The following is an 85574-nucleotide window of genomic DNA, read 5'->3' on the forward strand; positions in this document are numbered from 1 at the left end:
CCTCCGGCCCCCTCCCCCACCGGGGGCCCGCCCCCCCCCCCCGTCTGTCGGTCGACACCGACACGACCGACACGGCATCACCCCGTGGAGACCGCGACCCCGGATCGGCCATGATGGCTGTTGCTGCCCCGACCGATGTCCCGACCGGACCCCCCACGCGGCTCAGCCGACTCCCCGCGGCGCGAGCGACCTTCCCACGGAACGAGGATCACCCTGATGAGCGACGAAGGCCTGTCCATCTTCGACGGCGACGAGAAGTCGACCCCCACTCCCGGCAAGACCGGCGGCTCCGCGGCACCGCGCAGCGCACCCTCGTCAGACGCCGAGCGCACTCAGGTGATCGCCCCCGTGCCGGGGGCAGGCCCCTCGTCGGGAGCATCCGCCCCTCCCCCGATCGGTGCCCCGGCCGCCGCGCCGGCACGGCCGGCTGCGTCGCCGCCGCCCGCCGCCGCTCCGCCCCAGCGGCCCCCCGCGCCGACGTCGAGCACCGCGACGTTCCCGCTCGTGCGGCGCGGCGGCTACGACCCCGCCGCGGTCGACACCAAGATCCGCCAGCTGAGCAGTGAGAAGGCGGGCCTGAGCGCCGGGTTGACGGAGTCGGAGAAGCGCGTCCTGCAGCTGGAGGAGGAGGTCGCCGGGCTGCGCAAGGAGCTCGCCGAGAACGCCGCCCCCTCCTACGCCGGCCTGGGCGGCCGCGCGAGCACGATGCTGCGCCTGGCCGAGGAGGAGGCCGACGAGATCCGCAACGTCGCGCGCCACGAGGCCACCGAGATCCGGGCCCAGGCCGAGCGCGATGCCAAGGCGATCCGTGCCGACGCGACCCGCGAGGTCGAGGACATGAAGGTGGTCCAGCTCCGCGAGCTCGACGAGACCCGCGCTCGCCTCAAGAAGGACGCCGAGCAGGAGCGCTCGCTGGCGCGCAGCGAGGCCGAGGATCTCGTCGCGACAGCCAAGCGCGAGGCCGACCAGCTCCGGTTGGCCGCCCAGCAGGAGACCAGCGAGCAGCGCACCGGTGCGCAGCGCGAGGTGGAGCAGGCCCGTGCCGCGGCCGACCGCGAGGTCCAGGAGGCCCGCCGCACGCTCGCCGTCGAGCGCGAACGGCTGGCACGCGAGGCGACCGACCACCACAACGTCGCCCTCGCCGAGACCAAGCGCCTCGTCGACGAGGCCGAGCAGCGCGCCAAGGCCGCCGAGCTGCGTGCGGCCGAGGCGATCAAGCAGGCCAACGAACACCGCACCGCGACCCAGTCCGAGGCCGACGCCGCTCTGGCCCGGGCACAGCGCGAGGCGGAGCAGGTCGTGGTGGCGGCCCAACAGAAGGCCGAGTCGATCCTCGCCAGCAGCGACGACGCTCAACAGCGCGAGATCGCGCAGACCCGCGCGGAACTGGACCGACTGACCAAGCGGCGCGACGCGATCGTGGCGCAGCTCGCCTCCCTGCGCGAGGTCATGTCCGGGTCCGCCGAGGACGACGAGTGACGACTGGCTCCTCGCCTGAGAACGAGAGCCCCGCGGACCCGACCGGCGACGAGCCGGTCGTCGAGGAGCTCACCGAGCTGACGTCGCGCGCCGAGGACGCCGCAGAGCGTGCCGAGGTCTCGGCAGATCTCGCGGTCGCGGCCGCGCAGATCGCCGTCGCCGGCGAGGAGCTGGGCACGCCCGGCCCGCCCTTCGACCGACGCAGCCCGTTCTACATCGGACTGATCGGCGGCCTCGGGTTCTTCGTGTCCTGGTGGCTCTTCGACGCCATCACCGGCATCGGCTCGGTGCTGACGCTGGTCGTCGTCGCGCTGTTCCTCGCCGCGGGCCTCAACCCGGCGGTGGTGATCCTCGAGCGCCGCGCCCGGATGCGGCGATCGTGGGCCGTGGCGGTCGTCATCGTCGCCGCACTGAGCGCCGTCGCGCTGTTCATCGTGGCGATCGTGCCGGTGATCACCGACCAGGTCCGCTCGCTCAGCGACAACGTGCCGATGTGGCTCGACGAGCTGCAGAAGAACCGTCAGGTGCAGGAGCTCAACGACGAGTTCGACATCCTGAACAAGATCGAGGAGTACGTCGCCAACGGCGACTTCGTCAGCGGTCTGTTCGGTGGCGCCATCGGGATCGGCCTGGCGGTCCTGTCGGCGCTCTTCAACGCCTTCATCGTGATCGTGCTGACGCTCTACTTCCTCTCCTCGCTGGAGACGACGAAGGGTGCGCTGTACCGCCTGGCGCCCGCCTCGCGTCGCGACCGGGTCAGCCGGCTGGGCGATCGGATCATCGCCAACGTGGGCGGCTACGTCGCCGGTGCGTTCGTGGTGGCCACCTGCGCGGGTTTCTCCTCGCTGGTGTTCCTGTTCTTCGTGGGCCTGAGCGAGTACGCGGTCGCCTTGGCGTTCGTGGTGGCGCTCCTCGACGTCATCCCCATGATCGGCGCGACGATCGGCGCGGTCATCGTGTCGGCGATCGCGTTCGCGACCGACCTCAAGATGGGCATCGCGTGCGTGATCTTCTATGTGATCTACCAGCAGGTGGAGAACTACGTGATCTACCCGCGCGTGATGAAGCGTTCGGTCGACGTCCCCGGGGCGGTCACCGTGATCGCCGCCTTGGTCGGCGCCGCACTGATGGGCGTGGTGGGCGCGCTGCTCGCCATCCCGACGGCCGCTGCGATCCTGCTCATCACGCGCGAGGTCGTGGTCAAGCGGCAGGACCAGCGGTAGCGACCGGGCGCTGCTCGGAGCTCTCCAGGTCCTCGACGGCGAGCAGGATGCCGCCGTCCTCTGCGGCCGCGATCGGGCGCGGCTCACCGAGCTTGACTCCCACGACGCCGAGCAGGATCAGCGCACCCCCGAGCAGCTGCACCCCGCCCGGGAGCTGGTCGAGCAGTAGCCAGGCCCACACCACGCCCGCGACGACCTCGCTCAGCGCCACGAACGAGGCCAGACGCGACCCGAGGATGCGACCGGCGACGATCCCGGCGACGTAGGCCATCGCCGCGGTCACCAGACCGAGCAGCAGCAGCGGCACCCACCAGGCGACGTCGACCCCGGCGTAGGTCACCGACGCCTCCGACGTCGCCATCGGGAGAAGGCCGACGAGCCCCAGCAGCCCGAGCACGCCGGCGCCCACCAGGAGACCGCCGCTCGCGAGCGCGATCGGCGGCAGACCCGTGGTGTCGTCGGCGTTGATGATGAAGTAGGCCGCGCAGCCGACCATCGCCGCGAGCGCCCAGGAGACCCCGGCGACGTTCAGCGAGGCGCCGGAGAGCACGTCGAGCACCAACACCAGGCCGAGAGCGCAGATGCCCGCGCCGGCCAGCGTGACGGGACCGGGCCGCTGGCCGTGGCGCAGCCACAGCCACACGACCACCGCCGCCGGTGCGGTGTACTCGATGAGCAGCGCCGGCCCGACCTCCATGTGCGAGACAGCCGAGAAGTAGCAGAACTGGGCACCGGCCACGGCGAGCAGGCCGTAGAGGCCGATCAGGCGCACGTTGTCGCGCACCAGCCCCCACCGCCCCCGCAGTGCGCGCACGCCGAAGGGGGCGACGGCGAGGGCACCCAGGGTGATCCGGATGAGCACCACCGCGCCCGGCGTCCACCCCGAGTCCAGCAGCGGACGCGCGAGCGCGCCCGACATGCCGAAGGTCACCGCCGAGACCAGCGCGAAGGCCAGCCCGGTCGACAGGGAGGAGGACCGTGCCGATGGCCGGTCATGCGTCAACGTACTCATGACTCATGACAGTACGAGACGATCGTGTAATCTGTCAATGTGGTATTCGCCCATGACGTCGAGATGTCCCTCCAGGCTGCCGTCGTCCTGGCGAACAGCGCCCTGGAGCCCGACACCATGACGAGCGTCGAGGAGCTCGCGGAGTTCTTCGTCGAACACGGCTACACGGGGCGCCACGACCGCGACCGGGCCGAGCTGGACGCCGTCCGTTCGCTGCGCCCCGAGCTGCGGGCGTTGCTCACCACCGACCGCGACGGCGCCGTGGAGATCGTGAACCGGATGCTCGCCGAGGAGAGTGCACTCCCCCAGCTGGTACGCCACGACCAGTTCGACTGGCACTTCCACGCCGTCGACACGGCCGAGCCGTGGGCGCGCCGCATCCGCGTGGAGAGCGCGATGGCCATGGTCGACGTCATCCGTGCCGACGAGATGTCGCGCCTCTCGGTCTGTGCCGACGACGACTGCGACGGCGTGGTGCTCGACCTCTCGCGCAACCGCTCGCGACGCTTCTGCTCCACCGCCTGCGGCAACCGCAACGCCGTCGCCGCGTACCGAGCGCGGCAGGCTCAGAGCTGAGCCGTCGAGGACTCAGCAGTAGCGGGGGCGGTAGTCCGGGCTGAGCGCGCGGTCCCGCAGCACGACCGGCACCAGCGAGCCGTACTGCGAGCAGGCGCTGCGGAAGTCGGCGGCCGAGTACTCGATCATCAGCACGGCGGCCCCGAAGTGGTCGACGTAGTCGTCGCACTCGTCCCAGCGAGCGCACGACTCGGCCACGGCGAAGTCGAACCCGACCCGGCGTCCGTCCAGGTCGGCCAGGTTCTTCTGTCCGACGGCGAGCCCGGCACGATGCGCCGCCGCGGTCAGCAGACGCGAGTAGGCGAGTGTCTGGCGGCGGGTGAGCAGCCCCCCGGACCGTGTGTAGGCGTCCAGATTGTCGAACTCGACGGCGTCGAACCCGCGCCGCGCACAGCCCCCCGCCCACCTCCCCATCACCTCGGCGAGAGCCGCACGCTTGGCCGGCGTCCGGATGTCGAGCAGCCACTCGCCCCACGCCTCGTCGACGACCGGTCGTCCAGCTCGTTTCAGCACCAGATCCCAGTACTGCGTGCGCCAGAGCCGCTTCTCGTTCGGCTGGGTCTGGAACCCGTTGACGTAGCAGACGTTGTAGCGCCCCTCGACCGGCCGGGCCGTCCGGTCACGGGCGATCACGCCGACGTGGCCGGGGCGGCTCGCGGAGCCGCCGAGCTGGTAGTCGACGTCCGCGCCCGCCGGCCACGGGGCGGGCGCTGGCACGCCGAGCGCCGCGGAGGACGACGGGGACAGCAGCCCGGCGAACAGCGTGAGCAGCAGCACCAGGCCGGACAGTCGTTCCACATCCGCCACGGTACGGGCAGAGTGGCGACATGGACTCTCCCGCCGCCAGTGGACCCGAGATCGAGCGCATCGAGGTCGAGCGCCTGGTCACCGCGCCGGCCGAGGCGGTGTTCGCCGTGCTCTGCGACCCGCACGGGCACGTGGCGATCGACTCCTCGGGCATGCTCCAGGACGCGACGGGCGAGGCGGTGGGCGCGGCCGGCGACACCTTCGTGGTGCACATGGATCGTGAAGCGCTCGGCGACTTCCCGGAGATGGGCACCTACGACGTCACCGTCACCATCACCGAGTTCGAGCAGGACCGGCTCATCGCCTGGAGTGTGCTCGGGCGGATTCGGCCCCAGATCGGGCACGTCTACGGCTACCGGCTCGAGGCGGTCGGGCAGCGCAGCACCCGGGTCACCTCGTTCTACGACTGGAGCACCATCCACCCCGACTGGCGGGCGATGGGGATCTTCCCCGTGCTCTCCGAGCAGCACCTGCGCGCCAGCCTGGGCACCCTCGACCGCACCGTCCGGCGGGGCTCCCCCCGCCCCTGACACGTTGCCCCGTCTTCAGATAAAGACGGGTCAACCCGGAAATGGGCGTTGACCCGTCTTCACCTGAAGACGGGTCAACGCGAGAGGCCTGCGGATCGGTCAGGCGGAGTAGTCGTGGAAGCCGATCTTGGTCTTGCGACCGAGGTGACCGTCGGCGACCTTCTTCTCCAGGGTCGCGGCGGGCGCGAAGCCGGGCTCCTTGAACTCGGCGAACAGCTCCTGCTGGATCGCGAGCGAGACGTCGTTGCCCACGACGTCCAGCAGTTCGAACGGACCCATGGGCAGGCTCGCCTGCTCCTTGATCGCGGCGTTGATGGTGTCCATCTCCACCCCCGACTCGAGGAGTTTGACGGCGTCGTTGAGGTAGGGGAACAGCAGGCAGTTGACGATGAAGCCCGAACGGTCGCTGCAGCTCACGGCGACCTTGCCGACGTTCGCGCACAGCGCCAGCACGGTCTCGTTGACGTCGGCCTCGGTCGACTCGGTGGTCACGACCTCGACGAGCTTCATCACCGGGGCCGGGTTGAAGAAGTGCATGCCGATGACGTCACCGGGGCGGTTGGTGACCGCACCGAGCTGGGTGATCGGCATGCTCGAGGTGGTGGTCGCCAGGATCGCACCGGGCTTGCAGATGCGATCGAGGTCCTTGTAGAGCTCGGTCTTGATCGCGAGGTCCTCCGCGATGGCCTCGACGACGATGTCGACGCCGGCGAGCGACTCGCGCTCGGTCGATCCGGAGATCCGGCCGAGCACGTCGGACTTCTCGTCCTCGGTCGACTTCCCGCGGCTAATCGCGCGGTCGAGGTTCTTGGTGATGTAGCCGATGACGCCGTCGAGCTTGTCCTGACCCCGGCCGACCACGACGACGTCGTAGCCGCTCTGCGCGAAGACCTGGACGATGCCGCTGGCCATGGTGCCGGTGCCGACGACACCGACCGAGGAGATCGCACGCTTGAACTCCGGCGCGGCCGAACCCTCACCGGAACCACCGGTGAACGAGCCACCCTCGGCGGCGACCTTCTCCAGGAGGTCCGCGGGCTGGTGGAGGTGATCGCCGGACTCGGCGTAGCGGGCGGCGAGCACGTCGCGGACGGCGGCCGGGCCGATCTGGTCGATGACGGCGAGCGGGCCCTGCGGGTAGCCGCAGCCGAACCGCATGCCGTTGTCGATGTCGGTCGCGGTGGCATACCCCGACTCGAGCATGCGTACGGCGTGGTTGAGGTAGGGGTAGATCAGCGTGGTGGCGATCTGGTCGTTCCCAAGGGCGTCAGAGGTCATGGGGCCGATGATCGCACGGAAACTACCCACCGGTAATACGGAGGTCCGATCGGCGGATGGATCGGCCACGCGGGTAGATTCTCCGCCCGTGAGACTCGTCGTGGCCCGCTGCCAGGTTGACTACGCCGGGCGGCTCACCGCCCACCTGCCGATGGCCACGCGCGTGCTGATGATCAAGGCCGACGGCTCGGTGCTGGTGCACGCCGACGGCGGTTCCTATAAGCCGCTCAACTGGATGTCGCCGCCCTGCTCGCTGCGCGAGGGGACCACCGACGAGGGCCAGGTCGAGTGGACGGTGACCAACCCCAAGACCGACGACACCCTGCGGATCCTCATCGAGGAGATCCACCACGAGTCCAGCCACGACCTCGGAATCGACCCCGGCCTGCAGAAGGACGGCGTCGAAAGGCATCTGCAGGAGCTGCTCGCCGAGCACCCGACCTCGCTCTCCCCCGGCCTGACGCTCGTCCGCCGCGAGTTCCCGACCGCGATCGGGCCGGTCGACCTGATGTGTCGCGACGCCGACGGCCTCAGCGTCGCGGTCGAGATCAAGCGTCGCGGAGAGATCGACGGCGTCGAGCAGCTCACTCGCTACCTCGAGCTCCTCAACCGCGACCCGCTCCTGATCGCCAAGGGCGCCGTGCGCGGCATCTTCGCGGCCCAGGAGATCAAGCCGCAGGCCCGCGTGCTCGCCGAGGACCGGGGCATCGCGTGCGCCGTCGTCGACTACGACGCCCTGCGCGGGATCGACGATCCCACCGATCGACTCTTCTGAGCCATGGAGCGCCTCAAAGCCCGCGTGGCCTGCGTCGCGCTCCTCGCGCTGCTCTCGGCGTGCGGCGCCCAGCGCTCGGACACCACGACGACGACGTGCGCCGAGTTCGCCGCGATGAACGATCTCGCCCGACGTCTGACCATGGCCGAGTACTTCGGCGACCTCGCGGGACGCCGCGACGACCTCCCGATCGCCACCGACGAGGGGCGGGAGCTGCTCGCGATCGCCGTCGACCGGGAGTGCGAGCTCGCCTCCGACGGCGCGACGCTCGACGAGGTGATCCGCTGAGCCGGCGGATCGCCGGGTCACCTCCGCCGGAGGCTCAGGCTCCGGCGACGCGCGGCGCGGTCGCGTCGGACTCGCCGCCACCCTGCTCGCGCGCCACGTAGTCCTCGATGTCGTCGATGTCGTCGGAGTTGCGGGTGACGACGGCGAGCAGGTCGCTCATGGTCGCGACCTCCTCGACCTGCTCCTTGATGAACCACTGCATGAACTGCTCCGAGGCGTAGTCGTCCTCGGACCGGGCGATCTTGAGCAGTCCGTTGATCTGCTCGGTCACCTTCTTCTCCTGCGCCAGCGCCAGCTCGACCGGGGAGACGACACCCTCGAACGCGGCCACGGGGGCCTCGACGCCGGGGATCTGCACGGCCATGTCGGTGTCGAGGAGGTACTGCACCATCATCATCGCGTGGTCGCGCTCCTCGAGCGCCTGCCCGTAGAAGAACGCCGCCATCTGCGGCATCGTCATGGCGTCGTAGTGCACCGCGATCGCGAGGTACTGGTTGTGGGCGGCCAGCTCGTTGCCGATCTGCACGTTGAGCTGGTCGGCGAAAGACTGAGCGGTCACGGATTCCTCCTGGATAGTGCGGGCCGCGCCCGACACCGAATCAGGCGGCCTTGGCGAGCTTCTTCTTGGTGACCTTCTTGCCATCGAGGCGCACCAGTCTGCGGTGCTTGACCGTATACCCGGTCGGCAGCGTGCCGTCCTTCAGCATGCGCAAGGGGCAGCGACCGCACTTCTTCTGCGCGTCGCAGCACTTGGTCTTGGGCAGCTTGACGACGGTGCTCTTACCGCCCTTGCCGCCCTTCTTGCTCTTGCCCACGACCTCACGATACACCGTGAGTTAGGAAAGGCTTACTTCACGAACTCAGCCCTCGAGACCCTGGGCCGCGCGGATCACGCCCACGATTCCGCCCATGATCTCGGTCAATCCGTAGTCCTTGGGCGTGTAGACCGCGGCGATGCCGGCCTCCATCAGCGCCCGTCCGTCGGACTCCGGGATGATCCCGCCGACGATCACCGGGACGTCGTCCAAGCCCGCCTCGCGCAGCCCCTCGAGCACCGCGGGCACCAGTTCCATGTGCGAGCCCGAGAGGATCGAGAGACCGACGCAGTGCACGTCCTCGGCGACCGCAGCCGCGACGATCTGCTCCGGCGTCAGCCGGATGCCCTGGTAGATCACCTCGAAGCCAGCGTCGCGCGCCCGGACGGCGACCTGCTCGGCGCCGTTGGAGTGTCCGTCCAGGCCCGGCTTGCCGACCAGCAGGCGAAGGCGCCCGCCGAGCTCCTCGCCCGTCCGGCGGACCTGCTCGCGCACCTCGGTGAGCTCGGCACCTGCCTCCGCCACCCCGACGGCACCGCCGACCCCGGTGGGGGCGCGGAACTCGCCGAACACCTCGCGCAGGGTGGCGGCCCACTCCCCCGTCGTCGCACCGGCGCGCGCGGCGGCGAGCGTGGCGTCCATCAGGTTCGTCTCGGTGACGGCGTCCTCGGCGAGCTTCTGCAGCGCCTTGGCCACGGCGTCCTCGTCACGTGCGGCCTTCCACTCGGTCACCGAGGTCCGGGCAGCCTGCTCGGCCTGCGGGTCGGCGGCCATGATCGCCTCGTCCAGGTTGGCCGTGAGCGGCGAGGCCTCGGTGGTGTCGAACTTGTTGACGCCGACGATGATCTCGTCGCCGCTCTCGATCCGCGCACGGCGAGCGGCGTGGGCCGAGACGAGCTCCTGCTTCATGTAGCCGGACTCGACGGCGGCGATCGCTCCCCCCATCGCCTGGACGCGGTCCATCTCGGCCTTCGCGCCCTCGACGAGCTCGCGGACCTTGGCCTCGATCACGGTCGAGCCGTCGAAGATGTCGTCGTACTCGAGCAGGTCGGACTCGAACGCCAGCACCTGCTGCAGACGCAGCGACCACTGCTGGTCCCATGGGCGCGGCAGGCCGAGGGCCTCGTTCCACGCGGGCAGCTGGACGGCGCGCGCGCGGGCCTTCTTCGACAGCGTCACACCGAGCATCTCGAGCACGATGCGCTGGACGTTGTTCTCCGGCTGCGCCTCGGTCAGCCCGAGCGAGTTGACCTGCACGCCGTAGCGGAACCGGCGCATCTTGGCGTCGGTGACGCCGTACCGCTCGCGGGTGATCTCATCCCACAACTCCACGAAGGCCCGCATCTTGCACGTCTCCTCGACGAACCGCACGCCGGCGTTGACGAAGAAGGAGATCCGGCCGACGACCTTGCCGAAGTCCTCCTCGGAGACCTGCCCGGAGTTCTTCACCTGGTCCAGCACGGCGATCGCGGTGCACAGGGAGTATGCGAGCTCCTGGGTCGGCGTCGCGCCGGCCTCCTGCAGGTGGTAGCTGCAGATGTTGATCGGGTTCCACTTCGGGATCCGGTGCACCGTGTAGGCGATCATGTCGCTGATCAGACGCAACGAGTGCTGGGGCGGGAACACGTAGGTCCCGCGCGAGAGGTACTCCTTGATGATGTCGTTCTGCGTCGTGCCGGCCAGCTGCGCCGCGACGTCCTCAGGCGCGAGCTCGGGGTTCTGCTCCTCCGCAGCCACCTGGTAGAGGGCGAGCATCCACATCGCCACGGCGTTGATCGTCATCGAGGTGTTCATCTCGGTGAGCGGGATCTCGTCGAAGAGCTTGCGCATCTCACCGAGGTGCGGGACGGGCACGCCGACCTTGCCGACCTCGCCGCGCGACATGATCGAGTCGGGGTCGTACCCGGTCTGGGTCGGCAGGTCGAAGGCGATGGAGAGACCGGTCTGCCCCTTGGCCAGGTTGGTCCGGTAGAGCGCGTTGGAGGCCGTCGCCGTCGAGTGGCCGGCGTAGGTGCGCATCACCCAGGGCTTGTCCTTGACGGGTCGGTCGATCTCCGAGGCGGCGCCGTGGCTGACCGGCGACTCCGCGGGCGTCGTCGGCTGATCGGCGGTGCTCCCCGTGCTCTCACTCATGAGGTGCAGCGTAGGGCGTCTCCTTACCCGAAGGTAACGAATCCGGGCTGTGGGTTAGCGCACGTTAACCAGCGCGCGACGCGAGCCCAGACCCGCGGCGCCGACTGCGGCCACGAGTCCGATCGCCCAGAGCGCGAGCACCGGGTAGCCCCACACCCCGACGACGACACCGGCCAACCCGCCCGCTGCGGCCGCCGTCAGTCCCATGATCAGGTCGATCGACCCCTGGACGTCGGTACGGACCTCGATCGGCGCATGCCTCGCGACGAGGGTCGAGGCCGCGACCGTGGCGAACGACCAGCCGAGACCGAGCAGGAAGAGCCCCGCGGTGATCTGCCACGAACTCCCCTCCGGCGCGCTCGAGCACAGCACCATCGCCGCCAACAGCTGAGCGGCACCGGCGACCAGCACCATCGGCTGGCCCACGGCGTCGACGAGACGCCCGACCAGCGGCGAGAACGCGAACATCCCGAGCACGTGCAGGCTGATCACCAGGCCGATGACGTCGAGCTCGGCGTGCCCGTGCTCCATGTGGAGCGGCGTCATCACCATCACCGCCACCATCGCGGCGTGCGCCGTCGCCATGCCGACCATCGCCCAGGCCAGCACCGGACGCTCGCGCACCGTCGCCATCGCCACGCTCCAGGTGGTGCCCGACGGTGCCGCTGCTCCGGCCCCGCTCATCTCGCGGGCGAGTAGGAGCGGGTCCGGGCGCAGGAGCACGGCCAGCACGGCCGCGGCCGCCAGCATCCCGAGACTGCCCAGCGCGAACGGTCCGGTCAGCTCGGGGATACCGAGCCGGTCCGCGAAGGCGCCGGCCGGACCGGTCAGGTTCGGCCCCGCGACAGCGCCGATCGTCGTCGCCCAGACGACCATCGACAGGTCGCGGCCGGTCCGGGTCGGGTCGGCGAGATCCGTCGCGGCGTAGCGGGCGCTGCTGTTGGCCGCCGTCGTGGTGCCCAGCAGGGCCGCTCCGGCGAGCAGGAGAAGCATCGACTCCACGACGCCGGCGGCCACCGCGAGGACGGCCCCGACAGCGCCGATCAGGTAGCCGGCGACGAGCCCGATCCGGCGTCCGCGGCGTGCCATCACCCGCGCCAGCACGTAGGACGCGACCGCGGCTCCGAGCACCTGCGCGGTCTGCGCCAGGCCGGCCTGGCTCTCCGAGCCGGAGATGTCGCGGGCCAACAGCGACGCCGTCGCGATACCGATGGTGATACCGATGGCCCCCACTGCCTGTGCGGTCGCGAGCACGCGCACGGTCCGGCGCTGCACCCGCGCGAGGTCGACAGCCTCGGAGGGGCCGACGGCGGCCCTCGGCGTGAGTGCTCCGCTCACCGCTCGGAGGCCGGGAGCTCGAGCGCCGACCACACCGCGGCCCAGACCTGCTTGGGCGGCACCCCGGCGTCGAGCGCCTCACGCGCGGTCCGACCTTCGAGGTCCGCCATCACGTACTGCGTCGCCCACACGCGGGCATAGCCCTCGCCCAGGTGCTGGTTCATCCGCGACCAGAACTCGGTGTGGCGCATCACGGCGCGACGTCCCCGAGGTGGTGGACGTCGTCGTGGAGGTGGTAGCGGCCGATCGTGGTGACGGTGAACTCGCTCCCGTTGCTGCGCAGACCGGCCCTCTCGTACTGCTCGGGCTGGACGGCGTCGTAGATCGCCGCGACGGCCTCGGCCGCGTCGACCAGCTCGACCGACACGGTGGCCGGGTCGGCGAGGTCGTAGCGCTCCGCCAGCGCTGTCGCGTCCTGGTCCCAGTTCGCGAACGTCGGGCAGTCCTGCTCGAGCATCATCCGCACGCGCACCGCGAACAGGCGGTGGACGTCGCGGACATGCGCGCCGTACTCGACGGGCGACCAGACGTCGTCGCGCGGCCGCGTACGTGCATCAGGGCGTGCGAGCGCCTCGACCCACACGGCGGCATTGGCGCGTATCAGCGATCCGAGTTCGGGGACCTCGACCTCGGCGGCCGTGAATCCGCACTCGGTGCACGTCTTCTCCAGCACCCAGGTCCAGTTCTTGGTGTCCGGTTCGATCGGCGGCGTCACGACCCGATCCTCCCACCCGCCCAGAGCGCATGTCAGTCGGGTTTCGTCGCAGCACGCGAGTCGCGGCACGGCGTGTGGACCGGCTCCCGGGACTGTCGGCGGACTCTGCGACGCTGACGGTGATGGACATCCTGGACGCGCTCGGTCGGCATCTGCCGTCGTCCTTCGGCGCGCGCACACTCGAGGCGGGGCGGGCCATCCGGTCCGACGGAGCAGTGCTGGATCTCTGGATCGACGACGCCCACGGCGGCACCGCGCAGGGCGGTGGTCTCGTGCAGGGCACGACGGCGGCGCCGTACGAGGTCGGATTCTCCCTCGAGCAGTCCGGGGCGGCGGCGAGCATCGACACGTTGTGCACCTGCCCGGTCTCCTTCCAGTGCAAGCACGGCGCAGCGGTCGCGCTCGTGCTCGCGGCCGCCCGCGAGGAGACGCGGGCGGCTCGTCGAACCTGGCGCGACGAGGTCGACGACTTGAGCCGCGGGCTGCTCGGCACCGATCCCGGCGAGATCAGGCCCGGCGTCGGCCTCGAGTTCAGCACGATCCCGGAGGTCGCCGCCGCCGACGGCGCGCCGGAACGGATCGTGCTGCGGCCGATGCGACCGGGGGCGCGCGGCGGATGGGCCAAGTCCGGCCTGGGCTGGTCGGAGATACCGCTGGCGCGCGTGCGTCGCTCCTACGATCCCGATCAGCTCGCCGTCCTGGAGCGCCTGCTCGACGCGCTCCGCGGGCACGGCCACTGGCGCGACGGCACCGACCCCGTTCTCGACCAGTTCGGTCCGCATCTCGTGCCGCTCCTGCGCGACGCGCTCGCTGTCGGAGTCACGATGCTCACCTCGGCCGGCGTTCCCGCGATCCGGCTGATGGACGGCCCGGTGTCGCTCGGCCTCGATCTCGTCCAGGCGGGCAGGGAGGCCGCGGTGACGCCGATCCTGCGCGACTCCCACACCGGACGGCAATGGACGAGCGCCGACGCGCTGATCTACGGCAACCCCGCCTCCGTCGTCACCCTGCACGATCCGGACGGCGTGACCATCGCCGAGCTCCGGCCACGGCTCGACGCAGAAGGGAGGCGCGCCTTCGCCCGCGCGCCCATCACCCTGCCGGCGTCGGAGGTTCCCGAGCTGCTCACGGCGGTGACCCCGCTACGTCGCTCGATCGCGGTGCTCTCCTCCGACGCCACGGTACCGATCACCGACGCACCGCAGGCGACGCTGCGCGGCACGATCCGGTGGCGCGACGCCGCGGATGCCGATGTCGACTGGACCTGGCGCTACGGACTCCACGACGCCATCGACCTCGACGACGACACCGACTCCCCCGTTCGGGATCGAGTGGCTGAGCGCGCCATCCTGGCCCGCATGAGTCCGGCCCCGGAGGCCGCGCGCTACCGGGTGGCAGGGCCGCACGCACTCCGTCTCGCCAGGGAGTGCGTCCCGGCGTGGACGAAGCTGGAGGGAGTCGAGATCGAGCAGAGCGATCCGCCCGTCCTCCGCGAGACCGACGCCGAGCCACGGATCCTCTTCCGGCCCGCGACGGACACGGCCGAGCAGACCGACGAGGGCACCGACTGGCTCGACCTCTTCGTCGTCGTCGAGGTGGACGGCGAGGCCGTGCCGCTCGCGGCGATCGTCGAGGCGATCACCCTCGAGTCCGACCACGTCCTGCTCCCCAGCGGCCTGCTGCTCCGCACCGACCACCCCGTGTTCGGTCGACTGATCGAGGTGGTCCGGGCCGCGGCGCAGCTGCACGACCAGCGTGGGGACCGCGTTCGCGTGAACCGCGACGACGCGGGCACCCTCGCCGCGGCGGCCGACCTCGGCGAGGTCGAGGGTCCCGCGCGGGAATGGGTCGCACGCGCCCGTTCCCTGCGCGATCTGGTGAGCCTGCCGGACGTCGAGCCGGCCGGACTGACCTCCACACTCCGGCCCTACCAGCGCGACGGTGTGCGCTGGCTGACATTCCTGTGCGAGCAAGGCCTCGGCGGCATCCTCGCCGACGACATGGGCCTGGGGAAGACCCTGCAGGTGCTCGCCCTGATCGCCCACGCGCGCGAGCGTCGTGCCGGCGCGCCGTTCCTCGTGGTCGCGCCTACGTCCGTCGTCTCCAACTGGGCGCGCGAGTCACGGGTGCACACCCCTGGGCTCACGGTTCGAGCGGTCACCTCCACGGCCTCGCGCCGCTCGGAGTCACTCGAGCAGCTGGCGGCCGGCGCCGATGTCGTCGTGACCAGCTACACCTTGTTGCGCCTGGACCAGGAGGAGTACACCCGAGCGCCGTGGGGCGGTCTCGTCTTCGACGAGGCCCAGCAGTTGAAGAACCATCGCAGCAAGGTGCACACCGCAGCCCTCGAGTTGCGAGCCCCCTTCAAGCTGGCCGTCACGGGCACGCCGTTCGAGAACCGGTTGGTAGAGCTGTGGTCGTTGCTGGCGATCGTGGCGCCGGGGCTCTACCCACGAGAGCGGACCTTCCGTGACCACGTCGTCATCCCCGTGGAGAAGCAGGGCGACAAGGCCGCGCTGTCCCGGCTCCACCAGCGGATCAGACCGTTCATGCTGCGCCGCACCAAGGAGCTGGTCGCCCCCGATCTTCCGCCGAAGCAGGAGCAGGTCATCACCGTCGACCTGACACCGGCACACCGACGCATCTACGAGACCCACCTCAACCGCGAGCGGCAACGGGTCCTGGGGCTCGTGGAGGACTTCTCCGAGAACCAGGTGGCAGTCCTTGCGGCGCTGACCAAGCTGCGCCAACTCGCGCTCGACCCCGCGCTGATCGACCCGGCGCACCACGACGTCCCGGCCGCCAAGATCGACGTCCTCGCCGACCGGATCGCCGAATGCGTCGCCGAAGGTCATCGGGCCCTGGTCTTCAGCAGCTTCACCGGCTTCCTCACTCGCGTCCGGCAGCGGCTCGAGGCCGACGGCGTCGCGTGCGCCTACCTCGACGGCGCGACGCGCGACCGCGCAGAGGTGATCGAGAGCTTCCACCGTGGCGAGGCGGAGGCCTTCTTGATCAGCCTCAAGGCGGGCGGCACCGGCCTCACCCTCACCGAGGCCGACTACGTCTTCGTCCTCGACCCCTGGTGGAACCCGGCAGCCGAGGCGCAGGCGGTCGACCGGGCCCATCGCATCGGACAGCAGCAGACGGTGATGGTCTACCGCCTCGTCGCTGCCGACACCGTCGAGGAGAAGGTGATGGCACTCAAGGAGCGCAAGGCCAGGCTGTTCGCCCAGGTCGTCGACGGCGAGGGTGGTCTCGCGACGGGCCTGACCGCCGACGACGTCAGGGAGCTGTTCAGCTGAGGTCACCCGGCGCGCCACTCGCCGGTGGCGAGGGCGTCGGTCGGGTCACCGGTTCCAGTCCGTGCCGGGTGGTCGCGCCTCGAGCCACGCCTGGAGGCCCGTCAGGGACGACCCGCTCATCGCGAGCTCGACCTCGCCCTGCGGACTCTGACAGCGGATGACCAGATGATCGGGATAGAGCGAGAGCTGTTCTGCACCGACGGCCTCGCGTTGACCGTCATAGCTCAGGTCATCACGTGGCCAGGAGCGACGCGGACGCGGCGAGAGGGAGAAGACCCGGAACCACTCCAGACTGTCGCCGGTGTACCGGCCCAGGCCGAGAACCCAACCGCGTCCGTCCCCGTGAGGACGGACGCGGTGAGAGAGTTCGAACGTGCCGCCGTGACGCCCGATCACGCGACGACGGAGCACGAGCGCCACGCCGTAGGCGAGCGCAAGGAGGAGCAGCGCACCCGCGATGTCCAGCAGCCACTGCCACCAGGCCATTCGCGTGCTCCTCCTCCGTTCGGGGTTCGGAGCCTAGCCGGTCCATCGCCCGCCCCCGACGCCGGGGCGGGCGATCGTTATCGACCTGCAGCCGATCAGGACGCGCGCTCGACGGCGCGAATGTGCGCCTCGGCGCGACGGATCGCGCGCTCGGCCTCGTCCGCGGAGTCGAAGCGACCGTCGTTGGCCTGCTCGAGCTCGGTGCGTGCGGCGTCGACGTCGATCTCGTTGGAGAGCAACGCGTGCTCGGACAGCACCGAGACGCGGTCGTTCGCCACCGAGATGAAGCCACCGTCCACCACCGCCACCACCGTGTGGCCCTCGTCGGAGGTGATCTCCACGACCGCCTGGGTGAGCAGCGACAGCAGCGGAGCGTGACCCTTGAGGACACCCAGGTCGCCGTCGACGGTGCGGGCGATGACCATGGCGGCCTCGCCGGACCACACGGTCCGGTCGGCCGCCACGAGCTCGACGTGCAGAGCGTCAGCCATCAGAGGCTCTTCTGAATCTCGGCCCACTTCTTCTCGACGTCGTCCAGACCGCCACACATGAAGAAGGCCTGCTCGGCCACGTGGTCGTACTCACCGTCGGCGATCTTGTTGAACGCCTCGATGGTGTCGGCGACCGGGACGGTCGAACCCTCGATGCCCGTGAACTGCTTGGCCACGTAGGTGTTCTGCGACAGGAACCGCTGGATCCGGCGAGCACGGGACACGATGATCTTGTCCTCTTCGGAGAGCTCGTCGACACCGAGGATCGCGATGATGTCCTGGAGCTCCTTGTTGCGCTGCAGGATCTGCTTGACGCGGATCGCGCAGTCGTAGTGCGCCTGACCGATGTACTGCGGGTCGAGGATCCGCGAGGTCGAGGTCAGCGGGTCCACCGCGGGGTAGATACCGAGCGAGGCGATCTCTCGCGACAGCTCGGTGGTGGCGTCGAGGTGGGCGAACGTCGTGGCCGGCGCCGGGTCGGTGTAGTCGTCGGCCGGCACGTAGATCGCCTGCAACGAGGTGATCGAGTGGCCTCGCGTCGAGGTGATCCGCTCCTGGAGCGTCCCCATCTCGTCGGCGAGGTTCGGCTGATAACCCACGGCGGACGGCATACGGCCGAGCAGCGTGGACACCTCGGAGCCGGCCTGGGTGAACCGGAAGATGTTGTCGATGAAGAGCAGCACGTCCTGGTTCTGAACGTCGCGGAAGTACTCCGCCATCGTCAGCGCCGAGAGCGCCACGCGCAGGCGCGTGCCCGGCGGCTCGTCCATCTGACCGAACACGAGGGCGGTCTGGCCCAGAACGCCGGCCTCCTCCATCTCGACCATCAGGTCGTTGCCCTCACGAGTGCGCTCGCCGACACCGGCGAACACCGACACGCCACCGTGGTCGCGCGCCACGCGGGCGATCATCTCCTGGATGAGCACGGTCTTGCCGACGCCGGCACCACCGAAGAGGCCGATCTTCCCACCCTGCACGTACGGGGTGAGGAGGTCGATGACCTTGATGCCGGTCTCGAACATCTGGGTCTTCGACTCCAGCTGGTCGAACGCCGGCGCCTTGCGGTGGATGCCCCAGCGCTCGGTCGCCTCGAACGTCTCGTCCGGCCCGAGGTTGAGCACGTCGCCGGTGGCGTTGAACACCTTGCCGAGCGTCGCGTCGCCGACCGGAACCATGATCGGGTTGCCGGTGTCGACGACCTGCGCACCGCGGACGAGACCGTCCGTGGGCTTCAGCGAGATGGCGCGGACCATGCCGTCGCCGATGTGCTGGGCGACCTCCAGCGGCAGGACCGAGGTCTCACCGCTGATCGTCACCTCGCTCTCGAGCTTGTTGTAGATCGCCGGCATCGCGTCCGCGGGGAACTCGACGTCCACCACCGGGCCGATGACGCGGGCGATACGACCGACGCTCGCGGCGCCGGACTGAGTGGTCTCTTCAACCGTTGCAGTCATGATCTTTCCTCTTGATCCGGTGGGGTCAGTCGCTGGCGGAGTTGGCGTCGGCAAGCGCGTTCACGCCACCCACGATCTCGCTGATTTCCTGGGTGATGCCGGCCTGGCGCGCCTGGTTGGCGATCCGGGTGAACTTCTTGATGAGTTCCTCGGCGTTGTCGGTGGCCGACTTCATCGCCTTCTGGCGAGCAGCCAGCTCGGAGGCCGCGGCCTGCAGGAACGCGAAGAAGATCCGGCTCTGCACGTACTGCGGGAGCAGCCCGTCGAGCACGGCCTCGGCCGACGGCTCGAACTCGTACAGAGGCAGCAGCTCAGCGTCTCCCGGTGCCTCCTCACCCTCGACGACCTCGAGCGGCAGCAGCCGCACCGCGGTCGGCTCCTGCACGAGCATCGACTTGAAGCGCGTGTAGACCACGTGCACCTCGTCGACGTCGCCGGGCTCGCCCGGGCTGAGCAGGAAGGAGTCGATCAGCGTCTTGCCGATCTCCGCGGCGACCTCGTAGTCCGGCTGGTCGGAGAAGCCCGTCCAGGAGTTCACGACGTCGCGGTTGCGGAACTTGAAGTAGGCAACGCCCTTGCGACCGGTGATGTACCAGTCCACGGCCTTGCCCTCCGCGCGCAGGCGCTCGGCGAGGCGCTCGGCCTCCTTCAGCACGCTGGAGGAGTAGGCGCCGGCCAGACCGCGGTCGCTGGTCACGACCAGTACCGCAGCCCGAGTCGGGTTGTCCTCCTCCTTGGTCAGCGGGTGGTCGACGTTGGAGAACGTCGCCACCGCCGAGACCGCACGGGTCAGCTCGCGGGCGTACGGCGCTGCCGCCTGCGCCCGCTGCTGCGCCTTGATGATGCGGGACGCAGCGATGAGCTCCATGGCACGCGTGATCTTCTTGGTCGACTCGACCGAGCGGATCCGCGCGCGATACTCACGCAGCGAAACGGCCATGGAGGATCAGCCCCGCTTCTGCTTGACGATCGTCTCCTGCTCGACGTCCTCGTCCTCGAGAGCGGCGTGGTCCTCGCGGCCGGCCTTCAGCGAGCCGCCGTCGGAGGTCTCGAACTGGGAGAGGAAGGACTCGTAGGCCTGCTCCAACCCGGCCTCGTCCTCGAACTTCGTCGTCTCGCGGATGGCCGAAAGGATGCCGGCGTGCGAGCGACGCAAGTAGTCGAGGAACTCGCTCTCGAAGCGGAGCACGTCGTCGGTGGAGACCTTGTCGAGACGACCGGTCGTACCGAGCCACAGCGAGACGGTCATCTCCTCGAGCGGGTACGGCGAGTATGCCGGCTGCTTGAGGAGCGCCATCAGACGCTGTCCGCGGTCGAGCTGCTGGCGCGAGGCCGCGTCGAGGTCGGAGGCGAACATCGCGAAGGCCTCCATGGCGCGGAACTGCGCCAGGTCGACCTTGAGCGAACCGGTGACGGCCTTCATCGCCTTGGTCATCGCCGAGCCACCCACGCGGGAGACCGAGATGCCGACGTCGATGGCCGGACGCTGGTTGGCCGCGAACAGGTCGGACTGCAGGAAGATCTGACCGTCGGTGATCGAGATGACGTTGGTCGGGATGAACGCCGAGACGTCGTTGGCCTTGGTCTCGATGATCGGCAGACCCGTCATCGAGCCCGCACCGAGGTCGTCCGACAGCTTCGCGCAGCGCTCGAGAAGGCGGCTGTGCAGGTAGAAGACGTCACCCGGGTAGGCCTCACGGCCCGGCGGCCGACGCAGGAGGAGCGACACCGCGCGGTAGGCCTCGGCCTGCTTGGTCAGGTCGTCGAAGACGATCAGGACGTGCTTGCCGTCGTACATCCACTGCTGGCCGATGGCCGAGCCGGTGTACGGCGCGAGGTACTTGAAACCCGCACTGTCGGAGGCGGGGGCGGCGACGATGGTGGTGTACTCCAGCGCGCCGGCCTCCTCGAGGGCCCCACGCACCGAGGCGATCGTCGAGCCCTTCTGGCCGATGGCGACGTAGATGCAGCGCACCTGCTTGTCGGGGTCGCCCGACTCCCAGTTCTGCTTCTGGTTGATGATCGTGTCGATCGCGATCGTGGTCTTGCCGGTCGCGCGGTCGCCGATGATCAGCTGACGCTGGCCACGGCCGATCGGCGTCATGGCGTCGATGGCCTTGATGCCCGTCGCGAGCGGCTCGTGCACCGACTTGCGCTGCACCACGGTCGGGGCCTGCAGCTCGAGCGCACGGCGGCCGACGGCCTCGATGTCGCCCAGCCCGTCGATCGGGTTGCCCAGCGGGTCGACGACGCGACCCATGAAGTTGTCGCCCACCGGGACCGAGAGGATCTCGCCGGTGCGTCGCACCGTCTGACCCTCCTCGATCTTGTCGAAGTCGCCGAGGATGACGACACCGATCTCGCGGGTCTCCAGGTTCAAGGCGAGGCCGAGCGTGCCGTCCTCGAACTCCAAGAGCTCGTTGGCCATGCACGAGGGCAGGCCGGAGACCCGAGCGATTCCGTCGGCGGCCTGGGCGACCGTGCCGACCTCTTCCTTGCTCGCCGCCTCGGGCTGGTAGTCGGCGACGTACTTCTGCAGTGCGTCGCGGATCTCCTCCGGACGGATGGAGAGCTCCGTCATCGTGGTTCCTTCTCTCTTCCCTGGCAGGGACGAACGTGGATGGTGAACGAGTGGGGTGGGTCAGCCGACGAGTCGGCGGCGAGCGTCGTCGAGTCGGCTGGAGACCGTGCCGTCGATGACGTCGTCACCGATCTCGACGCGGGCGCCGCCCAACAGGGCGGGGTCGACCAGCAGGTTGAGGTGGACCGGACGTCCGTATTGCGACGTCAGGGCCGCCGTGAGGCGGGCGGTCTCGCCCTCCGTCAGCGGCCGGGCCACCCGCACGGTGGCGACCGACTCGCCGTGGACGTCGGCCGCGACCTTCTGGTACTCGGCGAGTGCCACCGAGACCGTCCGGTAGCTGCCCGAGAGTGCCTGCTTGGCCAGCGTGACCGTGGCGGGCAGGGCCTTGCCGTCGAGCAACGCGGAGACCAGGCCGGCGCGGTCGGCGACCGAGCGGGAGGGATCCGACAGCGCGTCGCGCAGTGCGGGGTCCTCCTTGACGGCCTGGCCGAACGTGAACAGCTCGTCCGCGAGCCGGTCGCCGTCGTTGCCGGCGGACCGGACGGCGGCGACGACACTGAGGTGCTCCAAGGCGTCGGCGAGGTCGCGGGTGGCGGTCCACCGACGCGTCACCGCGTCGCCGAAGACGCCGACGGCGGCCTCGGAGAGCTTGCCTCCGAACACCTCCGCGACCAGCCCCTGCTTGGCCTGGGCCGGAACCGAGGCGTCGGTGGCGAAACGACGCAGCGCACCGTCGGCGCGCAACGTCGATGCCACCGAGAACAGCTCGTCAGCCACCGTGGAGGCGTCGCCCGAGGCGAGCACGTCGGCGAGCTTGTCGAGCAGCGTCGCCAACGCCTCAGCGGATGCTCCGCGCAGATCCATCAGTTGACTCCCGGAGTCCCGGCCTCGAGGTCGGCCAGGAAGCGCTCGACGACGCGGCTCTGCCGCTCGTCGTCGTCCAGGCTCTCCCCGACGATGCGACCCGCCAGGGTGGTCGCCAGCGTGCCGACCTCGGCGCGCAACGACGTCACCGCCTGCTGGCGCTCGGCCTCGATCTGGGTCTTGCCGTGGTCGACGATGCGCGTCGCCTCGGCCTGGGCCTGCTCGCGCAGCTCGGCGACGATCTGCGCACCCTGCTCGCGAGCCTCCTCGCGGATGCGGGCGGCCTCGTGACGAGCGTCGGCGAGTTGCTGCTCGAGCTCGGCGAGCTTCGCGTCGGCCTCGGCCTGCTTGCTCTCAGCAGCGGCGATGCCGCCCTCGATCGCCTTGGTGCGCTCGGCGAACGTCGCCTCGAACTTCGGTGCGACGAACTTCTTGATCGCGAAGAAGAGGATGCCGAACACCACGAGGGAGATCGCGACCTCTTCCCACAGAGGGATGAGCGGGTTGTGCTCCTCCCCCTCTGCGGCCGCGAGGAACAGATGCGTAGACATCATGGACCTGACCTTGTCGTTTCAGAGGGTGGTGACGATCAGACGAGTGATCGTCACTCGCCGGTGAGCACGAACGCCAGGGCGATACCGATGATGGCGAGGGCCTCGGCGAGCGCGAAGCCGAGGATCGCGATCGACTGCAGCCGGCTCTGGGCCTCGGGCTGGCGGGCAACACCGTTGATGTACGCGGCGAAGATGAGACCGATCGCGATACCCGGGCCGATGGCAGCCAGGCCGTAACCGATCATGTTGAGGGAGCCACCCATGGCTACTTTCCTTTCGGTTGTTCCCCGCCGTTCGTGGCGGAGAAGGTGTGACAGCTGTGGAGGTGCGGATGGTGCGATGGGACGGCGGACCGGGTGGCCCGCAGGCCCAGGTCAGTGCTCGTCGGCGAGGGCGCCGGCGATGTACATCGCGTTCAGCAGTGCGAAGACGTAGGCCTGCAGGAACTGGATCAGCATCTCCAAGAAGCTGACGACGATGGCCAGGACCAGGGCCAGCGGGCCTGCGACGTAGCCGATGCCGCCGTACTCGGTGATGAGGTAGAAGCCGCCGGTCGCGAACAGGACCAGCAGGATGTGGCCCGCGAACATGTTGCAGAACAGACGCAGGGCGAGCGTCACCGGGCGGACCAGGATGTTGGAGAAGAACTCCAGCGGGACCAGCAGCGGGTACATCGCCGGGCTGACGCCGCTCGGCACGCTCTGCAGCTTCAGGTAGCCGAGCACGCCGTGCTTCTTCATGCCGACCGCGTTGTAGATCACCCAGGACAGACCAGCGAGCGCGTAGGCCATGCCCGAGCGGCTGAAGGTCGGGAACTGGAACAGCGGGATGCTGGCGAAAAGGTTGTTCAGCAGGATGAAGAAGAAGACCGACACCAGGTACGGCGTGAACTTCTGGAAGTCGTGGCTGCCGATGATGTCGCGACCGATGCTGTTGCGTACGAAGCCATAGGCCTCCTCGCCGGCGTACTGCAGCCGTCCGGGAACCAGGGTGCCCTTGCGGATCGCCAGGTAGAGGAAGCCGAAGACGACGACCGCCGCCACGATCAGCTGGAGCATCGGCTTGGTGACGCCGAGGCTCCCGATCTCGAAGACCGGCGGGAGGTCGAAGATGCTCGGGCCGGGAGCGTGGAACTCATCAGCGGCCGTGACCGAGCTGGGTGTGATCACCAGATCTCCTTCAGGTGTCCTGCGAGTCGGGAGGGGATGCGGGAGGCGGGGAAGTCTGCGCAAGCGGATCGCTGCTGGCCGGACCCGTTCCGAAACGGGCGAAGGTCATGTAGAGACCGAACGCCGCCCCGATCAGGATGCCGACGACCACGAGGTACGAGGTGTCGAGCCATCGATCCGCGAGCCAGCCCAGGACGCCGTACACGCCTACTCCGGACACGATGTATCCGAACGCGTGCCACGGGTCGCCCTTCGGTTTCTCCTCGGGCTCGCTCATTGCGGTCCGGACGATAGCAGGCGCAGATGGTCATCGTTCACTCCCCTCCGTGCCGTGGGCAGCGGGCTGCTCCGTGGCACGGCGAGGGTCCGCCGGGACGGGCGCCGAGACACCGGCCGAGGGCAGGTCGTAGACGGGGATCCGGGCCTTCATCGACATCAGCACGTGGGTGAAGGTCCAGCAGAGCGACACGGCGATCACCGGCGCTCCCAGGGCAGCGCGCGCGTCGCCGTCCTCCGCGACGCCCGAGCGGTCCAGCGCCACGAAGATGAGGCCGAGCAGCATGATCTGGGTGGCGTACGTCAGGAGTGCCAGCAGGAGCGAGGCCGCGGGCCACACCGTCGCGACCGCGGACATCATCATCGCGCCGAAGGTCATCACGCCGACCGTCGCCGCAACGATCGCGAGCACAGCGCCGACGAACCCGGTCGAGGCCCACGACCCGTCGATGGCACCGACCACCGCGAGGACCAGGAACGCCCCCGACACCGCGGTCCCGCCGAGAGCTCCGGCGAGTGCCGACCAGACCAGAGCACGCGACCCACCCATGGGGGTCGAGGGGCCTCGGCGGGCCTTCGCGGTCGTCATCGTCGGCGGCCGTTCCAGTCGTCGTAAGGGAACTTCTCAGGCGATTCTCACCTGCTCGTGAAAACTATCACAAAGTCTGTCGCCGGTTGGAATCGGCCTCCGCGACGGGGGCGACCCGATCTGCGGAAGCCGGTGCGTCCCGGCTGCCGGACGGGTGCTCGAGCGCGACGTCGTGATCGCGGTCCGCTGTCGCGATCTCCCCGTCGAGGGGGTCGACGTGGTCGACGTGGTCGGTCGCGTCCTCGTCGTCGGCCAGGAACGCGGGGCGGTGGATGATCGGGAGCACGAAGGTGACCAGCATCGTGAGGACGAACCCGACCGAGAGCGAGACCCAGACCCGGGGACCGGTGTAGAGACTCGCGATCACCGTGGCGAAGGCGATCAGACCGGCCCAGGCCCACATGATCAGCACGGCACGCCGGTGGGAGTGGCCGATCTCGAGCAGCCGATGGTGCAGGTGCCGCTTGTCGGGCGCGAACGGCGATCGGCCCGCGCGGGTCCTCCGGATCACCGCCAGGACCAGATCTGCCAGCGGCACGATCAGGATCAGGATCGGGATCGCTATCGGAAGGAGCATCGGCAGGAAGCTCGACCGCGCTCCCCCGCCGCCGAGCGCGACGTCCTGGGGAGCGAACTGGGTGGTCACCGAGATCGCGGTCGCCGAGAGCACCAGGCCGATGAGCATCGAGCCACTGTCACCCATGAAGAGCCGTGCCGGATGGAAGTTGTGCGCCAGGAAGCCGACACACACGCCGGCGAGCGCGGCCGACAGGAGCGCACCGGTGGTGGCGCGGCTGACGCCGTTGAACGCGCTGAGTTGGTAGCAGTAGAAGAAGAAGGCCACCGCGCTGATCCCCACGACACCGGCGGCGAGCCCGTCCAATCCGTCGACGAAGTTCACCGCATTGACCGTCGCGATCACGATCAGCGCCGTGATGATCGCGCCCTGGCTCGCGTCGAGCGCGAACTGCTGCTCACCGCCGGGTGCGAACAGGAACCTGAACTGCATGCCGGAGTAGACGAGCAGACCGACGGCGATGACCTGACCGCCGAACTTGGTGAGGGCGTCGAGGTCGAAGATGTCGTCGAGCACGCCGACACCGCAGATCACCGCGCCGGCGATGAGCACGGAGCGGGCGTCGGAGAAGGTGTAGGAGCCGCTGCGGCTGAGGAACGGCAGCTCCTGCGCCACCAGATAGGCAGCGACCAGCCCGCCGAGCATCGCCAGTCCGCCGAGGTAGGGGATCGGCTCGGCGTGCACGTCGCGATCACGCACCGCCGCCACAGCGCCGGTGCGCAGCGCGATCTCCCGCGCGACCACGGTGAGGAGATAGGTCACCGCGGCCGCGACGAGGAAGACGACGAGGTACTCGCGCATCGCGGGGCCGGCCTCAGTCCTCGACGGTCAAGGTCGCTCCGAGGGGCTCCAGCACCGCGTTGAGCTCCTCGACGCCGATCGCACCCAACCGCAGGATGCGGCCCTGCGGCCCGGTCGCGTCGACGATCGTCGAGGCCTCCCCACCCGGTGCCGCGCCGTCGTCGACGATCACGGCGACGAACGACCCGAGCATCTCCTCGGCCTGATCGGCGTCGGTGGCCGCCGGCATCCCCGTCAGGTTCGCCGAACTGACGGCGAGCGGCCCGGTGCGCTCGAGGATCTCGCGGGCCACGTCGTGGTCGGGCATCCGGATCGCGACCGTGCCCCGGGTGTCACCGAGATCCCACTGCAGGGATGACTGTTGGCGGCACACGAGCGTGAGGGCACCGGGCCAGAAGGACTCCGCGAGGGCACGCGCGTACCCGGGGACGTCGACCGCGAGCGCGTCCAACGTCGTCGCGCTGCTCACCAGCACCGGCGGCGGCATCGAGCGCCCGCGCCCCTTCGCCTCGAGGAGGTCCGCCACGGCGGCCGGGTCGAAGGCATCCGCGGCGACTCCGTAGACCGTGTCGGTCGGCAGCACGATCAGCTCACCTCGCTGGATGGCCACGGTGGCGGCGCCGATGGCGGCTTCACGCTCCTCGGCGTCCGCCGTCGTCAGTCGCTCGCACGTCGCAGTCGCGGCGTACTCCGCCGCGAGCTCGACATCGTCGGGGCGGTCCTCACCGGGGGTCTCGTCGTGCTCAGCCACGCCCGCCATCATCGCAGCCGGGCCGTGGTGTAGCGGGGACGCCCCGCCAGGTCGGCATGGTCGCGCACCTCGGTCCACCGACCCGCCTGGACGAAGACGGCCGGAGCACTCTCGCCCTGCGCGTCGGCGTGCTCGAATCCGACCACCCCGCCGGGGCGCAGCAACCGCGCGGCGACGTCCTCCACCACACGGATGGCGTCCAGTCCGTCGTCTCCGGAGAACAAGGCCAGATGCGGGTCGTGGTCGCGCGCCTCGACCGCGACGGACTCCCACGCCTCCCACGGGATGTAGGGCGGGTTGCAGGTGATCACGTCGACGGTTCCCGCGAGCTCGTCGACGGCGTGCGCCATGTCGCCCTGGCGCAGGTCGACACCGGTGCCGGCGAGGTTGCGCTCGGCCCAGCCGTGGGCGGCCGGGTCCAGCTCGACGGCGTAGATCCGCGCCAGGGGGACCTCGTCCGCCAGGCTGCGCGCGATCGCCCCCGACCCGGTGCAGAGATCGACGACGACCGGTGCTCCCGCACCGTCTGGCCCGGCGGGAGCGCTCACGGTCCTCAGCGCCTCGATCGCCCATCCCGCCAGCAGCTCGGTCTCGGGCCGCGGCACGAAGACGCCCGGGCCGACGGCGAGCTCGACATGGCGGAAGTAGGCCCGGCCGGTCAGGTGCTGCAACGGCTCGCGAGCCGCGCGACGTGCCAGCAGCGTGGTGAACCGCTCCCGATCGACGTCCGAGACGACGTCGATCAGCGGGAGCCGCGAGCGCTCGACGCCCAGCACGGCCGCCAGGAGCGTCACGGCGTCAGCCTCGGGGCTCGCCACGCCGGCTGACGCGAGCACAGCGACGGCGTCCCGCACCAGCAGCCGGGGCGAGGGACCGGCGGCGGAGGTCATTCGTGCTCGAGGGCGGCGAGCCGAGCGGCGAGATCGGCCGCCACGCACGAGTCGAGCACGGGGGCGAGGTCGCCGTCGAGCACCTGGTCGAGGTTGTAGGCCTTGTAGCCGGTGCGGTGATCGGAGATCCGGTTCTCCGGGAAGTTGTAGGTGCGGATCCGCTCGGAGCGGTCGACGGTGCGCACCTGGCTGCGACGGGCGTCACTGGCCTCGGCGTCGGCAACCTCCTGAGCCGCCGCGAGGAGCCGGGCGCGCAGGATGCGCAGCGCCTGCTCCTTGTTCTGCAACTGGCTCTTCTCGTTCTGGCAGCTGACGACGAGTCCCGTGGGCACGTGCGTGATCCGCACGGCGGAGTCGGTGGTGTTGACGCTCTGCCCACCCGGGCCGCTGCTACGGAAGACGTCGATGCGCAGGTCGTTCTCGTCGATCACGACGTCGACCTGCTCGGCCTCGGGGAGCACCAGCACGCCGGCGGCGCTGGTGTGAACCCGCCCCTGCGACTCGGTGACCGGAACCCGCTGCACGCGGTGCACCCCGCCCTCGAACTTCAGCAGTCCGAACGGCGCGCGGCCCGGCTCGGTGGCTCCCTTCGCCTTGACCGCCACTGTGACCGACTTGTAGCCGCCCAGGTCGGACTCGGTCGCATCGAGTACCTCGACCGACCAGCCCACGCGCTCGGCGTAACGGCTGTACATGCGCAGCAGGTCCGCGGCGAACAGGGCAGACTCCTCGCCGCCCTCGCCCGACTTGACCTCGACGATGACGTCCTTGTCGTCGGCCGGGTCACGGGGCACCAGCAACAGGCGAAGGCGCTCCTCGGCCTCCGGCATCCGGGCGGCGAGCGCCTCGGCCTCCTCGGCGAAGGCGGCGTCCTCCCCGGCGAGCTCCCGCGCGGCGACGAGGTCGTCGCCGAGCCCTCGCCACTCGCGCCACGCGCCGATGATCGAGTTCAGCTCCGCGTAACGCTGGTTGAGTCGCTTGGCCAGACGGGCATCGGCATGCGTCTCGGGGAGCGCGAGTGCTCGCTCCAACTCGCCGTGCTCGGCGAGCATCCCCTCGACCGCCTCGAACATCGCCGCACCTCCTCTGGGCGTTGACCCGTCTTAAGACAAAGACGGGTCAACATGGTTCTGGGCGTTGACCCGTCGTGAGACAAAGACGGGTCAACGTGCGACGGCGCCGGCCCCTGGAGAGAGTCCAGGGACCGGCGCCGTCGGAAGCGCTACTTGGCGGTCTTCTTGGCGTAGCGGGCCTCGAACCGGGCCACACGGCCACCGGTGTCGAGGATCTTCTGCTTGCCGGTGTAGAACGGGTGGCACTGCGAGCAGACGTCAGCGTGGATCGAGCCGGACGTCGAGGTGCTGCGCGTCTCGAACGAGGCGCCGCAGGTGCAGGTGACCTGCGTGGCGACGTACTCGGGGTGGATGTCCTTCTTCATGGTGTCCTCTCCTGTGCGCCGGGTCGCCACGCGGGTGCGTGACGTGAACCGGAGCCGACGGGGCATCGTAGTCAACCGCGAGGCGACCCGACGAATTCCGAGGTTTCCGTGCGGCCGTCGTCGGGACGAGGCACGACGCGCGCGGGCAGGCGGATGGTGACGGAGGTGCCGACGCCCTCCGTCGACTCGATCAGCACCTCGCCGTGATGGGCCTCCACGATCGTGTGCATGATCCGCAACCCCAGCCCCGTGCCGGGGATCTCGTTGTCCTGGGCGTTGGAGGCCCGGAAGAAGCGGGTACCGATCCTGTCCAGCTCATGCTGCGGGATCCCGATCCCACGATCGCGCACGGCGACCTCGACCCAGCGCGGTCCACTGCCGAGGTCGACGTCCACCCGACCGCCGTCCTGGCTGAACTTCACGGCGTTGGTGAGCACGTTGACGATGGCGCGCTGGAGCAGCGCCCGGTCAGCCAGCACCGGAAGCGCACCATCGGTGAGGTTCACCGTGACGGCGATCCCCCGACGCGCTGCTGTCATCCGCACGTCGCTGACCGCCTCGGCGACCAAGGTCGCCAACTCGGTGGGCTGCAGGTCGGCGGTGCGCTGCTCAGCGCGCGAGAGCGTGAGCAGGTCGTCGATGAGCGCCTTGAGTCGTGCGACGTTGCGGCGGGTCGCATCGAGCATGCGCTCCTGCGGCGGATCCAGGCGTCCCTCCCAGTCCTCACCGAGGATCTCCAGGTAGCCGGCGATCGTCGTCAGCGGCGTGCGCAGCTCGTGCGAGACATTGGAGACGAAGTCGTCCTTGGCGTTGTCGAGGACCCTCAGCTCCTCGTGGATCTGGGTCTCCACAGCGCGCGCCCGGGTCTGGGCCTCGGCGAACTCGTTGAGCGCCCGCGCGATCGCTCGCACCTCTCTCGGCCCCCGGCCGACGTCGGCCCGGGCGGCGCCGTCCTGTCGGGTCATCCTGGTGACCACGTCCGCCAGGTCGAGCAGGGGCGAGGACAGGTCGTCCAGGAGCCGCCGTCGCGCACGCACAATGGTGATCCCCGCGACGACCATGAACACGAAGGCGGCGACCATGGTGATCTGTACTCGCGTGGCGGCCATCTCGCTGATGCGCGACCGTTCGCGACTCAGTGCCTGCTCGGTCACGGCGGTCGTCTCCCGATAGCTCGCGAGCATGGCCTCTCCGCGTTCGAAGCGCGGCGCGTCGTAGGTCTCGATGCCGCCGCGAGCTGCGATCCGTGGACGGGCATAGCCGTCCATCCACAACTCGACGGCACGCAACTCCTTCTCGACCACCCCGGCGACCTCGCCGTTCAGGGTGTGGTGGGCGAGCAGTCGGCGCAGGCGTTCGACGTCGCTCGTGAGCTCCGCGGCCGCACCGGCGAATGCCGTCCGCCACTCGATCTCCCCGGTGCGCCCCCAGGCGCTGACCGCCGACTCGACCTCCACGGCGTCGAGCCGGACCTGGTGGTGCAACCGTGCGATCGGCTCGACGCCGTCGGCCAGCCGCTCCATGGCCACCGAGGAGGTCCACGCACCCACCACGCACACGGCAGCCATCACGGGCACCAGGATCCCCACACGCCACAGCACGGGTGCGAGCTGGCGCGGCACTGAGCGCCCTTGCTCGCGTACCTCCGCCCGCGTGCTCCCCATGGATCCCCCTCGGCCGACCTCGCGACGGGGATCGCCGACGACGTCGTGTCCGGCGGCGCACTCCCCCGATCGAGGCTAGCGACGAGAAGCGCCGCACGGCACGGTCACGGCACGGATTCACCCGTTCGGCGGCACCGATGACCCGTTCGGGCCAGAGCGCCGGAGAACCCGACGAGGCCGGGCGAGCCCCACCTCAGGCGCGGGATGCGAGCAGGGACTCCACGCGTTCACCGAGATCGCGAGGGCTGAAGGGTTTGGTGATGTAGGCATCGGCACCCGAGTGCAGGCCGGTCTCGACGTCGGACTCCTGCGCCCGCGCCGTCAGCAGGATCACCGGAAGGTGCGACAACGTGGGATCCGCCCGGATCTGACGAACAGCGTCCAGTCCGGAGACGCCGGGCATCATGACGTCGAGCACGACCAGATCCGGGACTGCTGCCCGACATGCCTCGACGGCAGCGCCCCCATCGCCGACCGCTCGTACCTCGTGCCCGAGAGTCGACAGCTTGAACGCGACCAGCTCCCGGATGTCGACGTCGTCGTCGGCCACCACGATGTTCGCCACGGTTCTCCCCCTCTTCCCAGCACACGTCTGGGTCTCCATCGTGCCGCGTGCGCCCTCCCGGCGCACCCGTCACCTGTGTCAGCTGCTCTGAGCGCGCGTCAGGAACTCCACGTTCGTGCGGCTGCCTTCCAGACCACGCACCAGGGAGCGGTGCGCCTCCTCGGCGCCCTGGTCGGCCCACGAACGCCGCAGACGCGCCACGATCGCCGCCTCGTCGGGTGAGAGGAGGACGTCCTCGTGCCGCGTACCCGACTGCAACGGATCGATCGCGGGGAACATCCGCTGATCGGCGAAGTCACGGCGCAACCGCAACTCGTGGTTGCCCGCGCCCTGGATCTCCTCGAAGAACACCTCGTCGGTCTCCGAGCCGCTCTCGACCACCGCCGTCGCGAGGATCGTCAGCGAACCGCCGTCCTCGACGTTGCGGGCGGCGCCGAAGAAGCGCTTGGGGGGGTAGACGGCGGACGCGTCGACCCCACCTCCGAGCACCCGGCCCGACGGCGTCGCCGCGAGGTTGTAGGCACGGCCGAGACGGGTCAGGCCGTCGAGCAGCACGACGACGTCGTGCCCCAGCTCCACCAGACGCTTGGCGCGCTCGATGGCGAGCTCGGCGACGATGACGTGGTCGGCCGCGGGACGGTCGAAGGTCGAGGCGATCACCTCGCCCTTGACCGTGCGAGCGAAGTCGGTGACCTCCTCGGGGCGCTCGTCGACGAGCACGACCATCAGGTGGCACTCGGGGTTGTTGGCGGTCACCGAGGTGGCGATCGAGCGGAGGATGGTGGTCTTGCCCGAGCGCGACGGCGCGACGATCAGGCCGCGCTGGCCCTTGCCGATCGGCGCAACGATGTCGATGACCCGCCCGATGACGTCGCTCGCCGAAGTCTCGAGGCGAAGGCGCTCGGCGGGGTGCAGCGGCGTCAGGTCGGCGAACTCGGGGCGAGTACGCGCGGCCTCGGGCTCTCCCCCGTTGACGCTGTCGATCCGCACCATCGGGTTGAACTTCTCTTTGCGCTCGCCCTCGCGGGGCTGACGCACCTGGCCGGCGACGGCGTCACCGCGGCGAAGACCGTGCTTGCGCACCATCGACAGCGAGAGGTAGACGTCGTCGACGCCCGGCAGGTACCCGCTGGTGCGCACGAACGCGTAGTTGTCCAGGACGTCGAGGATGCCCGCGGCGGGCACCAGCACGTCGTCCTCGAGGATCGTGGTGTCGGGCTCGTTGCGCTGGCCGGGTGCGCCCGGCCGCTGACGGTCGCGACCGCGGCGACGACGGCGACCCGCGCGGCCCTCGTCGTCGCCGTCCGCCTCACCCTCGGGCCGGGGCTCGTCCTTGGCGTCGTTCCGCGACTGGCCGCCGTTCTGCTTGCCACCCTGGTTGCCGGACTGGTTTCCCTCGCCCTGACGCGAGCCCTGCTTGGCCTCGTTCTTCTGGCCCTCGTTCTTCTGGCCCTCGTTCTGCTTGGCCTTGGCCTTGCCCTCGCTCTGCTTCGGCTGCTGGGCCGACTGGACGACGTCCCCCTGTCGGCGCGACTGCTGCTGGTCCGCGCCGCCATCGACGCGACGCTCGTCGGAGGGGCGACCGCCCGCACGTTCGGCTGGCTCAGCCTGCGCCGACTTCTCTCCGGCGGAGGACTTCTCTGCCGCGGCGCCGGCGTCGGCGTCAGCGCGGTCTTCGCGCAGCGCACCCTCGCGAGCCGTGTCCTCACGTCGGGAAGGACGCTTGACCTCCGTGCCGGCGGCCTTGATCGCCTCGACGAGCTGCGCCTTCTTCATCGCATTCGCGCCCGGGATGTTCATCGCGCCGGCCATCGCCTTCAGGTCGGCGAGCAGCATGCCCTGCAGGCCGCTCGCCTTCTTCGCGGCGCGCTTCGGCGCGGGGGCGGAGTCGGTGGCCTCGGGAGCAGTCGTGTCGGTCACGCGGAAGTCCTTCTCACAGATTCGGTCGACACCGGTACGCGTCGGAGTCGACGCCGAGATGCTGACGGTGGAGATCGACCGAGAGAGTGGCGGTGACCTGGATCGGTCGCTCCGCACACGGCCTCGGTGGATCACTCAGATCGATCGGCGGTGCGGTGGCCGGTCGAGCCGGCGCGAGCGCCAACCTACCGCACAGGCGCTCAGCGGGGATTCGCCGGGCCGTGCTCGTCGCGCACACCGTCGCAGACGGCGAGAGCGAGGGCCCGCCAGCCGGCCGGGCACGCTGCCAGCAGTGCGCCCGCGTCGACGGCCAGCTCCGGGTGGGTGAACGCCAGCACGGTCGGGCCCGCCCCCGAGACCACTGCGGGCACTCCGCGCGCTCGCAGGTCGTCGATCAGCGCGAGAGAGGCCGGCATCGCCGGACGCCGGTACTCCTGATGGAGCAGGTCCTGGGTGGCACACACGAGCTGGTCGGGGTGGCCGCCCAGTGCCGCGACGAGCAGTGCGGCGCGACCGGCGTTCGCCGCGGCGTCCGCATGCGGGACGACGTCGGGCAGGAGGCCGCGCGCGGCCTTGGTCTCGACGCCGTCGGGCGGCACGAAGACGACGACACCCAGCCCCGGCATCACCGGGCTCGGAACGGCGAAGTAGGAGTGGCCCGTGTCACCGGCGCCCGACGCATGGGTGCCGGAGATCACGAACCCGCCGTAGAGCGCGGGCGCGACGTTGTCGGGGTGCCCTTCGATGCCGGCCGCCAGGTCGAGCAGGGCCGCGTCGTCGAGACGGTCGCGACCGCCCACGACCAGCGCCCGGGCGAGCGCGAGCCCGCCGACGATGGCTGCCGACGACGAGCCCAGACCGCGGGCGTGCGGCAGCGCGTTGCGGCAGCGCAACCGGAGTCCGGTCGGGCGTGCACCGAGGGCATCGAACGCCACGTTCATCGACCGCACGACCAGATGCCTGTCGTCGAGCGGCACCGCCCCGGCGCCTTCACCCTCGACCTCCACGACCAGGCCCGCGTCGAGCACCTCCGCCTCGAGCTCGTCGCGCAGGTCCAGCGCCAGGCCGAGCGTGTCGAAACCGGGCCCGAGATTGGCCGACGTGGCCGGCACGCTGACGCGGACCGGGCCCGCGACCACGCCAGCCTGGTTCACTCCGCGACCAGGCCCGCCGCTGCAGCGGCCGCATCGACGTCGGCGTCGACGACCGTGTCGACGATCGACCCGACGCCCTCCAGCGCGGTGGCGGTGTCCTTGAGCCCGTGACCGGTGACGGTGATCGCCACCGTGGCCCCGGCGTAGGACTCACCCTGGCTGAGCTCCTGCAGCAGCCCGGCGACACCGGCGGCCGACGCCGGTTCGACGAACACGCCGTCACGGGCGGCGAGCTCACCCTGAGCGGCGAGGATCTGCTCGTCGGTCACGGAGGCGAAGCGGCCGCCGGACTCGTCCGCCGCCGCCTCGGCGAGCTTCCACGAAGCAGGGTTTCCGATCCGGATGGCGGTGGCCTTGGTCTCGGGGTCGGGGAACGGCTCACCGGTCACCAACGGAGCGGCGCCGGCGGCCTGGAAGCCGCGCATCACCGGTCGCTTGGTCGACAACCCGAGGCCGGCGTACTGGGTGTAGCCGAGCCAGTAGGCCGAGATGTTGCCGGCGTTGCCGACGGGCAGCAGGTGGAAGTCGGGTGCGTCACCGAGGAAGTCGACGATCTCGAACGCCGCCGTCTTCTGACCCTCCAGGCGCACCGGGTTCACCGAGTTCACCAGCGCGACCGGGTAGTGCCACGCCAGCTCGCGCGCCATCCGGAGACAGTCGTCGAAGTTGCCGCGCACCATGATGACCTGGGCGCCGTGCATGATCGCCTGGGCCATCTTCCCTGCTGCGATCTTGCCCTCGGGCACGAGCACGAGGGGCTTGAGTCCGGCCTTGGCCGCGTAGGCGGCCATCGAGGCCGAGGTGTTGCCGGTCGAGGCGCACACCACCGCCTGGGCGCCTTCGGCCTTGGCCACCGAGATCGCCGCCGTCATGCCGCGGTCCTTGAACGAGCCGGTCGGGTTGCTGCCCTCGACCTTGAGCCAGACCTCGGCTCCGGTCAGTCCGGAGAGCCACTCGGAGTGGACCAGGGGCGTGCCGCCCTCGCGCAGGGTCACCGCCGGCGTCCCCTCGGGGATCTCCAGCAGTTCGCGGTACTCCTCGACGACGCCTCGCCACTGATGGGTGCGCAGGCGTTCCTGCCGGGTCGCGCTCACTCTTCTCCTCCTTCGACGCGCATCACCGACGTGACATCGCGCACGATCTCCAGGCCTCGCAACGTCTCGACGGTCGCGGCCAACTGCGCATCGCGAGCCGCGTGGGAGACGACGACGAGCTGCGCGTCGTCGTCGCGACCCTCCTGCCGCACGGTCTGGATGGACACACCGTGCTCGGCGAAGGCCTGCGCCACGGTCGCGAGCACCCCGGCACGGTCGTCGACGTCGATGGCCACGTGGTAGCGGGTACGGGTCTCCCCCATCGGGAGCACCGCGCGATCGGTGTAGGCGGACTCGCCGACGCCGCGCGATCCAGCGACCCGGTTGCGCGCGACGGTCACCAGATCGCCGAGGACCGCGCTCGCCGTCGGCGATCCGCCGGCGCCGGGGCCGTAGAACATCAGCTGACCGGCAGCGTCCGACTCCACGAACACCGCGTTGTAGGCGCCGCGGACGCTCGCCAGCGGGTGGCTGCGTGGGATCATCGCGGGGTGCACCCGGGCCGCGACGGCCTCCTCGCCGTCCTCGTCGACGCGTAGTTCGCAGATCGCGAGCAGCTTGACGACACATCCCATGTCGCGGGCCGAGGCGACATCGGCCGCGGTGACCTCCGCGATGCCCTCGCGGTGCACGTCGGCCGCGGTGACGCGGGTGTGGAAGGCCAGGGAGGCCAGGATCGCCGCCTTCGCCGCGGCGTCGAAGCCCTCGACGTCGGCGGTGGGGTCGGCCTCGGCGTAGCCGAGCACCTGGGCCTCCTCCAGCGACTCGGTGAACCCGGCGCCGGAGGTGTCCATCTTGTCGAGGATGAAGTTCGTCGTGCCGTTCACGATGCCGAGCACCCGGGTCACCCGGTCGCCGGCGAGCGACTCACGCAGGGGCCGGAGGATCGGGATGGCACCGGCGACCGCCGCCTCGTAGTAGAGATCAACGCCGGCCTTCTCCGCCGCCTCGAACAACGTCGCGCCGTCCTCGGCGAGCAGCGCCTTGTTCGCGCTCACCACGCTCGCACCGTTCTCGAGCGCGGCGAGGATCAGGCCACGAGCGGGCTCGATGCCCCCGATGACCTCGACGACGAGGTCGATGTCGTCGCGCGTGACCAGCCCGGCGGCATCGGTGGTCAGCAGATCACCCGCGACCTCGACCTCGCGCGCGGCGTCGAGACGGCGTACCGCGACGCCGGCGACCTCGACGCGCCGTCCGACCCGCGCCGCGATGTCGGCGTCCTGGTCCTGGAGCAGACGCACCACCTGGCTGCCCACCACGCCGCAGCCGAGGATCGCCACCTTCAGGGGCTTGTCGCCCTCATTCATCGTGCCCCCACGTCGGTTGCCAGAAGATCGTCCTCAGTCTCGCGTCGAATGACCACGCGCGCTGCCCCGTCCCGCACCGCGATCACCGGCGGCCGCAGCGCGTGGTTGTAGTTCGAGGACATCGACCGGCAGTAGGCGCCGGTACCCGGGACGGCGATGAGGTCGCCCGGGGCGATGTCGGCGGGCAGGAACTCGTCGCGCACCACGATGTCGCCGGCTTCGCAGTGCTTGCCCACGACGCGCGCGAGCACCGGCGGCGCCGCGGAGTGCCGGTTGGCCAGCGTGCAGGAGTAGTCGGCGTCGTAGAGAGCCGTGCGGATGTTGTCGCTCATGCCGCCGTCGACGCTGACATAGGTGCGCACCGCGCCGCCGTCGAGCGTGACGGGCTTGACCGTGCCGACGGTGTACACCGTGCACATCGCGGGGCCGACGATCGCCCGGCCGGGCTCGATCGAGAGCCGGGGCTCCTCGATACCGAGGGCACGGCACTCGTGCTCGACGATCTTGGTCATCTCGGTCGCGAGCTGCGCGGGATCCGAGGGGTCGTCCTGCGTGGTGTAGGCGATGCCGAAGCCGCCACCCAGGTCGCACTCGGGCATCGTGACGCCGAGCTCGCTGCTGATGCGGGCGTGCAGCCCGAGCACGCGGCGAGCGGCGACCTCGAAACCCGCGGTGTCGAAGATCTGACTGCCGATGTGGGAGTGCAGTCCGAGCAGACGCAGACCGCTGAGACCGCCGACCTGGCGTACCGCAGCGAAGGCATCGCCGTTGGAGATGGAGAACCCGAACTTCTGGTCCTCGTGCGCAGTGGCGATGAACTCGTGCGTGTGCGCCTCCACACCTGCGGTGACGCGCACCATGACGCCCTGGGGCGCGCTGATGGTGCCGGCGGCGAGGAGCTCCGCCGCAACCTGACCGACCCGCTCGATCTCGGCGGAGGAGTCGACCACGATGCGACCCACGCCCTCGGCGACGGCGCGGCGCAACTCCGGCACCGACTTGTTGTTGCCGTGATAGCCGATGCGGGACGGGTCGATCCCGGCACGCAGCGCGACGGTCAGCTCACCGTTGGAGCAGACGTCGAGGTGAAGGCCCTCCTCGGCCACCCAGCGCGCGACCTCCGTGCAGAGAAACGCCTTGCCCGCGTAGTAGACGTCGAAGTCGGCGAAGGCGTCTCGGAAGGCGCGCGCACGACCGCGGAAGTCGTCCTCGTCGAGTACGTAGGCAGGGGTGTTGAACTCCGCAGCCAGGTCGGCCAGCGGCATTCCTCCGACGACGAGGTCGCCCTCGACCTTGTGCGCCGTCCTCGACCACAGGCTCGGCACCAAGGCGTTGGGGTCGGTCGGCTCGCGGAGCCATCCCGGCCCGCGCAGCGCCCCGGGCGCGTGCGCCCAGCCAGCTTCATGCGTCACCGCGCCGCTCCCGAGCGTGCGAGGGTGCGGATCACGCGAGGAGATCGAGTAGCCGCACGACCGGGGAACGGAGCCGTGACCGACGCACCGAGAGTCATCACATGCGCTCCGGAGCGCTCACGCCGAGAAGACCCAGACCGTTGGCGAGCACCTGACGGGTCGCGGCGACCAGCATCAGGCGGCTGCGGTGCAGGTCGGAGACCTCTTCGTCGCCCATCGGGAGGACCCGGCAGTTGTCGTAGAAGCGGTGGTAGACGCCAGCGGTCTCCTCCAGGTAGCGGGCGACGCGATGCGGCTCTCGCAGCTCGGCGGCACTGGCCACGACCCGCGGCAGCTCGGCGAGCGCCCGCAGAAGGTCGCCCTCCTTCTCGTGGCTCAACAGCGACGGGTCGAATCCGTCGCGACCGACGGCGATGCCCAGGTCGGCGGCGTTGCGCAACAGCGCGCTGGTGCGGGCATGGGCGTACTGGACGTAGAACACGGGGTTGTCGTTGCCGACCTTGGCCCAGAGGTCCAGGTCGATGTCGATGTTGGAGTCGCTGCTGTAGCGAGCCAGCGCGTAACGGCTGGCGTCGACGCCGATCGCGCCGACCAGGTCGTCGATCGTGACGACCGTGCCCGCGCGCTTGGACATCCGCACCGGCTCGCCGTCCTTGAGCAGGTTGACCATCTGCCCGATCAGGATCTCGAGGTTGACGTGCGGCTCGTCGCCGAAGGCGGCGCACATCGCCATCATCCGGCCGACATACCCGTGGTGGTCTGCGCCGAGCATGATGAAGCAGCGGTCGAAGCCGCGCTCGCGCTTGTCGAGGTAGTAGGCCAGATCGCCCGAGATGTAGGCGCCCTGGCCGTCGGACTTGATGACGACGCGGTCCTTGTCGTCGCCGTACTTCTCGGTGCGCAACCAGAGTGCGCCGTCCTGCTCGTAGGTGTTCCCGAGCTCGGTGAGCCTGGCCACGGCCGCGTCGACGGCGCCGCTCTTGTGCAGCTCGTCCTCGTGGAAGTAGACGTCGAAGTCGACCCCGAAGTCGTGCAGCGACTTCTTGATCTCGGCGAACATCATCTCTACGCCGGCGTGGCGGAAGGCCTCGTTGGCCTCGTCGTCCGGCAGCGAGGCGGCCTCGGGCCGAGCGGCGACGACGGCGGCGGCGATGTCGTGGATGTACTGACCGCCGTAGCCGTCTTCCGGCACGGGCAGACCCCGCGCCGAGGCGAGCAGCGAACGGCTGAAGCGGTCGATCTGGGCGCCGTGGTCGTTGAAGTAGTACTCGCGGGTGACGTCGGCACCCGTGGCGGTGAAGATCCGGCCGAGCGCGTCGCCGACGGCGGCCCAGCGAACGCCTCCCAGGTGCAACGGGCCGGTCGGGTTGGCCGAGACGAACTCGAGGTTGATCCGCTCGCCGGCGAAGGCGCTCGACTCCCCGTAGGACTCACCCGCGGCCACCACATCGGCCGCGACCTGACCCTGTGCCGCCGCCTCGACGGTGATGTTGAGGAAGCCCGGGCCGGCCAGCTCGACGGCGGCGATGCCGGCCGACGCCGTCAGCTTGGCCGCGACCAGCTCGCCGAGTGCGCGCGGATGGGTGCCCGCCTTCTTCGCCAGCTGCAGCGCGACGTTGGTCGCGTAGTCGCCGTGGCCCTTCTGGCGGGGGCGCTCGACGGTGACCTCGGACGGAAGTCCGTCGGGGACGACGAGGTCGCCGTCGGCGACCAGGGACGCGAGCGCGTCGATGATCGTGCTGGAGAGCTGGGCCGGAGTCACCGGCTCAGCGTATCGGCGGGCACCGGTTTCCCCCGCACCGATATCGGCCGGTAGTGTCCCCGGTGCGCTGGTCTCGCCACCAGCGCGTGCCTCCGTAGCTCAGGGGATAGAGCACTGGTTTCCGGTACCAGGAGTCGCAGGTTCGAATCCTGCCGGGGGCGCCCTCGATGTCGCGGACATCGCCGCTGCGGGCCTACGTGATCGTGGGCCCGCCATCGTTCGCGATGCCGTCGAGTCTCAGCACCTCGAGATGACGGCATCGCGTCGCGCGTCGTCGCCGTAGCGGCGCGCGTCGTCGCGGTAGGGCGTGACCACGCTGGCCCCGTTGATCGTGGCGAAGCCGCCCCGCAGCACGCAGCCGGTGATCTTGCGGGGGTCCACCTGGGCGATCGCCTGGGCGATCCGGAACAGCTCGGACGGGCCGAGGTCGGTGTGCAGGTGCCGCAGCACGCTGAGCACGCCCTTCTCGATGAACCCGGGCGTGTCCGCCTTGGCCGCGATCTCGGCCTGGATGCCGCGCAGCACGATCTGCTGGTTGGCCGAGCGGTCGAAGTCTCCGCCGGGCAGCGACTTCCGGATCCGCGCGAAGGCCATCGCGTCGTACCCGCCGAGCCGCAGTCGTCCGGCCTCGAAGCCGCGCTCCTTCAGGTTCGAGTCGGAGAAGGCTCGCGGGTTGCGCACGGTGATGCCGCCGATGTCGCTGATCATCTGCTCGAAGAAGGGGAAGCGTGTGACGAAGACGTACTGCGGCTCGATCCCGATCAGGTCTCCCACCGCGCGTCCGAGCAGGTCCGGGCCCCCGTAGACCATGGCGGCGTTGATCCGATCCGAGCCGACACCGGGGATGGTGACGTAGGAGTCGCGCGGGATGCCGATGGCCGTCGCGGCCCCGGTACGGGTGTGCAACCCGATCAGCTGGAGCGCATCGCCGCGTACGCGTGTCATGTCCTCACCCGGGCGGGCGTCGGAGCCGACCGCGAGGATCCATACGATGTCGCGGTCCAGCGGCACCGCCGCGGCCGTCTCGGTCCGCACCAGCACCGCCTGGGTGGACGACGGGCCGGCGTCGGGCAGCGCGAGGGCGACGAGCATCAGCACCGCGGCCAGGCCCGCCCGGCGCAGGCCACCGACCAGACCCCGCCCGCCCGACCGTGCCTGCGCGCTCATACCGTGCCCCGCGCCAGGTCGTAGCCGAACACGCGCCACGCACCGCTGTCGGAGGTCAGCAGGAGGCGCCCGGTGAGGCGGTCCTGTCGCTCTCCCCCGGAACCGACGCCGGTCAGTCGCATGCCGAGCGCGATCCGCGCGGTCGCTGCGACCGCTCGACCGTCGACGGCCAGCACGTCGACGATCACGCGACGGTTGACCGCCCGAACGTGCTCGAGCCGGTCCGCCAGGGTGCCGTTGCTGGTCAGGGCGGCGTCGTCCACGGCGCGTGTCGTCGTCCGCGCGTCGAAGCCCGGGAAGGAGCGGCCGCCGATGCGTCGCGGGAACTCGCCCAGGTAGGCGGCCTCGAACCACGCGTCGACGACCGCGCCGACGCGTTCGGTGGCGGTCGCGCGGGTCGCAGGAGCGAGCCGGCCGGTCACCGTGCCGGTGGTGACCACCAGCGCGACGTCCGGCTCCGCGGTCGCCGTGCCTCCCGAGAGCGGGCTCGGAGCGCCCGGCTCCCCGTCGCCCGAGCAGGAGCTCAGAGCCGACACGACGACGGTGAGGAGCACCACCCGGAGGGCGAGCGAGGAAGGCCACCACCGGCCCGGACCGGGCAGGGACGGGTACCGCGAACTCACCATGACTCCCGAATGTCGACGACCCGGACCACGACCTCGATGTGGTCCTCATGACAGCGTGCCTGAAACCGGCCCGGGATCCACGCATTTGCTCAGGCGGTTGGTCTAGCCTGGGTGCGGCGTCCACGCCGGCTCCACCACCCTGACGAACCACCCACCGATCGCGCATCCGGAAGAGGCGAACCCAGCCGTGCCGCAGTCCCCTGGCCAGTCCAGCAGCTCCACCTCCACCTCAGGCGCGGCGGGCCCGGTTCCCGCCGCGGACTTCGGTGCCAACGAGTGGCTCGTGGAAGAGATGCGCGAGCAGTTCGACGCCGATCCCCAGAGCGTCGACCCGGCGTGGGCCGCGTACTTCGGTGGCGGGGCGAACGGCTCGACCAACGGCTCCGCGCCCGAGCGCAGCTCCCGGCCCGCCGAGCAGCCCGCCGCACCTTCTGCGAAGCCCACCCCGGTATCGGCCTCCGGGTCGAACGGCACGTCCGGCGCAGCCACGAGCTCGGTGCAGCCCAAGGCCGAACCGCGGCCGGTCACCAAGGCCGCCGAGCCGGCGAAGGCGACGAGCACGCCGACGCCCAAGGAGTCCGCGCCGGCCGAGCCCTCCCAGGCGAGCGACGAGCCGACGTACACCGTGCTGCGCGGCGCACCCGCCCGGACCGTGCAGAACATGGACAGCTCCCTCACCGTCCCGACGGCGACGTCGGTGCGAGCGGTTCCGGTGAAGTTGCTGTGGGACAACCGGATCGTCATCAACAGCCACCTCGCCCGCGCGCGGGGCGGCAAGGTCTCCTTCACCCACCTGATCGGCTACGCGATGGTGCGGGCGCTGAAGTCGATGCCGGAGATGAACGTCGGGTTCGACGTCGTCGACGGCAAGCCGAACCTGATCACCCCGGCCCACATCAACCTGGGCCTGGCGATCGACGTCCCGAAGTCCGACGGCACCCGGCAGCTGCTGGTGCCGTCGATCAAGGCCGCCGAGGGCATGGACTTCGCCGGCTTCTGGACCGCCTACGAGGAGGTCGTGCGCAAGGCCCGCGACAACAAGCTCACCGTGGGCGATTTCCAGGGCACCTCGATCAGCCTGACCAACCCAGGTGGTATCGGCACGGTGCACTCTGTTCCTCGACTGATGCGGGGTCAGGGCGCGATCATCGGCGTCGGGGCGATGGAGTACCCCGCCGAGTGGCAGGGCGCCTCGGACGAGGCGATCTCGCGCAACGGCATCAGCAAGGTCATGACGCTGACCTCCACCTACGACCACCGCGTGATCCAGGGCGCACAATCGGGCGAGTTCCTCAAGCGCATCCACCAGCTGCTCCTGGGCCAGGACGGCTTCTACGACGACATCTTCCGCTCGCTGCGCATCCCCTACGAGCCGATCCGGTGGAACAGCGACATCGCGACGTCGCACGACGACGAGATCGACAAGCAGGCGCGCATCCTCGAGCTGATCCACGCCTACCGCGTGCGCGGTCACATGATGGCCGACACCGACCCGCTGGAATATCGCCAACGCAGCCACCCCGACCTGCAGATCGAGCAGCACGGCCTGACGCTGTGGGACCTCGACCGCGAGTTCCCGACCGGCTCCTTCGGCGGCGAGGGCCGACGGTTCATGAAGCTGCGTCACATCCTCGGGATCCTGCGCGACTCCTACTGCCGCACGACCGGCATCGAGTACATGCACATCATGGACCCCGAGCAGCGGCGCTGGATCCAGGAGCGCGTGGAGCGCCCGCACACCAAGCCTCCGCGCGAGGAGCAACTGCGCATCCTGCTCAAGCTCAACCAGGCCGAGGCGTTCGAGACGTTCCTGCAGACCAAGTTCGTCGGCCAGAAGCGCTTCAGCCTCGAGGGCGGCGAGACCACGATCCCGGTGATCGACGAGATCTGCGAGGCCGCCGCCGAGGCCGACCTCGACGAGGTCACCATCGGCATGGCTCACCGCGGCCGCCTCAATGTGCTGGCCAACATCGTGGGCAAGAAGTACTCCCAGATCTTCCGGGAGTTCGAGGGCAACATCGACCCGCGCACGGTGCAGGGCTCGGGTGACGTGAAGTACCACCTCGGCGCCGAGGGCGAGTTCGTGGCCGGCTCGGGCGACACGATCAAGGTCTCGGTCGCGGCCAACCCCTCCCATCTCGAGGCCGTCGACCCGGTGCTCGAGGGCATCGCCCGCGCCAAGCAGGACGTGCTCGACCGCGGCGACGACTTCCCGGTGCTCCCGCTGCTCGTCCACGGTGACGCGGCCTTCGCGGGCCAGGGAGTCGTCGCGGAGACCCTCAACCTCAGCCAGCTGCGCGGGTACCGCACCGGCGGCACGATCCACGTCGTGGTCAACAACCAGGTCGGGTTCACCACGTCGCCGGGCTCCTCACGCTCCTCGCTGTACTGCACCGACGTCGCGCGGATGGTGCAGGCGCCGATCTTCCACGTCAACGGCGACGACCCCGAGGCCTGCATCCGCGTGGCTCGGTTGGCCTTCGAGTACCGCCAGGCCTTCCACAAGGACGTCGTGATCGACCTGGTCTGCTACCGCCGACGCGGACACAACGAGGGCGACGACCCCAGCTACACCCAGCCGCTGATGTACGACCTCATCGAGCAGAAGCGGTCGGTGCGCAAGCTCTACACCGAGTCGCTCATCGGTCGCGGCGACATCACGATCGAGGAGGCCGAGCAGGTCCTCGCCGACTACCAGCAGCAGCTGGAGCGGGTCTTCACCGACGTCAAGGACGCCACGTCCCAGCCGCCGGAGTGGACGACGGTGCCGGACTACCCGGACAAGACCGTGGGCGAGACCAGCACGGCGGTCACCCTGGAGGTGCTCAAGCGCATCTCGGACGCCTACGTGACCCCGCCCGCCGACTTCACCGTGCACCCCAAGGTGATGCCGCAGCTCCAGCGCCGCGCGACGGCCATCACCGAGGGCCCGATCGACTGGGGAACCGGCGAGATCCTCGCGTTCGGCTCGCTGCTGATGGACGGTCGGCCGGTGCGCCTGGCCGGGCAGGACTCCCGTCGTGGCACGTTCGTGCAGCGGTTCGCGACGATCATCGACCGTCGCAACGCCGACGAGTGGACGCCGCTCTCCTCGCTCACCGAGGACCAGGCCAAGTTCCACGTCTACGACTCGCTGCTCTCCGAGTACGCGGCTCTCGGCTTCGAGTACGGCTACTCCGTGGCTCGACCGGACGCCCTGGTGCTCTGGGAGGCCCAGTTCGGCGACTTCGTCAACGGCGCGCAGACCGTCATCGACGAGTTCATCACCTCCAGCGAGACCAAGTGGCGCCAGCAGTCCGGCGTTGTGCTGCTCCTCCCGCACGGCTACGAGGGCCAGGGCCCCGACCACTCCTCCGCGCGCATCGAGCGGTTCCTCCAGATGGCGGCCGACGAGGCGTTCGTGGTCGCGCAGCCCTCCACGCCCGCCTCGCACTTCCACCTGCTGCGCCGTCATTCGCTCGGCGAGGAGCACCGTCCACTGGTGATCTTCACGCCGAAGTCGATGCTCAAGCGCAAGGAGGCGGCCTCGATGCCGTCGGACTTCACCGAGGGCTCCTTCCGTCCGTTCATCGCCGACGCGAAGGCCGACCAGGACAAGGTCGACACCCTGCTGCTGTGCTCGGGGCGGGTCACGTGGGACCTCATGGTCGAGCGCGCCAAGCGCGAGAACGGCGAGCGGTTCGCCATCGGCCGTCTCGAGCAGCTCTACCCGCGCCCGATCGAGGAGATCAAGGCCGAGATCGCCCGGTACCCGCACCTGAAGGAGGTGCGCTGGGTGCAGGACGAGCCCGCGAACAACGGTCCCTGGCCCGACCTCGCACTCAACGTGTGGCCCGAGGTCGACGCCGAGGTCGTCCGCGTCAGCCGCGACGCGTCGTCCTCGCCGTCGGTCGGCACGATCAAGCGCCACACCGCCGAGCAGAAAGCGCTGCTGGACCAGGCCTTCGCCTGACCGGTCCCGCGTCGACAGCCCGTCCCCCGTCGAGCACACCGCAACGGTGTCGTCCCGGCGGGGGACCATGGCGTCCGGACACCGCGCTGCCACACTGCGGGCATGTACTACACCGACCGCGGAATCGAGGAGCTGGACAAGCGCCGAGGTGATGAGGAGGTCACCCTGGCCTGGGTCGCCGAGCAGCTCCAGGCCTTCACCGACTCCCACCCCGAGTTCGAGACCGCGGTGGAGCGCTTCGCCACCTGGCTCGCGCGGCTCGACGACCCGGAGGACTGATGAGCGACTCCCCCGACGAGATCCCCTACGCCACGTGGGGTGAGCGGTTCTTCACCACCGCGGTGACCACCGAACGGGTCCTGGCCGGCATCAACGTCCTCGCCGGCCAGCCGATCGACGTCGGGCCGATGGGGGTGGGTCCACGGAAGATCGTCAAGGTCCGCGCCACCGGTTCCATCGGTCAGGCGCAGGGCCGCAAGGTCGGCGACGCGCCGGTCTCGTTCGAGATCACGCTGCCGGTCTCGCTGGAGTTCGTGATCGACCTCGGCCTGGACAAGCACCGGTTCACCGCCGAGATCGTGGTGCCGCTCGCGATCACCGCACGATCCCGCTCCGACCTCGCCATCGTGTTGGACGTCGTCGCACCCACGGCGTCTCAGGTGCGGATCGACCTGCGGGCCCAGGGCCTGCGCGCCTCGTTGACCCAGCACGCCGCCAACGTCGAGGGCGAGCTGCGTCGCTTCGTCGCGAAGTACGTCGCGCGGGAGCTCGACAAGCCCTACGTCGCCGCGGCCCGGCTCATCGACGTCTCCGGGGCGATCGACAAGGCGATCTCCACCCTCGGCCCACGCCAGCCCGACCCCGACGACGTCGTCGCGGACTTCGACGAGGCGCTCGCCGCCGAGATCGACTCCTCCCCGACCCTCTTCGCCGACCCGGAGCTCTTCAGCGAGCGTTGACCCGTCTTTCGATCAAGACGGGTCAACGTGGAAGGTCGGGTCGCCGGCCGTGGGAGGATCTCCCCTCGTGGCGGAACTGCACTTCTTCACGGGCACCATGGACTCGGGCAAGAGCACCCTGGCACTGCAGACCGATCACAACCACGCCGCCCGCGGACGGGTGGGACGGATCTTCACCGCGCACGACCGCGCCGGCGACTCGGTGATCTCGAGCAGGCTCGGTCTGACCCGCGACGCGGTCGAGGTCGACGCGGAGTTCGACTTCTGGCACTACGTGGTCGGCGCCCTGACCCACGGCGCGCGGATCGACTACCTGATCTGCGACGAGGCCCAGTTCTATACCCGCGAACAGGTCGACCAGCTGGCCAAGATCGTCGACGAGCTGCAGCTCGACGTGTTCTGCTTCGGCATCCTCACCGACTTCCGCACCTCCCTGTTCGTCGGGAGTCAGCGACTGGTCGAGATCGCCGACCGCGTCCACACTCTCCAGGTCGAGACGCTGTGCTGGTGTGGGAAGCGCGCGACCCACAACGCCCGCACGGAGGACGGGATCATGGTCACCGAGGGCGACGTGATCGTCGTCGGCGACGTCGAGGACGCCGGCATGAGCGGGCCACCTGCCGATGTCGCCTACGAGGTGCTGTGCCGCCAGCACCATCGCCGCCGGTTGACGGCGGACCGAGCACGCGCGGTGAGTCTGACGTCCGAGCCGCTGCCCTTCGGCTGACGCCGCGGGCGACCCTGGACGACGAGTGATCTACGTCACTACTGTCAGCGCCGACATCGTCGTCGTCCTCGGAGGTCCCCCGTGTCTCGTCGTGTGCTCCTCGCCGCCCTCACCGGGCTCGGCGTCCTCCTGCTCGGTCTGACACCGGTTCCGCCGGCCGCGGCCGACGGTCCGGGCGTGGGCGCACCCTGGGTGGTCACCCTCGGCGACTCCTACATCAGCGGCGAGGCCGGACGGTGGGCCGGCAGCAGCAACGCCTCCAGCGCTCGCGCGGACGCTCTCGGCGCCACCGCCTACTTCGACAACGCGAGCGGGAACGGCGAGGCGATCACGCGCTGCCACCGCAGCCGGTCGGCACAGGCGCACATCGGTGGCGGCGTCCAGAGCCTCAACCTGGCCTGCTCGGGGGCGACCACCGCGACGACGACGGGTGACAACTTCAAGCCGGGCCTGGACTTCTACGACGACGGCGCAGGCCGGGTCGGGCAGGCGCGCGCGCTCCAGCAGGCGGCCGCCACGCGCAACGTGACGATGGTCGTCGTCTCGATCGGCGGCAACGACTTCAACTTCGCCTCGATCGTGCAGTCCTGCGTGGTGAACTTCCTCTACTCCCCGAGCTGGTGGAAGGACTACTGCTACGACGACAGCTCGGTCACCGCGAACTTCACCGCCGCCAACGTGAGCGCCGTCCGGACGCGGATCGCGGCGGCGCTCCAGAACGTGCGCACGGCCATGCGCAACGCCGGCTACACCGACTCGTCCTGGACGCTGCTGGTGCAGACCTACCCGTCGCCGATCCCTCGCGCGAGCGGCTTCCGGTACGCCCAGAGCGGCTACCCCCGCCAGTCGACCGGTGGGTGCGGCTTCTGGGACGCCGACGCCAACTGGGCCAACGACACCGCGCTCCCCACGATCAACAACACCGTGCGCGCGGCGGCGACCGCTTCGGGCCTGGCCAACATCAAGGTGCTCGATCTCGCCGCCGCCTTCAACGGACGGCGTCTCTGCGAGAACACCGTCGGGCTCTACGAGGAGCGTGGCATCGCGAACTGGACGTCGCCGGGCGCGGTCGATCAGACCGAGTGGATCAACCAGATCCGCACGGTCTCCACGTGCTGCTCCAACAGCCCGTACTACATTCAGGAGTCCCTGCACCCGAACTACTGGGCGCAGCTCGCCACGCGCTCGTGCGTCCGGATGGCCTACAACGGCGGCGCGCCTCGCTCCGGCACCTGCTCGATCGCAGGGACGGGCCTGACGGGCGGCGAGCCGCGGATGCGGTTGCAGTAGCCGCCCCGCGGCCGCGGCCGCACACGTCTCAGCCGCCGAGGTGCTGACCGACCGGGAGCTGGAACTCCCCCTCGCCACCGAGATCCTCGACGTCCACCGTGCACCCGCCCGAGGGCACCTCGCAGGAGAGCAACGAGAACGATGCGCCGTCGGTCGACGCCAGGACTCCGATGGTGTCGGCGTCCCACCACGAGACCGTGGTGGAGAACGCACCGAAGCCGGTGGGAAGCTGCGGCGTGACGTCGTCGCCGGTCACGGTACGCACGGTCAGGGTGTCCTCGTCCGGGGCGTAGAAGCGAGCATCGGGCGAGATCAGCCCGTTCGAGCCGAAGACACCCGGAAGCTCGCGGGTCTGGGTGGGGCTCGAGCCGATCCGCAGACCCTCGTCGTAGACGGCGAAGAGGCCCGCGCGGGCGTCGACCAGGTCGAAGGACTCGCTGACGTCCTCCATCACGATATCCGCCGTTCCCCGACGCACGTCGGTGGCGGCGATGCCGCGGCCGTCGACGGTATAGAGGACGCCGTCGTCCAACGAGGCCATGAAGCTGGACTCGCGCAGGTCGAACCGCGCATCCACGACGCCCGCGAGGCTCTCGACCGCGGCGGTGTCCTGGTCGAGCACGCGATAGACCAGCGCATCGCCTGAGCGATCGGTCCAGGCGGTCCACTCACCGTCGGTGACCAGGGCCCGTGTGCCGGGATCGAGCACCGAGGAGCCCACCTCCTCGGCGCGGCCGTCGAGGACCGACCACACCGCCCCGTCGACGTCCACGACCACGTATCCGCGGTCCGTCGCGACGTAGGCATGGATGGGGCGCTCGAACAGGATGCGCCCCGTCGGCGTCTCGAGGGTCTCTCCGTGCGCCCAGCTCCGCTCGGCCGGCGGCGCCGGAGCCGGCTCCTGGGCGGCCGCACCGACGTCGGTCGGGCCGCTCGCCTCGGTGACGACCACGGAGACCGCTCCGACGACGGCGAGCGCGGCGACTCCGCCGACGATCGCCCCGACCCGCCGTCGGCGCCGGCGGTCTCCGGCGGAGACGATGGCGTCGAGGTCGACCGGGGAGAAGGTGAGGCTCTCGGTGCGCTCCCGCATCTGCTGGGAAAGGGTGGAGTGGTCGTTCATCGGGTCACCGCCTGGTTCTGGAGGACGCTCGGATCGAGTCGGAGCTTGGTCAGAGCGGCCGACACCTGGCTCTTCACGGTGCCGACCGCGCAGCCCATGACCTCGGCGGTCTGGGCCTCGGTGAGGTCCTCGTAGTAGCGGAGCACGACGGCGACGCGCTGACGCACGGGCAGTCGCTGCAGGCAGTCCCACAGCCAGGCACCGTCCGTCACCCCCTCGGCGTGACCGACCGACGATCTCTCGGGCAGCTCGGCGCTCACCCGCTCGCCGGTCCAGGACCTGCGACGGAACCACGTGATTGCGGTCGTCGTGATCGCGGTCCGGACATAGGTCTCGGGGTTTCCCTTGCTCCGCAGTCGCGGCCAGGCCTGGTAGGTCTTGGTCAAGGCTTCCTGCACCAGGTCCTCGGCCAGGCCGACGTCGCCGACCATCAGGTAGGCGGCGCGGTGGAGCGCGTGCTGACGTGCCGCGACGAAGTCGGCGAAGTCGGCGTAGTCGCGACTGCGCCGACGCCGCAGGTGATCGCTGGGTGACCCGGGCAACGGGGCTCCTCTCCTCGGGGATCTCACGGCCTACGACGTGGTAAGAGCCCGAGAAGGTTCGTCGCCCTTCAGCGCATCTCAGCGGGGAGCGGCGAAGACCTGCACCCAGTAGTGGACATAGGGGGTCCCGGGCGCCTGGACGTGGCCGACACCGACCTGGGTGACGTCGGCGGACATGATGTTCTTGCAGTGCCCTGCGCTCGCGAGCCACTCCGTGACGACCTCCGAGGGCGTCTTCTGACCGGCGGCGATGTTCTCCCGCACAGAGCCCCAGACATAGTCCTCAGCGGTCACGCGCATACCCAAGGTGCCCCCGTCAGGGGAGGTGTGGCTGAAGAAGCCTTCCTTGGCCATCCTCTCAGCGAACTTCTGTGCGGCGGCATCGAGGCGCTCGTCACGCGTTAGGCCAGGAACCGCAGGCATCGACGTCCGCTTGCACGATTGAGCGCTCGCCCGAGCCTTGTTCGTCAAGGCGACGACTCGGTCGGCGAAGCTCGGTGGGACCGGCGTCGGGGTGGGCGTGGGAGTCGGCGTCGGGGTGGGTGTGGGGGTGGATGTGGGGGTGGGGGTCGGGGTCGGGGTGCTCGTGCGGACAACGAGGGCACGAGCCGGAGTGACGACGTCGGGAGAGGACTTCCCCTTGCCGACCAGGCGCATCCGGATGAGAACCGAGAGCGAGCGGCTCGGCGCGACGTACTCGAACGTGGCGCGACCCCTAGCGCCAGCCGTCCTCCTCACCGAACGCTTCCATGGAGACGACTCGCTCGCCTTCCACTCGAGCACGAACTCGCGCCCCGCGCGCGGGCCCTTCGTGACCTGGAGCGCGAAGACGTAGCGATCCCGCGGTTCCAACGAGACCGGCTCCAGATCCCACCCGCCGATCCACTCAGCCCAACCCTTGGTCCCCGACTGCTGTGGGGCTCGCTCGGCACCGACTGCAGCCATCGGTGAACCGGCAGTCGTACCGAGCACGGCTGAGATGACGAGCAGCGGCGCGAGCATCGTCATGGCGGTGGCCACGAGCGCGGTTCGTCCCGCACGACGAGATCGACAGGTGGGGGCATCGTCGGTGAACCGAACACGTGAGCGTGGTGTCATGCCGGGATACTCCCACCGGGCAGTTCGGAGGTTCCGCTCTAGTCCACCAGGAGCGGGATGGTCATCTCGTCGGCCGTGAGCGAGCCGTGCAACCCCACGAGGGACTGCTCGTAGCCGAAGCGCTCGCTGGAGAAGATGCCGTGATCCCCTCGGCACGCGACCAGGACGTCGCCCAGGCGCGGCAGAACAGCGGCGTCGACGGGGCCGAACCACCCGCGAGCGATCGCCTCGCTGCGCGAGAGCACCTCGGCGACGTCGCCGAGCTGCTCGCGCCATGTCGCCAGGACGTCGTCGACGGCACCGGAGCGGCAGTAGAGGTGACGGAAACGCGCCTCCCCGCCGAGCAGGGCGACGCCGTCGAGCAGCTCGGCATGCTGGTCGACGTCGGTGCGGTTCTCCGGCGGGCAGTCGACCATGCCGTGATCGGCTACGACGACCAGACGGCACGACGGCGGCAGCGCCTCGCGCAGCTGCTCGGCCTCCGCGTCGACCATCGCAAGCTGCTGGAGCCACTGGCTGGAGGAGACGCCCCAGCGATGCCCGGTCCAGTCGAGATCGCTGTCGTAGAGGTAGGTCAGCGACGGGCGGGCGGCCGAGGAGGACACGGCCGCGGCGATCCGCTCGCCGACCTTGTCGGCCCCGACGAAGTCGGCACCCCTGCTGGAGGCCAGAGTCAGGCCGGAGCCCTCGAACTCGCGCTTGTTCACCACGGTCACCGTCGCGCCGGCCGCGCCGAGGTCGGCCAGCGCCGTCGGGTGCGGCTGCCAGTCGAGCGGGTCGACGTCGGCGTCCCAGAAGAGGTGGTTGAGCAGCTGGTCGGTGCCGGGCACCCGCGCGGTGAAGCCGACGAGGCCGTGCACACCGGGCGTGAGCCCGGTGCCGAAGGAGGACAGGCTGGTCGCGGTCGTCGACGGCACCCCCGCCGTCCCCGAGCCGGACTCACCCGCCTCGGCGAGGAGGCTCGAGAGGTACGGGGCGGCGTGCGCGTGGCGTCGCAGCAGCCGCGCTCCGAGCCCGTCGACGAGGAAGACGACGTAGGCGTGCGCTTCGGGCAGTACCAGCGTCGTCGGCGTGCGCCCGGTCAGCGTCAGACCGAGCGCGTTCGACACCGCCGGCACGACGTCGGCCAGCGACCGCGAGCCGTACGCGGGTTCGACGAACTGCGCACCCACGGGATCCATCCGGCCCATCGCCAGCCTCGACTCAGTGCTGGGTGGCGGCCGAGAGGGAGGCCGCGAACGCGAGGAGTCCGCCGACCGCCTCGGTGCCGTCGGCGGCCGCGGAGACCCGCAGGGAGAAGTCGTCGGAAGCCAGCACCCCGGTATAGCCGTGGTCGGCCTCGCACTGGGGGTCGCTGCACGCGGCCGGTTCCAGGTCGACCCGGCTCACCCCGCCCCAGCCGATGGTCATCACGGCTTCTGCGGGCGGGCGCGGGCCCGCCGTCGGGTTGGCGGTCATCCGCGTGACGACGACCGACTTCACCGACGTCAGGCTGATCGCCTCGGTCGAGGTGCTGGTGTAGGGCTCGGGCAGGAGGTCGTCGCCGTCGTGCTCGTCGGTGTGGGCCAGGATCAGCCGCGACGGCGTCAGCACCAGCACGCTGAGATGGCGCCGGACCTCGTCACGCTCGAAGGTCGGCTCGTGGTGCACGAAGAACGAGACGACGTTCTCCCCCGCGACCGCGCCGTCCACGGCGTCGGCGACCACCTCGGGGTAGTAGCCCGTGCGGTCGATCGCCCGGCGCAGGTCGCCGGTCGGTCCGGAGGTAGAGGAGCGCATGGCGCCGAGTCTGCCGCACCGGGCACTCAGTGCGGCACGGTGTCCCCAGGATGCGGGTTGAGGCGCCGGGCGTAGAGGTCGGAGCGCGAATCGCTCACCGGCGCCACGCGCGCTGTCGCGGTCAACACGCTCACGCCGTCCACACCGGCGAGCACGAGGGGGAGCTCCAGCTGACTGACCTGGGGCAGGTCGTTCTGCAGCTGGGCGATCCGCCCGATCAACGACTCCACGGCGGCGACGTCGACCGGCTCGGCACCCCGATATCCGAACAGCAGCGGCGAGCTCTTGACCTCCCGCACGAGGTCGGCGACGTCGCGTCCGCCCAGCGGCGGGATCCGGTAGGCGCGGTCGTTGATGAGATCGATGATCGGGCCGCCGAGGCCGAACGAGACGACAGGTCCGAAGAGAGGGTCCTCCATGCTGCGCACCGCGATCGGCACCCCCGGCGGTGCGCACTTCTGCACGACGAACTGCGCGGCGGCCGGGTCGCGCACCAGAGCCGAGAGCGAGTCCCACGCACTCTTCATCTCGGCCGCCGAGTCGATGTTGCGCCAGACATGGGCCAGGTCCGGTCGCTCTCGCATGCCCTCGGCGGTGGCCTTCAGGACGACGTCCCACTTCAGCGCCTTGCCGGCGGCCTGCGCCTGCTTGAGGGAACCGACGGCGACGGCGTCCCACAGCTCGATGCCGTAGGCGGCGAGCAGCTCCTGCGTCTGACCCCGCGTCAGGTCGGTGCCGGTGGGGTGGATCGAGAGCACCTCGTTAACGATGCGCCGTGCCGTGGCGACGTCGGCCTCCGCGACGTCGGGCACGGGCGAGTCGGGCGTGCGCAGCCACAGCGCGTAGCCCACCACCTTCGCCAACGCCCGCACGGCGGACTCCACGGCCGGGTAGCTGGGCACCGAGCCGCGACCCGCCGCGGAACCAGCGACGTCGGGCACGCGCAGGAGCTCGGGCAGGCCCTCGGCGCCGAGGAACGAGGTGACCAGCGGCTTGTCGGACTGCTCTCCGACGGCGGCGAGCACGTTGGCGACGTCCTCGCCGGAGATGTTGAGCGGCGGGATGTAGACCGAGATGACGGCGTCCACCTCGTCGTCGTCGATCGCCTCGTCGAGGGCGTCCTCGAAGTCCTCCGCGCTCGGCTCGGCGTGCAGTGTCGTGGCGCGGCTGACGACGAGACCGACGGCGGCGGCCGCATCGGCGGCGAGCAGACCGAGCGCGTCGGAGTTGCCGACGATCGCGACCCGGCGGCCCTTCGGCAGCGGCTGGTGGGCCAGCAGCTGCGCGACGTCGAACATCTCCTCGAGCGTGTCGACCTGGATGATGCCCGCCTGGCGGAACATCGCGTCGAGGGCCTCCGGGGGTGCGGAGATCCGACGGACGGCGTGACCCATCGGCACGCCCTGGGTGGTACGCCCCGAGCGGACGGCGATGATCGGCTTGCGCAGCGAGACACGACGAGCGATCCGGGAGAACTTGCGCGGGTTCCCGATCGACTCCAGGTAGAGCAGCACGACCTCGGTGGCGTCGTCCTCCTCCCAGTACTGCAGGAGGTCGTTGCCCGAGACGTCGGCGCGGTTGCCGGCGCTGACGAACGTCGTCAGCCCCAGGCCTCGGTTCTGGACCTTCTCCAAGATCGCCGAGCCGAGCGCACCGGACTGGCAGAAGAACCCGGCACGGCCCCGTGGCGGCATCACCTGCGAGAGCGAGGCGTTGACCTGGACCCGGGGGTCGGTGTTGATGACCCCGAGGCAGTTCGGGCCGATCAGGCGCAAGCCGTACGAGCGGGAGAGGCCGACCAGGTGCCGCTGACGCTGACGTCCCTCCTCGCCGGTCTCGGCGAAGCCGGAGGAGATCACGATCATGCCGTGCACGCCCTTGGCCGCACAGTCCAGCACGACGTCGTTGACCGACTCGGCCGGGACGGCGACGATCGCGACGTCGACCTCGTCGGGGATGTCGTTGATGGTGCGGAACGCCGGCAGCCCCGAGACCGCGGCGGCGCTCGGGTTCACGGCGTAGACACGGCCGGTGAAGTCGGCGTTGACCAGGTTGCGCACCAGCACCTGGCCGATGGTGTCCTGCCGGCGGCTGGCGCCGATCACGGCCACCGAGCGCGGGTTGAAGAAGCGCTCGATCGACGCCGCCTCCGCGCGGTGCTCGCGGCCCCGCATCACCCCGATCGAGGTGTCGGTCGGGTCGATGGAGAACTCCAGGGTGAGGACGCCGTCCTCGTACCCGCTCGCGACGCGGTAGCCGGCGTCGCGGAAGGTGTGGATCATCTTGTTGTTGTCGGGCAGGACCTCGGCGGTGAACCGCTCGATGCCGCGTTCGCGCGCCGCCTGCGCCAGGTGCTCGAGCAGCAGCTGACCGATGCCTCGGCCCTGCTGGGCGTCCTCGACGAGGAACGCGACCTCGGCCTCGGCGTCGCCGACGACGTCGTAACGCCCGACGGCGATCATCTTGCCCTGCAGGAGCAGGACCAGCGCGACGCGCTGGTCGTGGTCGACCTGGGTGAACCGCTTGATGTCGCGCTCGGAGAGCTGGGGCATCGGGCTGAAGAACCGGTAGTACTTCGAGCGGTCGGAGACCCGCGCGTAGAACTCGACGAGCAGGTCGGCGTCGTCCGCGCGGATCGGACGGATGTGCGCCGCCCTGCCGTCCCGCAGCAGGACGTCGGCCTCCCAGTGGCGTGGCGGCAGCACGCCGGTCGCAGCCTCCCTGCCCGATCCGTCGTCGTCCCGCTGCGTCACCCGATCAGCGTATCGGCTGGGGACCGGCCCTCGGGAGGCCCGACACGGCGCGCCTGGCCGCCGAGGACCCCGGCTCGTGGAGAGAATGGAGCACGTGGCGCGACGGACCAAGCAGCAAGAGCTCCCCGACGACTTCGAGGAGCACATCCTCGACATCGACGTCCGCGAGGAGATGCGCAACTCCTTCCTGGAGTACGCCTACTCGGTGATCTACTCCCGCGCCCTCCCGGACGCGCGGGACGGCCTCAAGCCGGTGCAGCGACGGATCCTCTACACGATGAACGACATGGGGCTGCGTCCCGATCGTGGTCACGTCAAGAGCGCCCGTGTGGTCGGCGAGGTGATGGGTCGTCTGCACCCACACGGGGACGGCGCGATCTACGACGCTCTGGTCCGTCAGGCGCAGTCGTGGTCGATGCGACTGCCGACCATCGACGGCCACGGCAACTTCGGGTCGCCCGACGACTCCCCCGCCGCGATGCGCTACACCGAGTGCCGGATGGCGGCGTCCGCGGTCGCGATGACCGCCGACATCGACGAGGAGACCGTCGACTTCCGGCCCAACTACGACAGCCGCGAGCTCGAGCCGAGTGTCCTGCCTGCGGCGATCCCGCATCTCGTCGTCAACGGGACGACGGGCATCGCCGTCGGCATGGCGACCAACTGCGCCCCGCACAACCTGGTCGAGGTCGTTCAGGCGCTGCGGCACCTGATCACCCACCCGAAGGCCGATCTCGACGACCTGATGCGTTTCATCCCAGGCCCCGACCTGCCCACCGGCGGCAAGATCGTCGGCCTCGACGGCGTTCGCGAGGCCTACGAGACCGGCCGCGGGACGTTCCGGATGCGCGCCACCGCGCGGGTGGAGACGATGGGACGTCGTCGCGGCATCGTCGTCACCGAGCTGCCGTACGGCGTGGGCACCGAGAAGGTGATGGAACGGATCAAGACGCTCGTGCAGGGCAAGAAGCTGCAGGGCATCGCGGACATGAAGGACCTCACCGACCGCGACCACGGCCTGCGGCTGGTCATCGAGGTGAAGAACGGCTTCGTGCCCGAGGCACTGCTGGAGCAGCTCTACAAGCTGACTCCGATGGAGGACTCCTTCGGCATCAACAACGTCGCCCTCGTCGACGGGCAGCCCCGCACCCTCGGTCTGAAGGAGATGCTCGAGGTCTTCCTCGGACACCGCTACGAGGTCGTACGCCGACGCTCGGCCTTCCGCCGCGGCAAGGCCGCCGATCGTCTCCATCTGGTCGAGGGCCTGCTGATCGCGATGCTGGACATCGACGAGGTGATCCAGCTGATCCGCGGAAGCGAGAACTCCGAGGAGGCCCGCGAGCGGTTGATGTCGGTCTTCGACCTCACCGAGCCGCAGGCCAGCTACATCCTCGACATGCAACTGCGTCGGCTCACCCGCTTCTCCCGCATCGAGCTCGAACGCGAGCAGAGCGAGCTGCGACGCACCATCGAGGAGCTCGACGCGATCCTGAGCGACGAGAAGCTGCTCCGCAAGGTCGTCTCCGACGAACTCGCCGACGTCGCCAAGACCTTCGGGACACCGCGTCGTACCGTGCTGCTGGAGTCGGCTGGTACGACGGTCACGGCAGCCGCGGCGCCGCTGGAGGTGCCCGACGACCCATGCTTCGCCCTGCTCAGCTCCACGGGCCTGCTCGCCCGGACGACGAGTGCCGACCCGGTGGGCACCGGTGGGGGCCGCGCCAACCACGACGTCGTCAGCTCCGCGGTGCGCACGACCGCGCGCGGCGAGATCGGGGTGCTGACCAGCCACGGGCGTCTGCGGCGGCTCGCGGTGCTGGATCTCCCGGCCATCCCGCCGTCTGCCAACGACCCCCACCTGCAGGGCGGTCTGCCGCTGACCGAGGTGCTCGCGCTCGACGCGGGCGAACGTGCGCTCGGCCTGTGTCGGATCGCGACCGACGGCCCCGGGCTGGCCCTGGGTACCCGCGACGGCGTGGTGAAGCGGGTCAACCCCGAGGTGCTCGGCAAGGACGAGTGGGAGGTGATCGGCCTCAAGGACGGCGACGAGGTCGTCGGCGCCGTCGAGCTCGTCACCGGCACCGAGAGCCTGTGCTTCATCACCAGCGACGCGCAGCTCCTGCACTTCGGCGCCGACCTGGTGAGGCCGCAGGGCCGCGCCGGCGGCGGAATGGCCGGCATCAAGCTGGCGGCCGGCCAGCGGGTCGTGTGGTTCGGTGCCGTGGACGGCGACCCGGCCACCTCTGCGGTCGTCACCTCGTCCGGTACCTCCACCGCGTTGCCCGGCACCGAGCCCGGCAGCGTCAAGGTGACCCCGTTCGAGGAGTACCCCTCCAAGGGCCGCGCGACAGGTGGCGTGCGCTGCCACCGCTTCCTCAAGGGGGAGGATGCCCTCGTCTTCGCGTGGGCCGGCGCCGCACCCCCGCGAGCGAGCGCCGCGAGCGGGGCTCCCGTCGACCTGCCGCCCGCCGAGGGCCGTCGCGACGGGTCGGGGACTCCGGTGAGTCAGCCGATCACGGCCTGCGCAGGCCCGCTCGCCGTCCGACTCGGCGCCGGAGCCTCGGCGCCCGAGACGCCCGAGGCCGGTGTGACAGGGTGATGGCCATGACGAGCCTTCCCGCGGCCCTCCGTCCCATCCGCCGCACCCGCGCCTCGCGCGGTGCGCGAGCCCTCGCCGTCGCGGCGACCGGACTGGCCCTCGCGGCCACCCTGTCGGCCTGCAGCGACGACGACGGTGCGGACGGCGGCGGCGCGCCGGCGAACGACGTCCTCGGCGAGGCGAAGACGCACCTCGACGAGACCTCCGGGGTCCGGCTGACCCTGGCCACCGACGGCACGGCCGACGGCGACTTCCTCAAGTCCGCCACCGGCGTGATCACCGACGCCCCGGCGTTCGAGGGTTCGGTCGACGCTCGCTTCATGGGCTTCGACGCCAGTGGCATCAAGATCGTCTCGGTCGACGGCGACCTCTACGTGGACATCCCGGTCACCGGCTGGAGCAAGCAGAACCCGGAGGACTTCTGCGCACCCGACCCTGCGACACTGCTCGACCCCGAGACCGGCGTGTCCGGCGTCCTGGGCGCGGCCACCGACCTGGAGAAGGGCGAGAGCCGCCGGGGAGGCGCGAACAACGACGAGATCCTCACCGACTACTCCGCCACGGTGCCGGGCGAGGCGATCACGAACATCCTGCCGTGCGCGCCCGGCGACTCCTTCGACGCGGTGTTCTCCATCGACGACGAGGGCTACCTCCGGACGGCGAAGCTCACGGGTGAGTTCTTCGGCGACGACGACATCACCTACACGATCGACGTCGAGGAGTACGACGTGAGCCAGGAGATCAGCGCCCCGTGAGGCAGCCGGTGCGCATCGACCGGCGGGGTCGGTGGGTGCTCGCGTGACCCAGGTGGACCGTCGCACGCGGGGGTTGCTGACCCTCGCCGCGCTCGCGGTGGCCTTCGCAGCCGTCGACACCTACGTGGTGGTGCTCGCCCTGCCCGACATGATGGCCTCGACCGGCATCGGCGTGCAGGAGCTCCAACGAGCCGCTCCGATCGTGTCGGGCTTCCTCCTGGGCTATGTGGCGATGCTGCCTCTCATCGGTCGCGTCAGCGACCTGCGCGGCCCCGTGCCCGTGCTGACCGCCTCCTTGATCGCCTTCGTGATCGGCTCGGTCGTGACCGCGGCGGCCTACGACCTGACGTCGATGGTGGTCGGCCGGTTCCTCCAGGGCGTCGGCGGCGGTGGACTCGTGCCCGCCACGATGTCGCTGGTCGCGGCGCTGTACCCGGTCGAGCGCCGCGGGCTACCGCTCGGGCTGGTCTCCGCGGTGCAGGAGTTCGGCGCGGTGATCGGACCGCTGTTCGGCGCTGCGGTGCTCACCGTGACGACCTGGCGGGGCATCTTCGCGATCAACGCGGCAGTCGGCCTCCTGCTCTACGTCGCGATCCGGCTCTTCCCGCGCGAGGCCGCGACCTCCGCCGAGTCGCCTGGTGATCGGCGGCAGCCGGAGCGCGTGCCGCGGGGGGTTCCCGACATCCTCGGAGCCGCGTTGCTCCTGATCGCCGTCGTGGCCGCCGGCCTCACCGTCAACCCGCCGACGGCCCTCTACACCGACCTCACCTGGGGCGAGCTCTACGTGCCGGTGACCGACGGCGGCGGTCGTTGGCTGCAACCGGTGGGCCTGATCGCGATCGTGGCGTTCGTGCTGTTCTGGGTGCGCTGCGTCATGGCGCAGCGCCCGCTGCTCGACGTCCGCGCATGGGGGCGCACGCTCGACGAGGCCGACGGTCGTGGCTCGGCGCTGCTCTGCATCGCGTTGGCCGGCATCGTCCTGGCGTTCGCGACCGCCGACCCCGAGGTGTCGGTGTTCTCGCCGCAGGGGCCGTGGTTCCTCACGGGCTCGGCGGTGGCCGCGGTCTCGCTGGTCTTCCACGTGCGGCAGGCTCCCGACCCCATCCTTCCCCGAGGCGTGCTCGCGGCCAGGGCGGCCTGGGGCGGACTCGTCGTCAGCCTGCTCGTCGGCTGGGCCCTGATCGCCGCGCTCGTCGACATCCCGCTGTTCGCGCGCACGGCCGAGGAGTCTTACGACCAGTTGGACGCCGCCCTCGTGCTGCTGCGCTTCCTGGTCGCACTGCCCATCGGCGCGGTCATCGGGGGCTACCTGGTGCGCCGTCTCGACGCCGGCGTGGTGACCGCGATCGGGATGGCGGCAGCCGCGGCCTCGTTCGCCTGGATGTCCACCTGGGACCGCGGCAGCCTCGACTCAGCCCTGCACGGATGGGTTCCGCTGGCCCTGGGTGGCCTCGGCTTCGGCCTGGCCCTCGCACCCGTGAACGCCGCCGTGCTCGCCAGCACGCGCGACGACTCACACGGCCTCGCGAGCGCCCTCGTCGTCGTCGCGCGGATGGTCGGAATGCTCGTGGGCATCTCGGTGCTGACGACGTGGGGCCTCAGCCGCCTGTACGCCGAGCGTGACGCCGACCCCTCTCTCGGCCTGCGCGACCTCGGCATGTTGCAGGAACAGGCCGTCTTCCAGGGCGCCGCCGCGGTGGCCGCGCTGGCCGCGGCGCTCGCCCTGGTGCTCTTCCGGGGAGCTCCCACGCGGGGCACCAGGTGGACACCTCCTGCAGGGTGAGTCCCGACCTCGCTAGGTTGTGGGGCTGTGGCCGAATTCGATGACTTGATCGCCGCGAACGCCGAGTTCGCGAAGGACTTCGCCTATGCCGGGTTCGACGGTATCGCCCGCGCCGGGGTGGCGATCGTGACCTGCATGGACTCCCGTATCGATCCGCTGCGGATGATCGGCCTCAAGCCGGGCGACGCGAAGATCTTCCGCAACCCCGGCGGCCGGGTGACCCCCCAGGCCCTCGAGGCGCTGGTGCTCGGCGTCCACCTGCTCAACGTGCAGCGCATCCTGGTGGTGCCGCACACCCGCTGTGCCGTGGCGTCCAACACCGAGGACGAGCTGCGCGCGCGGGTCGAGGCCTCGGCCGGTGTCGACGCCTCGTGGCAGCCGATCAGCGTGGTGACCGATCAGGAGCGCACGCTCAAGCACGACATCCAGAAGGTGACCAGCCACCCGCTGGTGCCCTCCACGGTGCACGTCGGCGGGTTCCTCTACGACGTCGACACGGGTCTGCTGAACCGCATCGTCTGAGTCCGCCCTCACCTCTCATCACGCGCTCGCCGTGCGCGCCAGGAGGCCGACCATGTTCGAGTCCATCCTCGGCACCGGTGGTGCCCGATGACGCGTGCTGACATCACGTTCGGCTCCGGCGACACCTTCTGCGCCGGATGGCACTACACGCCCGATGGCGCCGATGCCGATGACCTGCGGCCGATCGTCGTCATGGCTCATGGACTCGGCGGGGTGAAGGAGGAGCGTCTCGACGCCTTCGCCGAGCGCTTCACCGCGGCCGGTTACGCCTGCCTGGTGTTCGACTACCGCAACTTCGGCGCGAGTGGCGGTCGCCCGCGTCAGGTCCTCGACATCCAGAGCCAGCTGGCCGATTGGCGGGCTGCGGTGTCCTACGCCCGCTCACTGCGTGGCGCGGACCCCGATCGCGTCGTCGTCTGGGGGACCTCCTTCGGCGGAGGGCACGTGATCGTCACCGCGGCGGACGATCATCGCGTCGTCGCCGCGATCTCCCAGTGCCCTTTCACCGACGGGCTCGCGTCCGCCCTGGCCACCGACACCCTCCCCTCGATCCGCGTCACCGGTCTGGCGATCCGCGACGCCGTCGCAGCTCGCCGTGGCCGCGCACCGGTGATGATCCCGACCTCCGGACCGCCTGGCTCGGCGACCCTCATGAACGCGCCGGACTGCGAGAGCGGCATCGCCGCGCTGAAGCCGGCGGGTACATCGGGCCGAACCGAGGTCGCGGCTCCCGCGGCGAGAACCACGTCGACGCGGCGCCCGGCACCTCGACGTCGTCGACGCGCTGCACGATGGACTCCTCGCACGGCGACGTTAGGATGCCGTCTGGATCGGCTCGATGGTCGCTAACTGCTCCGCCAGAGCGCGACGCTCGATCCGCAGTTCGTAGTGCGACTGCAGGTTCATCCAGAACTCGGCTGATGTCCCGAAGTACGTGCCGAGGCGGACTGCCGTGTCGGCCGTGATGCCCCGCTTGCCGTGGACGATCTCGTTGATGCGGCGGGGCGGCACGCCGATCGCCACTGCCAGTCGATGCTGCGTGATGCCGAACTCGGCGATGAAGTCATCCAGGAGGACCTCGCCAGGATGGATCGGATCGATCCGATTCGTCGTGCTCATCTCAGCCCCTTCAGTGGTAGTCGACCAGTTCGACGGCACTTACACCACCATCGCTCCACTGGAAGCAGAGACGCCACTGATCGTTGACCCGAATACTGTGCTGCCCGCGACGATCACCCCTGAGCTGCTCCAACCTGTTTCCCGGCGGCACCCGCAGATCCTCGATCGTCGTCGCCGCGTGAAGAAGCTCGAGCTTGCGCAGGGCGACCCGCTGCAACATCCGGTCGACGCCTTTGACGTACTCCTCGTTCCAGATTCGCTCGGTCCGCTTGTCCGCGAACGACCTGATCACACCAGAAGCATAACGCGCAACGTTATGAACGCAACTCGTTATCCTCAGGCGTCCAGGGCCTCGACGTCGACGTCGTAGGCGCCCTGCACGATGAACTCCTTGCGCGGCGCGACCTCCGAGCCCATCAAGAGCTCGAAGACCTGCGAGGCAGCGTCGGCGTCGTCGACGGTGAGGCGGCGCAGGGTGCGGTGGCGCGGGTCCATCGTGGTCTCGGCCAGCTGGTCGGCGTCCATCTCGCCCAGACCCTTGTAGCGCTGCACCGGGTCCTTCCAGCGGACGTTCTTCTTCTTCAGCTCCGCCAGCTTCCGCTGCAGCTCGTCGTCGGAGTAGGTGTAGACGTACTTGTCCTGGCCCTTGCGCGGGTTGGAGATCTCGATGCGGTGCAGCGGTGGAACGGCGGAGTAGACACGTCCCTCGCGGATCAGGTCCGGCATGTACTTGAAGAAGAGCGTTGCGAGCAGGCAGCGGATGTGGGCGCCATCGGAGTCGGCGTCGGCCATGAAGATGATCCGGCCGTAGCGGGTCGCGTCGAGGTCGAACGTGCGCCCCGAACCCGCGCCGACGACCTGGATGATCGAGGCGCACTCCAGGTTCTTGAGCATGTCGCCGACCGAGGCCTTCTGGACGTTCAGGATCTTGCCGCGGATCGGCAGCAGCGCTTGGAACTCGGAGTTGCGAGCGAGCTTCGCGGTGCCGAGCGCGGAGTCGCCCTCGACGATGAAGAGCTCGGTGCGCTCGTTGTCGGCGCTGCGGCAGTCGGCCAGCTTGGAGGGCAGCGAGGAGGACTCCAACGCGTTCTTGCGACGCTGCGTCTCCTTGTGCTGCCGTGCGGCGATGCGGGTCTTGGACGCTCCCAGCACCTTCTCCATCAGCAACCGCGCCTGCGCCTTCTCCGCACGCTTGGTGGAGGTGAGGAACGCGGTCAGCTGGGAGACGACGATCTTGCGGACCTCCGCGCGCACCGCCGGGGTGCCGAGGATCTCCTTGGTCTGACCCTCGAACTGCGGCTCTGCCAGCCGCACCGTCACGACGCCGGTCAGACCCTCGAGGATGTCCTCCTTGACCACGTCGGCGTCGTTGACCTTGAGCACCTTGGCGCCGCGCATCGCGTCGTTGAACGGCTTGACGAGGGCGGCCTCGAAACCCGCGATGTGGGTGCCGCCCTTCGGCGTGGCGATCACGTTCACGAAGGAGCGCAGCTCGGTCTCGTAGCCGGTCCCCCAGCGCACGGCGATGTCCACGCCGAGCACGCGGTCGACGTCCTGGGGGGTCATGTGGCCCTGGGCATCGAGCATCGGGACCGTCTCGGTGAACGAGCCCTCCCCCTGGATGCGCAGGATCTCGGTGACGGCCTCGTCACGGGCGAGGAACTCGGTGAACTCCGCGATCCCCCCGTCGTGGCGGAACTTCTCCTCGGTCGGCGTCTCGCCCCGCAGGTCGCGGATGACGAGCTCGAGACCCGGCACGATGAAGGAGGTCTGGCGGGCGCGGCCGACCAGGCCCTCGATCTCGAACCGCGCGTCCTTGGTGAAGATACGGCGGTCGGGCCAGAACCGGATACGTGTGCCCGAGCGCCCCTTGGCCACCCGGCCACCCTTGCGGGTGAGACCCGAGGTCTCGGTGAAGCCGGCGTCGGGACCCTCGCCGTCGAAGATGCCGGCCGCACCGTGGCGGAAGCTGAGACCCTGGCTGGCCGGTGAGCGGTCGACGTCGATGTCCATGCGGGCCGACAACGCGTTCACCACCGAGAGGCCGACGCCGTGCAGTCCGCCGGTGGCGACGTAGGACCCGCCACCGAACTTGCCGCCCGCGTGCAGCTTGGTCGCGACGACCTCCACGCCGGGCAGGCCGGTCTTGGGCTCCTTGTCGGTCGGGATGCCGCGGCCGTCGTCGTAGACCTCGGCCGACCCGTCGGGGTGCAGCGTGACCTCCACACGGTGCGCAGCGCCTGCCAGCGCCTCGTCGACACCGTTGTCGATGATCTCCCACAAGCAGTGCATGAGGCCGCGGGTGTCGGTCGAGCCGATGTACATACCGGGCCGCTTGCGGACGGCCTCGAGCCCCTCGAGGACGAGGAGATGCGCTGCGTTGTAGGTGTTGTCGGCGATCGGAGGACTCCTGGACGTACGGATGGGAGAGCACCGTCGAATCTACCGGCGACACGCCGGGCTCCCGTGCCGCCACGCCTGCCGACCGCACGTCACGATGAACGGGATGTACTCGACGTCGCGTACGTCACGCTCGGAGCATGGGAAATGCCTGATCGGGGAACACCTCTCGTGATTGGATCAAGTGAGGAGCCCCACCTGCCGAAGGGAATGTTGTTCCCGCTGGCTACGTTGATCACGGCACCGACTGAGGAGAGAAGAGGCCGAAAAGTGACGACTGCGACTGCACCCAGCACCCCACTGACCGCTGAGGACCGCTGTGACCGCTGCGGTGCCCAGGCCTACCTCCGCGTCGCCCTCCAGAGCGGAGGCGAGCTCCTGTTCTGCGCTCACCACGCGCGCGAGCACGGCGACGCCCTCAAGGAGATCGCCGTGACGGTCGTGGACGAGACGCACAAGCTCGCGCCCTCGCACGGCGCCTGACACAGGCTTACCCGCACCACCGTTCTCGGGGTTCCGGCCGCTGGCCGGGGCCCCGAGAACGCATTTACGGCTCGATTTCGGCCGCGAGCCGGGCCGACCTGTGGATCCGGCTGCGCGAACTCCGCTCACCTGTCATGCTTGTTCAGCCAGGTCGTGCCGATGGTCTGCCCCCCAGCCATCGGACGACCTGGTCTGGGTTGTGCGGCGCGTCAGGCCACCGGCGGAGCCGCCTCCTCGGCCAGCACCTCGGGTGCCGCCTCGGCGATGACCTCCACGCGCGTGAGGCGCCGCCCCTCGACCGCGACCACCCGGAGCACCGCGCCGTCGACGGCGATCTCCTCGCCCTCCTCCGCGACGTGCCCCAGGCGGGCCAGGATGTAGCCCGCGACGGTCTCGTAGCCGCCGTCGGGCAGCACGATCCCGGTCTCGTCGGCGAAGTCCTCGATGGTCAGACCGGCCGACACCACGACGGCCCCACCGACAGCAGCAGCCGCGCCGGTGTACCCAGCCTCCGGCTCGACGTCGTACTCGTCGCGGATGTCGCCGACGATCTCCTCCACCAGGTCTTCGAGGGTGACGATGCCGTCGGTGCCCCCGAACTCGTCGACCACGATGGCCAGATGTGCACCGGCTTGGCGCAGGCCGACGATGCTGGGCAGCACGCGGTTGGTTCCCGGCAGGTGGACCACCGCACGTTGGACGTCCGCGACGGTGCGACCCGGCGTCGGATCGCCGACGAGGTCACGGACGTGCACGAACCCCGTCACGTCGTCGAAGTTCGCACCGGTGACGGGGTAGCGGGAGTAGGGCTGCGACGTCACCCAGCCGATCGCCTCCTCCAGCGGCATCGCCCCGTCGATGAACGTGACGTCACCTCGGGGCCGCATCACTTCCTTGAGGCTGCCGCGGGTCGCGGCGAAGACGTCGCTGAGGATCTGGCGTTCGTCATCGGTGAGGCTCTCGTTGCTGGTGACGAACTCACGCAGCTCCTCCTTGCTGACCTCCTCCGATGTCGCATCGGGGTCTCCGCCCAGCAGACGAACCACGGTGTTGGTCGAGAGCGAGAGCAACCAGATCACCGGCCGCATGACGGTCGCGAAGCGGTCGAGCACCGGGCCGGTGAGCATCGAGACGCTCGCCGCACGCTGGAGCGCGAGGCGCTTGGGCACCAGTTCGCCGAACACCAGCGACAGGTAGGCGATCAGCAGGGTCATCACGATCAGCGCGGCCGTGTCGGCGGCGTCGTCCCCCAGACCGAGGTCGACCAGGTACGGCGCGACGTCGGGCGCCAGCGTCGAGCCGCCGTAGGCGGCGGAGAGGAACCCGGCGACCGTGACACCGATCTGCACCGCGGAGAGGAAGCGGTTGGGGTCGCGCGCGATCTGCGCGACACGCTGCCCGCGGGAGCCACGGAGAGCGAGCTGGCTCACCTGGGTGTCACGCAGCGACACCAGGGCGAGCTCGGTCGCGGCGAACACACCGCCGACCAGGACGAACACCAGGACCAGACCGAGATTGACGAAGGTCTGTGCATCGATCATGCCCGCTCACCTCCTCCCAGCGGAGCAGATGAGCGGATCAGACTTCGACTCTCGTCCATGCGGGCGATCCTAGGGTCAGGCCGGTCGACGGCGCCTTTCACCCTTCGGTGTGGCGTGACCGCCGCACGTGCCGGGAAGACGACGTCTACTCGGGACTCGTTCCCCGTCCGGAAAGGCTCCGCCGATGAACACCGCGCCCTTCAACGTCAACGCCGACGTCCTCCCACTCGACGGCCGCACCGAGGACATTCGCCAGCGGCTCGCCGCCGGCTACAGCCTCGACGACGTGCTCGGTCCCCGGGATGCGCAGAGCCCCTCCGTCGCGTGACGAAGGGGCTCTCCTGGGTGGGTCGATCTCAGTCCAGGTAGTCGCGCAAGACCTGCGAGCGGCTGGGGTGACGCAGCTTGCTCATCGTCTTGGACTCGATCTGGCGGATGCGCTCGCGGGTGACGCCGTAGACCTTCCCGATCTCGTCCAGCGTCTTGGGCTGTCCGTCGGTCAGACCGAAGCGCATGCTCACCACGCCGGCCTCACGCTCCGACAGCGTGTCGAGGACGGCGTGGAGCTGCTCCTGGAGCAGCGTGAACGAGACGGCGTCGGCCGGGACGATGGCCTCGGAGTCCTCGATCAGGTCGCCGAACTCGGAGTCGCCGTCCTCGCCGAGCGGGGTGTGCAGCGAGATCGGCTCGCGACCGTACTTCTGAACCTCGATGACCTTCTCGGGGGTCATGTCGAGCTCCTTGGCGAGCTCCTCGGGCGTGGGCTCGCGGCCGAGGTCCTGCAGCATCTGGCGCTGGACGCGCGCGAGCTTGTTGATCACCTCGACCATGTGCACCGGGATGCGGATGGTGCGGGCCTGGTCGGCCATCGCACGGGTGATCGCCTGACGGATCCACCACGTCGCGTACGTCGAGAACTTGTAGCCCTTGGTGTAGTCGAACTTCTCCACCGCGCGGATCAGACCGAGGTTGCCCTCCTGGATGAGGTCCAGGAAGAGCATGCCGCGACCGGTGTAGCGCTTGGCGAGGGAGACGACGAGTCGCAGGTTGGCCTCGAGCAGGTGGTTCTTGGCGCGGCGCCCGTCCTCGGCGATCCACTCGAGCTCTTCGAGAACCTTGGCCGAGACCTTGCCGCCCTTGCCGAGCTTCTCCTCCGAGAACAGGCCGGCCTCGATCCGCTTGGCGAGCTCGACCTCCATCTCGGCGTTGAGGAGCGGCACCTTGCCGATCTGCTTGAGGTAGTCCTTGACCGGGTCCGCGGTCGCGCCGGCGACCATGACCTGCTGCGCCGGCTCATCAGTGTCGTCGGCGGCGGAGACTACGAACGACGAGGTGGCGGTGGCCTCCTCCTCGTCCTGCTTGATGGAGGGGTCGGCCGCGACGTCCTTCTCGAACTGGTCGTCGGGGATGTCGGGGAGGACCTTCTTGCCGTCCGGCCCCACCTTCGGGGCCTCGGCCGTCTCGACCGCGGTCGCCGGCGCCGCAGCGGCCTTGGCGCTCGCGGCCTTCTTGGCGGGTGCCTTCTTGGCCGGAGCCGCGGCGCTCTTCTTGGCCGCCGTCTTAGCCGGGGTGCTGGCCGCCTTGCGCGTGCTCGTCGCGGCGGCCGCACGCGTCTCGTCCGGAAGGACGACCGTGAGGCCCACCTCGCTCAGGTGCGCCAACAGCGACTTGAGGTGGCGCGGCTCGACACCGGCGTCCTCGCTGGCGGTGCGCACCTGCTCCGGCGTGAACGTGCCGGTCGGGGTGGCCACCTCGATGAGGGAGCGGACGGCGGGGTGGGAGAGCACCTCGGTCGGGATCTTGCGTGCGTTCGAGGACACGAACACCTCTCGTGGAACTGTTGCTGGCAGCAGGTCGGCGGCGATCTTCGACGTTGTGGGCGCGACAAAGCCCGGTGTCGTCAAGAGCCGTCGATCATTCTGCCACGGGGTGCGGCACGGACCGTGATCGACCCGACCTTCACACCGGGCGCCCCGGCAGCGGACCTTAGGACGCCGACTTCTTCGCCGCGGCCTTCTTCTCCTTCTTGAAGTCGCGCACCTTCTGCAGCGAGTGCTGGTCGACGACGTCGGCCACGGACCGATAGCCCTCCAGGGCGTAGTCGCCGCTGAATCGCTCCCACCCTTCGGGCCGGACGTCGAGTTGCTTGGCGACCAGCGCCGCGAAGATCTTCGCCTTCTGCGCACCGAAACCGGGCAGCGCCTGGATGCGCTTGCCGAGATCCTTGCCGTCGGCCGCCTCGGTCCAGATCCGTTCGGCATGGCCGTCGTACTCCTCGACGACGATGCGAGCGAGCTCCTGCAACCGCGCCGCCATGGACCCGGGGAAACGGTGGATCGCAGGCGGGGTGGAGCACAGCTCGACGAACGCCTCCGGATCGGCCTCGGCGATGCCGCGCGGCTCGAACGCACCCAATCGTTCGGCCACCTTCGCGGGCCCGCGGAACGCGTGCTCCATCGGGTACTGCTGGTCGAGCATCATCCCGGCGAGCAGCGCGAAGGGGTTGTCGCTGAGCAACTGGTCGGCCTGGTCGTCGCCGGTGATGTGGATCGTCATGGCGACATCTTGCTGGATACGCGTCCTCGCGGTCCTGTGGACGACGTCGGGCGGCGCGGCTCGGATCGGGGCACGCTGCGGAGGTGATCACCGAACCGACCGACGGGGCCCTGGCCGAGGTCCTGCGCCACGCCGTCCGTCAGCACACGATGAACCTGCGTGGTCGCGCAGCCGAGCCGACGCTCCACGCAGGGGTTCCTGGCGGACGACAGGTCGCGTTCGCGGTGACGGCGGCCCTGCGTCGGACCGAGTCCGACCACGCACTCCTGGTCGACGTCGTGGAGGCCCTGGTGCGGAGCCTCGGCGGACACGAACCGAACACGATCGTGTGGCTGACCCGTCGCGGGCAGGACGAGGAGGTGGGCGACCTGCGCTGGGCGGCCGCGGTCCGGACCGCCGCGACCGAGCTCGAACGACCACTCCCGTTCGTGGTGGTCACCAGGGTCGGGTGGCGCGATCCCCTCACCGGGGTCGGACGTCGATGGGCGCGGGTGCGGGCGAGCGTCAGGCCACCGCCCTCCCCGACGCCTCGGTAGTGCACCGTGCCCGGGCCAGGCTCAGAGCGGCCAGGCGTGCACCGGCTCGTTGGTGTGCATCAGCTCGCGGTACTCCCCCAACACCTCACGGAGCGCATCGAAGCGGGCCGCGTCGCCCGCCGAACCGGGGTGACGCTCCATCCGGCGCACGAACCACTCGGCACCGTTCATGCCGCGCAGGCACCGCTGCTCGATCACGCCGAGCAGCCGGTCGATCTCCGGGCCGGAGACGCCCCACTCCTCCAGGCCCTCCTGGGCCAACGGCAGCAGCCGGCGCAACGTCAGCTCGGTGGCCGACACCTGGCCGACACCTGGCCAGTACAGCTGCGCCTCGATGCCGTGCTGCGCCCCGAGATGGAAGTTCTCCTCGGCCGCGCTGAAGGACATCTGCGACCACAGCGGCCGCTCGCTGCGCGCCAGTGACCGCACCAGCCCGAAGTAGAACGCCGCATTGGCGACAGTGTCGACGACCGTGGGCCCGGCGCCGAGCAGCCGGTTCTCGACCCGGAGGTGGGGCACGCCGTCCACGACGTCGTAGACCGGCCGGTTCCAGCGGTAGATCGTGCCGTTGTGCAGCCTCAGCTCCCCCAGTGCGGGCGTGCCGCCTGCCTCCAGCACGGCGACCGGATCCTCCTCGTCGAGCACGGGCAGCAGCGCCGCGAAGTAGCGCACGTTCTCCTCGAAGAGGTCGAAGACCGAGGTGATCCAGCGCTCGCCGAACCAGACCCGGGGCCGCACGCCCTGGGCCCTCAGCTCGTCGCTGCGCGTGTCGGTGGCCTGCTCGAACAGCGGGATCCGCGTCTCCCGCCAGAGCTGGCGCCCCATCAGGTACGGCGCATTCGCGCCGAGCGCGACCTGCACCCCGGCGATCGCCTGCGAGGCGTTCCAGTAGCCGGCGAAGAGCTCCGGCGAGGTCTGCACGTGGAACTGCGTGCTGGTGCACGCCGCCTCCGGGAGGATCGAGTCGCTCGTCGTGCGCAGTCGCTCCGCCCCCGCGATGTCGATGACGAGGTCCTCCCCCCGCGCTCGCAGGATCTGCTCGCTGAGCAGGCGATAACGCGGATTGGCACTGATGCTGTGCAGACCCATGTGGCCCTCGGCCAGCGTCGGCAGGATGCCGATCATCACCAGGTGGGCACCCACCTCGGCTGAGCGCGCCTCGGCTTCGTTCAGGCTCGACCGCAGGCCCTCCTCGAACAGCGCCAGCCCACCCTCGCGCAGGCGCATCGGGTCGACGTTGATCTCGATGTTGAACTGCCCCAGCTCGGTCTGGAACGCGGGGTCGGCGATCGCCTCGAGCGCCTCGGCGTTCTTCAGGGCCGGATCCTCCGCCCCGTCGACGAGGTTCAGCTCGACCTCGAGACCCGTCATCGGGTCATCGGTGTCGAAGGCGGACTCGCGCAGCATCCGGGCGAAGACGTCGAGGCAGCTGCGCACCTTCTCGCGGTAGCGCGTGCGATCGGCCGGGGTGAACTCCTGGAGGTCGACCTCTTCGCCCATGGCCCGAGACTAGTCGGCCCGACGGCTCCCGAGAGGTGGTCGACGAGCCGATCAACCCAGACCCGCCGTCCAGTCGAACCCGCCCTCGCACGAGGACGGCGGGACCGCACGCGTCAGCGCCTCCGCGACCAGCCCCGCCAACGAGTAGTCGGGCTCGACCGCGCCGACCCGGTCGAGGGCGCACCAGGCGAGGGCGCCGTCGCCCGCGAGCCATGCCGCCCACGCCAGGAGCGCGGCCGGAGCGGCTCGGACGTCGTCGGGGGCGCAGCGTGTCAGCGTCGTCCAGAACCCGATCGCGTGGTGAGCGGACTCACGATGGATCGTGGCCCAGGCAGCATCGCGAACTCGGATGCAGCGCATACCGGCGAGCAGCCGCGCCAGGTCGGTGTCGACGGGGACGCTCGCCCGCTCGACGTGGTGCTCGACGAGCGCCTGCGTCCACGCGCCCTCCGCGAGCACCCAGGTGCGCCACCGCGGATCGTCGGCGTCGACCACCTCGTCGGCCGCCTCGTCGACGGCAGCCCGCAGCCGCTCCCCCGCCTCGACGTCGGGAGCGAGCGAGGCGGCCAGATCGTCGCGCGACCCCAGTACGACCCGACCCCCGAGCACGGACGCTGCCACGAACGGGTGCTCGCGCAGGTCGTAGGGGACGCCGTCACGCGCCATGCGGCCCGCCGATGCCCCGAGCGAGAACCACCGCTCGCCGTCGGCACGCAGCACCTCGGCGACGCCGATCCCGGCCTGAACGAAGCGTCGGGTGAGGCGGGAGGCGACCCGGCGCGAGACGAGCGCCCGCTCGGAGTGGACGACCACCGCCACGGTCTCCACCTCGTGGGCGACCGCGGGCGAGACCAGCGCCTCGACGACGGCATCGACCGGGTCGGCCGGCCCCTCGGCCGGGTCGACGGTCGGCAGGTCGATCCGCGCATGGAAGGGACGCGGTCCGCCGAAGGTCATCAGCACCACGGACTCGGTCGGCCAGAAGCCGAGCACGACCACCGACGCGGCCACCAGATCCTCAGGACGACGCAGGCGCAGCGTGCCCCCGGGAGAGCGTGGACCGGGCGCAGGCACCACCCCCGCGATAGCGCGGAGGGACGAGGCGGAGGAAGGACGAGGTGTGGGATTCATGCCACCGACGCTCGCGCCGGGCGCCGACCGTGGAGCCCGCAGCGCGCTGCGGCATGTGGAGGACCCGTGTCGGCGCGCGGTTGTGGGGACTCAGCGAACACCGGGTGAGCGCTACTGTCGCCGGGTGCGCGACCAGGCCTCGGTGCTCCACCTGGACCTGGACGCCTTCTTCGCTGCCGTGGAGCAGCGCGACAAGCCCTCGTTGCGCGGCAAGCCCGTCGTGGTCGGCGGGGTCGGGGGTCGCGGGGTGGTCGCGACGGCGTCCTACGAGGCGCGCCGCTACGGCGTCCGCTCAGCGATGTCGACACGGGAGGCGCGGGCGCGCTGCCCCCACGCGGCCTTCCTGACCGGGCGCTTCGACGCCTACCGCGAGGCCAGCCGGATCGTGATGGACCTGCTGCGCTCGGTGTCGCCGCTGGTCGAGCCGCTCTCGCTCGACGAGGCCTTCGTCGACCTCGCCGCGGCCGGGGACGGCGGGCCTGCGACGCTCGACGTCGACACCGTCACCGCCTTCGCCCAGGAACTCCGTGCCCGCGTGGCCGAGGCGACGGGCGGGCTGACCGCCTCGGTGGGCGTGGGCACCTCCAAGTTCATCGCCAAGGTGGCCTCCGACCTCGACAAGCCCGACGGACTGGTCGTCGTGGCACCGGGCACCGAGCAGACCCTGCTGCGGCCCATGCACGTCAGCGTGATCCCCGGCGTCGGGCCCGCCACCGTGGAGCGGCTGCGGAGGGCCGGCGTCCAGTCCGTGGCCGACCTGGAGGCCATCGGGCTCGACGAGCTGGTCCGGCTCGTCGGCAAGGCCCACGGCGCAGGTCTGCACGCTCTGGCACGCGCCGAGGACGATCGCACCGTCGTCGCCGAGCGGGAGGCCAAGTCGGTCAGTGTCGAGAGCACCTTCGAGAGCGATCTGACCGACCGCGGGCTGATGGAGGCGCTCCTGACCCGGCAGGCCGGCCAGGTCGCCGAGCGCCTCCAGCGCCACGGACTGTCGGGACGCACCGTGACGATCAAGGTCCGCCTCTACGACTTCACCACCGTGAGCCGCTCCTCGACGTTGCCGGAGCCCACCGACCAGGCTCGCGTGGTCGCGCGACTGGCCCGCACCCTGCTCGCGGAGACCGACACCTCCGGCGGTGTGCGGCTGCTCGGCGTCGGCGTCTCCGGTCTCGCCGACTGGGTACAGGACGACCTGTTCGGAGCAGACGAACCCGCCGGCGAGCCCGAGCCAGAGGCGCCGGCACCGCCACCCGAGGCGTCGATGCGAGAGCCCCACGGCCGTCACGCCTGGTCGCCGGGCCAGGACGTCGTCCACGAGACGCACGGCGCAGGATGGGTGTGGGGCTCGGGTCGCGGCGTCGTCACGATCCGGTTCGAGACCGCGGCGACGCCCGCGGGCCCCGTGCGCAGCTTCGCCGTCGACGACCCGGCGCTGCGGCGCCCCGAAAAGCCGGTGCCCGAGGACGACGAGCCGTCGTAGCGTGCCCGCCATGCCGCATCCCGCAGATCTCAGGATCACCCGCGTCGACCCGACCGACGATCTCGCGCTCCGCGACTGGTACGACGTCGAACGCGGCGCGATGCTGCTCGGACGCGAGCAGATGCCGCACTGGTCGTATGAGGAGATGTCGACGGCGTGGCGCCGCCCCGACCCGGGCGAGGACGCCCGCGGGTACGCCGCGTACGCGGACGGGCGCATGGTGGGCGGCGCGGTGCTCTACATGCCGGTGCTCGACAACCTCGACAAGTGCTGGCTCGGCGTCTGCGTGCGCCCCGACGACCAGCACGCCGGCGTCGGCCGAGCTCTGCTGAGCCACGTCGAGGCCGAGGCCGTGGCCGCGGGCCGCACCGAGCTCCTGGCCGAGTCCAAGATCCCCTTCGCCGAGACCACCTTCCACCGCCACCGACGGTTCGCCGAACAGGCCGGATACGGGTTCTCCAACATCGAGGTCGTACGCCACCTCGGGCTCCCCGTGGACGAGGCGGAGCTCGCCGGCTGGACGTCGGGCGCCGCGGCCAAGCACGAGGGATACCGGATCGAGACCCACGTCAACGCGATGCCCGAGCATCTGCTCGCCTCGTTGTGCGTGCTGCACGGCCAGCTGGGTGTTGACGCCCCCACGGGCGAGGCGGAGTGGGAGGAGGAGCAGATCACCCCCGAGCGCTACCTCGCCAACCTCGACTCGCTGGTGGCCGCGGGACGCACCATCTACGAGACCGTCGCGATCGCACCCGACGGCACGGTCGCCGCCCAGACGACGATGTCGGTGCCCCCGCCGGGCCGCACCGACGTCTCGCAGTGGGGCACGTTCGTGCATCGCGAGCATCGCGGCCACCGGCTCGGACTCGCTGTCAAGGCCGCCAACCTGCGCGCCGTCCAGGACGCACATCCGCAGATGCGCCGGGTCGTCACCCAGAACGCCGAGACCAATCAGTGGATGATCGCCATCAACGAGCAGATCGGATTCGCGCCGGTCGAGGCATCGATGGAGTTCATCAAGCGGATCTGAAGCGCAGGCGCGCACCGGGGCGCAACTGCGCGCAGAGCGCCACGTCGTCGGGATGGACGACGGCGATCACCGGGTAGCCGCCGGTGACGGGGTGGTCGGCCAGGAACACCACCGGCGCCCCCGAGGGCGGCACCTGGATCGCCCCGAGCACCAGGCCCTCGCTGGGCAGCTCGTCGGTCCGCGCCCGCTCGAGCGTCGGACCATCGAGCCGGATGCCGATCCGGTCCGAGGAGGTCCCCACGAGGTACTCGGCGCTGCGCAGAACCTGCGGTGCATGCTCCGCGAACCAGTCCTCGCGAGGCCCCGGTGTCACCCGCAGCCAGACGTCGTCGACCGGGCGCGGCACCACGACGCCGTCGGGGTGGGGCGGGACGGAGGCCGCCGTGCCGATCGGCAGCAGCTGCCCCACGGCGACCCGAGGAGGTCCGACCCAGGCGAGGGTGTCGGTCGACCGGGAGCCGAGAACCGGCTCCACCGCCACACCCCCGGCCACCGCCAGACAGACACGGAGCCCCGAGATCGGCGGACCGATCTCCACCTCGGCCCCACCGGGCACCCACTGCGCCGCACCCCAGGAGACCGCGCGGCCGTCGACGCGCACCGACGCCACGGCCCCGGTGGCCGCGATCCACGTGCCGGAGGACGACACGAACCGCAGCCGGAGAGCCCCGGCGCCGATCTCGAGCAGCGCCGCGCCCTCGGCGTTGCCGACCAGTCGATTCGCCAGGCGCGCCGCCGGTGGATCCGCCCACCCGGACCGCGGCACGCCGAGGTGGGCGAAGCCGGGGCGACCGGAGTCCTGGATCGTCACCATGCCGGCGACCTCCAGCACCTCCATCATCCGGGCTCGCGGGCTCTCCGCGTGGCGATGGGTCATCGCGGCACGAACCGCACGCGTGTGCCGGGTGCCACGAGCGCCGGCTGCTCGCCCACCGCGATGCGCCCGACGTCCCAGAGGGCGGCGTCGGTGCGCCCGATCAGGCGCCATCCGCCGGGCGAGGCTCTGGGATAGACCCCGCACCAGCCGCCCGCGAGCGCCACGGACCCCGCCGGCACCCGAGTACGTGGAGTCTCCAGCCGCGGCACCGCGAGGCCGACGGCGTCGAGGCCGCTCAGGTAGGCGAATCCGGGAGCGAAGCCGCAAAAGGCGGCGACGAACTCGATCGCCGCATGCCGCGCGACGACGCCGTCGACGTCGGTTCCCCAGAATCCGGCGACGTCGGCGAGGTCAGGTCCGTCGTAGTCGGTCGGCAGCTCCACGAGCGGGCCGGCGTCCGCGTGCGAGGCGTCGGGTCGCCAGTGCGTGAGGACGTCGTCGAGCGCTGCCCGGTCGAGGACGTCGTCGAACAGCACGGTGGACGCCCCCGGCACGATCTCGCCCGCCAACGGACGTCGGTGCGCGCGGACGTGGTGCGCCACCTGGAGCGCTGTCGCGCTGTCGGCGACGTCGGCGAGCAGCGCGTTCGGCCCGACCGGGCGCAACCGGATTCGCGCACCGCCCGCCACGGTCACAACCCCCTCAGCGTGTACCCGGCCGACTCGAGGGCCACCCGGCAGGCCCGCGCGTGCGCGACGGCGCCCGGCGAGTCGCCGTGCACGCACACCGAGTCCACCCGGCCGGCGAGCTCGACCGCGCGCTCCGCGACCGCGCGCTCGTCCTCGATCAGCGAGCCGGGCGCCGAGCGAGGCAGCAGCCGGCCGTCGTCGCCGTAGCCACGGTCGGGAAAGCCTTCCCACCAGACCGTGCGCCCGGCGGACGCCGCGGCGTCCAGACAGACACCCGGCATGCCGAGCACCGGCAGCAACCCCCCGCCGTCCAGGACGGCGTGCGCCTGCGCCTCGTCGTCCAGCACGCGGTGGTAGAGCGCCCCGTGCGGCTTGACGTAGCGGACCTCGATGCCGGCGGCGTGGGCGATCTCGGTCAGGACGCCCACCTGGTGACGGACCTGCTCGCGCAGCACCTCGTAGGCGACGTCGACGGCGACGCGGCCGAAGTTGGCCCGGTCGGCATAGGAGACCTGCGCCCCGACCGAGACTCCGTGAGCCGCCGCCTGCTCGCAGACGGCGCGCATCGTGGCGGCGTCCCCGGCGTGGTAGCCACAGGCGACATTGGCGCTCGAGACGAGGCGCAACAGCGCCTCGTCGTCGGTCACCCCCTCGCCGAGGTCGGCATTCAGATCGACCCGCCGTTCGAACCGATGGGCCGTCGGATCCAGGCGCTCCATAGCCCGTGATCCTCATGGATAGGGTCGCCGACATGCCAGCCCGCGAGTCCGCGCAGCCTCCTGCGCCCACGCCCCGCCCGGTCACCACCGAGCATCACGGCCGCCAGCGCGTCGACGAGTACGACTGGATGCGCGACAAGGACTCGGCCGAGGTGATCGCGCTCCTGGAGGCCGAGAACGCCTACACCGAGGCGCGGACCGCCCACCTGGCCGGGCTGCGGGAGCAGATCTTCGCCGAGATCAAGGACCGCACGCTGGAGACCGACCTCTCGGTGCCCACTCGGGTACGCGGGCACTGGTACTACGGCCGCTCGTTCGAGGGCCGCGAGTACGGCGCGAGCTGCCGCGTACCGGTGGTCGACCCCGACGACTGGACGCCGCCACGCCCCGCCGAGGACGCCGCGCCCGACCAACCCGCCCTGCCGGGCGAGCAGGTGCTCCTCGACCTCGACGCCCTCGCCGACGGTCACGACTTCTTCTCCCTCGGCGGCTCCGCGATCAGCCTGGACGACCGGCTGCTCGCCTACTCCGTCGACGTGGTCGGCGACGAGCGCTACACCGTGCGGGTCAAGGACCTGACCACCGGCGAACTGCTCGACGACGAGATCACCGGCGTGATGGGCGGTGCCACGTGGTCGCCGTCCGGCGACGACTTCTACTACACCACCGTCGACGACTCCTGGCGCCCGGACAAGGTCTGGCGCCACCGGATCGGCACCGCTCAGGAGGACGACGAGCTGGTGCTGCACGAGCCCGACGGCCGCTACTGGGTCGGAGTCGGCCGCACCCGCAGCAACCGGTTCCTGATGATCGCGGTCGGCTCGAAGATCACCAGCGAGTACCACCTGCTCGACACCCGGGAGCCCGAGCGCGGCTTCTGGTGCTTCCAGCCCCGCATCGAGGGCCTGGAGTATTCCCTCGAGCATGCCGTGATCGGCGGCGTCGACCGTCTGCTGGTGCTGCACAACGGCACCGGCCCGGACTTCGAGCTGGGCCTGGCAGCGGTGGAGCCGACCGCCCCCGACGCGTGGACGCCGCTGCTGGCGCATGACGACGCCGTCCGGCTGGAGGACGTCGACGCCTTCGCCGGGCACCTCGTCGTCCACCAGCGCAGCAACGGCCTCACCCAGGTACGGATCCTGGAGTTGGACGACGCCGGACCGAACGGCCTCGGCGACGACTACCTGGTCGAGTTCGACGACGAGGTCTACACCGTGGGCTCCGGCGGCACGCCGGAGTTCACCCAGCCCACCGTGCGGGTCGGCTACACCACGATGCGCACGCCGTCCTCGGTGTTCGACTACCACGTGCCGACCCGCGAGCTGCGGCTGCTGAAGCAGGCGCCGGTGCTGGGTGGATACGACCGTGACCTCTACGAGGAGCACCGCCTCTGGGCGACCTCGCGGGACGGCGAGCAGGTGCCGATCTCGCTGGTCTGCCGCACCGATGCCCCGCGGCCCCTGCCGTTGCACCTCTACGGCTACGGCGCCTACGAGATCTCGATCGACCCGTCGTTCTCGATCGCGCGCCTCTCGGTGCTCGACCGCGGCGGCGCGTTCGCGATCGCCCACGTGCGCGGTGGGGGCGAGCTGGGTCGACGGTGGTACGACGACGGCAAGCTCGATCGCAAGCAACACACCTTCGACGACTTCGCGGCCGCGGCACGACACCTGGTCGACGCCGGGTGGACGACGGCCGACCGGCTCGTCGGCGAGGGCGGCAGTGCCGGTGGCCTGCTGATCGGCGCGGTGGCGAACCAGGCCCCCGAGGCCTTCGCGGGCCTCGTGGCCGCGGTGCCGTTCGTGGACAATCTCACCACGATGCTCGATGCGAGCCTGCCGCTCACCGTCACCGAGTACGACGAGTGGGGCGACCCGGCGAGCGACGCAGCCGTCTACGAGACCATCGCCGCCTATGCGCCCTACGACAACGTCGCGGCGCAGCGTTATCCGCGCATCCTGGCTGAGACCTCGCTCAACGACACCCGCGTGCTCTACGTCGAGCCCGCCAAGTGGGTCGCCCGGCTGCGCGAGCGCGCCGTCGACCCCGACGTACTGCTGCGGATCGAGATGACGGCCGGCCACGGCGGGGTCTCGGGCCGATACCAGGCCTGGAAGGACCGCGCGTTCACCCTGGCGTGGATCCTGGACGTTCTCGGGCTGGCCGAGCATCCCCGAACCTGAGATTTCCCCGCCCCTGGGCGGTGGTCTCTGAGAACTCCCTGAAAAGGACGCTGACCTGCAACTTCAGGTCAGTCCGACACGTCCTCCACTACGAAGACCAGTGCACGGGTCGCGGTTCCACACCGCTCCCGGGTGCTGAGCCTTCGGGGTGAGGTGGGAATCCGCCGCACCCCGCCACCGTTGTGATGGATGTGGCCTGAACGGCCACAGGATGTGAGGGGGTCCCCATGGCTGTCACCGCCGCGACCCGGACGACGAACCGGTCGGCCACGCGCGAGATCGAAGGTCGCGACAGCGTCGGTCTCTACCTGGACGAGATCGCCCGCACGCCCCTGCTCGACGCCGTCACCGAGGTCGAGCTGTCCAAGACGATCGAGGCCGGCCTAATGGCGGAGTACCTGCTCGCCGAGGGCCGGGTCGGACGTCGCAAGGGCGGCGCGCCGATGCACGCCACCGAGGCCGAGCTGGAGTGGCTGGCCGAGGAGGGTCGCAAGGCGGTGGACACCTTCATCACCGCGAACCTGCGGCTCGTGGTCTCGATCGCCCGCAAGTACGGCCGGTCCCAGATGCCGATGCTGGATCTGATCCAGGAGGGCAACACCGGACTCATCCGCGCGGTGGAGAAGTTCGACTACACCAAGGGCTACAAGTTCTCCACCTACGCCACCTGGTGGGTGCGCCAGGCGATCACCCGAGGCATCGCCCAGCAGGCGCGCGTGGTGCGCCTGCCTGTCCACGTGGTCGAGGAGCTGAACCAGGTCAGCGGCGCTCGCCGAACCCTGGAGCGCCAACTCGGTCGCGACCCCGAGCCCGAGGAGATCGCCACCGAGCTCGGCATGGCACTGGAGCGGGTGCTGGACCTCATGGCCTGGGGCCGCGAGCACGTCAGCCTCGACACCCCGGTCGACGAGGACGGCGACACCTCACTCGGCGACCTGATGGCTCAGGAGACGGCGCCCGCGCCCGACGTGACGGTGCTGGACGTGGAGTCACGCGAACGGCTCAACCGGTTGGTGGGCCAGCTCGACGAACGCGCGGCCGACATCATCCGCTCGCGCTACGGCCTGGTCGACGGACGGCAGCACAAGCTCGCCGACATCGGCGTCAAGCACGGCATCTCCGCCGAGCGGGTGCGCCAGCTCGAACGCGAGGCCCTGCAGAAGCTGCGGCGACTCGGAGACCCCGACCTCGCCGCCTGATCGGGCCCGCTCCCGATCCACCCGACGGGTCCGCCCGGTCACACGCTGACCGTGCGGGCCCGTTGCGTCGTCCGGCCCGTCGACGACGAGAATGTCGAGGTGCGCATCGGCCCCGACCCGCTGACCAGCCCCGAGATCATCGCGTTCCTGCAGGCACACCTGGATCAGATGCGGGAGATCTCGCCGCCGGAGTCGGTGCATGCGCTCGATCTGGACGGCCTCCGGGCACCGGGGGTCTGGTTCCACTCCGCCTACGACCGGGCCGCCGGCGGGCCCGTCGGCGTCGATGAGCTGGTCGGGTGCGGGGCACTCAAGCGGCTCGACGAGGCCGCGGTCGAGCTGAAGTCGATGCGCACCGCCCCGCACCGGCAGGGCGAGGGCATCGCGAGCCGACTGCTGGTCCACCTCCTCGACCAGGCACGCCAGCTGGGCTTCGGGCGGATCAACCTGGAGACCGGCGCGGAGGACTTCTTCGCGCCCGCACGACGGCTCTACGAGCGGCACGGGTTCGTGGTGTGCGAGCCGTTCGGCGACTACCGGCCCGACCCGCTCAGCGTGTTCATGACGCGAGAGCTGTAGGCGTCGTCACGGCCTCGGGCGTCAGACAGCCGTCAACTCCGCCCAGATCTCCCCGACCCGCGTCCGCAGCTCCTCGATCGTGCTCACGTTCTCGATGACGTGCGTGGCGATGGCCAGCCGTTGCTCGCGGGTCGCCTGGGCGGCGATCCGCGACTCGGCGTCCTCGCGCGTCCAGCCGCGATCCCGCAGCATCCGATCGATCCGCATCTCGTCAGGCACATCGACCACCAGGACGGCGTCGAAGCCGTCGGCGCGGCCGGACTCGGCGAGCAACGGGATGTCGTGCACGACGACGTCCTCCGGCGTCGCCGACGCCTCCAGCTCGGCGTAGCGCTCGAACACCAGCGGGTGCACGATCGACTCGAGCAGCGTGCGCTTCTCCTCGTCACCGAAGACCAGCGCACCCATCCGCGGTCGGTCGAGGTCGCCGTCGTCGGTGAGCAGCTCGGGTCCGAACGCGGCCACCACCTGCTCCAACCCCGGGGTGCCGCGTGCCACGACCTCGCGCGCGAGGGCGTCGGCATCGATCACGATCGCCCCGAGGTCGGCCAGCATCGCCGCCACGGGGCTCTTGCCCGATGCCACCCCGCCGGTCAGGCCCACTCGCATGGGCTCACCGTAGCCATCCGCGACACCGGGTCAGCAGCCGTGGTTCAGCTGCGCACAGGTGTCGGTGCCCCACGCCAACGTGAAGCGGTGCACGGTTCCCGAGAGAGCGACCTGCACCTGGATCGGCGCGAGGTCCATCTGGTTGACCGCCGGGTCGGTCAGCACGCCGTCCACAGGGCTGTAGAGCACCCGCCACCAGGTACCGCCGCCGTCGTCCTCGACGATCTCGGCCTGCTGGGTGATCCCGTCGGGGAAGACGTAGCCGATGCCGGTCACGCCCTCGGGCAGCGGCCCGCCGGCCGCGAAGACCTGGCGCATCCGGTCTGCCGCCATATCGATCACGTTCGAGCTGACCCGCCACGGCGCCACGTCGTCGCGATCGAACGGGGCGTCGACCCGACCCCCGCCCTGCACCGTGACCGTCGACGGCGTCCTCTCGCACGAGGTCCATCGTCGCCCTGCGCGGTAGAAGACGCCGAAGGTCTCCGAGTCGCCCGTCACCACGGCAGGCTCGGCCCGCGGGGTCAGCGCGCCGACCTCGCGTTCGCACTCGGCCAACGACGCCAGCGAGCGGACCGGCGCTCCCTCCGTCCCGGTCGGCTCCGGGAGCGGCGCGGGACTCGTGGCCGCGATCGGCAGCGGAGACGGGAGGGTGGCCCGGTCGTCGGATCGGTCCGCGAGGAGCGAGTCGGCGACAGCGACGCCTCCGGCCAGGAGCACGACGGCCGCCGCAGCGGCGAGCGGCGCTCGTCGGTCGCGGCGCGGCCGCGCGGTCTCGTCATCGACCCCGGCCACCACCCGCGCTCGCAGGCGAGCGCGGGTGTGGTCGTCGAGCGGGTCGATCAGGGGCGGCGTGCTGGTCATGACGGAACTCCTTCGGCAGGTTGATCGCGGGACAGACGGGCACGAGCCCGGGACAGGCGTGAGCGGACGGTGCCGACGGGGACACCGAGCGCGGCCGCGGCGGCTGCGTAGTCGAGGCCCGACCAGACGACGAGCGCGAGGACGTCCTGCTCGCGCCGGGGCAGCCGGGAGACCTCGACGAGGACCTCGCGCATCCGCGCCTCGGCGTCCACGCGCGCCTCGACCTCCTCGGCCGGGTCGGCCACCACCTCGACCGGCATCCTCCCCGAGAGACGCACCTGGCGACGATGGCCTCGGAGCAGGTTGCGGCACACGTTCGTGGCCACTCCGTACAGCCACGGGAGCACCGAGTCGTCGTGCACCACGATGCGATCGCGATGCCGCCAGACCTCCAGGAAGGTGGACGCGGTGGCGTCCTCGGCGTCGGCGCGACTGCCGGTGATCCGGAAGCAGTGCCGGTAGATCCGATCGGCATGGCGGTCGAACGCCTCGGCGACCGCGCCCCGGTCGCCCGCGCGGAACGCCGCCGCGAGCTCGGCCTCGGTGAGTTCCACTCCCCCAGGCTCCCCCACTGGTCTCATGTCGGGTCATGTCCGGCTACCGGACCCGAGTTCCCGCCCCGGCCGACCTTCTACGCTCTGCTCATGCAGGAGGGGGCGCGGGTGGCGCTACTGGTGCCCGGTTCGCAGGCCTACGTCGACGCCGTCTGGTCGCTGCTCGCACGGGGGATCTTCCCGATCCCGCTCGATCCTCGGCTCACGGCCGGCGAACGCGAGCGCATCCTCGCTCCGCTACAGCCCGACGTCCTGGTGACGACCGAAGCCGAGCTGGCTGCCGTGACCTCCGCCGACCGCGGACTGCCGCGGGCCCGACCCATGCACTGCACCAGCGGCACGACCGGGATCCCCAAGGGGGTCGACAGCGGGCTGTTGGACGACGCCTCCGCCGCGGCTCTGGTCGCCGAGGAACGGGACGCGTGGGGGTTCGGCCCCGACGACGTCAACCTGGTGCTGAGCCCGCTCTATCACTCAGCGCCACTCAGGTTCGGGCTCGGCACGCTGCTGGCCGGCGGCCGGCTCGCCATCACCGGCCCCGACCCCGTCGCCGTCACCGCGGCGATCCAGCGCGAGCGTCCCACGACGATGTTCTGCGTGCCCACGCATCTGCAGCGCCTCTTCGCGCACTGGGACATCGTCGGAGTTCCCGACCTCTCCAGCTTTCGGCTCGTCGCCCACGCGGGCGCGCCCTGCCCGACCGACGTCAAGCACCGCCTCATCGAGCTCTTCCCGGAGGGCTCGACCTGGGAGTTCTACGGTGCGACCGAGGGCCAGTTCACCGCCTGCCGCAGCGAGGAGTGGCTCACCCGGCCGGGCACCGTCGGGCGCGCCCGCCCAGGACGGTCGCTCACCCTGGACGCCGACGGCACCATCTGGTGCACCGTGCCCGACTACGCCCGCTTCACCTACGTCGGCGACCCCGAGAAGACGGCGGCCGCCTGGCGCGGCGACGCGTTCAGCGTCGGCGATCTCGGCCGGATGGACGCCGACGGCTACCTCTACCTCGACGGCCGGCGCACCGACCTGATCATCAGCGGCGGCGTGAACGTCTACCCGCTCGAGGTCGAGCGGGTGCTCGGGGAGCACCCCGGAGTCGACGACGTCGCGGGCGGCGGGGGGCCGGGCCCGGACTGGGGCCAGCGGGTGACCGCGGTCGTCGTCGGCACCGCCTCGGAGCAGGATCTGGCGGCGTGGGCACGTGAACGACTCGCCCCGCCGAAGCGGCCGAAGGCCTGGCGCTTCACCGACGTCCTCCCCCGCACCCTGACCGGCAAGGTGCGGCGCGACCAGCTGCTCTGAGATCGGCCTCACGACGAAATGCCGTGTTTCGCCGACAGGGAGCGGATCCGGTTCGTACGCTCACGCCGAACCTGGGAGGTCCTCGTGCTCGTCCGTGCTTCTGCTGTCGTCTCCGTCCTGCTCGCCGGACTGGCGCTGATGGGCGCCGGCCCCGGCGCCGTCGCGCAGGCGGAGCCGTCGGCCCGCGCTCGCGCAGCGGCCCCCGACTACAGCCTGGTCACCCTGCGCCAACTCCAGACGTACGGCGCGGCGGTCTACGGCGCCAACAACTGGGCCAGCCCCGACGCCGTCGAGCTGTTCACCGACGCCGAGGGTCGCGTCGGGGTGGCGACCGTCGACAACGGCGCCCTCGTGGTCGACCGGTACGACGCCGAGACCTGGACCAAGGTCGGCTCGCGCACGCAGATCGCCTTCGGCGACTGGAACCTCTACGGCGGCTTCCTCGCCGCCGACGGCGGCACGTTCTACCTCCTGCTCGGTCGCAGCAACCGCCAGGAGAACGATGCCCGCGGCGCCTCCGTCGTCCCCCCCT

Annotated in this window: 82 protein-coding genes and 1 tRNA gene; 28 read left to right on the top strand and 55 right to left on the bottom strand. The window is 70.4% G+C overall.

The window, feature by feature from the left end; translation table 11 throughout:
* Positions 1-216: 216 nt before the first annotated feature.
* Both KSO97_RS13690 and KSO97_RS13695 read left to right on the top strand, forming a co-directional pair.
* Positions 217-1479, top strand: coding sequence for a hypothetical protein (locus tag KSO97_RS13690; RefSeq protein WP_232679806.1), 1263 nt, complete (start codon positions 217-219; stop codon positions 1477-1479).
* Positions 1476-2702 carry an AI-2E family transporter gene (locus KSO97_RS13695; protein WP_232679808.1) on the top strand — a complete coding sequence of 409 codons (1227 nt, stop codon included), beginning with the start codon at positions 1476-1478 and terminating at the stop codon, positions 2700-2702. Before KSO97_RS13690 ends, KSO97_RS13695 begins: the two co-directional genes overlap by 4 nt.
* Here KSO97_RS13695 and KSO97_RS13700 read toward each other — a convergent pair.
* Positions 2680-3714, bottom strand: a complete 1035-nt coding sequence (locus KSO97_RS13700) for a DMT family transporter (protein ID WP_232679810.1) — start codon at positions 3712-3714, stop codon at positions 2680-2682. The two genes, KSO97_RS13695 and KSO97_RS13700, sit on opposite strands and share 23 nt — an antisense overlap.
* 39 nt (positions 3715-3753) lie before the next feature.
* Between KSO97_RS13700 and KSO97_RS13705 the strand changes: the two genes are divergently transcribed.
* Complete coding sequence (locus KSO97_RS13705) at positions 3754-4290, top strand: CGNR zinc finger domain-containing protein (protein ID WP_232679812.1); 537 nt, start codon at positions 3754-3756, stop codon at positions 4288-4290.
* 12 nt (positions 4291-4302) lie between these two features.
* On the opposite strand, the gene KSO97_RS13710 is transcribed toward KSO97_RS13705, so the two are convergent.
* Positions 4303-5088, bottom strand: a complete 786-nt coding sequence (locus tag KSO97_RS13710; RefSeq protein WP_232679813.1) for an endo alpha-1,4 polygalactosaminidase — start codon at positions 5086-5088, stop codon at positions 4303-4305.
* A 29-nt stretch (positions 5089-5117) separates the two neighbouring features.
* Here KSO97_RS13710 and KSO97_RS13715 point away from each other — a divergent pair, with 29 nt between their 5' ends.
* The gene (locus tag KSO97_RS13715; protein ID WP_232679815.1) at positions 5118-5627 is read left to right on the top strand and encodes a polyketide cyclase; all 510 of its coding nucleotides are present in this window, start codon (positions 5118-5120) and stop codon (positions 5625-5627) included.
* Positions 5628-5726: 99 nt separating this feature from the next.
* Here KSO97_RS13715 and KSO97_RS13720 read toward each other — a convergent pair whose 3' ends face one another.
* Complete coding sequence (locus KSO97_RS13720; protein ID WP_232679817.1) at positions 5727-6905, bottom strand: 3-hydroxyacyl-CoA dehydrogenase NAD-binding domain-containing protein; 1179 nt, start codon at positions 6903-6905, stop codon at positions 5727-5729.
* Positions 6906-6993: 88 nt separating this feature from the next.
* Here KSO97_RS13720 and nucS point away from each other — a divergent pair, with 88 nt between their 5' ends.
* Positions 6994-7680 carry an endonuclease NucS gene (nucS, locus tag KSO97_RS13725; RefSeq protein WP_232679819.1) on the top strand — a complete coding sequence of 229 codons (687 nt, stop codon included), beginning with the start codon at positions 6994-6996 and terminating at the stop codon, positions 7678-7680.
* Positions 7681-7683: 3 nt separating this feature from the next.
* Positions 7684-7968, top strand: a complete 285-nt coding sequence (locus KSO97_RS13730; RefSeq protein ID WP_232679821.1) for a hypothetical protein — start codon at positions 7684-7686, stop codon at positions 7966-7968.
* A 34-nt stretch (positions 7969-8002) separates the two neighbouring features.
* On the opposite strand, the gene KSO97_RS13735 is transcribed toward KSO97_RS13730, so the two are convergent.
* The 6 genes from KSO97_RS13735 to KSO97_RS13760 are packed head-to-tail and all read right to left on the bottom strand — an operon-like array spanning position 8003 to position 12969.
* Positions 8003-8527: a ferritin gene (locus KSO97_RS13735; protein WP_232679823.1), complete on the bottom strand. Its 525-nt coding sequence runs from the start codon at positions 8525-8527 to the stop codon at positions 8003-8005.
* A 40-nt stretch (positions 8528-8567) separates the two neighbouring features.
* Positions 8568-8783, bottom strand: coding sequence for a hypothetical protein (locus KSO97_RS13740; protein WP_232679825.1), 216 nt, complete (start codon positions 8781-8783; stop codon positions 8568-8570).
* A gap of 45 nt (positions 8784-8828) precedes the next feature.
* Positions 8829-10916: a protein meaA gene (locus KSO97_RS13745; RefSeq protein ID WP_232679827.1), complete on the bottom strand. Its 2088-nt coding sequence runs from the start codon at positions 10914-10916 to the stop codon at positions 8829-8831.
* Between the two features lie 54 nt (positions 10917-10970).
* Complete coding sequence (locus tag KSO97_RS13750) at positions 10971-12254, bottom strand: MFS transporter (RefSeq protein WP_232679829.1); 1284 nt, start codon at positions 12252-12254, stop codon at positions 10971-10973.
* Positions 12251-12445, bottom strand: a complete 195-nt coding sequence (locus KSO97_RS13755) for a DUF3046 domain-containing protein (protein WP_232679954.1) — start codon at positions 12443-12445, stop codon at positions 12251-12253. Before KSO97_RS13755 ends, KSO97_RS13750 begins: the two co-directional genes overlap by 4 nt.
* Positions 12445-12969 (bottom strand): DinB family protein, encoded by a 525-nt coding sequence (locus KSO97_RS13760; RefSeq protein WP_232679831.1) that lies wholly within the window; start codon positions 12967-12969, stop codon positions 12445-12447. The genes KSO97_RS13755 and KSO97_RS13760 overlap by 1 nt, the downstream gene beginning before the upstream one ends.
* Positions 12970-13091: 122 nt before the next feature.
* On the opposite strand from KSO97_RS13760, the gene KSO97_RS13765 reads away from it, so the two are divergent.
* A complete protein-coding gene (locus tag KSO97_RS13765) occupies positions 13092-16271 on the top strand; it encodes a DEAD/DEAH box helicase (RefSeq protein WP_232679833.1) in 3180 nt (1059 codons plus the stop codon).
* Between the two features lie 45 nt (positions 16272-16316).
* Here KSO97_RS13765 and KSO97_RS13770 read toward each other — a convergent pair whose 3' ends face one another.
* From KSO97_RS13770 to argS, 24 genes are all read right to left on the bottom strand, one after another.
* Complete coding sequence (locus tag KSO97_RS13770; protein ID WP_232679835.1) at positions 16317-16757, bottom strand: DUF2550 domain-containing protein; 441 nt, start codon at positions 16755-16757, stop codon at positions 16317-16319.
* A gap of 95 nt (positions 16758-16852) precedes the next feature.
* Positions 16853-17248 (bottom strand): F0F1 ATP synthase subunit epsilon, encoded by a 396-nt coding sequence (locus tag KSO97_RS13775; protein ID WP_232679837.1) that lies wholly within the window; start codon positions 17246-17248, stop codon positions 16853-16855.
* Positions 17248-18702, bottom strand: coding sequence for a F0F1 ATP synthase subunit beta (gene atpD / locus KSO97_RS13780; RefSeq protein ID WP_232679839.1), 1455 nt, complete (start codon positions 18700-18702; stop codon positions 17248-17250). Before atpD ends, KSO97_RS13775 begins: the two co-directional genes overlap by 1 nt.
* A gap of 25 nt (positions 18703-18727) precedes the next feature.
* Positions 18728-19642: a F0F1 ATP synthase subunit gamma gene (locus KSO97_RS13785; RefSeq protein WP_232679841.1), complete on the bottom strand. Its 915-nt coding sequence runs from the start codon at positions 19640-19642 to the stop codon at positions 18728-18730.
* Between the two features lie 6 nt (positions 19643-19648).
* Positions 19649-21283, bottom strand: coding sequence for a F0F1 ATP synthase subunit alpha (gene atpA / locus KSO97_RS13790; RefSeq protein ID WP_232679843.1), 1635 nt, complete (start codon positions 21281-21283; stop codon positions 19649-19651).
* Positions 21284-21343: 60 nt separating this feature from the next.
* Positions 21344-22150, bottom strand: coding sequence for a F0F1 ATP synthase subunit delta (locus tag KSO97_RS13795; RefSeq protein ID WP_232679845.1), 807 nt, complete (start codon positions 22148-22150; stop codon positions 21344-21346).
* Positions 22150-22701: a F0F1 ATP synthase subunit B gene (locus KSO97_RS13800; protein ID WP_374198509.1), complete on the bottom strand. Its 552-nt coding sequence runs from the start codon at positions 22699-22701 to the stop codon at positions 22150-22152. Before KSO97_RS13800 ends, KSO97_RS13795 begins: the two co-directional genes overlap by 1 nt.
* A 53-nt stretch (positions 22702-22754) precedes the next feature.
* Positions 22755-22967: an ATP synthase F0 subunit C gene (gene atpE, locus KSO97_RS13805; protein ID WP_232679848.1), complete on the bottom strand. Its 213-nt coding sequence runs from the start codon at positions 22965-22967 to the stop codon at positions 22755-22757.
* 111 nt (positions 22968-23078) lie between these two features.
* The gene (atpB, locus tag KSO97_RS13810; RefSeq protein ID WP_232679850.1) at positions 23079-23873 is read right to left on the bottom strand and encodes a F0F1 ATP synthase subunit A; all 795 of its coding nucleotides are present in this window, start codon (positions 23871-23873) and stop codon (positions 23079-23081) included.
* A gap of 10 nt (positions 23874-23883) precedes the next feature.
* Positions 23884-24150: a hypothetical protein gene (locus KSO97_RS13815; protein WP_232679851.1), complete on the bottom strand. Its 267-nt coding sequence runs from the start codon at positions 24148-24150 to the stop codon at positions 23884-23886.
* A 30-nt stretch (positions 24151-24180) separates the two neighbouring features.
* Positions 24181-24738, bottom strand: coding sequence for a hypothetical protein (locus KSO97_RS13820; RefSeq protein ID WP_232679853.1), 558 nt, complete (start codon positions 24736-24738; stop codon positions 24181-24183).
* A gap of 67 nt (positions 24739-24805) precedes the next feature.
* Positions 24806-26116 carry a glycosyltransferase family 4 protein gene (locus KSO97_RS13825; protein ID WP_232679855.1) on the bottom strand — a complete coding sequence of 437 codons (1311 nt, stop codon included), beginning with the start codon at positions 26114-26116 and terminating at the stop codon, positions 24806-24808.
* A 13-nt stretch (positions 26117-26129) separates the two neighbouring features.
* Positions 26130-26867 (bottom strand): L-threonylcarbamoyladenylate synthase, encoded by a 738-nt coding sequence (locus KSO97_RS13830; protein ID WP_308188310.1) that lies wholly within the window; start codon positions 26865-26867, stop codon positions 26130-26132.
* Between the two features lie 8 nt (positions 26868-26875).
* Complete coding sequence (prmC, locus tag KSO97_RS13835) at positions 26876-27757, bottom strand: peptide chain release factor N(5)-glutamine methyltransferase (protein WP_232679857.1); 882 nt, start codon at positions 27755-27757, stop codon at positions 26876-26878.
* The gene (gene prfA, locus KSO97_RS13840; RefSeq protein ID WP_232679859.1) at positions 27754-28830 is read right to left on the bottom strand and encodes a peptide chain release factor 1; all 1077 of its coding nucleotides are present in this window, start codon (positions 28828-28830) and stop codon (positions 27754-27756) included. Before prfA ends, prmC begins: the two co-directional genes overlap by 4 nt.
* 149 nt (positions 28831-28979) lie before the next feature.
* Positions 28980-29195 (bottom strand): 50S ribosomal protein L31, encoded by a 216-nt coding sequence (gene rpmE, locus KSO97_RS13845; RefSeq protein ID WP_232679861.1) that lies wholly within the window; start codon positions 29193-29195, stop codon positions 28980-28982.
* Between the two features lie 71 nt (positions 29196-29266).
* The gene (locus KSO97_RS13850; protein ID WP_232679863.1) at positions 29267-30859 is read right to left on the bottom strand and encodes a cell wall metabolism sensor histidine kinase WalK; all 1593 of its coding nucleotides are present in this window, start codon (positions 30857-30859) and stop codon (positions 29267-29269) included.
* Positions 30860-31052: 193 nt separating this feature from the next.
* A complete protein-coding gene (locus KSO97_RS13855; protein WP_232679865.1) occupies positions 31053-31424 on the bottom strand; it encodes a response regulator transcription factor in 372 nt (123 codons plus the stop codon).
* Between the two features lie 78 nt (positions 31425-31502).
* Positions 31503-33344, bottom strand: coding sequence for a transcription termination factor Rho (gene rho, locus KSO97_RS13860; RefSeq protein ID WP_232679867.1), 1842 nt, complete (start codon positions 33342-33344; stop codon positions 31503-31505).
* 200 nt (positions 33345-33544) lie between these two features.
* A complete protein-coding gene (gene thrB, locus KSO97_RS13865; protein WP_232679870.1) occupies positions 33545-34483 on the bottom strand; it encodes a homoserine kinase in 939 nt (312 codons plus the stop codon).
* Positions 34484-34494: 11 nt separating this feature from the next.
* Positions 34495-35592 (bottom strand): threonine synthase, encoded by a 1098-nt coding sequence (gene thrC / locus KSO97_RS13870; RefSeq protein ID WP_232679871.1) that lies wholly within the window; start codon positions 35590-35592, stop codon positions 34495-34497.
* Positions 35589-36902, bottom strand: coding sequence for a homoserine dehydrogenase (locus KSO97_RS13875; RefSeq protein WP_232679873.1), 1314 nt, complete (start codon positions 36900-36902; stop codon positions 35589-35591). The genes thrC and KSO97_RS13875 overlap by 4 nt, the downstream gene beginning before the upstream one ends.
* The gene (gene lysA / locus KSO97_RS13880; protein ID WP_232679875.1) at positions 36899-38314 is read right to left on the bottom strand and encodes a diaminopimelate decarboxylase; all 1416 of its coding nucleotides are present in this window, start codon (positions 38312-38314) and stop codon (positions 36899-36901) included. The genes KSO97_RS13875 and lysA overlap by 4 nt, the downstream gene beginning before the upstream one ends.
* A gap of 97 nt (positions 38315-38411) precedes the next feature.
* Positions 38412-40076: an arginine--tRNA ligase gene (argS, locus tag KSO97_RS13885; RefSeq protein ID WP_232679877.1), complete on the bottom strand. Its 1665-nt coding sequence runs from the start codon at positions 40074-40076 to the stop codon at positions 38412-38414.
* An 88-nt stretch (positions 40077-40164) separates the two neighbouring features.
* Between argS and KSO97_RS13890 the strand changes: the two genes are divergently transcribed.
* Positions 40165-40237: transfer RNA gene (locus tag KSO97_RS13890), tRNA-Arg, on the top strand.
* Between the two features lie 76 nt (positions 40238-40313).
* On the opposite strand, the gene KSO97_RS13895 is transcribed toward KSO97_RS13890, so the two are convergent.
* On the bottom strand, positions 40314-41243 hold the full coding sequence (locus tag KSO97_RS13895) for an LCP family protein (RefSeq protein ID WP_232679878.1): 930 nt from the start codon (positions 41241-41243) through the stop codon (positions 40314-40316).
* Complete coding sequence (locus KSO97_RS13900) at positions 41240-41869, bottom strand: hypothetical protein (protein ID WP_232679880.1); 630 nt, start codon at positions 41867-41869, stop codon at positions 41240-41242. The genes KSO97_RS13895 and KSO97_RS13900 overlap by 4 nt, the downstream gene beginning before the upstream one ends.
* Before the next feature lie 187 nt (positions 41870-42056).
* Here KSO97_RS13900 and KSO97_RS13905 point away from each other — a divergent pair, with 187 nt between their 5' ends.
* The 5 genes from KSO97_RS13905 to KSO97_RS13925 all read left to right on the top strand — a co-directional run bounded on the left by KSO97_RS13905 (position 42057) and on the right by KSO97_RS13925 (position 48797).
* Entirely contained in the window at positions 42057-45821 is a 3765-nt protein-coding gene (locus tag KSO97_RS13905) for a multifunctional oxoglutarate decarboxylase/oxoglutarate dehydrogenase thiamine pyrophosphate-binding subunit/dihydrolipoyllysine-residue succinyltransferase subunit (RefSeq protein ID WP_308188311.1), read from the top strand.
* 102 nt (positions 45822-45923) lie between these two features.
* Entirely contained in the window at positions 45924-46100 is a 177-nt protein-coding gene (locus tag KSO97_RS13910; RefSeq protein WP_232679882.1) for a DUF6104 family protein, read from the top strand.
* Positions 46100-46780 (top strand): hypothetical protein, encoded by a 681-nt coding sequence (locus KSO97_RS13915; RefSeq protein WP_232679884.1) that lies wholly within the window; start codon positions 46100-46102, stop codon positions 46778-46780. Before KSO97_RS13910 ends, KSO97_RS13915 begins: the two co-directional genes overlap by 1 nt.
* Positions 46781-46847: 67 nt before the next feature.
* Positions 46848-47507, top strand: a complete 660-nt coding sequence (locus KSO97_RS13920; RefSeq protein ID WP_232679886.1) for a thymidine kinase — start codon at positions 46848-46850, stop codon at positions 47505-47507.
* An 81-nt stretch (positions 47508-47588) separates the two neighbouring features.
* Positions 47589-48797 carry an SGNH/GDSL hydrolase family protein gene (locus tag KSO97_RS13925; protein WP_232679888.1) on the top strand — a complete coding sequence of 403 codons (1209 nt, stop codon included), beginning with the start codon at positions 47589-47591 and terminating at the stop codon, positions 48795-48797.
* A gap of 28 nt (positions 48798-48825) precedes the next feature.
* Here KSO97_RS13925 and KSO97_RS13930 read toward each other — a convergent pair whose 3' ends face one another.
* The 6 genes from KSO97_RS13930 to KSO97_RS13955 all read right to left on the bottom strand — a co-directional run bounded on the left by KSO97_RS13930 (position 48826) and on the right by KSO97_RS13955 (position 56092).
* Complete coding sequence (locus KSO97_RS13930) at positions 48826-49920, bottom strand: hypothetical protein (RefSeq protein ID WP_232679890.1); 1095 nt, start codon at positions 49918-49920, stop codon at positions 48826-48828.
* Complete coding sequence (locus KSO97_RS13935) at positions 49917-50462, bottom strand: SigE family RNA polymerase sigma factor (RefSeq protein ID WP_232679892.1); 546 nt, start codon at positions 50460-50462, stop codon at positions 49917-49919. Before KSO97_RS13935 ends, KSO97_RS13930 begins: the two co-directional genes overlap by 4 nt.
* A 78-nt stretch (positions 50463-50540) precedes the next feature.
* A complete protein-coding gene (locus tag KSO97_RS18380) occupies positions 50541-51482 on the bottom strand; it encodes a CAP domain-containing protein (protein WP_232679893.1) in 942 nt (313 codons plus the stop codon).
* Between the two features lie 116 nt (positions 51483-51598).
* Positions 51599-52741, bottom strand: a complete 1143-nt coding sequence (locus KSO97_RS13945) for an alkaline phosphatase family protein (RefSeq protein ID WP_232679896.1) — start codon at positions 52739-52741, stop codon at positions 51599-51601.
* 22 nt (positions 52742-52763) lie between these two features.
* Positions 52764-53339, bottom strand: coding sequence for a DUF5998 family protein (locus tag KSO97_RS13950; RefSeq protein WP_232679899.1), 576 nt, complete (start codon positions 53337-53339; stop codon positions 52764-52766).
* Positions 53340-53365: 26 nt separating this feature from the next.
* On the bottom strand, positions 53366-56092 hold the full coding sequence (locus tag KSO97_RS13955) for a bifunctional GNAT family N-acetyltransferase/acetate--CoA ligase family protein (protein WP_232679901.1): 2727 nt from the start codon (positions 56090-56092) through the stop codon (positions 53366-53368).
* 85 nt (positions 56093-56177) lie between these two features.
* Between KSO97_RS13955 and KSO97_RS13960 the strand changes: the two genes are divergently transcribed.
* The 5 genes from KSO97_RS13960 to KSO97_RS13980 all read left to right on the top strand — a co-directional run bounded on the left by KSO97_RS13960 (position 56178) and on the right by KSO97_RS13980 (position 62600).
* Positions 56178-58691, top strand: coding sequence for a DNA topoisomerase (ATP-hydrolyzing) subunit A (locus KSO97_RS13960; RefSeq protein WP_232679960.1), 2514 nt, complete (start codon positions 56178-56180; stop codon positions 58689-58691).
* 5 nt (positions 58692-58696) lie between these two features.
* Positions 58697-59446 (top strand): LppX_LprAFG lipoprotein, encoded by a 750-nt coding sequence (locus KSO97_RS13965; RefSeq protein WP_232679903.1) that lies wholly within the window; start codon positions 58697-58699, stop codon positions 59444-59446.
* Between the two features lie 43 nt (positions 59447-59489).
* Entirely contained in the window at positions 59490-61229 is a 1740-nt protein-coding gene (locus KSO97_RS13970; protein WP_232679905.1) for an MFS transporter, read from the top strand.
* A gap of 27 nt (positions 61230-61256) precedes the next feature.
* Positions 61257-61751: a carbonic anhydrase gene (locus KSO97_RS13975; RefSeq protein WP_232679907.1), complete on the top strand. Its 495-nt coding sequence runs from the start codon at positions 61257-61259 to the stop codon at positions 61749-61751.
* 87 nt (positions 61752-61838) lie between these two features.
* A complete protein-coding gene (locus KSO97_RS13980) occupies positions 61839-62600 on the top strand; it encodes an alpha/beta hydrolase (protein WP_232679909.1) in 762 nt (253 codons plus the stop codon).
* On the opposite strand, the gene KSO97_RS13985 is transcribed toward KSO97_RS13980, so the two are convergent.
* The 3 genes from KSO97_RS13985 to KSO97_RS13995 are packed head-to-tail and all read right to left on the bottom strand — an operon-like array spanning position 62565 to position 65195.
* On the bottom strand, positions 62565-62870 hold the full coding sequence (locus tag KSO97_RS13985) for a HigA family addiction module antitoxin (protein ID WP_232679911.1): 306 nt from the start codon (positions 62868-62870) through the stop codon (positions 62565-62567). The two genes, KSO97_RS13980 and KSO97_RS13985, sit on opposite strands and share 36 nt — an antisense overlap.
* A 10-nt stretch (positions 62871-62880) precedes the next feature.
* A complete protein-coding gene (locus tag KSO97_RS13990) occupies positions 62881-63162 on the bottom strand; it encodes a type II toxin-antitoxin system RelE/ParE family toxin (RefSeq protein WP_232679913.1) in 282 nt (93 codons plus the stop codon).
* Positions 63163-63206: 44 nt separating this feature from the next.
* Positions 63207-65195 (bottom strand): type IIA DNA topoisomerase subunit B, encoded by a 1989-nt coding sequence (locus KSO97_RS13995; protein ID WP_232679915.1) that lies wholly within the window; start codon positions 65193-65195, stop codon positions 63207-63209.
* Between the two features lie 285 nt (positions 65196-65480).
* On the opposite strand from KSO97_RS13995, the gene KSO97_RS14000 reads away from it, so the two are divergent.
* The gene (locus tag KSO97_RS14000; RefSeq protein ID WP_269782544.1) at positions 65481-65753 is read left to right on the top strand and encodes a hypothetical protein; all 273 of its coding nucleotides are present in this window, start codon (positions 65481-65483) and stop codon (positions 65751-65753) included.
* Between the two features lie 209 nt (positions 65754-65962).
* Here KSO97_RS14000 and KSO97_RS14005 read toward each other — a convergent pair whose 3' ends face one another.
* Positions 65963-67294, bottom strand: coding sequence for a hemolysin family protein (locus KSO97_RS14005; protein ID WP_232679918.1), 1332 nt, complete (start codon positions 67292-67294; stop codon positions 65963-65965).
* A gap of 184 nt (positions 67295-67478) precedes the next feature.
* Here KSO97_RS14005 and KSO97_RS14010 point away from each other — a divergent pair, with 184 nt between their 5' ends.
* Positions 67479-67622 (top strand): hypothetical protein, encoded by a 144-nt coding sequence (locus KSO97_RS14010; protein WP_232679920.1) that lies wholly within the window; start codon positions 67479-67481, stop codon positions 67620-67622.
* Between the two features lie 28 nt (positions 67623-67650).
* Here the strand turns inward: KSO97_RS14010 and KSO97_RS14015 are convergent, their stop codons facing one another.
* Positions 67651-69120: an RNA polymerase sigma factor gene (locus KSO97_RS14015; RefSeq protein WP_232679922.1), complete on the bottom strand. Its 1470-nt coding sequence runs from the start codon at positions 69118-69120 to the stop codon at positions 67651-67653.
* A 160-nt stretch (positions 69121-69280) separates the two neighbouring features.
* Complete coding sequence (locus KSO97_RS14020) at positions 69281-69850, bottom strand: HhH-GPD-type base excision DNA repair protein (RefSeq protein ID WP_232679924.1); 570 nt, start codon at positions 69848-69850, stop codon at positions 69281-69283.
* A gap of 83 nt (positions 69851-69933) precedes the next feature.
* Here KSO97_RS14020 and KSO97_RS14025 point away from each other — a divergent pair, with 83 nt between their 5' ends.
* Complete coding sequence (locus KSO97_RS14025) at positions 69934-70386, top strand: hypothetical protein (RefSeq protein ID WP_232679925.1); 453 nt, start codon at positions 69934-69936, stop codon at positions 70384-70386.
* Between the two features lie 21 nt (positions 70387-70407).
* Here the strand turns inward: KSO97_RS14025 and KSO97_RS14030 are convergent, their stop codons facing one another.
* Together KSO97_RS14030 and KSO97_RS14035 are read right to left on the bottom strand one after the other, a co-directional pair.
* Positions 70408-71886: a glutamate--cysteine ligase gene (locus KSO97_RS14030; RefSeq protein WP_232679927.1), complete on the bottom strand. Its 1479-nt coding sequence runs from the start codon at positions 71884-71886 to the stop codon at positions 70408-70410.
* Between the two features lie 51 nt (positions 71887-71937).
* Positions 71938-73017, bottom strand: coding sequence for a DUF4192 domain-containing protein (locus KSO97_RS14035; RefSeq protein WP_232679929.1), 1080 nt, complete (start codon positions 73015-73017; stop codon positions 71938-71940).
* 124 nt (positions 73018-73141) lie between these two features.
* Here KSO97_RS14035 and KSO97_RS14040 point away from each other — a divergent pair, with 124 nt between their 5' ends.
* Both KSO97_RS14040 and KSO97_RS14045 read left to right on the top strand, forming a co-directional pair.
* Positions 73142-74497 carry a DNA polymerase IV gene (locus KSO97_RS14040; protein WP_232679931.1) on the top strand — a complete coding sequence of 452 codons (1356 nt, stop codon included), beginning with the start codon at positions 73142-73144 and terminating at the stop codon, positions 74495-74497.
* Between the two features lie 10 nt (positions 74498-74507).
* Positions 74508-75527 carry a GNAT family N-acetyltransferase gene (locus KSO97_RS14045; RefSeq protein ID WP_232679933.1) on the top strand — a complete coding sequence of 340 codons (1020 nt, stop codon included), beginning with the start codon at positions 74508-74510 and terminating at the stop codon, positions 75525-75527.
* On the opposite strand, the gene KSO97_RS14050 is transcribed toward KSO97_RS14045, so the two are convergent.
* From KSO97_RS14050 to KSO97_RS14060, 3 genes are read right to left on the bottom strand one after another with little or no spacing between them, the layout of a single operon-like run.
* Positions 75514-76404, bottom strand: a complete 891-nt coding sequence (locus tag KSO97_RS14050) for a biotin-dependent carboxyltransferase family protein (RefSeq protein ID WP_232679935.1) — start codon at positions 76402-76404, stop codon at positions 75514-75516. The two genes, KSO97_RS14045 and KSO97_RS14050, sit on opposite strands and share 14 nt — an antisense overlap.
* On the bottom strand, positions 76401-77039 hold the full coding sequence (locus tag KSO97_RS14055) for an allophanate hydrolase subunit 1 (protein ID WP_232679936.1): 639 nt from the start codon (positions 77037-77039) through the stop codon (positions 76401-76403). The genes KSO97_RS14050 and KSO97_RS14055 overlap by 4 nt, the downstream gene beginning before the upstream one ends.
* The gene (locus KSO97_RS14060; RefSeq protein ID WP_232679938.1) at positions 77036-77752 is read right to left on the bottom strand and encodes a 5-oxoprolinase subunit PxpA; all 717 of its coding nucleotides are present in this window, start codon (positions 77750-77752) and stop codon (positions 77036-77038) included. The genes KSO97_RS14055 and KSO97_RS14060 overlap by 4 nt, the downstream gene beginning before the upstream one ends.
* A 32-nt stretch (positions 77753-77784) precedes the next feature.
* Here KSO97_RS14060 and KSO97_RS14065 point away from each other — a divergent pair, with 32 nt between their 5' ends.
* The 3 genes from KSO97_RS14065 to KSO97_RS14075 all read left to right on the top strand — a co-directional run bounded on the left by KSO97_RS14065 (position 77785) and on the right by KSO97_RS14075 (position 81713).
* Positions 77785-79935 carry a S9 family peptidase gene (locus tag KSO97_RS14065; protein WP_232679940.1) on the top strand — a complete coding sequence of 717 codons (2151 nt, stop codon included), beginning with the start codon at positions 77785-77787 and terminating at the stop codon, positions 79933-79935.
* Positions 79936-80162: 227 nt separating this feature from the next.
* Positions 80163-81134: an RNA polymerase sigma factor RpoD/SigA gene (locus KSO97_RS14070; protein ID WP_232679941.1), complete on the top strand. Its 972-nt coding sequence runs from the start codon at positions 80163-80165 to the stop codon at positions 81132-81134.
* Between the two features lie 99 nt (positions 81135-81233).
* Positions 81234-81713, top strand: coding sequence for a GNAT family N-acetyltransferase (locus tag KSO97_RS14075; RefSeq protein ID WP_232679943.1), 480 nt, complete (start codon positions 81234-81236; stop codon positions 81711-81713).
* A gap of 21 nt (positions 81714-81734) precedes the next feature.
* On the opposite strand, the gene coaE is transcribed toward KSO97_RS14075, so the two are convergent.
* Genes coaE through KSO97_RS14090 form a run of 3 tightly spaced genes read right to left on the bottom strand, consistent with a single transcriptional unit; the run spans position 81735 to position 83740 of the window.
* Positions 81735-82322 (bottom strand): dephospho-CoA kinase, encoded by a 588-nt coding sequence (coaE, locus tag KSO97_RS14080; RefSeq protein ID WP_232679945.1) that lies wholly within the window; start codon positions 82320-82322, stop codon positions 81735-81737.
* A gap of 30 nt (positions 82323-82352) precedes the next feature.
* Positions 82353-83186: a hypothetical protein gene (locus tag KSO97_RS14085; RefSeq protein WP_232679947.1), complete on the bottom strand. Its 834-nt coding sequence runs from the start codon at positions 83184-83186 to the stop codon at positions 82353-82355.
* Entirely contained in the window at positions 83183-83740 is a 558-nt protein-coding gene (locus KSO97_RS14090; RefSeq protein ID WP_232679949.1) for an RNA polymerase sigma factor, read from the bottom strand. Before KSO97_RS14090 ends, KSO97_RS14085 begins: the two co-directional genes overlap by 4 nt.
* A 90-nt stretch (positions 83741-83830) precedes the next feature.
* On the opposite strand from KSO97_RS14090, the gene KSO97_RS14095 reads away from it, so the two are divergent.
* Together KSO97_RS14095 and KSO97_RS14100 are read left to right on the top strand one after the other, a co-directional pair.
* Positions 83831-85042, top strand: coding sequence for a class I adenylate-forming enzyme family protein (locus tag KSO97_RS14095; protein WP_232679951.1), 1212 nt, complete (start codon positions 83831-83833; stop codon positions 85040-85042).
* Positions 85043-85126: 84 nt separating this feature from the next.
* Positions 85127-85574 (top strand): hypothetical protein (locus tag KSO97_RS14100; RefSeq protein WP_232679952.1); only part of this gene is annotated, 448 nt, incomplete at its 3' end.

It is taken from the genome of Nocardioides sp. R-C-SC26, assembly GCF_021246465.1.
Lineage (GTDB): Bacteria > Actinomycetota > Actinomycetes > Propionibacteriales > Nocardioidaceae > Nocardioides.

Coding starts and splice junctions, on each gene's coding strand:
- KSO97_RS13690 (WP_232679806.1), top strand. CDS start 217: ATGAGCGACGAAGGCCTGTCCATCTTCGACGGCGACGAGAAGTCGACC.
- KSO97_RS13700 (WP_232679810.1), bottom strand. CDS start 3,714: ATGAGTACGTTGACGCATGACCGGCCATCGGCACGGTCCTCCTCCCTG.
- KSO97_RS13715 (WP_232679815.1), top strand. CDS start 5,118: ATGGACTCTCCCGCCGCCAGTGGACCCGAGATCGAGCGCATCGAGGTC.
- KSO97_RS13720 (WP_232679817.1), bottom strand. CDS start 6,905: ATGACCTCTGACGCCCTTGGGAACGACCAGATCGCCACCACGCTGATC.
- KSO97_RS13730 (WP_232679821.1), top strand. CDS start 7,684: ATGGAGCGCCTCAAAGCCCGCGTGGCCTGCGTCGCGCTCCTCGCGCTG.
- KSO97_RS13745 (WP_232679827.1), bottom strand. CDS start 10,916: ATGAGTGAGAGCACGGGGAGCACCGCCGATCAGCCGACGACGCCCGCG.
- KSO97_RS13755 (WP_232679954.1), bottom strand. CDS start 12,445: ATGCGCCACACCGAGTTCTGGTCGCGGATGAACCAGCACCTGGGCGAG.
- KSO97_RS13765 (WP_232679833.1), top strand. CDS start 13,092: ATGGACATCCTGGACGCGCTCGGTCGGCATCTGCCGTCGTCCTTCGGC.
- KSO97_RS13770 (WP_232679835.1), bottom strand. CDS start 16,757: ATGGCCTGGTGGCAGTGGCTGCTGGACATCGCGGGTGCGCTGCTCCTC.
- KSO97_RS13775 (WP_232679837.1), bottom strand. CDS start 17,248: ATGGCTGACGCTCTGCACGTCGAGCTCGTGGCGGCCGACCGGACCGTG.
- atpD (WP_232679839.1), bottom strand. CDS start 18,702: ATGACTGCAACGGTTGAAGAGACCACTCAGTCCGGCGCCGCGAGCGTC.
- KSO97_RS13785 (WP_232679841.1), bottom strand. CDS start 19,642: ATGGCCGTTTCGCTGCGTGAGTATCGCGCGCGGATCCGCTCGGTCGAG.
- atpA (WP_232679843.1), bottom strand. CDS start 21,283: ATGACGGAGCTCTCCATCCGTCCGGAGGAGATCCGCGACGCACTGCAG.
- KSO97_RS13795 (WP_232679845.1), bottom strand. CDS start 22,150: ATGGATCTGCGCGGAGCATCCGCTGAGGCGTTGGCGACGCTGCTCGAC.
- KSO97_RS13800 (WP_374198509.1), bottom strand. CDS start 22,701: ATGTCTACGCATCTGTTCCTCGCGGCCGCAGAGGGGGAGGAGCACAAC.
- atpE (WP_232679848.1), bottom strand. CDS start 22,967: ATGGGTGGCTCCCTCAACATGATCGGTTACGGCCTGGCTGCCATCGGC.
- KSO97_RS13815 (WP_232679851.1), bottom strand. CDS start 24,150: ATGAGCGAGCCCGAGGAGAAACCGAAGGGCGACCCGTGGCACGCGTTC.
- KSO97_RS13820 (WP_232679853.1), bottom strand. CDS start 24,738: ATGACGACCGCGAAGGCCCGCCGAGGCCCCTCGACCCCCATGGGTGGG.
- KSO97_RS13825 (WP_232679855.1), bottom strand. CDS start 26,116: ATGCGCGAGTACCTCGTCGTCTTCCTCGTCGCGGCCGCGGTGACCTAT.
- prmC (WP_232679857.1), bottom strand. CDS start 27,757: ATGACCTCCGCCGCCGGTCCCTCGCCCCGGCTGCTGGTGCGGGACGCC.
- prfA (WP_232679859.1), bottom strand. CDS start 28,830: ATGTTCGAGGCGGTCGAGGGGATGCTCGCCGAGCACGGCGAGTTGGAG.
- rpmE (WP_232679861.1), bottom strand. CDS start 29,195: ATGAAGAAGGACATCCACCCCGAGTACGTCGCCACGCAGGTCACCTGC.
- KSO97_RS13850 (WP_232679863.1), bottom strand. CDS start 30,859: ATGGGGAGCACGCGGGCGGAGGTACGCGAGCAAGGGCGCTCAGTGCCG.
- KSO97_RS13875 (WP_232679873.1), bottom strand. CDS start 36,902: ATGAATGAGGGCGACAAGCCCCTGAAGGTGGCGATCCTCGGCTGCGGC.
- KSO97_RS13895 (WP_232679878.1), bottom strand. CDS start 41,243: ATGAGCGCGCAGGCACGGTCGGGCGGGCGGGGTCTGGTCGGTGGCCTG.
- KSO97_RS13900 (WP_232679880.1), bottom strand. CDS start 41,869: ATGGTGAGTTCGCGGTACCCGTCCCTGCCCGGTCCGGGCCGGTGGTGG.
- KSO97_RS13910 (WP_232679882.1), top strand. CDS start 45,924: ATGTACTACACCGACCGCGGAATCGAGGAGCTGGACAAGCGCCGAGGT.
- KSO97_RS13915 (WP_232679884.1), top strand. CDS start 46,100: ATGAGCGACTCCCCCGACGAGATCCCCTACGCCACGTGGGGTGAGCGG.
- KSO97_RS13930 (WP_232679890.1), bottom strand. CDS start 49,920: ATGAACGACCACTCCACCCTTTCCCAGCAGATGCGGGAGCGCACCGAG.
- KSO97_RS13945 (WP_232679896.1), bottom strand. CDS start 52,741: ATGGATCCCGTGGGTGCGCAGTTCGTCGAACCCGCGTACGGCTCGCGG.
- KSO97_RS13950 (WP_232679899.1), bottom strand. CDS start 53,339: ATGCGCTCCTCTACCTCCGGACCGACCGGCGACCTGCGCCGGGCGATC.
- KSO97_RS13960 (WP_232679960.1), top strand. CDS start 56,178: ATGGAGCACGTGGCGCGACGGACCAAGCAGCAAGAGCTCCCCGACGAC.
- KSO97_RS13965 (WP_232679903.1), top strand. CDS start 58,697: ATGACGAGCCTTCCCGCGGCCCTCCGTCCCATCCGCCGCACCCGCGCC.
- KSO97_RS13980 (WP_232679909.1), top strand. CDS start 61,839: ATGACGCGTGCTGACATCACGTTCGGCTCCGGCGACACCTTCTGCGCC.
- KSO97_RS13985 (WP_232679911.1), bottom strand. CDS start 62,870: ATGAGCACGACGAATCGGATCGATCCGATCCATCCTGGCGAGGTCCTC.
- KSO97_RS13995 (WP_232679915.1), bottom strand. CDS start 65,195: ATGTACATCGGCTCGACCGACACCCGCGGCCTCATGCACTGCTTGTGG.
- KSO97_RS14000 (WP_269782544.1), top strand. CDS start 65,481: ATGTTGTTCCCGCTGGCTACGTTGATCACGGCACCGACTGAGGAGAGA.
- KSO97_RS14005 (WP_232679918.1), bottom strand. CDS start 67,294: ATGATCGATGCACAGACCTTCGTCAATCTCGGTCTGGTCCTGGTGTTC.
- KSO97_RS14010 (WP_232679920.1), top strand. CDS start 67,479: ATGAACACCGCGCCCTTCAACGTCAACGCCGACGTCCTCCCACTCGAC.
- KSO97_RS14020 (WP_232679924.1), bottom strand. CDS start 69,850: ATGACGATCCACATCACCGGCGACGACCAGGCCGACCAGTTGCTCAGC.
- KSO97_RS14030 (WP_232679927.1), bottom strand. CDS start 71,886: ATGGGCGAAGAGGTCGACCTCCAGGAGTTCACCCCGGCCGATCGCACG.
- KSO97_RS14035 (WP_232679929.1), bottom strand. CDS start 73,017: ATGAATCCCACACCTCGTCCTTCCTCCGCCTCGTCCCTCCGCGCTATC.
- KSO97_RS14045 (WP_232679933.1), top strand. CDS start 74,508: ATGCCGCATCCCGCAGATCTCAGGATCACCCGCGTCGACCCGACCGAC.
- KSO97_RS14050 (WP_232679935.1), bottom strand. CDS start 76,404: ATGACCCATCGCCACGCGGAGAGCCCGCGAGCCCGGATGATGGAGGTG.
- KSO97_RS14060 (WP_232679938.1), bottom strand. CDS start 77,752: ATGGAGCGCCTGGATCCGACGGCCCATCGGTTCGAACGGCGGGTCGAT.
- KSO97_RS14065 (WP_232679940.1), top strand. CDS start 77,785: ATGCCAGCCCGCGAGTCCGCGCAGCCTCCTGCGCCCACGCCCCGCCCG.
- KSO97_RS14070 (WP_232679941.1), top strand. CDS start 80,163: ATGGCTGTCACCGCCGCGACCCGGACGACGAACCGGTCGGCCACGCGC.
- coaE (WP_232679945.1), bottom strand. CDS start 82,322: ATGCGAGTGGGCCTGACCGGCGGGGTGGCATCGGGCAAGAGCCCCGTG.
- KSO97_RS14085 (WP_232679947.1), bottom strand. CDS start 83,186: ATGACCAGCACGCCGCCCCTGATCGACCCGCTCGACGACCACACCCGC.
- KSO97_RS14095 (WP_232679951.1), top strand. CDS start 83,831: ATGCAGGAGGGGGCGCGGGTGGCGCTACTGGTGCCCGGTTCGCAGGCC.